This window comes from Burkholderia sp. BCC1977 (assembly GCF_905339595.1).
GTDB lineage: Bacteria > Pseudomonadota > Gammaproteobacteria > Burkholderiales > Burkholderiaceae > Burkholderia.
On record NZ_CAJPGQ010000012.1, the window covers coordinates 1 to 113,928 of the forward strand.

A 113,928-nucleotide genomic window follows, 5' to 3' on the forward strand; every position below is an offset into this window, starting at 1 on the left:
GGTACTCGGTGCTCGGGGCTCGGGGCTCGGGGCTCGGGGCTCGGGGCTCGGGGCTCGGGGCTCGGGGCCCGCAACGTCGACGCGGCTTGACGGCCGTGGCCGTGGCGTGGTCGCTGCGGAATCCTTGTCGTGGCCGGGCGCCGATCCCGATCCCGATCCCGATGCCGAAACCGGTGCGCCGATCGATCGATGATACTTGACCGGTCACGCGCCCGGCGTGCGCCGGTGACAGGGATGCCGTGCGCACCGCCCGGAAACCGGGGGGCGCGCTGAAACCCGACTTCGGCTACGCGCCCAGTCCGGCAGTAAAAGCGGTGAAAAGCGCGCGCCCCTCGTCCCACTCCGCGAGCCCGGAAGCCGCGTTCAAATGGCCGCGCGCGCCGAGCACCAGCGGTGTCGCGCCGCGTTGCGCCGCCCAGGCGACTGCTCGCCCGGACGGGTCGTACGGATCGTCCGAACTGGCGATCGCCACCACCGGCCGGTCGCCGAAATCCTCGTCCGGCACACGCGCGAACGCCTGCGCGGCGACCGGAAAACGCGGACCGTTCGGATCGGGCACCGCCACGAGAAACGTCCCGTGCACCGGGCGCGCCGCAGCGGCACGCCAATGCGCGAACAACAGGCACCCGAGGGAATGACAAACCAGAACCGGCGGCGTCCGGGCCTCCGCGACGGCCGCATCGAGCGCCGCGATCCAGTCGGTCAGGTCGGGCGTCTCCCACGACGCCGGCGCAATGCGCGTGGCGCGCGGAAGCGCCGTCTCCCAGTGAGTCTGCCAGTGATCCGCGTCCGAGTTGCCGATCCCCGGCACGATGACGATGCTTCGCTCCATTCCCGCCTCCATGAACATGAGAGCGCCCAGTCTGACCTGCGGGACTGCCGCGCGGAATGGCAAGTCATCGGATATTGAGACAGAATCCCGATGAATTAACGGAACAGGAAGGCGGAGATGCCCGACGGAGAACTGGATCGCCTGGATATTTCGATCATCGAAGCGCTGCAGGAGAATGCGCGCACGCCGTTGTCCGAAGTCGGCCGGCGCGTCGGGCTGTCACAGCCGGCGACGTCGGAGCGCGTCAAGCGCCTGGAGGAACGCGGCATCATCGCCGGCTACACCGCGCGGATCGACCCGGCCGCGCTCGGGTTGGGGATGACGGCCATCATCCGGCTGAAAACCACGCACGAGCACATCAAGCCCGCATTGAGCGCGTTTGCCGAGATGCCGCACGTCATCGAGGTTCACCGGATGACCGGCGAGGACTGTTTCCTGCTGAAGGTGCTCGTGCCGACACCCGGTCAGCTCGAAACCATCATCGACGCGATTGCCCGCTTCGGCGCGGTCACGACGTCGCTGGTGCTCCGGTCCGAGCCGGTCAAGCCGCTCGGCAAGGCGCTGCTGGGCTGAAGCCGGCGATGGTGCAGTATGGCGTCGGCATCGATCGCGAATGATGCAAATCGAAATGATCGGCGCAATTGGTTTAATGATTTAAAAAATCTAGCAATCGATTAATCGTTCACGGCCCCGAGATTCGATAAATAATCCGGCCATTCGTGATTCGACTGATTCGGCGCCATCCCGCGATGCGCTGCAATTCCGCTTGTTTAGCCCATTACGGCTAAAAACCTTGCAATGCATTGCATTCGCGAAATCATCAGACTAATATCGACGCCACTCGTCCGGTATTCAAAAAATAGCGGATGAGCGGCGGTCATTCCTTTACCGCGCTTTCATGTTGAATCGCTCATGTTCACCACAGGAGAATTGACATGCAGGAAACCCGGCAGATCGAATTGCTTGACTGGATGCAGGAAGAGACTCACCCCGAGGCCGTCGACATGATGGTCGAGGATGCCGTGGTGCCGTTCGGCACCGCGCTCTGGCCGGTCTGAGCGGCCAGCCCGTTCCCGCGGAAGGGCCGCGGCCCTTCCGCCGCTTCCGGAGACACGCATGCTGAACCTGCACCGCGCGCTGGGGTATCACCCGGCGCTGCGCGACAAGCTCGCACGCGGCGAGACGGGCAAGCTGCTGGTCGGCTACGACACCCGCAACCGCGACATCGCGCTGCGCGCGTTTTCCGCCCTGCCCGACTCGCTCGACGCGACGACCCTCTGCCTCGACACCACCCCGCCCGCCGACATCGCCGCCGCGCTCACGCACGCGGACCTGTTCGTGCTGCTGTACGACTCGTCATGCCTGCCGACGCCGTCGCCGAGCGGCCCGCCGTTCCTGGCCGCGATCCGTCCCGCGATCGTCGAGCACTGGAGCAAGTCGGTGCTGTTCAAGGACTACGGCCCGCATCTCGACGAGGCGTTCGCCGAATCGCTCGACGACATCGCCGCACGCAACGGCCGGCTGATCGAAGCGGCCGCGCGCGCATCGCAGATTCATTTCATCGACGAAGCCGGCAACACGCTGACCGGCTCGCTCGCGCCGGACCAGAAATGGACGAGCGTGGACGGGATGGGCAATCTCGACGTCGTGCCCGGCGAGATCGCGACGCACGTCACCGACCTGCACGGCTCGATCGTGTTCAGCGGCACGTTCCTCGGCACCGTGCCGTTCGCGATCAAGTATCGCGTGGCGGAGCGGCTCGCGACGCTGCATGTCGAAGACAGCCTGATCGTCGATTTCGACAGCGACGACGCGGGCTTCCGGCGCGACTTCGCGTCGTATCTCGACCGGCATGACAATCACCGGCGCATCGAGGAATTCGGCATCGGCACGAACCTGTGCATCCGCGGGTTGTACGGCCGCAATGCGGGGTTCGAGGAACGTCATCCGGGCCTGCATCTCGGCCTCGGCGGCGGCGCGAACGGCAGCCACCACCTCGACCTGATCTTCGCGCGCGGCACGCTCGCGTTCGACGAGCGGATCGTGTTCGACGGCGCGTTCGCCGTCTGACCGTGGCCTCAGGCGTCGGCGGCCGCCGTGTCGCCGAGCCACTTGTACATCACGAGGCAATCGACGAAACCGAGCCGCGCGTGACGATACGCGCGCGGCAAACGGCCGACGATCTCGAAGCCGAGCTTCTGCCACAGCGCGACCGCCACCTCGTTCGTCGCGACCACCGAGTTGTACTGCATCGCGAGGAAGCCGCGTTCGCGCGCCACCTGCTGCGAGTGCTCGCACATCAGACGCGCGACGCCCTTGCCGCGCGCGGCCTCGCTGACCATGTACCCGCAGTTGCACACGTGGTTGCCGGGCCCGGCCGCGTTCGCCTTCAGGTAGTACGAGCCGAGCAGCACGCCGTCCTCCTCGGCGACCCACGTGCAAAGCGGTGCGTCGAGCCACAGCGCGCGAGCGGCTTCACGCGTCGGCGCCGGATCGAATGCGTAGGTCTCCTGCGCGGCGACGATCGCGTGGTACGTGGGCCAGAAGCGGGGGAAATCGTCTTCGGTCATCGGGCGAAGCGTGATCATGCGGGTCCTCTCGTGAAGGGGTTGGAGAATGCGCGCGTGGCGCGGGATGGCCTCAATGCGGCTTCAATGCGGCTTCAATGCAGCGTCAATGCGGGCCGCCGTCGCGCGGCAGGCCGCTGCGATAGGTGCCCGGCGGCACACCGTACCAGCGCTTGAACGCCTGCGAGAAACTCGACAGGTCGCTGAAGCCGAGCCGCTCGGCCACGTCGGTCAGCGACAGGCGCGCATCGCCGAGCAGCGTCTCGGCCATCGCGCCGCGCGCCTGCGCGAGCAGCACCCGGAACGTCGTGCCTTCTTCCTGCAGCCGGCGCTTCAGCGTGCGCGGGCTCGTGTTCATCAGACGCGCCATGTCCTCGAGCGAGAACGGCACGTTGCCGGGCGTCGCCGTCAGATATTGCCGCACCATCTCCGACGTGCCGACCCGTGCGCGTCGCGCGTCGACCAGCTGGCCGCACATCTGCTCGCACATCGAGACCGTCAGCGGGTTCGCATGCGGCAGCGGCCGGTCGAGAAACGCGTGGTCGAACGCGAGGCTGTTCGCGCGCGCGCCGAACGCGGGTTCGACACCCGCGATGCGCGGTGCCGGTGCGAAAGCGGATGCACTCGCGCTCGGCGCCTGCATCGTGAAGCGCGACAACGCGAAATCGCCGCCGCCGATTTCCTGCAGCAGCACGGCGGCGGCCGCCATGTCGCGCTCGACGAGGAAACGGCTCAGGTTGGCTTCGAGCTCCGGCGCGCTGAAATTGAGCACGCCGATGTCCGGTTCCTCGCGGTAGGTGATGACGGTAAACGCATACGTGAGCGGCAGGAAGCGCATCGCGAGCGCCAGCGCATCGCGCGCGGTCGCGCTCGCGATCAGCCCGTAGCCCCACACGCCGTACGCGGAGAAGTGGTAGCGCTGCCCGACCTCGAGCCCGAGGCCCGGCGCGCGCCCGAGCGCGCGCAGCAGGTTGCCGCTCAGCCGCAGCTCCTGCGCGGCCGTCACCTCGACGTTCGGATCGTCGAGCTGCGCGTCCGCGAGGCCCGTGCCGGCCAGCAACTTCGTGCGCGGCACGCCGCGTTCGTCGCCGAAATCGACCAGCAGCCGCGCGCTGGCCGGACTCCGGGTGAAGTCCCAGAAGCTCATGCTGAGAAACCCTCGAAGCGCCGATTTGGCCCAAATACTAAAACAATTGTCCCGAAGCAGCATTGGTGTTTTCCCATGCGGCCCGCACCATCGGCGTCATCAGTCGTCGCCTGAACGACGCCAACGCCCCCGGAGGAGACACCATGCGACCGAGTCGCCCACCCGACCTTGCCACCCGCGTCGCACGGCCGCGCGACGCATTCGACCGCGTGCAGCGCGGACCACGGCCGCCCGCGCTGCACGGGCACCGCCACGGCGCCGCGCGCCACGGCGGCACCACCCCGTTCGCCCCGCCGTTCGCCCCGCCGTGCGGCCAGGCCTTCGAGCCGCCGCTGCGCGCGCCGGCGCGCATCGCCTGACCCATCGACCATCGGGAGACGATTTCATGAGCAAGACTTTCGACTACATCGTCGTCGGCGGCGGTTCGGGCGGCTGCGTCGTCGCGGGGCGCCTCAGCGAGGACCCGGCCGTCACCGTCTGCGTGCTCGAGGCCGGCGGCCGCGGCGACAACGCGATCGTCAACGTGCCGACCGGCGCGGTCGCGATGCTGCCGACCCGCGTGAACAACTGGGCGTTCGATACGGTGCCGCAGCCCGGGCTCGGCGGACGCATCGGCTATCAGCCGCGCGGCAAGGCGCTCGGCGGTTCGTCCGCGATCAACGCGATGGTCTACATCCGCGGCCATCGCGTCGACTACGACGGCTGGGCCGCGCTCGGCAACGAAGGCTGGTCCTACGACGACGTGCTGCCGTATTTCCGCCTGAGCGAGCACAACGAGCGCTTCGACGACCCGTTTCACGGCCGCGACGGCCCGCTGTGGGTCAGTGACCTGCGCACCGGCAACCCGTTCCACGCGCGCTACCTGGAAGCGGCGCGGCAGGCCGGCCTGCCGCTCACCGACGACTTCAACGGCGCGCAGCAGGAAGGTGTCGGCATCTATCAGGTCACGCAGAAGCACGGCGAGCGGTGGAGCGCGGCGCGGGCGTACCTGCTGCCGCACGTCGGCCGCCGCGACAACCTGACGGTCGAGACGCACGCGCAGGTGCTGCGTATCCTGTTCGACGGCGCGCGCGCGACGGGGGTCGAGGTGCGGCAGCACGGCGAGGTTCGCACGCTGCGCGCCCGGCGCGAAGTCGTGCTCGCGGCCGGCGCGCTGCAGACGCCGCAATTGCTGATGCTGTCGGGCGTCGGTCCGGCCCGCGAACTGCAGCGGCTCGGCATTCCGGTGCGCGCCGACCTGCCCGGCGTCGGCCGCAATCTGCAGGATCACCCGGACTTCATCCTCGGCTACCGCGCGCGCAGCGTCGACACGATGGGCGTGTCCGCGCGCGGCGGCCTGCGCATGCTGCGCGAGTTCGCGCGCTTTCGTCGCGAACGGCGCGGGATGCTGACGTCGAATTTCGCGGAAGGCGGCGGCTTCCTCAAGACGCGTGCCGACCTCGATGCGCCCGACATCCAGCTGCACTTCGTCGTCGCGCTCGTCGACGATCATGCGCGCCGGCTGCACGCCGGCCACGGGCTGTCGTGCCATGTGTGCCTGCTGCGGCCGCGCAGCCGCGGCTCGGTCACGCTGCACGGCGCCGATCCGCTCGCCGCGCCGCGCATCGACCCCGCGTTCTTCGACGATCCGCGCGACCTCGACGACATGGTCGCCGGCTTCCGGCTCACGCGCCGGCTGATGGAAGCGCCGGCGCTCGCCGCATGGATCACGCGCGACCTGTTCACGGCGAACGTGACGACCGACGACGAGATCCGCGACGTGCTGCGCCGGCGCGCCGACACCGTGTATCACCCGGTCGGCACCTGCCGGATGGGGCGCGACACGCTCGCGGTCGTCGATCCGCAATTGCGCGTGCACGGCCTGCAGGGGCTGCGCATCGTCGATGCGTCGATCATGCCGACGCTGATCGGCGGCAACACCAACGCGCCGACGATCATGATCGCCGAGAAGGCCGTCGACCTGATTCGCGGCGTGCGGCGTGTGCCGGCAGGCGCATCCGTCGACACCGAATGCGAACCGGCTGCTACGCCGGCGCATCGCGACACCGTTCCCGCGTCGTGCGCGCCGCACGATGCGATCCAGCTCGAGGAAACCCGCCATGTCGTCGCCTGAAGCCTCCCGTCCCGCCGAATCGGCCGCGCCGCTGTCGACGCTCATCATCGGCGCCGGCTTCGCCGGCATCGGCATGGCCGTCGCACTGCAACGCGCCGGCATTCACGACTTCGCGATCGTCGAGCGCTCGCACGACGTCGGTGGCGTGTGGCGCGACAACCGCTACCCGGGTGCCGCGTGCGACGTGCCGTCGCATCTGTACTCGTTCTCGTTCGAGCCCAACCCGAACTGGTCGCGCGTGTTCGCGCCGCAGCCCGAAATCCATGCGTACCTGCAGCATTGCGCACGCAAGTACGGCCTCGCACGCTACCTGCGTTTCGGTGCCGGCGTCGAGCGCGCGCAATATGACGAGGCCCGTGCGCTGTGGCACGTCACGCTCGCCGACGGCACGACGCTCAGCGCCGCCGTGCTCGTCAGCGGCACCGGTCAGTTGAGCCGCCCCGCGATGCCGGACCTGCCCGGCATCGACACGTTTCGCGGCCGCGCGTTCCACTCCGCGCACTGGGATCACGACCACCCGCTCGCGGGCCAGCGCGTGGCGGTGGTCGGCACCGGCGCGTCGGCGATCCAGTTCGTGCCCGCGATCGCCGGCGACGTCGAGCGCCTCGTCGTGTTCCAGCGCTCGCCGGCCTATGTGATGCCGCGTCCGGACCGCGCGTATCGCCCGTGGGAGCGGGCGCTGTTCCGCCGGCTGCCGTGGGCGATGAAGCTGCATCGCGCGTCGATCTACGTGCGCTACGAATCGCGGGCGATCGCATTCACGCGGCTGCACGGGCTGATGGATGTCGCGGTCGGCCGGCCGTTCCGCAAGCTGCTCGCGCGCGACGTGCGCGACCCCGCGCTGCGCGCACGGCTCACGCCCGACTATCCGATCGGCTGCAAGCGGATCCTGCTGTCGAGCGACTACCTCGCCGCGATCGACCGCGACAACGTCGAGCTCGTCACGCAGCGTATCCGGCGCGTGACGGAAACCGGCATCGAGACCGACGACGGCGTGCATCATCCGGTCGACACGATCGTCTACGGCACCGGTTTCGCGGCGACCGCGTTCCTGTCGCCGATGCGCATCACCGGCCGCGACGGGCTCGACCTGAACGACGCCTGGCGGCGCGGCGCGCAGGCGTATCTCGGGCTCACCGTGCCGGGCTTCCCGAATTTCTTCATGCTGTACGGCCCGAACACCAACCTCGGCCACAACTCGATCGTCTACATGCTCGAAAGCCAGATCGCGCACGTGATGCGCTGCGTGCGTGCGATGCGGCGCGACGGCGCGCGCGCGATCGACGTCGATCCGCGCCGCTACCGGCGCTACAACACGCATGTGCAGCAGCGGCTCGAAGGCTCGGTGTGGAGCGGCTGCAAGAGCTGGTACGTCGATGCATCGGGCCACAACAGCACGAACTGGCCCGGCTTCACGCTCACCTATCGATGGATCACGCGCTTCGCGGGGCTGTCCGCGTACCGCTTCACGCAGCCGCTGCCCGGCACGGCGACGCCAATTCCGGCACCGGCACCGGCACCGGCACCGGCACCGGCACCGGCACCGGCATCGGCATCGGCATCGGCACCGACACCGACACCGACGACAACTCCGACGACGCCGCACGGTGCCGTCGTCGCGCCGCCTGCCGGCCGCGTGGAAGCACTCGCCGCGGCATCGCTGCGCGGCTTTCTGCGCGTCGCGTTCCGGCCGCTGATCGGGCCGCCGTTCGGCGCGCGCATGCAGCGCCGCGTCGTCGCGCTGTTGTCGCCGTTGATGCCGGGCGCGGGCGGCACGCTGCGCTACCGGACGTCCGCCGCCGGCGTGCCGATCGAAGTGATCGCGCCGAAGCGCGGCGAGGCGGGCGGCGCGATCCTCTACCTTCACGGCGGCGCGTTCTGTCTCGGCGGCCCGCATACGCATCGCGGCGTGACGACGCGGCTCGCAACCGAAGCCGGCTTGCCGGTGTGGGTGCCCGACTACCGGCTCGCGCCCGAGCATCCGAGCCCGGCGGCGCTCGACGACGCGCTGGCCGCATACGATGCGCTGCGCGCGCAGGGCTACGCGCCGCACCGGATCGCAATTGCCGGCGATTCGGCCGGCGGCGCGCTCGCGCTGGCGCTCGCCATGGCGCTGCGCGAGCGCGGCGAGCCGGCCGCGGCCGCGCTGTTGCTGATCTCGCCCGTGACCGACCCCGCGCTGGGCGGCGACACGCTGGCATCGCGCCGCCACGACGATCCGATGATCCGTCGCGGCTGGCTCGAACAGGGGTTGCGCTGGTATCACGGTGCCGGCTCGCATGCGGCGCGCGGCCCGCTCGACACTGACCTGCGCGGCCTGCCGCCGATGCTGGTGCAGGCCGGCGACCAGGAAGTGCTGCTGTCGGATGCGCAGCGACTCGCCGAGCATGCGCTCGCCTGCGGCGTGCCGTGCCGGCTGGAGATTCATGCCGCGCGCTGGCACGTGTTTCATCTGCAGGCGTTTTATCTGCGCTCGGCGCGCGACGCGTTGCGGACGCTGGCGGGGTTTGCCGCTCAGCGGGTGACGACGACGTAGCAACGTAGCAACGTAGCAACGTAGCAACGTAGCGATGATGCAGCGATGCATGGCGATCGAGGCAGCGAAGCGCGGCTGCCTCGATCGACCGGTTTGCAACAATGCGACACCCTTTTGCCAAAACCGGCCGTTTATTTTTTTTCCGCCACACGCGGCCGGCATGATCTCCGCCAGCCCCGGCATCATGCCGCGGCGACGACCACCCCACCCTGGCGGAGACACGAATGAAAAGAAGCCACCCCCTCAAGACGCTTGCCCTGCTCTGTTGCCTGGGTGTCCAGTGCGCGACGTCGGCATTCGCGGACGAACCGAAGAAGGTCGCGTTCGTCGATACGGGCAATACCGGACGCAGCGTGATGGCCGAAGCGATCGCCGGACAATTGATCGCGCAACGGCACGCGCACATCGCGGTGATCTCGCGCGCCGTCGACGAGGATCCTTACGACGAAAAGCCCGAGGAAAACGGCGTGATCCTGATGAAGCGGCGCGGGATCGACACGTCCGCGCATCGTTCGGTGCAACTGAACGCGAACGACGTGAAGCACTCCGACGTGATCCTGACGATGACCGACAAGCACAAGGAGAAGGTGCTCGCGCTCTATCCGTCGGCCGCGGGCAAGGTCTTCACGCTCGCCGAGTACGCGACCGGCGCGCACCAGGACGTGCCCGACGCGTGGGGCAAGCCGATCGACTTCTACGAATCGGTGACCGCGCAGCTCGACGCCTTCATCCCGGCCGCGCTCGACAAGGTCGCGACGGCCGCGCCCGCGAAGCAGTAACGCAGGCCGGACCTGCCGGGTCGCCCGTCGCATCGTGCGGCGGCACCGGCGGGTCGATTGTTCGAGCAGTTCATCCCCCTGCACGGCGCGTGTCCCGCGCGCGCCGACGAGATCGGCCGTTCGGCCGAATCGTCATCGCACACCCCGAATGAAAGAATGATCGTCGTTCGGGAAGCCGGTCTCATCACCCGAAACCCCGAGCCACGAAGGCACTGCAGGCATTCCCGCGCAGCGCCTTTGCGCCGTGCTTCGTCTCGCTTCGGCAGTTGGCCCGCGTGCGTTTCACTTGATCCATCTCGTCGGACCGACCACGCCATCACGTCGATATCCATTTCCTTCATGTAGCTTATAAGTTACAATGCTCTCCAAGTTCGAACTCCTTCGCTATCAGCGCGCCGACGGTCGCGAGCCTTTCACCGAATGGTTGAACGCCGTGCGCGACAAGGTCGCCCAAGCGCGGATTCGCGAGCGGCTGCGCCGCGTGCAGACCGGAAATTTCGGCGACTGCGAGCCCGTCGGCGAAGGGGTGATCGAACTGCGCATCCACGTCGGTGCCGGCTATCGCGTGTACTTCGGCCGGTACGGCAGCGCGCTGGTGTTGCTGTTGTCCGGCGGCGACAAGCACAGCCAGCCCGACGACATCACGCGCGCGAAGGAACACTGGTTGAACTGGAAACGGAGGCAAGCATGAACAAGCTCAAAGGCGCGGTATCGCACCACGACGCGGAAGTCGCCGAACTCGGTGCCGACCGCGAACTCGCGGTGGCCTATCTGCGCGTCGCGATGGAATCGCTCGACGATCCCGACAACCGCGCGGCCGCGCTGCTCGCGCTGCGCACGGTCGCGGAAGCGTACGGCGGGCTCGGCACGGTCGCGGCCGAAGCCGGCATCAGCCGCGAATCGCTGTATCGCACGCTGTCCCCCAACGGCAACCCGACGCTGAAAACCCTGCTCGCGGTGCTCAAGACGGTCGGCCTGCGCCTGTCCGTCGTCCCCGCGCAACCGGTGCACGCCTGACGCGCCGCCCGCGTTTCAGGGCTGCACCATCCACACGAGCAGCATCGCGGCCGGCGCCGCGCTCATCCCCGCCGGCGGCTGCTCGATCGTCGGCTCGACCTGCAGCGCCTGCGCGATCGTCGCCGCATCGTCGACCGTCGCCGTGCGCACGATCGTCATCAGCCGCGCGGGCCGTTGCAGCGTCTCGCGATACAGCGCGCCGTACCACAGCGGCCGCGTGCCGAGCGCATCCTGCAGCACGTACGGATAACGCCACAGCCGCAGCACGAGGCGGCTGTCCGGACGGGCCGGATCGACGCGCACGAACACGCGGCGCGAACTCTCGCCGTGCGTATAGCGCGGCAGCACCGGCAGCGCATCGGCCGGCGCCTGCGGCAGCAGCCACCGCAGCGCGGTGGCGGGCGACCACGGCGTCGCGCGCTGCCAGCCGGCCAGCGAGAGATGGCGGTCGAGCGTATCCGACGTCGCGCACCATTGCAGCGGCAGATATTCCTCGCGGTCGCCGCCGATCTCGGTGCGCCGCGTCGGCACGCGCTGCCACCCGCCGCGCATCCACTGATCGACGGTCATCGCGACGACGTCGCCCACGTGCGGACGCGCCGCGCGATCGAGCTGCCATTGCGCGGGCACGGTCCAGACGCCGGTCGTCGCGAGCACGACGAGCACCGCGACGAGCGCGCCCCGCGGCTGCACGTGCTCGCGCACCTGCCAGTACGCATAGGCGCCCGCCAGCACCGCGAACCACGCAAGCCCGAGGCTCCAGCCGCCAAGCAAGCCCGACAGCCACGTTTCGCCGACGTACAACCGCGCGAGGCCGCCGAGCACGATCCACAGCACGACCGCCGTCACGACCGGGATGCGCCACAGCGCGGGCCGGTCGCGCGTGATCACCCAGCCGATGCCGCTGCTCGCGAGCATCGCGAACGCCGCGTCGGCGTCGGGCAGCGGCACGTGCAGCGCGCCGGGCGGCAGGCTCGCGGGCGTCATGCCGGGCGGGCCGGCGCCGAACGCCGGCACCAGCACGACCGCGACGCCGACCGTCGCGAGCCACCATGCGGACGTCACCCAGCAGCGATGGATCATCAGCCAGACGAGGAACGCGGCCGCGACGATCAGCCCCGTATCGTGTCCGTGCAGCACCGCGAGCGCGCGCATCGCGGCATCCACGGGCGGCGTGCGCAGGTTCTGCAGGAACACATACAGCGCGATGTCGGCGTGCATCAGCGGATCGTTCGCGACGACGTCCTGCACGATGCCGGCAAACAGCCACACGCAGCCGACGAACAGCAGCGCGAACACCGGCACCGCGCCCGGCAGGCGGCGCACCCGCTCGATCGCGTCGTGCAGCCAGCCGCCGACGCGCGGCCAGCGGCGCGCGCATGCATGCACGGCCGCGCCGGCCGCGCGGCACAGCAACGGCCAGCCGCGACGCAGCGCGACGCGTACGCCGATCCACACGAGCGCGACCAGCGCCGCGATCATCAGCAGGATCGCGGCAACCCGCACGCTGATCGCGGCGGCCAGCACCGCCGACGCGCCGAACAGGATGCCCGGCGCGACGTGCACGGGCGCCCAGATCAGCGCCGACACGACGTTGACCGGATAGAACGACCGGCGCGGCAACGTCGCGCAGCCGACCACGACCGGCACGACTGCGCGCACCGGCGCCAGGAAGCGCGCGAGCACGATGCTCTTCATCCCGTGGCGCAGCACGAACTGCTCGCCGCGCGCATAGGCATCCGCATAACCCAGCCGGACCCACCCGTTTCGAATCGTGCCGCGGTAGTGGCGTCCGAGCTCGTAGCTGATCCCGTCGCCGACGATCGCGCCGGCGGCCGCGACGCCGATCGTCGTCCAGCCGTCCAGCGCGCCCGCGCCGATCAGCGTGCCGGCCGCGAACATCACGGCGCCGGCCGGCACGACCGTGCCGATCAGCGCGATCGCCTCGGCACAGGCGGTGGCGAACACGACCGCCAGCACGAGCACCGGGTGCGCGCCGATCGCACCGAGCCATGCGTGGATCGTGTCGCTCATCGCGGGCCGCGCGGCGTGGCGGCGCGGCGTGCCTGCACCGGGCCGGCGAGCGTGTGGGGAAGGTTCATCGGAGCGTGCGCGCAGTCGCGCCGGCTGGCGGCGTCAGTCGAACTCGTGCTGCCGCGCGTCGGCCTCGAGCGGCGCGTCGTGGTAGCCGACGGTCGCGACCTCGTGCAGATAGCGCGCGAGAAACGCGCCGATCGACCCGGCTTCCTCGTACTGATGCACATGGCGAAATTCGTGCGTGAGCAGGCGTCGCGTGTCGTGGCCGCGCAGCACGAACACCGCATGGCCGAGCGTGAGGCCGATCGTCCCCGGCGACAGCAGGCCGGTGTCGCGCGCGATCGCGCCCAGCGCCGGCGTGTCGGGGAACGGCAGCCGGTCGGCGACCACGACGCGGATCCGCTCCGGCTGCGCGACGCCCACGATACGCGCGTCGTCGGCCTGCCCGGGCGTCAGCGGCACGCCCTGCGCGAGCCCGTGGGCCGCCTGCGCGTCGGCCCACGCGACGGCGTCGGGCAACGCGGACGGCAGGATGTCGGCGAGATCGATCATCGTGGCGGCTCCTCGGGTCGGGACAGTGCAATCGGGCACCAGTTTATCTCTGAATCAGGGTGGTCCGCGAGGCACGCCGGCCGCCCGACGGCGACGATTCCTCGGGAATACCCACCCCGCCTTGCCCTATCGCCTGTACCATTTCGCGTCGATTATTTCGTTGCAAGACACATTCGACACCCTGGTGTCTCAAAAATTTCCCGAAGGTGCACCATTTTCGGCTTCGGCGGAATATATTGATCAGAAGAACGGCCGCGGCGACAACCGGCAGCACAGCCCGCGGCGTCATCCCGAAGAGGACCGCTAGATGATCAGGGTAATTCTGGCTGACGATCACGCAGTCATGCGGGACGGACTGCGTCACATCCTGGAACGGGCCGGCGGTTTCGAAATCGTCGGCGAGGCGAGCGACGGCACGGCGACGCTCGAGCTGGCCGAGCGTTGCACCGCCGACGTGCTGCTGCTCGACCTGTCGATGCCCGCGCCGACCGGTATCGAGCTGATCCGGCTGGTCAGGACGCATGCGCCGTCGCTGCGCATGCTGGTGCTGACGATGCATGCGGAGACGCAGTACGCGGCGCGCACGTTCAAGGCCGGCGCAACCGGCTACCTGACGAAGGACAGCGCGACCGCCGAGCTCGTCCAGGCCGTCACCAAGGTCGCGGCGGGCGGCGTGTACGTGAGCCCGTCGGCGGCCGAAAGCCTCGCGCGCACGCTGCGCGCGCCGGCCGACATGCTGCCGCACGAGCGCTTGTCCGCGCGCGAACTCGACGTGATGCGCCGCATCATCGCGGGCCAGACGGTCACGCGGATCGCGGCGGAACTCACGCTGAGCGCGAAGACGGTCAGCACCTACAAGACGCGCATCCTCGAGAAGATGGAACTGCCGCACGAAGCCGCGCTGGTGCGCTACGCGATGCGCCACGATCTCGACCTCGGCGTGGACGACGCATGATGTCCGCGTTCCGCTTCCGCTCCGCTGCCACCGACGACGGCGACGCGCCGGATCCGTCGCGTCTGTTCATGTCGTCGCTGTCGCCCGACCGGCGCGAGCGGCGGCTCGCGATCGCGACGGTGATCGTGTCGGCCGTGATCTTCGTCGCCCTGGCGCCGTTCGCGGGCATCCCGCTTGCCCGCGTGTGGGGCTTCATTCCCGTGTACCAGTCGGCGATCGTCGTCAACGACATGGTGACGGCCGGCCTGCTGCTCGGCCAGTACGCGATCCTGCGCGAGAAATCGCTGCTCGCGCTCGCGGGCGGCTACCTGTTCACGGGCTTCATGGCCGGCACGCACATGCTGACCTTTCCGGGGCTGTTCTCGCCGACGGGCCTGCTCGGCGCGGGCGAACAGACTACCGCGTGGCTTTATCTGTTCTGGCACGGCGGCTTTCCGCTGGCGGTCGCCGCGTACGTGCTGCTGCGCGCGGCGGCGCGCGCGCGGCCGCCGTCGCTCGAGCAACGCCGCGCGGCGATCCCGATCCTGCTCTGCATCGTGTCGGCCGCGGGCGCGACCGTCGCGCTCGCCCTGCTCGCGACCGCCGGCCACGACCTGCTGCCGCGCATCATGCAGGGCAACCGGATGGCGTCGACGATGGCGATCGCGATCGCGATCGTCTGGGCGCTGAACCTGGCCGCGCTCGTGCTGATGTGGCAGCAGCGGCGCCGTCATTCCGTGCTCGACCTGTGGGTGATGATCGTGCTCGTCGCGTGGCTGTTCGACATCGCGCTGTCGGCGATGCTGAATCACGGGCGCTTCGACCTCGGCTTCTACGCCGGACGGACCTACGGCCTCGTCGCGTCGGGCGTCGTGCTGTTCGCGCTGCTGTTCGAGAACGGCCGGCTGCATGCGCAGACGGTGCGCGCGCTCGCCGGCGCGCGCTATCAGCACCTGCTCGTCGTGCAGAAGAGCGCGCAGCTCAACGAGGCGAACGAACGGCTCGAGCAGCGCGTCGCGGCCCGCACCGCCCAGTTGAGCGCGTCGAACCGCGACCTGCGGCGCGAAGTCGAGGAGCGCGTGCGCGCGGAGCGGGCGCTGCAGGCGTCGCGCGAGGATCTGCGCGAGATCGCGGCGATCAGCGCGACCGCACGCGAGGCCGAACAGCGCCGCATCGCACGCGAACTGCACGACGAACTCGCACAGACGCTCGCGACGCTGAAGAACGATCTCGAATGGCTGCTCGACCACGTGCCGCAGGACGACGCGCCGCTGGCGCGCAAGATCGCGGCGATGCATGCGCTCGCGCGCGGCGCGGTGACGGCCACGCGGCGCATCGCGTCCGACCTGCGTCCGCTGATGCTCGACGACCTCGGGTTCGCGGCCGCGATGCAATGGCTCGTGGAGGATTTCCAGCACCGTCACGGCATGGCGTGCGCGCTGCGCGTCGAGCCGGGCGAGTTGCTGCTCGACGAACCGTATGCGACGGCCGTGTTCCGCATCGCACAGGAAGCGCTCGCGAACGTCGCACGGCACGCGGCCGCGTCGAGCGCGACCGTGGCGCTCGTTTACCGGGACGAGACGATCGCGCTGACGATACGCGACGACGGTGCGGGCTTCGATCCCGGTGCGCCGCGCAAGTCGGGATCGTTCGGGCTGGTCGGCCTGCGCGAGCGCGCGTATCTCGTCGGCGGCACGCTGCGGATCGACACGACGCTCGGCGAAGGGACGACGGTGGAGGTGGATATTCCGGTGTCGGCTGCGCATGTGGCGATCGCGCACGACGCACGGGGGACGTCGCGGACCGAGAGTCAAGGCTGAAGCAGCCGCCGCGGAACACCGCCGCGTGAGTCAGTGGTAGTCGTCTTCCCGCTGATGCCGAACGGCGAGGATCGTGACTGGTTCGACCGTGCTCGTCGATCGCCGCACGCGTCTAATCCGTTGCCATCGCTGCACACGCGGCTTTCAGCATCGCCCCAGGTTGGGTCTGGACTTCTGCTGCATCGACGTATTCACCGGTGCGCCGCGCCTCATCGGCCGACGCCGGACCGCACGCGACACACTCGCGCCGCATCCGCCGGCGTGCAACGGCAGCGCGCAGCGTCGATTCAACGAACGCAGGCACCGTATCGTTTTCCCCCAACACGGTTTCCGCTGCCTCAAGCAACTTCCGATCGACGCGAAGCACGGACATCGCCGTCGCTTTCATGTCGCGCTCCATGCATCCGGAACGCGTGCGCGGTAGCCCATCGGCGCGATCGGGAGCAGGGTCTGCGCGGTACCGCAGCCCCTGGACGACCACCGTCCATCACGCCCGCGCCGCCACCATCCCCCGCTCCGAGCGCGTCCACGCGACCAGCGCGCCGATCCCGAGCAGCGCGAGACACACGATCGGCACGATCATCGGCCCGAACGCCGAGCCCGTCACCTTGCCCGCGAACGGCATCAGGTTCTGGCTGAAGAAACCACCGAGGTTGCCGATCGAGTTGATCGCCGCGACGCTCGCCGCCGCACGCGCGCCGGTGAAGTAGCGCGGCGGCATCGACCAGAAGCACGGATACAGCAACGGGATGCACGCGCCGCCGAGCACGAGCGCGACGAAGCGCAGCGGCGTCGACGGCAGCACGAGGCTCAGCAGGAAGCCGAGCGCGCCGAGCGCCGCGACGATCGAGATCGTGCGCAGGATGCTCTTCGCGCGGCGCAGCTTCGACGGCAGCCACACCAGCAGCACCACCGCGAGCGCCCACGGCAGCATGCTCAGGAAGCCGTTCGTGCTGCTCGACACGCCGAACGATTTCACGAGCGTCGGCAGCCAGTACGTGACACCGTACAGCGACGTCGACATCAGCATGTAGGTCGCCGCGAACAGCATCACGCGCGGATCCAGCAGCGCCTTCCACGGCTGCGCATGCTCGGCCTGCACCGGCTTCTCGCGTTCGAGCGCGGCCGCGACGATCTGCTTCTCGCGTTCGTCGAGGAACGGCGCATCGCGGAACGATGCCGGCAGCACGCGGAACACGACGATCGCGACGATCACGGCCGGGATGCCCGTCGCCACGAACACCCATTGCCAGCCCGCGAGCCCCCACACGCCGTTCAGGCTCAGCAGCACGCCGCCGACCAGCGAGCCGAGCATGTTCGCGAGCGCGCTGCCGAGCGTGAAGATGCCGAGCACCTTCGCGCGATAGCTCTGCGGAAACCACAGCGTCAGGTAATAGATCACGCCCGGATAGAAGCCGGCCTCCGCGATCCCGAGCAGGAAGCGCAGCGAACAGAACGCGGGCATCGACGTCGTGAAGCCCATCAGCACGGTGATGAGGCCCCACGTCAGCATGATCCGCGCGAGCCACACGCGGGCGCCGTAGCGATGCAGCGCGAGCGTGCTCGGCACCTCGAACAGCAGGTAGCCGATGAAGAACAGCGACGACGCGAGACCGAACGCGGCCTCGGTCATCCCGAGGCTGTGCACCATCTGCAGTTTCGCGAAGCCGACGTTCTGCCGGTCGATGAACGCGATCAGGAACATCACGACGAGGATGGGCAGCAGGCGCCGCGCCATCTTCGACATGATGCGCTGTTCTTCGGCGGACGCGGGGTCCAGGGTTTCGGTGGCATTCACTGCGGGCTCCTCCGTGAATCGGTTGCTTGTCGGTTGAATCGGCGCCGCGCGCGACGCACGCGCGGGCGCGGTGGTATTCGATGAAATCGGGGTCCGGCGACGGACGGCGGCGGTCAACCGGTCCGGTAATCGTCGAGCATCGGCGCGAACATCTCGTGCCATGCGCGCGGCTTCGCCTTGATCGTGCCGGCGAGATACAGGAATTCGACGTAGTCCATCAGCTGGTTCGGCAGCACCGAGAAACGCGTGTCGGGCGCGGCGAGCATCTGCATCACGTCGTCGTGCGACACGCCGACACCCGACGAGGCCGCATACAGCGCGGCCGCCGCGCGCGGGTCCTGCGCGATCAGGCGGTTCGCTTCGTCGAGCGCGCCGAGAAACGCCGCGGCCAGCGCGGGCTCCGCGTCGACGAGCCGCTTCGGCGCGAACACGACGTCGAGCGTCAGCGGGCCGAGCACGTCGACCGAATTCACGACGCGATGAATGCCCGGCTGCCGCAACTCGAGCGTCGAGAACGGCGGCGACGTGAAGTGGGCGGTGACGCCGTGCTCGCGGCGGATCAGCGCCTGCATCGCCTGCGGATGCGGCAGGTTCACGGTGATCGAGTCGAGTTGCGCGAAATGCTTCGCGCCGAGCTGCCGGCTCGCGACCATCTGCAGCACGACCGCCGACAGCGACGTGCGGATGCCCGGCACCGCGATCCGGTCGGACGGCGTGAAGTCGCGCAGCGACGCGAGGCCCGGCCGGTTCGCATTGAGCGACAGCGACGTCGTGGACAATCCGCTGATGCCGATCACCTCGACGTTCGGAATCCCGCGCGCCCGCGCCCACAGCTCGATGAAGCCCGGCGCGCCGGCACCCGCGAAATCGAGCGTGCCGGCCATCATCGCGTCGTTGACGGAATTGCCGCCGTCGAGCAGCACCCATTCGACCGTGACGTCGCGCAGGCCGCGCCGCGCCGCGTGCCGCTCGAACAGGCGCTGCTTCTCCATCACGAGCAGCGGCAGGTACAGCACGCCATAGCCTTTCGAGATCCGCACGGTGCGCGGCTTCGCGCGCACCAGCGAAGACACCCCGAGCACGCCCAGCATGCCGAGGCCGGCGGCGAGCAACGCGCGGCGGCGCGGCGACGTCGTCATGCGCACGCCTCCATGCGGCGGACGACAAGCGACAACGCGGCAGCCGGCGCCAGGCTGCGCCGTGCGTTCAACCGCGCATTCGGCCGCGCCGTCGTCGTGCCCGTGACATGCTGCATGTTGCCGTCTCCTCTGGTATTAATGCCGTCGTCGCTTGCTCCGGCTGAACACAGGTTATCGAGCGAGTCTGAGAAAATGCTGACATCCCGCCCTCGGGAAAACCCCTAACCCCTCACCCTGAAAACGGCACCATGCGCATTCTCGTCGTGGAGGACGATGCCGAAATCGGCGCGGCGATCCACAGCCGCCTCGCGCGGCTCGGCCATGCCGTCGATCTCGAAACCGACGGCTCGACCGCGAACAGCCTGCTGCGCGTCGAGCGCTTCGACCTCGTCGTGCTCGATGCGAACCTGCCCGGCCTCGACGGCTTCGCGGTGCTGCGCAACCTGCGCGCGTCCGGCAGCACGACGCCGGTGCTACTCGTCACCGCGCGCTCGGCGATCGACGACCGTGTAAGCGGACTCGGGCTCGGCGCCGACGACTATCTCGTGAAGCCGTTCGACTACCGCGAGCTCGATGCGCGCGTGCAGGCGCTGCTGCGCCGCAACAGCGGCCATGCGAACGACGTGCTGACGCTCGGCGGCCTCGTGATCGACCGCAGCAGCCGGCTTGCCGAACTCGATGGCCAGCCGCTGTCGCTGTCGCGCCAGGAGTTCGCGCTGCTCGAGATTCTCGCGAGCCGGCCGCAGCGGATCTTCTCGAAGGACGAGCTGCTGAACCAGCTGTTCAGCTTCGGCAACGAGCCGACCGCGAACGCGGTCGAGCAATACGTGACGCGCGTGCGCAGGAAGCTGCAGGGCAGTTCGGTCGAGATCCGCACCGCACGCGGGATGGGGTATCAGATTGCCGCGCACTGACTGGTTCCCGAAGACGCTGTTCGGGCGCACGCTGCTGTTCATCGCGCTCGTCGTCGCGACCGGCGCGCTCGCGCTTGCCGCGATCGCACGCTATTACGCGGGCGTCGCGGCCGAACGCGCGTACGACCAGTTGCTCGCCGGCGCGTCGATCCAGGTCGCGGAGAACCTGTACGTGCAGGGCGGCGTGCTCGCGCTGAACCCGCCGGTCGCCGCGCTGTCGACGCTGTCGCGCTACGACCTCGTCTACTACAAGGTCGTCGATTCGCGCGGTGTCGTCGTGGCCGGCTACAACGATCTCGCGAGCCCCGCGACGCTCGCCGCCGCGAAACAAGGCCCGGCGTTCGCGAACGCCGTCTACCAGGGGCACCGGATCCGCACCGCGACCATCGCGCGCTACATGCCCGAGGAAAGCACGCCGGGCTGGGCGCTCGTCACCGTTGCGCAGACAACCAATGCGCGGCAGCAGCTGACGAACGACATGAGCATCAAGGTGTGGACGCTGATCCTGCTGATGAGCGTGCTCGCGATCGGCGCGAGCGGCCTCGCGATCCGGCGCGGGCTGCGGCCGCTCGCGCAGATCGGCACGATCATCGCCGCGCGCGACCCGGCCGACCTGCGGCCGGTGGCCGTCGATACGCCGAGCGAGATCGACGCGATCATCGGCTCGATCAATGGATTGATGCGCCGGCTGGCCGAGCGGATCAACGCGATGCAGCGCTTCATCGCCGACGCGGCGCACCAGATGCGCACGCCGCTCGCGCGGCTCGACGCGCAGATCGAATTGCTCGACGGCGAGGTCGATCCCGCGCGTCATGCGGCGCGGCTCGACGCGTTGCGCGCGACCTGCTCGGACGTCGGGCGCCTCACGGGACAGTTGCTCAATCATGCGATGGTGATCCATCGCACCGAGGCCGTACCGCTGCAACCCGTCGAACTCGTCGCGCTCGCGAAGGACGTGCTCGGCCGCACGATTCCGCTCGCGGACGAACGCGACGTGGCCGTCGCGTTCGCGAGCGATTCACCGCATGCGTGGATCGACGGCGATGCGATCAGTCTGCAGGAGGCGTTGTCGAACGTGTTGCACAACGCGCTGCTGCATGGGCATGCGGACGATATCGTCGTGTCGGTCGCGACCGCCGGCAACGCAGATCGAACGGTGACGCTGACCGTCACCGACAACGGACGCGGAATTCCGCGCGAGCATTGGGATGCGGCCTTGCAGCCGTTCGTGCGGATTGCGCCGGACGGCAGCGAACGCCGCACGGGGTCGGGGCTCGGGCTTGCGATCGTGCAGGAAGTGATGAAGGCGCACGGCGGGCGCGTCGGGTTCGCGTTTCCCGATGCGGGCGGGTTTGCGGTGGTGCTGACGTTTCCGCGGGCAGTGACGAAGCACGCGGGCGAAGCTTAGGCAACCGGACAATCCCGCATACGGCGAATCGAACGCCTCCGACCGGCAGATGCTCAGTCGTCGCTGTCGCGATCGCGGTCGCCATCGGCATTGCGCGCCGCATGTCGCGCCACCAGCCGGTCCAGCTCGTCATACTGGCGGTCGCAGAACAACCGGCACAACGTGTCGACGTCGGCGCGTTTCCTGACATCGATCGTCTCGACGTCTTGCGCCAGCTTTCCGCTGCCGATGCCGAACAGCCCCTTCTTCATGCGCATGGAAACGGCATTCAACTGGAAGCCGTCCGAATGCGCGTCGCTCAACGCACTGATCCACAATTCGCGCTGGTCGCCGGCATGCCATAGCACGAGCGCGGGTAGCGGGCCGTCCTGCAATTCGTTCCATTCGGCATGCTGCGCGACCCACGGAAAGGTATCGAATGCCCGCATGAACGACGGGTAGTCCGTCGCGCCTTGCGAATCCAGTTGTTCGAAGCCGTAGCCGACTTCCTGAATGGAACAGGTCAACATGGTGCGGCGCCCTCGTGGTGTGCGTTGTCCGGAGAGCGCAATCTACCCTGAGTTGCAGCGCGCCTCGTGCCTTTCGCTACGCCTTGTGCGTCGACAACAAAATGCTCGTTTCCGTATTCGCGATCCCGTCGATCAACCGGATCGCGCCGAGCACGCGATCGAAATGCTCGAGCGAATCGGCGTGCAGCTCGGCGACCAGATCCCAGCGCCCGTTGGTACTGTGAATCGACGCGACGTTCGGATGCCCGCGCAGCACCTTCACCACTTCCGCGCCGCGATTGCCCTGCACCGCGATCGACATCAGCGCGCGGATCCGGTGGCGTTCCGCCGCCGGCTTGAGCCGCACCGTATAGCCGACGATCACGCCGTTTTTCTCCAGCCGCGTCAGCCGGTTCTGCACGGTCGCGCGCGCGACGCGCAATGCCTTCGCGAGGGCGACGACGGGCATCCGCGCATTGTCGCGCAGCAGCGCGATGAGCTGCCGGTCGACGTCGTCGAGCGTAATCATGAACGGACCTTCCTGTTGAACGTGAGCCGGCCGCCAGCGTGCCCGACGGCGTGCATTTCGACCAGCATGAATTGCGCACATTGCCGTATCCGGCCAGCAATTTGTAAAGTCTATCGATAAATCTGCCACTTTTGCCGTCTTTTTGTTGGCTCGACTCACGGAAATAATGACTCCATCGACCGGCCGCACACGCCGCGACGCTGCTTTTGATGGAGCCGGGGCCCGGGCCGACGCGCCCGCCCCGGTCGACCAGAACGCCTGGACACCCGTACCGGCAAAAATTTGGAGACAGACCGATGACCCGCTTCCTCGACGTTCCCGCCACCGCCCGACTGATCGCCAAGACCGGCGTCACGCCGTTCCTGCGTGAACTCGTCGACACGCTGCGCGCCGATTACCTGCACTGGGCCGACTTCGACAAGTCGCCGCGCGTCGCCTGCCACTCGCGCGACGGCGTGATCGAGCTGATGCCCGTCGCCAACGCGTCGCTGTTCGCGTTCAAGTACGTGAACGGCCACCCCGTCAACGCCGCGCGCGGGATGCACACCGTGATGGCGTTCGGCGCGCTCGCCGAAGTCGACACCGGCTACCCGCTGCTGCTCGCCGAACTCACGCTGACCACCGCGCTGCGCACCGCCGCCACGTCGGTGCTGGCCGCGCAGGCGCTCGCCCGACCCGACTCGCGCACGATGGCGCTGATCGGCAACGGCGCGCAGAGCGAATTCCAGGCGATCGCGTTCCACACGCTGCTCGGCATCGAGGAGATCCGCGTGTTCGACGTCGACCGACAAGCCACCGACAAGCTCGTGAAGAACCTCGCCGCTTACCCTGAATTGCGCGTCGTGCGCGCCGCGTCGACCGCCGACGCCGTGCGCGGCGCCGACATCGTGACGACCGTCACCGCCGACAAGGCGTACGCGACGATCGTCACGGCCGACATGATCGAGCCCGGCATGCACCTGAACGCGGTCGGCGGCGACTGCCCGGGCAAGACCGAGCTCGAAGCGGGCGTGCTGCAGGCGGGCCGCGTGTTCGTCGAATTCGAGCCGCAGTCGCGCATCGAGGGCGAGATCCAGCAGATGCCGGCCGACTTCCCGGTGACCGAACTGTGGCGCGTGCTGCAGGGCGAGACGACCGGCCGCGAACGCGCGGACGAAGTCACGGTGTTCGACTCGGTCGGCTTCGCGCTCGAGGACTACTCGGCGCTGCGCTACCTGTACGCGCTCGCGCAGCAGCACAACGCGGGCGTCGAGATCGCGCTGATTCCGCCGGCCGTCGATCCGAAGAACCTGTTCGCGCTGATCGACGATCCGGCAGCGATCGCGCAGGGTCACGCGGCGTTCGTGACCGACGCCGTCGCCGCGTTCGCACGCTGATCGTCATCCCGGGCGGCGTGCGCGCCGCCCGCCTCCCCGTCTCTCGCCTCTACCGTTCATGAATCTCGTATCGATCCAGGCGCCGGCCGCCGTCGTGATGATCCGGCCGCACCGCTTCCTGCCGAACCCGCAGACCGCGGCCGACAACGCCTTCCAGCGCACGGCCGCCGACGGCGCGAACGACACGCTGTCGGTGTCGGCCGCCGCGCGCGACGAAGTCACGGCCGCCGCGCAAACGCTCGCCGACGCCGGCGTGCGCGTGCACGTGTTCGACGACCACGGCGAGCGCGACACGCCCGACTCCGTGTTCCCGAACAACTGGTTCTCGACGCATCCGGGCGGGCACATCGCGCTGTTTCCGATGCATAGCGCGAACCGCCGCCGCGAGCGGCGCGCGGACGTCATCGAAATGCTGAAGGCCGAGTACCGCGTGCAGGACGTGATCGACTACTCGGGGCTCGAATACGACGATGTATTCCTGGAAGGCACCGGCGCGATGGTGCTCGACCACGTCGCGCGGATCGCGTACACCGCGCGTTCGCGCCGCGCCGACCCGGTCGCGCTCGAGCGCTTCTGCACGAACTTCAACTTCGAGCCGATCTGCTTCGACACGGCCGACGCGAACGGAAACCCGATCTATCACACGAACGTGATGATGAGCGTCGCCACCGAGTTCGCGATGGTCGGCCTCGACCTGATCGCCGACCGCAGGCGTCGTGACGAGATCGCGCAACGCCTGACCGAAACGGGGCGCACGGTGATCGCGCTCGATCACGCGCAGATCGCGAATTTCGCGGGCAATACGCTGGAATTGTCGGGCCGGGACGGGCGCGTGCTCGCGCTGTCGCGGCGCGCGTTCGACAGCCTCACCGGCGACCAGCGCGCGACGATCGAACGCTCCGCGCGGCTGCTGCCGCTCGACGTGCCGACGATCGAACTGGCCGGCGGCTCGGTGCGCTGCATGCTCGCGGGGATTCATCTCGCGCGGCGCGCAACCGTGCCGGAGGCGATCGCCGTGGAATCGGCCGCATCGTCACGCAAGGCGACGCCGCAGATCTGACCGGCAAGCCCGCAAACGCAAACGGCTGCCGATGCAACGGCAGCCGCTTTTTTGTCCGGAGGATGTGGAATCGGCAATCGTCGGCTCGCATCGGCAATGCTGCGGAATACTCCGGCATCCGAACGAACCCGGAGCGCATCGCACCGCTCACCCCGCCAGCAGCTTCAACCCGGCCGGCAGCGTTTCGCCGAATACGCGTGCCGTATCGGCTTCGTCGAACGCAATCGCCTCGCGCACCATGTCGATCCACACAGCCGACACATTCGCGGAAGCGAGACGCCTGATCACCGCCTCACGTGTTTCATCCGGCAAATCGCGTTCGCGGTCGCCCGTCATCCGCGCGATTTGCGCGACCGCGAATGCCGCCGGTTCGACCTGCTTCCAGTCCAGCGCGAACAGCGCGTCGAGCCAGCGGTTCGCGATCGCGGCCGGCACGACACTGTGCGCGCTGCCGTAGAACGGCCGCCGCGCACCGATTCGTCCGAGCGCCCACGCACACAGCGTGCGCTCGGCCGGCTTCTGCAATTGCACGATCAAACGCTCGGCCAGCTCCACCTTGCGCTCGACCGGCAATCGTTCGAGCGACGCGGACAAGCGCGTCATGTCGGCCGGGCCGACCTTGGCCGGGTCGAACGGCAGCTTGCGGCGCTTGTCGTCGGACGGCTCGAGAAACGCGATCGCGTCGCGCACCTGCGTCTGCGCGTCGTCGTCGAGGCCGCCGGCCACGCGCCGCCACAGCGTCCACCACTCGGACCACACCTGCGCGTCGTTCACATACTGAATTCCGTCGTCGAACAGCGGCCACACCTGCTCGATGCGCCACACATCGAGCGGATGGCCGAAGCCCGGGCGCAAGCAGTAGCCGGCGAGGTTCAGCCATGCGCGTTCGTGATCGGCAGAGCGCCGGCGACGGCGTGCCCGCGCGAGCAACGCGTCGAACAGTTCGCGCGCGAGCGCGACGTCCCACTCGTCGCGCGGGCCGAGCACCTGTTCAAGTTGCGCGCGCAACCGTCGTGTGTCCTTCGGCATGACGTCCGCGGCCTTGCTGCCGAACGAGCGGTCGATCAGCTCGAGCGCGTGATCGAGACGCGGATGGCGCGCGGGCGCCGCATCGTCGCCCTGCACGGGCGCGTCGCCGCGCAACTGGAATTCGAGCCGCCAGCGGCGCGATGCATCGTCGGTCGCGATGCAGTGCATTTCGAGCGTGCCGACCTCGGTCAGCGACGCGGTGAGTTTCACCGGCGTTTCGCGCGCGTCGCCGCCGGCCTGGCCGGCGACGACCGTCGCGATCGGCGGCAGCCGCACGAAATCGCCGCCGTCCAGTTCGACGAGATCGCCGGGCCGGTACGCGGTCTCGGCCACCGTCGACACGAGGTGGAAGCGCACCGGCTGCCCGAGCTGCAGCGCGAACGTGCGCGCTTCGAGCCGGATCTCGCGGCCTTCTTCCGAACCGCGCGGCAGCAGGCAGACGCCGCGCGGGGCCGCGTCGCCGTCACCATCGTCCAGCACGAGGAAATAGCTGCGCGCGGAGCCGCCGCCGATGCGCGGCGCATGCCCCGCCCGCGCAAGCCCGTAGGCCACCGCGCCGCGCGCGACCGCGACGTCCGGATGCGCGTTGTGCAGGACGTCCAGCGGCGCGCCGCGCCACGCGCCGAGCGTCTGCGCGAGACGACCGGCGAGCGCGCCCGCGCGGAACACGCCGCCGTTGAGCAGCAGCGTGTCGGGCAGCGGGCCTTCCGCATGACGATTCAGGAACGCCGCGACGTGGCGCGTGACGGCCGGGTCGCTCGCATACGGCAAGCCGAATTCGACGATCGCGGCCCGCGCACGGCGCGGCAGTTCGCCGGCCTCGACCTGCGGAAAGAAACCGTCGACGACGATCTGCTCGACTTCCTGCCGCGTCAGCTCGGCCGAGCGCGCGCCGCCGACGAGCTTGCTGCCCGCACCGAGCAGCGTCACGGTGACGGACGCCGGCGCGTCGTCGCCGAGCAGCCGCTCCTTCGCCGCGCGGCAGCGTTCGACGAGCTGCGACAGGCTCGCGGCCGACAGCCGCGTGCCGGGCTCGGTCAGCCGCGTCTCGACCAGGCGCGCGAGCGCGAGGTCCATGTTGTCGCCGCCGAGCATCAGGTGATTGCCGACGCCGACGCGCGTGAAGGCCGGTTCGCCATCGTCGCCCGGCACGACGTCGACGAGCGTGAGATCGGTCGTGCCGCCGCCGACGTCGCAGATCAGCACGCGCCGCGCCACGGCAAACGTGTCGCGCAAGGTCGCGCGCTGGCCGTACAACCAGTCGTAGAACGCGGCCTGCGGTTCTTCCAGCAAGCGCAGCGCCGGCAGTTTCGCGCGCCTGGCGGCCTCGACCGTCAACGCGCGCGCGCCGTCGTCGAACGATGCCGGCACCGTCAGGATGACGTCCTGCTTCGCGAGCGGCGCGTCGGGAAAGCGTGCATCCCACGCGGCCCGCACGTGCGCGAGATAGCTCGCGCTCGCGTCGACCGGCGACACCTTGTCGACGCCGTCGGCCGCGCCCCACGGCAGGATCGCCGCGAGCCGGTCGACCGATGCGTGCGACAGCCAGCTCTTCGCGCTGGTGACGAGCCGCCCCGGCACCTGCGCACCGAGCGTGCGCGCATAACGGCCGATCACGGCCGGCGGCGCAGCGGCTGCGGCCGCGCCGGCCTTCGAATCAGGCGCCCACGGCAGCCGCAGCGCGTCCGGCGGCAGTTCGCCCGCCGCCGGGTGATAGCGCACCGACGGCAGCAGCGGCTGCGCGGCCACCGCGCCGGGGCCGACCAGCTGCTCGACGTCGAACACGCGGATCGCGTCGGAGCCGGCCTCGACGTATGCGACGACCGTGTTGCTCGTGCCGAGGTCGATGCCGACCGTATAGCGCTTCATCGCGCTCAGGCGGCGCCGCGCACGTCGAACTCGACCTTCCAGCGCTCGTTCGTGCCGCTCGGGATTGCCTCGAGTTCGAGCGTGCCGGCTTCGGTCACGCGCGCATGCAGTTTCACCGGCACGACCTCGCCGACCGTGCGCCCTTCGGCGGGCAGCGTGGCCTGGATTTCCTCGAGCTCCTGCAGCTCTTCCGGCGACCAGTAGTCGAGCAGCGTGCCGACCTGATCCTGGCGGCGCACCGACGATCCGAAGAAGCGGAACTGCACCGGCTCGCCGACGACGAGGCCGAACTCCTGCGGCGGCAGCGCCGCATCCGAGCCTTCCTCCATCCCGAACGGCGCGACGCACAGCGCCTGCACCGGCGGCTCCAGCCCCGGCACCGCGGGCATCGCCGACTCGATCGCGACGTAGTACGCACGCGCCGTGCCGCCGCGAATGCGCACGCCGCGGCCGCGCTTCACGAAGCCGTAGTACGCCGCGCCGCGCGCGACCGCGAGATCGAGGTCCGCGCCTTCGAGCAGGCGCGCGGCCGGCGCGCCTTCAGCGGCGAGCCAGCTGTTGAGCGTATCGAGCACGCGCTGCGTGAGCAGCGTCGACTTGAACACGCCGCCGTTGAACAGCACGGCGGTCGGATGCAGGAACGTCGCGCCCTGCGGCAGCGTGCGCTGCACGCCGTCGAGCACGTCGAGCGCCGCAACCTGGCGGCCGAGGAACGCCGCGAGGTGGCGCGTGATGCCCGCGTCCTGCGCATACGGCAGGCCGAGCTGCGTCAGGCCGACGCGCGCGCGGCTCACCGGACGCGCCGCCGCGTCGACTTGGGGGAAGAAACCTTCGAGGATCGTCTGCGTGAGTTCCGCACGCGTCAGTTCGGTGCGGATCGAGCCGCCGATCAGCTTCGAGCCGCGGCTCGGCACGACGAGCGGCACCGCGTCGGTCGTCGGGTCGGACAGCAGCGTTTCCTTCGCCGCGCGGCACGCGTAGGTCAGCGCGCGCAGTTGCCACGGGTCGGCCTGCGTGCCCTGCTGCGCGAGCTTGCGCGCGACCACGTGCGCGAGCGCGAGGTCCATGTTGTCGCCGCCGAGCAGGATGTGCTCGCCGACCGCCACGCGATGCAGTTCGAGATTGCCGTCGCGCTCGACCACCGCGATCAGCGACAGGTCGGTCGTGCCGCCGCCGACGTCCACGCACAGGATCAGGTCGCCGACCCGCACCTGCTTGCGCCAGCCGCCTTCGCTCTTCTGGATCCAGCTGTAGAGCGCCGCCTGCGGCTCCTCGAGCAGCGTCATGCGCGAGTAGCCGGCGGCACGCGCGGCTTCCGCCGTCAGTTCGCGCGCGGCCGGGTCGAACGACGCGGGGATCGTGACCGTCACGTCCTGGTCGGCGAACGGCGCATCGGGATGCGCGTGATCCCACGCTTCGCGCAGGTGCGTCAGGTAGCGGATCGAGCTTTCCAGCGGCGACACGCGCGCCACCTCGGGCGGCGCATCGCTCGGCAGGATCGCCGCGCGGCGATCGACACCCGGGTGGCACAGCCAGCTCTTCGCGCTCGACACGAGGCGGATCGGCGTGCCCGCGCCGCGGGTGCGCGCCATTTCGCCGACCGCGAAGCCGCGCGAGGCCGTCCACGGCAGCGTCAGGTCGCCCTGCGTCAGCTCGCTTTCATGCGGAAGATAGAGGAACGACGGCAGCAGGTCGCGCGACTCCAGCGCGCCGGGCGCGGTCAGCTGCGCGATCGGCAGCACCTGCTGCGTGATCTTTTCGCCGTCGCTCGCGGCGCTGTCGACGTACGACAGCGCGCAGTGGGTCGTACCGAGGTCGATACCGATCGAATAGCGCGGATCGCTCACAGTTCCACCTCCGCCGGTGCGACCACCGAGGCGTCGTGGCTGCCCGTCAGTTTCGGCAGGCGCACGTCGGCCACGCGCCAGCCGCGATGGCTGACCGTGCCCGTGAACGGCGCGGCGCCGACCACGTTGCCCGTCACGCGCACGGCCGTCGCGTCGAAGCCGGCCGGCAGCGTCACGCGGCTGCCCTCGGCTTCATCGCGCACCGGCACGATCGTGAAGTGCTCGCGCAGCGCCGCGCGGCAGCCGTCGTGCACGAGGCGCGCGGCGGCGCCGATGTCGGCATCCGCGTAGCCGGCGATGTCTTCCTCGACGAAATCGATGAAGCGCGCATCGCGCTGCAGCAGGCCGAGCAGTTGCAGCGCGGCTTGCGGGCTCGCTTCGCGCAGCTCGGGGGCCGGCGCCTTCACGGGCGCGGGCGCCGGGGCCGCGGCGGGGGCCGGCGCAACCGGGGCCGGAGCGGGTGCGACCGGCGCCGTTACCGGGGCGCCGTCGCGCACGCGCAGCACGCCGGCCGCGAACTCGCGGTTGCCGATCACGGAAAAGAACGTGCCGACGGCCAGCGACAGCCGGCCGAAGAAGGACAGGTTGGATTCGGGCATGGGGTCTGGACTCCTGTGGGCTCGCGACACGGCGAGCAGCTTGCCTGGGCGCCCGGCGGCGGCGTGCGATTGCGCACTGCCGCCGCCCGGCGCGTGATTCGGACGCGCCCTCTCGGGTGCGGAAAACCCGTATTTTGCCCTGTGGCGGGCGAACCGGGCAGAAGTTGGGGGACAGAACGCAACGGCGCGTGGGTTTCGCGCGGCGCCGGATTGCATCGGACTGCCGGCTATCGGGTGTCGGCCGGGTGTCGGTCGGGTGTCGGCCGCGATGTTGCGGCGCGTCAGCACGGCTTGCGGCGACGCATCGGCTTCACCCTGAAATCGCGCTAATTCGGGCGCGCGCACGGCGAGCGCTTCGAAGTCTGGATCGAGGTCGACGTCGACGGCCACCGCTCGGGGATTCCGCCGGACGACGACCTGCTGATCGACGTCGGCGCGGACACGGCAGGCAAGCGCGAGCTTCCGGAAGGCGTGCTCGAGCGCGCGCGAATTTTCGTGGACGATCACGAGCAGGCGCGCAGCATCGGCGAATGCCAATGGGCGCCCGATCTGCCGCGTACCGAAATCGGCGACGTGCTCGCCGGGAGCGTGTCGGTCGATCGCTCGCCCGGCGAGATCACCGTGTTCGACATGACGGGGCTCGCGCTGCAGGACCTGACCGTTGCGCGCTTCCTGTATCGGCAGGCAGTCGAGAACGGTGCGGGACGCTCGATCCCGTGGCCGTGGTGAACGGCAACGGCGTGATATCTTCCCTCGCCATGCGTCTCTCCAAAGTTTCCGCCATCTCGTTCGATCTCGACGACACACTGTGGCCGTTCGGACCTTCCGTCGAACGGGCCGAGGCGTCGCTGCATGCGTGGCTGATCGCGCACGCGCCCAATACCGCGAGCGTGCTGCCTGCGTCGCAGACCCTCGCTCAACTGCGCGACGAATACGAACATGCGCGGCCGGATCTCGTCAGCGACTATCGCGCGTTGCGCATCGGATCGATCCGGCTTGCGCTCGAACGCGCGAACGAGGACATCACACTGACCGACCGCGCATACGACGTGTTTTATTCCGCGCGGAACCAGGTCGAGTTCTTCGACGATGCATTGCCGGCGCTCGCGTGGTTGAGTGCGCGGTTTCCGCTGATCGCCGTGACGAACGGCAATGCGGACCTTCGGCTGACCGGCGGCGGCGAGTTCTTCCGCGAAACGCTCAGCGCGCGGGCGTTCGGTTTCGCAAAACCCGAGCCGGAAATCTTCCACGCGGCCGCCGCGACGCTCGGCGTGCCTGCGGCGGAACTGCTGCACGTCGGCGACGACTTTCACCTCGATATCGTCGGCGCGTTGAATGCGGGGCTGCAGGCGGCGTGGGTCGTGCGCCGCGAAGGGACGGAAGCGGAGCACGCTGCGCATCGTGCCCCGTCCCCGCATCTGACCGTTCGCGACTTGTCCATGCTGTGTCGCGCGCTGGGCGGGCCTGGCGACGGGGCGTGACCGCAGGCCCGCGAGACCGCGCGGTCGTGGTCGATCGCGCCCGTCGGCACGACCGACCACCGCGTCACGCCGCCTTGCGCGCGTCCGCGATCCGTTGCGGCGCCTTCGGCCGCGCATAAAGCCGCTCGAGATACGCGCGCAATTGCGGGAACGGTTCGATCAGGTGGCATTCGCTCGCCCAGTCGATCAGGTAGACCGTCACGCAATCCGCCACCGTCAACGTGTCGCCGACGATGAATTCGCGACCTTCGAGATGCTTGTCGAGGATCGCGGCCATCGTCGCGAAATCCTCACGGGCCAGCTCGATATCGGCCGGCGAGCGCTTTTCCGGCGGATAGATGAACGAATGGCGCGTAATCCGCCACAGCGGCTGTTCAAGCTCCGTCACCGCGAACATGACCCATCGATAGGCCTGCGCGCGCAGCGCCGGATCGGCGGGCAGCAGCGCCTTCTCCGGGTACTTGTCCGCGAGATACAGCACGATCGCGGCCGACTCGGGAATCACGAGGTCGCCGTCCACCAGCACGGGCACCTTGCCGGCCGGATTCAGGTGCAGGAATTCGGGCCGCTTGTGCTCGCCCTCGAGCAGGTTGACCGACACGAACTCGAAATCCGCGTCCAGTTCCTTGAGCCCCCAGAGCGCGCGTTGCGAGCGCGTGCCGGCGAATCCGTAAAGCTTCATCGCAATGTCTCCATCGATAATGTCGGGAAAAATCTCCGCGCGCAGGCGACGGCCCAACGGCCGCGACGACCGCGCGCAGCGCCTGTCGCCGATCACATGCCGGGCACCGCGAGCACCGGCATCACGTCGATCGCGTCGCCCGGGAACAGCGTGAAATGCGGATGCCCTTCGAACAGCGCGGCGGCCGCGTCGTGCGATGCGGCGCGCACGACGGTGAAGCCGCTCATCGCATTGGCGGTATCCGTCACGCCGCCCTTGCCGATGGTCTTGGTCTTGCCGAGCGGCCCGCCGAGCTCGACGATCGCGTCGCGATGCCGCTCGACCCACGCATGCCACGCGGCGATCCCTTCCCGCTCCCGCGTGCGCCGCTCGTCCTCCGGTAGCGCCAGCCACGCCTTCATGCCCGGGCTATCCTTGCTGCCGAGGAACACCGCGAGATACAACTGCTGTTGAGCACTCATGCTTCCTCCGTCCGATGGCGGGCACGGCGGGTTGCCGCGCCTCGCCCTTGACACGATAGGTTGATATCAACACAATTGCAACATGGCACGCAAAGAAAAGCTTCCTTTCGAAACGACGCTGATGGTGCGCGATTGTTGCCTGTGCCTGCACATGCAGCGCGCGGCGCGTAATCTCGCGCGCATCTTCGACGATGTGCTGCGTCCGCTGGATCTCACCAACGGCCAGTTCTCGCTATTGATGTCGCTGAACCGGCCGCAGCCGGCCGCGATGAAATCGGTCGCGTCGCTGCTCGCGATGGACCGCACCACGCTGACCGCCGCGCTCAAGCCGCTCGAGCGGCGCGGGCTGCTCACGATCACGCCGGATCCGGACGACAAGCGCAGCCGGCTGCTCGAACTCACGCCGGCCGGCCATCAGCTGCTCGCCGAAGCGTTCCCGCTCTGGCAGCAAACGCATGCCGAGATCGAACGGCCGTTCGCGGCGGGAGAAGTCGATGTGTTGCGCGGCCAGTTGCGCGCGCTGTCGGAAGATCCGGCCACGCGCGGCTGAAGCGGCGCGCCCGGCAATTCGCTGCCGGCCCTGCTTCGGCATCGGCAGCTGCGCTTCGTGCAGGAAGCGCACGGGCCCGTGCGCATGCAGCGCCTGCCCGCTGCCGGGCGCGCCGTCGATGACGGTCGCGAGCCGCAGCGCGCAGGTTTCCGGTTCGTCGATCCGCATCGTGTCGATCGACCTTCCCCGCATCACTCCGCCAGCGCCGGCACCACGCCCACCCGCTTCGGCACGCCGGTCACGATCGTCGCGACCGCGACGGCCAGCACCACGGCCGCCCCCAGGAACACGCCGCCCGCGCCGTTCGCGTCGAACACGACGCCGCCTGCCGCCGCGCCCGTCGCGATCGCGAGCTGGATCGCCGCGACGATCAGCCCGCCCGCGCTCTCGGCTTCATCGGGCACGGTGCGCGTGACCCACGTCGACCAGGCGACCGGCACGCCGCCGAACGCCATCCCCCACAACGCGACGAGCACCGCGTCGATCATCGGCGCGCGGCCGAGCGCGACGAGCGCGACGCCGAGCACGACCATCAGCGCGGGCATCCCGATCAGCATCGGCCGCAGCCGGTGCTCGAGCACGCGGCCCGCGAGCGACGTGCCGACGAAGTTCGCGATCCCGTAGCCGAGCAGGATCGCCGACAGCCCGTTCACGCCGACGCCGGCAACCTGTTCGAGGAACGGCCGCAGATACGTGAAGAACGCGAAATGCCCGGTGAACACGAGGATCGTCGCGAACATCCCGAGGCCGACGGTCGGCCGGCGCAGCACGTCGACGAGCGTGCGCAGCCGCGTCGTGCCGCTCGGCGGCATCGACGGCAGCGTCATGACCTGCGACAGGAACGACACGCCGCCGAGCGCTGCCGCGATCAGGAACACGTTGCGCCAGCCGATCAGGTGCCCGAAATAGCTGCCCATCGGCGCGGACGCGATCGTCGCGACCGCCACGCCGCTGAAGATGATCGACAGCGCGCGCGGCACCATCGCGGTCGGCACGAGCCGCATCGCGGTGGCGGTCGCCATCGTCCAGAAGCCGCCGAGCGCGACGCCGAGCACGACGCGGCCGATCAGCAGCGTCGTCAGGTTGGGCGCGAACGCGACCGCGAGATTGGACGCGACGAGCAGCACCGAGAACGCGAGCAGCACGCGCCGCCGGTCGATCGTGCGCGTCAGCGCCGAGATCAACAGGCTCGTGACGAGCGCGACCGTCGCGGTGGCCGTGACGGCCTGGCCGGCCACGCCCTCGGTCACGCCGAGGCTGTCGGCCATCGGCGTGAGCAGGCTCGCGGGCAGGAATTCGGCGGTGACGAGGCCGAACACGCCGAGCGTCATCGCGAATACCGCGCCCCAGGCCGGTTCACGGGGGGCCGCCGTGGTGGCGGCAGAGGAGATTCCGGGATTCATGCGTCGTTCCGAGTGGTCTAGGGAAAGTACTGATGACGGCGTATCGTAAGGACCCGCGACAGGACGGTCTATGACATACAATCCGTTCTTGTTGATCGATCGTCCGAATCTCGCCATGTCCGAGCCCCTGCTTCCCCCCGTGCCCGACGTACACGACCTCGTCAGCGAGCTGCTGCTGGGCATGCGCCTGAGCGGCGTGCAGTACCGCCGGATCCAGGTGCCGCGGCCGTTCGGGCTGAGCTTCGGCCATGCACCGGGCCGCGCGCAGTTCCATTTCGTCGGACGCGGGCCCGTGCTGCTGCGCGACGCGGACGGCACGACGGTGCGGCTCGAGGCCGGCGACGCGATCCTGCTGCCGCACGGCCGCACGCATGCGCTGGTGTCCGATCCGGACGCAACGTGTCGGGAGATCGGCGGGTTCGAGGTCGCGAAGATCTGCGACACGGTCGCGTCGGTGGGCGCGACGTCGTGCGCCGCGATGGAGCCGGCCGCCGGCGATGCGCTGATCTTCAGCGCGTGCATGGAGCTCGATCTCGGCGGGATGCAGCCGCTCGTCGGGACGATGCCGGAGTTCATGCACGTCGGCACGCTGCTCGCGCGCTACCCTGAAATCCGCCCGATGCTCGACGCGATGGAGCGCGAATCGTGCGCCGAGCGCGCGGGCTTCGCGGGCATCCTCGCGCGGCTCGCGGACGTGGTCGCCGCGTTCATCGTGCGCGGCTGGGTCGAGTGCGGATGCGGCGACGCGACGGGCTGGGTGCAGGCGCTGCGCGAACCGAAGCTCGGCCGCGCGATCGTCGCGCTGCATCGCGATCCGGGGCGCAACTGGAGCGTCGCGGAACTGGCCGCCGAAGCGGGCGTATCGCGCTCGGTATTCGCCGAGCGCTTTCTCGCGGCCACCGGGATGACGCCGGTGCGTTACCTGACCGAGCTGCGGATGCGGCTCGCCGCGCAGTGGATCGCACGCGAGGGCGAGACGATCGAAGCGGTTGCGTACCGGCTCGGCTACGGGTCGCTCGCGGCGTTCAGCCGCGCGTTCAAGCGCGTGGTCGGACGGCCGCCGGGGGCGGTGCGAGCGGAAGGCGATACGCACGCCGATGCTTGACGTGTAACGCTTCGCGCGCAACACAACGCAGGGCGAGGCGAACGCCTGCCGACTCACCCCGGCATCGCACGATCCGTCGTCGCGTGACGATTCCGCTCAGCCGCTGCGCGCGTCGAGCTCGTCCATCAGCGCCGTCGCACACTCCACGGCCAGCGCCGCGCACTGTTGCGCATCCACCGGCGCGCCGCTCATCACCGCGCCCTGCACGATCCGGCCGAGCAATTCCTTCGACAGGTCGGCGATCTCGTATTCCCGTTCCGTCATGTTCCTCTCCTGCGCGTCGGCCGGCTTCGGCCGCGCTTGCGATCGCGCCGGGCGCCGCGTCCGCCGCGCTCGACGTTCAACGTTGCCGTGCCCGCACGACGATCTGCGCCTGCGTGTCGCGTTCGATGCGTTCGAGCGACGTGCGCAGCGCCGCGAATTCATCGGCCGTACAGACCTGCCGGCCGAACGCCGCCGTCATTCGCCGCGTGACCTGCACGACGTGCGCGGCCGCATCGAAGACGTAATGCGACGTGAAGTCGACGAAGCGGTCGTGCACGGCCGTATCGGTCGGCAGGTCGGTCACCGCGACGTCGGCCGGCAGCGCGATCTGGCCGGTCTCGTCGAACGTGCCGCCGAGGCACGCCCAGGGCTGCGTGCGCACCGGCTCGGCCAGCCAGCCCTCGACCTGCGTCGCGATGCCGCCCGTGAGGCTCGACAGCGCGGGCACGGCGGTCGTGCCGTCCGGCCACACGAAGTGATCGAGCGTGCCGGCATACGTCACGTCGAACGGCCCGTCCGTCGCGCGGCGATCGCTCGTCGCGATCTGGGCGCGGCCGCGCAGCCCGCTCTGCCGGAGGCGTTCGTTCGCGAGCTGCCGGATGCGGTCGGGCGCCGCGCGACGAAACAGCATGCGTTCGAGTTCCGCGGTCCAGCCTTCGTCCTCGATGCGCGCGTGAAACCGCGCGGCGCCCGGTTGCGCGGCATCGATCTCCACGCGCGCGGTGCGAGCCCGCGGCTGCGTGGCCGGCGTGCGCGACAGCACGCCGGTGTCGACGAGCAGCGCCGGCCGGTCCATCACGACCGGCGGCAGGTAGCCGAATGCGATGCCGGCCGTCGTGGTGTCCGCGTAGAGGCCGAGATCGGGCAGCCACGTGATCGCGTGATTGATCGCGCCGCCGCCGTAACCGGGCACCGACGGCAGCGTGTACACGGAGCCGAGACCGATCAGCACCGGTTCGCTGCGGATGCCGACCGCCGCGAGCAACGCACCGAACAGCGCGACGTGGTCCTTGCAGTCGCCGTAGCGGTTGCGCAGGATGTCCGTCACGCGATGCGGCGCAGCGGCCGTCTCGCCGAGAAAGAGCGCGACGTAACGCACGTTCGCCTGCACCCAGTCGTACAGGATGCGCGCCTTGTCGTGCGGATCGGCGGCGCCGGCAGTGAGCGCGCGCGCGAGTTGCAGAACGGCCGGATCGTTCGCGCTCGGGTCGACGGCCGCGTTGCGGTAGCGCGCGGCGAACGCCGCATAGTCGGGCAGCGTGGACACCACGAGCCGGTCGCCGTAGGTCGGATAGCCGACCGAGCCGCTCTCGATCCGGTCGTACGGGCCGTGCCGGTATTCGAACGTGTAGCGCGTGCGGCCGTTCGCGGTCACCGGCGGCAGCGCGACGTAGCCGCGCGCGTCCGCATGCAGCGGCAGGTCGGCCGGCACGTCGAAGATCAGCCGCTGGTGCTCCACCGGCTCGCGCGACGGTTCGACGGAGTAGCCGAAGTAGCCGGCGTTGACCGGCTTCGTGCGCGACTTGCGGAATGCGATGCGCGTGTTCGACCCGGCCTCGACGCCGGGAAACACGACGGTGCGCAGCAGCCCGTCCTGGAAGGTCGGCGCGCCGGCCGAACGCGGCTCCTGGACGTCGCGGATACCGTCGGGGCCGACCGGATGCGCGACGCCGTCGCGATCGATCGTCTCGGCCGCGACCAGGTCGACCTTCTCCAGGTTCTTGTCGAACCACACATAGCGCTGCGCGATCGCATCGATCCCGTTCGCATCGTTCGCGCGCAGTGTCGAATCGTCGTCCTCGTCAAGCGAGCCGTCGCGCTGGATCACGAATACATGGACATCGCTGACGAGCGTGACGGGTGCTTCGTCGTTCGGGTCGGCGAACGCGGGACGCACGCATGCCAGCGCGGCCGCGGTGACGGCAACCGCGAGCGCGGCGGCGCGACCCGGCAGCCTGGTCGTCGATCGAAACGGAAAACGCACCACGTCGAAGCTCTCCGCGCGTTCGTGTTCATGTCGGGACGCAACGGGCACGCATTTGCACGCGCCGCGCCCCGTCGTTCAGCCCAGTGTGGGTGACGTGCCCGCGAGCGTCAAGCCGCGGCGGAGCGGCCCGCGCCGCCCCGCACCGAGCGGGCAAGGAGGCGCCGCCTGTGCCGCGCAGGCAGGCTGCCGCACTTGCGCGACCCGCTCGCCGCGCAAACGCGTTTTATATCAAGTCATGACATACAATTCAGACAGGTAACGCATGCGTGCGACGTCGCCGAAGCGCACGGCGATCCGGTGAATTCGACCCGCCCACATGGGGGAGGGGACCTCATGCCGATCGACAACGATTTCGAAATCGGCCATTTCGTGATCGCGTTCGCACTGCTGGGCGTGATCCTGATCGGTGCGCTACCGACCGCGCTGCATCGCGAGCGGTGGCATCCGAAGCGGGTCGGCACCGCGATCGGCGCGCTGCGCGGGATCGCGCCGATCGAAGCGATGCCGATGCTGACGTAACCGTGGCCCGGCCCTCGTTCGTGCACCCGTTCCCGCCGCGACGTGCGCGTTCGCGACTCGGGGTCGGAACGACCGGCACCGGCCCCAACCTGCCGGAGGCGACATGGAAAACGCTATCGTCGCGACCGTCCTGCTGCTCGCGGTCCTCGTGTTCGCGGTGCTGTTCTTCGCGGAACGGCGCAGCCGCGACAGCACGCGCGAGCGGCTGCTGCACCGCTCGTCGCGGCGCTCGACACGCTCGCATACGCACCACCATTCGTAAGCGGAAAGCGCGCACCGCGCAACAAGATCGGCCGACGGTACGGCGTCTTGCGACGTCGGGCCGCCGGCCTTGCAGCGGAGGTCCGGTTCCCGGGCAACCGGCGCGCGTCGCGCGCCTACCCATCCCACATCACGTGGCGGCCCCGTTCGTGAGCCGCACGCATCATGTCCAGCAGCGGCCCCGCGCAGTGCGCAAACCCGCCCGACGCCCACGGGCGCCGAAGGGCGCCCGTTGCAGGACCTGTCGTGCGTCGAGCATCGTTGCGTCAGCGGCAATCGCCGACACGCTTGCCGCGCCACGTCCACGCGAGCGTGTACGCGCCGGCCTGAGCATGCTGGCCGCGCAATTGCCCCTTCAGGTCGTAGCGCGTGGGCGTCACGTCGCCCGTCACGGTCGCGTTGCCGCGGCCCTGTTCGTTCGCGCAGGCCAGCGCGACCTTCAGCGTCGTGCCCGCATAGTTCCAGTTCGTGATCGTGCAGTTGACGTTGTCGCGCTGCAGGCGCGATTCCATCGTCTTGCGCAGGTTCTTCGCGTCCGCGTCGGTCAGGCACTGGTCCGGCATCGGGTCAGCGCCTTGCGGCAGCGGCTTGCCGTTCAGCGTGTAGGCGGTTTCGTCGTGCCAGACGCCCGGCGAGACGGTCTGCGCGAACGACGGCGCGGCAAGGCCGGTGAGTACGACGAGTGCGGCGGCGATCGACAGGGTGGTCGTGGTGCGGAAGGCGGAACGGACTGCGTTCGTCATGGCGTCTCTCGGAAAGGATTTGTTGTTCGATGGATGGCGGCGAGGTCGCGGCCGCGCGCATCTTAGCAAATCCGGTCCGGGAATTTCCGACAACTGAACGCCAACGTGAAGCCGGCGCGCGACAGAATCGTTTTCACATCGTCCGCTGCGCCGGCATCGCACCGCTACCCGACGTTCATCGGCAGCAGTACCATCTGCCGCCCCTCGACGTGCAGCCGCGCCTGCAGCTCGACCGGCGTCTGGTTGTGCAGCCACGCGGTCAGGAAATTCACGCGCCGGAAGATCAGCTTGCTCGCGAAGCACACGGCGTTCGGATAGGCATCGAGCGTCGACGACGCGAGGTTCATGAATTCGACGACCGGGTTCGTGCCGAACGCGATCCGGTAGTCGGCCGCGATGCCGTTGCGGCGGCAGTGCGCGACATAGTAGTCGAGCGACTCGGTGATCGTGTGACGCAGGCGCTCGAGATGCTCGTGCCCGTCGTACGCCTTCGCATCGACTTCGCCCACCGCGAGAAAGATCACGTTGCGGAAATGCCCGGGAAACAGCCGGTTGACCCACAGCAGCGCGTGCATGCTCGCGCCGCGATGCTTGCCGACCAGCAGCACGGCCGTCGGCTGCGACGGATCGGGCCGGCCCGGCGCGGCAGCCGCGTCGACGTCCGGCGGCGGCCCCGAGAACAGCGCGTCTTCCTTCGCAAGCTGCATGCGCGTGTACGCGTAGTGGCGGTTGATCATGACGCACAGCGCGATCACCGCGCTCGTCACGAGCACCGTGAGCCAGCCGCCGGCCGTGAACTTCTCGATCAGCGTGATGACGAGCACGGTCGCCGTCACGCTGAGCCCGAGCGCCGACAGGAAGAAGTGCTTGAACCAGCCGCGCTCGCTGCGATGGTGCCACCAGTACGTGCACAGCCCGAGCAGCGACATGCTGAACGTGAGGAACACGTTGATGCTGTACAGCACGACGAGCACGTCGACGCTCCCGTGCGTCCACAGCAGGATCAGGAGGCTCGACAGGCCGACGACGATGATGCCGTTCTGCCGCACGAGGCGTGTCGACAGGTCGCGGAAATGGCGGGGCACCCACGAATCCGACGCCATGTTCGACAGCACGGCCGGCCCGTCGAGAAAGCCCGTTTGCGCGCCGACCATCAGCAGCCCGGCCTCGAACGCGAGCACGGCCGCGAGCAGCGCGTGGCGCGCGAACGCGGAGCCGAGTCCGAGATGGTCGATCACGCCGCCGAACACGACCGCATTGAGCGTCTGCCCTTCGACGGGCCGTGCGTGCCACAGCATGTACAGCAGGATGATGCCGCCGGCCGTGAACGCGAGCGACGTCGACATGTACCACATCGTCACCTTGCCGTTCGGCACGCGCGGATCGGCGAGCATGTTCACGTTGTTCGACACGGCCTCGAGGCCCGTATAGGTGCCGCCGCCGAGCGAGAACGCGCGCATCAGCAACGCGAGCATCACGAACACGCCGAGCGATTGCGACATGCCGTGCGCCTCGTGCACCGCGTCGGGTACGATCGCCGCCAGGTTGCTGCCGTGCACCGCGACGCCGTACACGATCAGCCCGAAATGCAGCACGACGAAGCCGATGAAGATCGGCAGCAGCACCATGATCGATTCGCGCATCCCGCGGAAGTTGAGCCCCGTCATCAGCAGGATCAGCACGATCTCGGTCGTGAGCTTGAACGCCTGCGCACTGACCGGCAGCAGGCTGAAGAACGCGTCGACGCCGCTCGCGAGCGACGTCGCGACGGTCAGCACGTAGTCGACCAGCAGCGCCGCGCCCGACACGAGGCCCGGCTTCGACCCGAGCAGCGAGGTCGCGACGCGATAGCCGCCGCCGCCGGTCGGAAACAGCTCGATCACCTGGTTGTAGCCCAGCGCGATGATGAACACGGTCGCCGCGGTGGCGCATGCGAGGAACAGCGCAAGCGGCGTGTGGTGCGCGAGCGCGAGGAACGCCTCCTCCGGGCCATAGCACGACGACGACAGCCCGTCGGCACCGAGCCCGACCCAGGCCAGCAACGGCGTCACGGCGATCGCATGGCGCGTGCGCGGATCGAGCGGGTCCAGCGGCTTTCCGACCAGCAACTGCCACATCTTCTGGAATGCGGTCATGGTCCCCTCCCGGAGCGCCGGGCGCGGCGGCGTCATCCTCTAACGCTAGCCGACGCCCGGCCGCCGCACCAGTCCGCACATTCCATGAGACGCCGCCGCGGGCGCCGCGTCGCTTTCAACGCGTAAGCGGCCGGCACGTCTCACCTTCCCCGGCGCCGCGTGCCCGACCGCCGGCCGGTCGCGCGAACGGTCACCGCGTCGTCACAGTGACCGCCGTCATCGCCTCCGCTGCCCCATCCCGGCCCGCCCCGCTGCCGCTCTCCCGTCGAGCGATCACATCGATCGCGTCGTTCGCATGGCTCGCTCGGTTCGCGCCGGACGCGATGCCCGCTGGCATCCCGGTCGTGCGTTGTTCACCGCAATTCGACTTTTGTGCGCGCGCAACAATGGCGATGCCTCGCGGCCGGCGCCATCCGGGGGCACATATCCACGACGCCGGCCGCGTCGGCCTTTGAAAAACCACATCTCTCGAGGACATACCATGCAACTCCAATCCCATCCGGCGTGCCGTCCGTTTTATGAAGCAGGCGAACTCACGCAGCTGACCGCGTTCTACGAAGAAGGCCGCAACGTCATGTGGATGATGCTGCGATCGGAGCCGCGGCCGTGCTTCAACCAGCAGCTCGTCACCGACATCATCCATCTCGCGCGCGTCGCACGCGACTCGGGCCTGCCGTTCGACTTCTGGGTGACGGGCTCGCTCGTCCCCGAGCTGTTCAACGTCGGCGGCGACCTGAGCTTCTTCGTCGACGCGATCCGCAGCGGCCGCCGCGACCAGCTGATGGCCTACGCGCGCTCGTGCATCGACGGCGTGTACGAGATCTACACCGGCTTCGGCACCGGGGCGATCTCGATCGCGATGGTCGAGGGCAGCGCGCTGGGCGGCGGCTTCGAGGCCGCCCTCGCGCACCACTACATGCTCGCGCAGAAGGGCGTGAAGCTCGGCTTCCCCGAGATCGCGTTCAACCTGTTCCCGGGCATGGGCGGCTATTCGCTGGTCGCGCGCAAGGCGGACCGCGGGCTCGCGGAATCGCTGATCTCGTCCGGCGAGCCGCATGCGGCCGAGTGGTACGAGGATCGCGGGCTGATCGACCAGACGTTCGACGCGGGCGACGCGTATCTCGCGACGCGCACCTTCATCGACGTGATGAAGCCGAAGCTGAACGGCATCCGCGCGATGCTGCGCGCACGCGAACGCGTGTTCCATCTCACGCGTTCCGAGCTGATGGACATCACCGAGGAATGGGTTCACGCGGCGTTCACGATCGAGCCGAAGGATCTCGCGTACATGGAACGCCTGGTGATGCTGCAGAACCGGCGCGTGTCGAAGCTGCGCACGGTGTGACGTGAGCGGAGCGCCGCCGCGTAACCGGCGGCGCCCGTCATCCGGGGAGGCTCAGGCGATCAGCCTGAGCTTTCTCGTTTCCGCAAGCCAGGCCTCGAAGGCCTGGGCCGGCATCGGCCGCGCGAAGTAGAAGCCCTGCGCGTGGTCGACGTTGATCTGCTTCAGGAATTCGGCTTCCGCGTGCGTCTCGACGCCCTCGGCGACCACCGAGAAACTCAGCGCCTTCGCGAGCGACACGACCGAGCGCACCAGCGCCTGCGAGCGCGGGTTGCGGTCGATGCCCGTGATGAAGCTGCGATCGAGCTTGATCGAATCGAGCGGCAGCCGCGACAGTTGCGACAGCGACGAATAGCCGGTGCCGAAATCGTCGAGGTGAATCTCCGCGCCGAGCTGGCGGAACTGCTTCATCAGCTCGTGCGCCGCTTCTTCATCCTCGATGAAGCTGCTTTCGGTGAGCTCGATGTCGACGAGGCTCTGCTTCAACCCGGCGCTGTCGAGGATCGACGCGAACTGATCGACGATGTTCATGTCCTGCAACTGCCGCGCGGACACGTTCACCGCGATCCGCACGTCGAGCCCCTTCGCCTTCCACGCGGCGGCCTGCGCGGCCGCGGTGCGCATCACCCAGCGCCCGAGCGGCCCGATCAGCCCCGATTCCTCGGCGAAGCGGATGAACTCGATCGGCGCGACGAGCCCGCGATCCGGCGACTGCCAGCGGATCAGCGCCTCGACGCCGTGCACGTCGCCGGTCGCGATGTCGACGAGCGGCTGGTAGTGCAGCACGAACTGCTCTTCCTCGAGCGCCTTGCGCAGGTTCGTGTCGAGCCACATGTACTTCGCGACCTTCTGGTTCATCTCCAGCGAGAACACGCGGTACGTGTGCTTGCCCTCTTCCTTCGCCACGTACATCGCGGTGTCGGCGCTGCGGATCAGCGTCTCGAGCGAATCGCCGTGCTGCGGATACATCGCGATGCCGATCGAGCAGCTCGTGTAGACCTCCACCAGCCCGAGGTGGATCGGCGTACGCAGCCGCTCGAGGATGATCTGCGCGGTCGCCTCGAGCAGCGGCCGCGTGCCGTGCTCGAACAGCACCAGGAATTCGTCGCCGCCGAGCCGCGCGAGCGTCGCGCCGGACGGCAGGCAGCCGCCGATGACCGCGGATACGTCCTGCAGCAGGCGGTCGCCGGTGATGTGCCCGTAGTGGTCGTTGACGCGCTTGAAGTTGTCGAGATCGAGGAACAGGATGCCGACCTGGCCGCGCACGTCGGTGCGGTCCGCGGCCAGCGCGACGCGGATGCGTTCGCTGATGGCATGACGGTTCGGCAAGCCGGTCAGCACGTCGGAATTCGCGAGTTCGATGAGCCGCTGCTGCGCGTTGCGCTCCTCGGTCACGTCGATGCCCGAGCAGATCAGGAACTGCTCGTCGGCGCCGCTGCCGCTCTGCACGAACTTGTTGCGGAACTGGAACAGGCGCGGGCCGTTGACCGTGTTGATGTAGCGCTCGACCGCGAACGACCGGTTGCTCGCGAAAAAGCCGGTGATGTTGGTGCGCGACTGCGCACCCTGCTCGGGACTCATGAACAGCTCGAACGCGCTGCGGCCGATCACGTCGACCTCGCGCTTGCCGGTCACTTCCTCGCACAGGCGGTTGAAGCGCTGCACCATGCCGTTGCGGTCGAGGATCACGACGAGCGAATTCACTTCGGACACGACCTGCTCGGCGAACGCGAGCCCGTGTGCGAGGTCACCCGCGACGGACGCGGTATCGGAATAGGCGGAGGCCGTGCCGGCCCAATTGGCGGTGTCGACCTTCCTGCCGACCAGATGAAGGCTGACCGGATCGCCGAACAGCGCGAGTTCGAGCACGAGGTGCGACGTGACGCCGGTGAGCGCGCGGATCCGCGCCGCCTGCTCGCCGGTCAGCGCCACCGCGACATTGGTCAGGCCGCGAACGGCGGCCAGTTCGAGTGCATTGCTGTCGCTGCCGAGGCGCCAGCATGGGCTGCGCGTACCGAGATGCGCTTCGAGCACGGCGCTATCGTTTTCGTCATCCATGGACACGCCCCGATCCAGAAAAAACGCACAGTGTAGACGGAGGCGAGCCGGCCACCCTCAATCCCCGGGCGCGCAACGCGCGTACCCGGCAGGGCAGTCGTGATGACTGTGCCAGCGGCCCTCGTTCCGTACTTGTTTCCAACTCATGCGACCCGGCGTTCGCGCATGTCGCGCGCAGGTTTTCCAAACGAATGATGGAACCCATCTTATCAAATGACGAAGGAGATTGGCACTCACATTTGGAATGGGGTGTCAAGGAATCGAAACTCGATTGGCACGGGGGATTTTTCGTGATTGGCGGGATGCGCGCAGGCACGCGCACACGCGTCGAACCAGCCCTGAGAAATCGCCGGAACGCCCCGTCCGATGGGGGTTTGCATGAAATCGCCCTATCCCGGCAGCGATTCGCCGGCACGTACCGTGGCGGGGTCGGATCGGATTGCGGCGCGCGCGGAATCCGGGATTTTCGTTGCCGTTCGTGCGTGAATGCGCGTCTTTATTCCCGTATCCGTTGCAATATCGCGCCGATCGGTGCACGCGCATATATCGCCGGACCGGGCACGCAATGCGGCGGCATGAATGGAACCGGTGCGATCGCCCGGCCGGAACACGAGGAAGCCGGCCGGCGGGCGCCCCGCCGCACCGCTTCCGCGTGCGTCGCACCGTATCGCTCAGCCCGCCGTGCCGTAACCGCCGCCGCCCGGCGTTTCGACGACGAACACGTCGCCCGGCGCCATCTGCGCGCGGCCGATATGCGCGAGCGTCTCGACCGTGCCGTCGGCCCGCTCGATCGTGTTGCGGCCGAGCGCGCCGGCCTCGCCGCCGGCCGCGCCGAACGGTGCGTGGATCCGGTTGTTCGACAGGATCGATGCGGTCATCGGCTCGAGGAAGCGGATCCGCCGCACCGCGCCGTCGCCGCCGCGCCAGCGCCCGCCGCCGCCGGAACCCGCGCGCAGCCGATGCGAGTCGAGCCGCACCGGGTAGCGCCATTCGAGCACCTCCGGATCGGTCAGCCGCGAGTTCGTCATGTGCGTCTGCACCGCACCGACGCCCGCGAAGCCGTCGCCCGCGCCGCTGCCGCCGGCGATGGTCTCGTAGTACTGGACGCTTTCGTTGCCGAATGTGAAGTTATTCATCGTCCCCTGGCTCGATGCGACGCAGCCGAGCGCGCCGTACAGCGCGTTGGTGATCGCCGACGAGGTCTCGACGTTGCCCGATACGACGGCGGCGGGATACGCCGGGTTCAGCATCGAGCGCGCCGGCACGATCACCGTCAGCGGCTTCAGGCAGCCGGCGTTCAGCGGGATGTCGTCGCCGACCAGCGTGCGGAACACGTACAGCACCGCGGCCATGCAGACGGCCTTCGGCGCGTTGAAGTTGTTGTCGAGCTGCGCGGACGTGCCGGTGAAGTCGATCTCCGCGCGGCGCGCCGCGCGGTCGACACGGATCGCGACGCGAATCTCGGCGCCATTGTCGAGCGGATAGCGGTACGCGCCGTCCTGCAGCGCGCCGATCACGCGCCGCACCGCTTCTTCCGCGTTGTCCTGCACGTGCCCCATGAACGCCAGCACGACGTCGCGGCCGAACTGCCCGACCATCCGCCGCAGCTCGTCGACACCCTTCTGGTTCGCGGCGACCTGCGCACGCAGGTCGGCCATGTTCTGCTCGACGTTGCGGGCCGGATAGCGGCCCGACGCGAGCAGTGCGCGCGTGTCGGCATCGCGCAGCACGCCCGCCGACACGAGCTGCCAGTTGTCGATCAGCACGCCCTCCTCGTCGATGTGCGTCGAATCGGGCGGCATCGAGCCCGGCGTCGTGCCGCCGATGTCCGCGTGGTGGCCGCGCGAGCCGACGTAGAACAGCGGCGTGTCCGAATCGTCCGCGAACACCGGGGTAATGACCGTCACGTCGGGCAGGTGCGTGCCGCCGTGATACGGGTCGTTCAGCATGAACACGTCGCCGTCGCGCATGCGGCCGCGGTTGCGTTCGATCACCGTGCGGATGCTCTCGCCCATCGAGCCCAGGTGCACGGGCATGTGCGGCGCGTTCGCGATCAGGTTGCCGTCGCCGTCGAAGATCGCGCACGAGAAGTCGAGCCGCTCCTTGATGTTCACCGAATACGCGGTGTTCTGCAGCCGCAGCCCCATCTGCTCGGCGATCGACATGAACAGGTTGTTGAAGATCTCGAGCCGCACCGGATCGGCCTCGGTGCCGAGCGAGCGGCGCGTCGGCAGCGGCGTCGTGCGGGTCAGCACGAGGTTGCCCTGCGCGGTCATCCGCGCGCGCCAGCCGGGTTCGACGACGGTCGTGCCGTTCTTCTCCGCGACGATCGCCGGGCCATCGATCGCGTCGCCGGCGAGCAGCGTATCGCGCACGTACAGCGCCGCGTCGTGCCATCGGCCGCCGGAATAGAAACGCACGGCGCTGTGCGCATGCGGCGCCGCGCCCGCGTCGCGCGGCACGAGCGGCGCGATCTCGACCGGCGCATCGGAGCGGCCGATCGCCTCGACCGATGCCAGTTCGGCGACCAGCGGCGTGCCGGGCATCAGGAACGCATAGCGCTGCCGGTACGCGGCTTCGAACGCCTGCTGCATCGCGGCGACGCTGCCGGCCGGCACGTCGAGCGCGGAATCGGTGCCCTGGTAGCGCAGGTGCACGCGCCGCTCGGTCGCGATGCGCTCCGGCGGCACGCCCTGTTCGAGCAGCGCGCCGACCGCGTCGTCGGTCAGCCGGTCGAGCGCCGCGTTCAGCGCCGGCAGCGACGCGTCGGACAGCACGGCCTCCACCGCACGCTCGCGCATCGCCGTCTGGTCGGCGAGCCCCATCCCGTATGCGGACAGCACGCCCGCGAGCGGATGCGCGAACACCTGCGTCATGCCGAGCGCGTCGGCCACGCCGCACGCGTGCTGGCCGCCCGCGCCGCCGAACGTCGTCAGCACGTAGCGCGACACGTCGTGGCCGCGCTGCACCGAGATCTTCTTGATCGCGTTCGCCATGCTGCCGATCGCGATTTCCAGGAACCCTTCGGCCAGCGCCTCGGGCGTGTCGCGCCGCCCGGTCGCCGCGTGGATCTCGTCGGCGAGCGCCGCGAATTTCGCGGCCACGCCGTCGCGGTCGAGCGGTTCGTCCGCCTGCGGGCCGAACACGCGCGGAAAATGTTCGGGCTGGATCTTGCCGAGCATCACGTTGCAGTCGGTGACCGTCAGCGGGCCGCCGCGCCGGTATGCGGCCGGCCCCGGGTTCGCGCCGGCCGATTCGGGCCCGACACGCAGCCGCGCGCCGTCGAAGCCGAGCACCGAGCCGCCGCCGGCCGCGACCGTGTGGATGCTCATCATCGGCGCGCGCATCCGCACGCCGGCCACCTGCGTCTCGAACACGCGCTCGAACTCGCCGTTGTAATGCGACACGTCGGTCGACGTGCCGCCCATGTCGAAGCCGATCACGCGCTCGAAGCCGGCCGCACGCGCGGCGCGCACCATCCCGACGATGCCGCCGGCCGGGCCGGACAGGATCGCATCCTTGCCCTGGAACGCATCGGCGCGCGTCAGGCCGCCGCTGCTCTGCATGAACTGCAGGTTCACGCCCGGCATCTCGTGCGCGACCTGCTCGACGTAGCGGCGCAGGATCGGCGACAGGTACGCGTCGACGACGGTCGTATCGCCGCGCGACACCATCTTCATCAGCGGCGACACCTCGTGCGACACCGACACCTGCGTGAAACCGATCCGGCGCGCGAGGTCGGCCAGCGCGCGCTCGTGCGCGGTGTAGCGATAGCCGTGGATCAGCACGATGGCCAACGCCTGCACGCCCGAGTCGAACACGCGGCGCAACGCCGCTTCCGCGCGTGGCACGTCGAGCGGCACGACGACGTCGCCGTGCGCGCCGATCCGCTCGTCGACCTCGACGACGGTCTCGTACAGCGCATCGGGCAGCACGATGTCGAGATCGAACAGGCGCGGCCGGTTCTGGTACGCGATGCGCAGCACGTCGCGAAAACCGCGCGTCGTCGCGAGCGCGGTGCGTTCGCCCTTGCGTTCGAGCAGCGCGTTGGTCGCGACCGTCGTGCCCATCTTCACCATGTCGACGCGTTCGGGCGTGATCGGCTCGCCGTCGGCGAGGCCGAGCAGGTGGCGGATGCCGGCGACGGCCGCATCGCGATACTGCTCGGGGTTCTCCGACAGCAGCTTGTGCGTGACGAGCGAACCGTCGGGCCGGCGCGCGACGATGTCGGTGAAGGTGCCGCCGCGGTCGATCCAGAATTGCCAGCGTGCGGCGTCGGAGGAAACGGGGAAAGTGTGTCGGTCAGTCATGGCGATGAACCCGGAGCGTCGTTGAATCGAAGGACGAGCGCCGCCGCACGGCGCGCGTCGCGCGCCGCGTGAGGGCTTCGGTGAACAGGGAGAGGTGAAGCGGCGGGCGGGCGCCCGCTTATGCGGCGTCGAGTTCGCGGCCGCGGGTCTCGGGCAACGTCAGCGCGGCGACGATCATCACGCCGTACGCGGCGACCGCGAAGATGCCGATGCTCGCGCCGAGCCCGTATTGCTTGGACAGCGCGCCGATCAGGAACGGGAACAGTGCACCGATCGCGCGGCCCACGTTGTAGCAGAAGCCCTGCCCCGAGCCGCGCACCCGCGTCGGGAACAGCTCGGTGAGGAACGCGCCCATCCCGGAGAAAATGCCCGACGCGAAGAAGCCGAGCGGGAAGCCGAGCCACAGCATCGACGCGTTCGTCAGGTTCAGCGCCGGCGACGTATAGGCGAACGCGATCACCATCGAGCCGAGCGCGAACAGGATGAAGTTCGGCTTGCGGCCGAGGCGGTCGGTCAGGTACGCGCTCGCCAGGTAACCGACCCACGAGCCGATGATGATGGTCGCGAGATAGCCGCCCGTGCCCATCACGGTCAGGTGACGCTCGGTCTTCAGGAACGTCGGCAGCCAGGTCGTAATCGCGTAGTAGCCGCCCTGCGCGCCGGTGGTCAGCAGCGCCGCGCGCAGCGTCGTCGACAGCAGCTTCGGCGCGAAGATTTCGGTGAGGCGCGGCGCGTCGGCCACCTTCGCCTGCGTGGCCTTCTCCTTCTCGTAGACGTCCGGCTCCTTCACGTAGCGGCGGATCACGACCACCAGCAGCGCGGGGGCAAGGCCGACGAGGAACAGCGCGCGCCACGCCTGTTCGGCCGGCAGCACTGAAAACAGCAGCGCATACAGCAGCGCCGACAGCCCCCAGCCGATCGCCCAGCCCGACTGCACGAGGCCGACCGCCTTGCCGCGATCGCGCGCGCGGATCACTTCGCCGATCAGCACCGCGCCGGCCGTCCATTCGCCGCCGAAGCCGAAGCCCATCAGCGCGCGCGCCGCGAGCAGCTGGTGATAGTTCTGCGCGAGCCCGCACAGCGCAGTGAACACGGCGAACCACAGCACGGTCAGCTGCAGCGTGCGCACGCGGCCGATCCGGTCGGACAGGATGCCCGCGATCCAGCCGCCGAGCGCCGACGCGAGCAGCGTCATCGTGCCGATGAAGCCGGCGTCCGCGAGCGAGATGCCCCAGGTCGCGACGAGCGTCGGGATCACGAACGACAGCATCTGCGTATCCATCCCGTCGAGCATGTAGCCGACCTTGCAGCTCCAGAACGCGCGGCGTTCGCGCGGCTGCGCGTCCGCATACCATCCGAACAGGCCGGTGCGTGCGGGGCCCGCGGGGTCGGCGGCGGGCGCCGCGAGGGTCTTGCTTTCCATGGTGAAGCTCCTGTCGAAATGTGCGGTCGAAACCGTGCGGGTCGTGCGGGTCGTGCGGGTCGTGCCGCGGGCTCGCGATCGCCAGCCCGCGGCTGCTCGCCGCCCTCCGGGCCGGCGGATCGTCTGTGGTCACGGCGTGCCGCCGCGACGGGGCCGGACCGGCAGCCGCGCGGGCCGCCGGCGTCGGTCGGATCAGAACACGGCGAGCGACGCGTTCGTGATGTCGGTCATCAGCATGTAGCCGGGCGTATGCGCGATCGCGAGCGGCAGCCTGGCTTCCATCAGCGCGGTTTGCGGCGTCACGCCGCATGCCCAGAACACCGGCAGTTCGCCGTCGCGCACCGTCACCGCGTCGCCGAAATCGGGCGCGCCGAGATCGGCGATGCCGAGTTCCCGCGGATGGCCGATATGGACCGGCGCGCCGTGCACGCCCGGGAACCGGCTCGTGATCTGCACCGCGCGGATCGCGTCGGCGCCGCGCAGCGGCCGCATCGACACGACCAGCTGGCCGCCGAAGATCCCCGCGCGGCGGTTCGGAATCGACGTGCGGTACATCGGCACGTTGCGACCCTCCTCGATGTGGCGCAGCCCGATCCCTTCGCGCGCCAGCATGTCCTCGAACGAGAACGAGCAGCCGATCGCGAACACGACGAAATCGTCGCGCCACAGCGCTTCGAGCGATTCGACCCGCTCGGTCAGGCGGCCGTCGCGGTACACGTTGTAGCTCGGCACGTCCGTGCGGATGTCGAGATCCTCGCCGAGCACGTCGAGCCGGAACGCGCCCGGTTCGCCGACGCCCAGCAGCGGGCACGCCTTCGGGTTCGCCTGGCAGAAGCGCAGGAAATCGTGCGCGTACGCGTTCGGCAGGATCGCGAGATTCGCTTGCGCGAACGGGCCGCACTGGCCGGCCGTCGGGCTGCGGAACGCGCCGTTGCGTACGGACTGGCGAAATTCGGAAGGCGTCATGATGGTCGTGGGCAGATCGGTATGTCGTCAGGATGACGCGGTTGCGTCAGCGGATACGGCGAAGAATAGAAAAGAAAAAATGTTGTCGCCAACGAGTTTTTTTGCGCCCGGCGTATAGAATTTCTTAACGGTTCTCGGGGTTTTCCCCGGTCCCGTTCACTTTTCTTCACCGGCATGCTGCGCGTCCACTTCCCGACCGACCACCATGAACACGCGTTTTCTCGAAACCTTCGTCACGCTCGCGAAGCTGCGCAATTTCCGGACCACGGCCGCCGCGCTGCACGCGACGCCGGCCGCGATCTCGCAGCGCCTGAAGGCGCTCGAGGACGAATTGCAGACCGTGCTCGTCGATCGCGACAGCCGCGAATTCCGGCTCACGCCGAACGGCGAGTACCTGCTCGGCTATGCGAAGGCCGTCGTCGAGGCCACCCACGAGTTGCAGGCCGCCGCGTCCGGCGAAAGCGCGCTGCGCGGCAAGCTGCGGCTCGGCGTGATCGAGACGGTCGTGCACAGCTGGCTGCCCCATTACCTGCGCCGCCTCGCCGCCGACTATCCGCAACTGGAGATCGACCTGACCGTCGACGTCAGCGTCGTGCTGCAACGCCGGCTGATGGCCGGCGAGCTCGACCTGATCATTCGTGTGGAGGGCAGCGACGAGGCGTCGGTCGTCTGCGACGCGCTCGCGAACTATCCGGTGCGCTGGATCGCACGCGCGGGGCTGCTGCCGACCACGCGCACCGGCCTCGCACGCCAGGTGCTGCGCCAGCCGATCCTGACCTACGGGCGCGGTACCGCGCCGCATCGCGCGCTCGAGGACATCGTGCGCACGCTCGCGCACGCGCATGGCGTACCGCTTTCTGAGACGCGCATCACCGGCTCGCCGTCGATCTCGGTGATCGTGCAGCTCGTGCGCGACGGCTTCGGCGTCGCCGCGATTCCGGTGCTGTTCGTCGATGCGCTGATCGCCAGCGGCGAGGTCGTCGAGCTGCCGCTGCAGCCGTCGCCGCCGTCGATCGTCGTGTCGATGTCGCGGCGGGCCGATGCGCCGAAGTTCGTGCACGGCGCGTCGATTGCGGCGCGTGCCGCGTGTCACGAATATTGCGGGAAGAGCAACCGGTTGCTGGTCGAGGCGCTTTGATGCGGTGCGGGAATGCCGAGCGGGTCACGCACGGCGCCTGACGCGCCAATTCAGCAATCGGCTTACGCCGGCTGCCCCGCATGCGGCTGCGCGAGCTTGCCGTCGCCGTACTCGCGCAGCACCTGCGAGATCACCACGCGATAGCCGTCCAGCCAGCGCGCCTGCTTCGCCTTCGCTTCCAGATGCGCGGGATGCTGCATCAACTGCCGCAGCGCCGCCTCCGATTCCCAGTAGTAGACGTTCTGGATCAGCCCCGCCTCGGCGTTCTCCCAGGTCTCCTCGCCGAGATAGCCGGGCGTCGCGCGCGCCATCTCGGCGATCTGGCGGTCGAGCCGGTGAAACTCGTCGTCGTACTGCCCGGCGCGGAAAATGAAGGTCGATGCGTACATGCGCGCTCCATCGGAGACGGTTGAAAGAGCGCCAAGTGTAAGACACGCATGGCGTGCCGCCGTCGTCACGCAGTGAACGTGATGGAGTCGTGCCGCTCGTCGAGCCATGCGTCGATGCGTGGCGCGTCGGCGCGTGTATCCGCCGTGGCGTCCGGCAGCGCGGCGAGCGCATGCCGCGCACGTTCGAGGGACTGTGCGAACCCGCGCAATTCGCGCGTCGCCGGCCGGTCGTCGAGACGCCGGCGCGCGAGCGCCGCTTCGACGCGCGCATCGATCAACGCGCGTTGTGCGTCGATGAAGTCGATGCACCGCGTGCGGCACTGCGCGGAGACCGATGCGACGGCCAGCAGCACCGGCACGATCGACATCGTCAGGTAGCCGCCGGGCGCAAGCCGCGACAACGCTTCGCGCACCTGTGGTCCGCCGTCGATCAACGATGCGAACACCGCGTCGCGCCACACCGCGCGCTCGAACGCGAGCGCATCGCGAAACGTGTCGAGCGCCGCGCGGTCCGCGACCTGCCCCGCCGTCACCAGCGGGATCGCCGACGCCGTATCGACAGAAGCCGTGCCGTCGTCCGCGCCGACGATGCAGTTCGCGCCGAGCCACGCCGTCTCCTCGCGCCGCCCGGCGAGCACGCGAGACTGCAAGCGGTCCGGCAGCATCGGATCGAGCGGCACCGCGGCGCAGATCGACGGCTTGTCGGCATGCACGCTGCAACGGCCGTCGTCGGCCAGCGCCGGGCACCGGCCGAGCGACGGATAGTCGTAGCCTTGCAGCGTCAGCGCGATCCATTCGTCGCCGGCCCCGCGCGCGCGATGGAACAACGCGTTCGCGAGCGCATCGGAGGCCGCGACGTCGTCCGCGTCGAGCGCATGCTCGCGTCCGCCCGCGCGCGTCCGTTCACCGATGCGCCGCTTCGGCACCCGATGGATCGTCAGCGCGCCGACGAAGCGGTGCCGATGCCGGAACAGTTCGCGCAACGACAGTGTCGGCGCGCTGTTGCAGCAGCGGCCGCACGCATTGCACGCGAGGCGGTAGTCGTCTACCACGGCCGTCGCACCGAGTCCTGGTAGCGCGTCAGGATGAAATGCGCGACGTCGTCCGAGTGATACGCGGCGACGAGTTGCGCAACCCACGGCTTCGCACGGTCGGCGTCGCGCACGGTCAGCACGTTCGCATACGGCGAACGCGCATCCTCGAGATTGATGCTGTCGCGCGCCGGCTGCAGCCCCGCGCGCGCGGCGTCCTCGCTGTCGATCGCGACGAACGCGGCCGAGTCGAGCGCCGCATGCAGCCGGTCGCGGCGCAGTGCGACGAGTTTCAATGCGAGCCGGTTGCCCGTCACGTCGCGCAGCGTCGCATGCAGGCCGGCCTTGTCGCGCAGCGTCACCAGCGTGTCGTTCTGCAGCAGCACGAGCGCGCGGGCCATCCCGCGCGGATCGGCCGGGATCGCGACCGTCGCGCCGGGCTGCAGTTCGTTCAGATTCCTGAGCTTGCGCGAATAGAGCGCCATCGGCAGCGTGACGGTCGGCGCGACGGCGGTCAGTGCATAACCTTTCGCCGTGCGCGTCGCGGCCAGGCGCTGCGCATCCTCGAAGCTCGCCGCGTCGATCGTGCCGTCCGCGAGCGCGGTATCGATGCGCGACGCGTCATCGAATGCGACGACATCGACACCCAGCCCGCGCGCGGCGGCGACGCGCTTCACCTCGTCGAGGATCTCCGCATGCACGCCGCGCGTCACGCCGACGCGTATTGCCGGCGCCGCGGAGTCGGCCGCAGCAGCCCAACCCGGATGGGCAAGGCCGCACGCAACGATCAACGATGCGGCAACGAACTGCTTCACCGGCTTCATGACGCATCCCTCAGGATCGTGCGAAACCCGATATGCGATGCACCGAGATCGGCTTCCTGCTGTTCGCGCGACGACGCGCGATAGCGCACGCAGTAATCGCGCGAGCACAGGAACGAACCGCCCTTGATCACCATCGGCGTGTCGTGCCGGCGCGTCGGCGGTGCGACGGCCGCCGTGTCGCCGTTCGTGTGCGATTGATGCGGGCCCGTGTACGCGTCCTTCGTCCATTCCCATGCGTTGCCGATCATGTCGTACAGGTGGAAGCCGTTCGCCGCATAGCAGCCGACCGGCGCCAGACCCCCATGGCCGTCCTCGGCCGTATCGAGCACCGGGAACGCGCCCTGCCAGTAGTTCGCGGCCGGCTTGCCTTGTGCATCGCGCGGCGCCGCATCGAGCGACGCGTCGTCGCGACCGGCCTTGCCCGCGTATTCCCATTCGGCTTCGGTCGGCAGATCGCGGCCGAGCCAGTGCGCATACGCGAGCGCGTCGCGCTGCGTGACGAGCGTGACGGGCAGGTTGCCGAGCCCGTCGACACTGCTGCCGGGGCCGCGCGGCTGTCGCCACGATGCGCCCTTCACCCACGTCCACCATGCCAGATCGCGCGCATTCAGCTCGTCGCGCGTCGGCACATGAAACACCGCCGCGCCGCCCTGCTGCTCGGCCTCGGTCACGTAGCCGGTCGCCTGCACGAACGCGGCGAACTGCGCGATCGTCACGTCGGTCTGGTCGATCCAGAAACCGCCGACGCGCGTCTTGCCGTCGCCGACCGGACGCTCGTCCGCATAGCCGCGCGTGCTGCCGAACACGAACGCGCCGCCGCTCAGGTGCACCATCCCGGCCTGCGGGTCGTCGCGCCACTTCGCGGGCAGGCCCGAGTAGCGCTCGCACTGCCGCTCCGAGCCGAGCGGCGCGAGCGGGCGGCCGCGATTCGCGTCGTCGAAGGCGCCGGCGGGCGACGTCGACGGGCTCGCATGGCCGGCGGTAAACGCGACGGCAAACGCGGCGGCAAACAGCGTGGCCGCGAGCGCCGCGCCGAGCGTCGGGAAGCGGAACCGCATCGTGCCGTCCTCAGTAGTAGCCGCGCGGACGCAGCGGCTCGACGCCGCCGACGTTGCTCATGTAGGTCTTCCACTGGTCGACCAGCGTGCCGATCACCGACGGGTTCTGCGCGGACACGTCGGTCGTCTCGCCGCGGTCCGCCGTGAGGTCGTACAGCTGCCAGTGGCCGTCGAGCGGCCCGAGCGGCGGCTCGGTCCACAATGCCTTCCAGCGGCCGTCGGCGCTGCGCAGGTATGCGCGGCCATACGCTTCGTCGCCGAACGGCGTGGTATGCACTTCGCCCGTGGCCGAGCCGGTGAGCACCGGCAGCAGCGACTGGCCCGTCACCGGATAGACGTAGCGATTGTTGTAGACGACCTTGCCCTTGTTCTGGTCGACGCCCGTCAGCGTGTTCACGAGCGGCGGCGCAGGCTGCGACGGCGGCGTGACGCCCGCGACCGCGAGGAAGGTCGCCGTGTTGTCGGTCACGTGCGTGAATGCGCGCAACGTCGGCAACTGCTGCGCCTGCCCCGGCAGGTGCACGATCGTCGGCGTCGACACGCCGCCTTCGGCCGAGTAGCCCTTGGTGAGCCGGAACGGCGTCGCGCTCACTTCGGCCCAGCGCAGTCCGTACTGCAGCCGCTGCGCGTTCTGCTTGCCGTTGTCGGTGCCGAGCGCCGAATAGATCGGCTCCTGCCCGTTCGCGGTGTCGGTCGCCGTCGGGTCCGCGCCCGAGTCGATCGGCCAGCCTTCCGCGCCGTTGTCCGACTGGAACATGATGAACGTGTTGTCGTATTCGCCGATGTCCTTCAGGTGCTGGATCAAGAGGCCGATGTTGTAGTCGAGGTTCTCGACCATCCCCGCATAGATCTCCATGTAGCGCGCCTGCGCACGGCGCTCGGCCGGGCTCAGGCTCGCCCACAGCTTGTCGACCTTGCCGGTGCCGTAGTCGCTGTAGCCGTCGGCGGCCGAATGCACGGCGCTGAGGTACTTCGCGTTCGCGGTGCCGTTGTTCGCCGTCGCGGGCGACGCCGCCGTCGTTTCGGGCAGGCCGTCGAACGGCCTGAAGTCGGCGGGAATCAGGCCGAGCGCCTTCTGCCGCGCGATCCGCGCGTTGCGGATCGCGTCGTAGCCGGCGTCGTACACGCCCGCGTATTTGTGCAGCCACGGGTCCGGCACCTGCAGCGGCCAGTGCGGCGACGTGTACGCCGCGTATGCGAAGAACGGCTTGCCGTCCTGCTTGTTCGCATCGATGTACGAAATCAGCTTCTGCGTATAGAAATTCGTCGAGTAGAACACGGCCGGATTGCCGCCCGCGCCGCCCGGCTGCCCGGGCTGGCCAGGCTGCACGTAGCTGCCGTCTTCCGTGTAGTTCGACGAGCCGGCCGGCTCGTGTGCGAAATGGTTCGTCGCCGCGCCGCCGAGCAGCACGTAGCTGCGCTCGAAGCCCCACTGGTCAGGCGTCTGTCCGCTGCCCGTCGCACTGCCGACGATCCCCGAGCCGATGTGCCACTTGCCCGCGATGTAGGTGTGATAGCCGGCATCCTTCAGCAGTTGTGCGAACGACAGCGCGCGATCGTTCAGGTAGCCCTCGTAGCCGGGCATCCCGCGCCGCTCGTCGGTCGGCACGCCCATCGTGCCTTCGCCGACGAGATGGTGATCGGTGCCGGAAATCAGCATCGCGCGCGTGATCGCGCACACGGTGCCGGTGTGGTGGTTCGACAGGATGCGACCCGACGCGACGAGCGCGTCGAGGTTCGGCGTGTCGATCTCGCCGCCGAACGCATGGATGTCGGAATAGCCGAGATCGTCGGCCATGATGTACAGGATGTTCGGGCGCTTGGCCGCGGGCGTCGCATTCGCCTGCGGCGGCGGATCGCTGTCGACGCCGCCGCACGACGCGAGCGACAGCGCACCGGCGATCGCGGCGCAGACGACACGAAAACGAAAGGCATGCAACGGCGCGGCGGACTTTTTCATTTTGTCGAACGCTCAATCTACGGAGCGGCGATCTTAGCGTCGCCCGCGCGGCGCCCAAAGTCGGATTCGTCACATGCTAACGGGGCGGGGGAATATGTGACACGCGCGATCATACGGCGGGTTGTCGACATCTGATATCGCCCGCCGTTTTCGACAACGTCAATCGAGCATGCGAAATCAGGATTGCTTCCCCCCCGCCTTCAACACACAATAAGTCACTTGCTATTTCGCTACGCATATAACGCAGATCGATCGCCGAATTGACCAACGGGCCGATAAAGACATGTTCTTTCGAACAGATTCCAGATTGCTTGCGCCGATACACAGCCTCCTGAAAAAGCCATTCGATTTTTCCGCCGGGAACAGTATCCACGGGCCGCTGCGTCAGCAGTTGATGCACCGCGACGACTACAAGAGTCTTATTGCGCTCGGAAATTTCTACGATCGCGCGCGCCTGCCGATGCAACACGCATTGACCGCGATCAAGCCGCGGCTCGAAAGCGCACTGTCGCCCGTCATTCAGCCCGATGCCGACTTGACCGCCCTGTGCCGGATCGAATTCGACGGCGCCGCGCCGCCGCCTGCTTTCAATATCAGTGCGGCGCAATATTTCGGGCACGTCACGCTTCAATGTCAGCTCGAACGCTTGTCCGATCTATGCGATCTGAAACAATCGGGCACGGAAAACGCCTTGCGCGACCCGCTGGTCGCCGCCGCGCTTCGCGTGCTGATGCTGAACGAAGCGCTCGCGCTATGTTTGAGCGGCATCGCAAAAGTCAGCTATCACGCGGACCGTTTCGATATTTCCGTATTCAACGACGCCGCGCACGACGCGCTGCGGGCCACCTGGTTCGCGCGCACGCTCGACCGGAACAGCCATATGAGCACGCTGGCATTCGTCAAGATACTCGCGGATGCGGGTGCCGTCACGGCCGCGGATCTCGACCCGCTGATCGAACGCATCCTCGACCGTGACCTGTCGATCTCGTGGCAGCGGCTGACCGAACAGGGGCGCACGCTGAACAGCATCCGGCACCTGCGCGACGCGATCGCGCTCGTCGCGGTAATCGCCGTGACCGCCGTCAGAGGCCAATCGCTCAGGGTGACCCGATCGAATCTTTCACGACACGGACTCAAACTCGACGCGGTGGCGAGCCTCCTGCGGCGCCAGGCACTGGCGCTCGCGACCGACCGGTTCGTAACCTGCCATGGCGACGTGCTCGGCATCCGCATCGATGCCGTGTCGAAAGGCCTGCGCACCTACTATCGAGTGCTCGAGGCAGAGTTCGGCGAACGCGATCTGCTGCGGCAGCATGCCGGCGGCATTTTCTTCGAAAAGACCTACATCAGGCAGCGCATCGACGACGGACAGGACTATCGGCCGCACTTTCGGACCTACGAGGGCTTCACCCGGGACATGGTCCTGGACGAAGCGCCGAATGAAGCGGATGTCGAATTCATCATCCATGACGCCCGGCAGCGACATTACTACTTCATCCAGATCAAGCATGCGCTGCTTGGCGAGAAGGCGTTTTTCGAAGCGGCCGTCTCGACCGTACAAAAGGATTTCGGCAAAGGCCTTCACCAGCTGCGGGAGGCCAAGCGCCTGCTTGAATCCGGATTGCTTGCCAAAACGCTGGCCGCGCGGCACATCGACGACGCCACGCCGGAAAATTCAAGCTTCGTGCTGCTGCACAACATCGCGCAATTCGACTTCCAGAGCACCGACGACGGCATCTCCCTGTACGACTGGGCGACGTTCCGGAACCTGCTCAAGGACGCCGAGTGCCAGGTCGGCTCGACCCGCGGCGGCCACCAGTTGATCCGGCTGCCGACGCCGCTGCGGCTCGACCGCCCGATGGCCGTGATCCGGCGCTTGCTTGCCGAGCATCCCGCATATCAGCCGATGCGCAACGGCGACTGGATGTCCGACCGCGCCACTAACGAATATGCGATCGACGACAAGACGATTCGCGTGAAAGGGCTCGGCATCTGAACGACGCCCCTTTTCCTCGCCTTTTCGTCACGCGTCGTCGCGGAAGCCGGGCACGCCGCTCGCCCTAAGCGCATCCACGCAAATGCTTTTCCGAATCCGTTATTGGATCGCGCCGCCGCGCGTTCCTATACTCGTCAGCACTCTCCGATGAAGAGTGCCAACCAATTTCGACGCAACAGAACAGGACGGACAGATGAGCCTACGCCCCTTGCACGACCGGGTCATCGTGAAGCGACTCGACCAGGAAACCACCACCGCCTCGGGCATCGTGATCCCCGACAGCGCCGCGGAAAAGCCCGACCAGGGCGAAGTGATCGCCGTCGGCCCCGGCCGCAAGGATGCGGACGGCCAGCGCATCGTGCCCGACCTGCAGGTCGGCGAACGCGTGCTGTTCGGCAAGTACGCGGGCCAGGCCGTCAAGGTGGGCGGCAACGAATTCCTCGTGCTGCGCGAGGAAGACATCGTCGCGGTCGTCAATCAATAACGGAGTGCAATCATGGCAGCGAAGGACATCATTTTCAGCGACGTCGCACGTGCGAAACTGACCGAAGGCGTGAACATTCTCGCGAACGCGGTGAAGGTCACGCTCGGGCCGAAAGGCCGCAACGTCGTGCTCGAACGCAGCTTCGGCGCGCCCGTCGTCACGAAGGACGGCGTGTCGGTCGCGAAGGAAATCGAACTCGCGGACAAGCTGCAGAACATCGGCGCGCAGCTCGTGAAGGAAGTCGCGTCGCGCACCAGCGACGCCGCCGGCGACGGCACGACGACGGCCACCGTGCTCGCGCAGGCGATCGTGCGTGAAGGCCAGAAATACGTCGCGGCCGGGCTCAATCCGCTCGACCTGAAGCGCGGGATCGACAAGGCCGTCGCATCGGCCGTCGACGAACTGAAGAAGATCAGCAAGCCCACCACCACCAGCAAGGAAATCGCGCAGGTCGCGACGATCTCCGCGAACGGCGAGGAATCGATCGGCCAGCGCATCGCCGAGGCGATCGACCGCGTCGGCAAGGAAGGCGTGATCACCGTCGAGGACGGCAAGTCGCTCGCCGACGAGCTCGATGTCGTCGAAGGGCTGCAGTTCGATCGCGGCTACCTGTCGCCGTATTTCATCAACAACCCCGACAAGCAGATCGCCGAGATCGAGAACCCGTACATCCTGCTGCACGACAAGAAGATCGCGAACATCCGCGACCTGCTGCCGGTGCTCGAGCAAGTCGCGAAGTCGGGCCGGCCGCTCCTGATCATCGCGGAAGACGTCGAGGGCGAAGCGCTCGCGACGCTGGTCGTGAACAATATCCGCGGCATCCTGAAGACGGTCGCGGTCAAGGCGCCGGGCTTCGGCGATCGCCGCAAGGCGCTGCTCGAGGACATCGCGATCCTGACCGGCGGGCAAGTCGTCGCCGAGGAAACCGGCCTCACGCTCGAGAAAGCGACGCTCGCCGAGCTCGGCCAGGCGAAGCGCATCGAGGTCGGCAAGGAAAACACTACCGTGATCGACGGCGCGGGCGACGCGAAGAACATCGAGGCACGCGTGAAGCAGATTCGCGTGCAGATCGACGAAGCGACCTCCGACTACGATCGCGAAAAGCTGCAGGAACGCGTGGCCAAGCTCGCGGGCGGCGTCGCGGTGATCAAGGTCGGCGGCGCGACCGAGATCGAAGTGAAGGAGAAGAAGGACCGCGTCGACGACGCGCTGCACGCGACGCGCGCGGCCGTCGAGGAAGGCATCGTGCCGGGCGGCGGCGTCGCGCTGATCCGCGTGCGGCAGGCGATCCGCGTACTCAAGGGCGCGAACGCCGACCAGGACGCGGGCATCAAGATCGTGCTGCGCGCGCTCGAGGAACCGCTGCGCCAGATCGTCGCGAATGCGGGCGAGGAAGCGAGCGTGGTCGTCGCGAAGGTCGCGGAAGGCGCGGGCAACTTCGGCTACAACGCGCAGACCGGCGAATACGGCGACCTCGTCGAATCCGGCGTGCTCGATCCGACCAAGGTCACGCGCACCGCGCTGCAGAACGCGGCATCGGTCGCGGGGCTGCTGCTGACCACCGACGCGACCGTGTTCGAAGCGCCGAAGGATGCGGTGCCGGCCGCGGCGCCGGGCGGTCCGGGTGCGGGCGGGCCGGGGTTCGATTTCTGACGACGCGGTTTGCCGTGCCGGCCTGCCGGTGCGGCGCGACACCTCCGGAAGCGCGCGGCGACATCGGTCGCCGCGCGCTTTTTTATTCGTCGAGGATCCGCAATCGCGAACCGCTGTGCGAGTGCGGATCGTCCCGACGAGCCGCCCCGTCGATCGATATCGACGAACCCGGCGTGGCCGTCCGCCAACGGCATCGCGTCTCGCATATCGCGTGGCCGTCCTCACGAATTTACGATCTTTTTACTTGCGGCCTCGGCGGCGTTCACTAGAATAGCTTCGCAATCCGACCTAACGACCGCGCCATGATCATCCGAAGTCCTCGCCCTCCGAGTCGTATCTCCGCCTGACTGGCCGAACGCCTGCGTCCGTCTTCCCCGAGCCGCCGTTCCGTCATCAAGCGAACGGTGTGCGCTGCAATTCCCCCGCACACTCACCTCCCATCGTTTCGATCGATCCGCCGCACGCTCGCGCGGCGTTCTGTCGACGCGCATGCCGCACCGCCCGGCCCCTTCCGCCCTTGCCCTGGAGCAATCATGCTTGGCTTGACGTTCTGGAAACACGTGATCGGCACGCGAACCGACGCAATCGACGACGACTGGACGCGCACCCACCACCGGCACCGCCGGCTGTCGAGAACGCTCGTGCTGAGCGGTGCCGCGGCCGCCTTCACGGCGATCGCGTTCGGCGCGCCGGTCGTCGGCATCTCGATCTTTCTGGTGACCACCGTGCCGTTCATCCTGTCGGGTACCTGACGAAGCGCGCCGCCATCGATACGCAATTTTGATATCCGGCCCACGCGTATCTGACACCGTCTTTACGCGGAGTTGTCTAGCATTTCCCTGTCATCACGACACGGAGAAATCCGCATGCGAACACAGCCGGCCGCCGACAGCGGCCACCCCATGCTTGCCCCTCGACGCGACGGCCCGTCGCGCGCGCCCCGTCTGGCGGACAGATGCCCGCCCGACAACATCCTGCTCGACGTGCCCGTCGAAAGCACGCGCCAGTTGTTCGATCTGGTCGCGCGACATATTCAGCGCGCCACCGGATTCGACGCGGAGACGATCGGCGCCGAACTGGCGCAGCGCGAGCGGCTCGGCTCGACCGGCCTCGGCCAGGGCGTCGCGATTCCCCATGCGCGTGTCGACGGGTTCGGCCCGGCCGTCGCGCTGTTCGTTCGCGCGCTGTACCCGTTCGCATTCGATGCACCGGACTGCAAGCCGGTGCGCGAATTCATCGTGCTCGTCATGCCGAAAGAGGACGATCGCGGCTCGCTCGAACTGCTGGCCGATGCGGCCCGCTGCTTCGGCGAACGCGCGTTCCGTCAGGCGTCGCGCGACGCGCTGACGCCGGACGAGATTCACGGGCTCATGCAACGCCCGCACTGACGCCGCGCCGCGTGGCGGCGGTCCCTCCCTTCCTCCTGTTCAATTTCCATGTTCCCAGACCCTGAAAGTCCTACCCTTGCGTCACGGCGCGTGGCCGGGCTGGCGCGCTCGCTGCCTTTCATGCAGGCCCTGCACGGACAAACCGTCGTCATCGTCGATGGCGGCGCGAGCGGTGACCCGCGTTTCCGCCAGACCTTCTCGCAGGATGTCGCGCTGCTCGCGCTCACCGGCATTCGCCCGATCGTCGTCCAGGGCAAACCGGCCGCGGCCGGCGTGCAGTCCGTCGACGAGACGCGTGCCGCGATGGCCGAGGTCAACCGCGAACTGGTCCGCCTGATCGGCTGTCACGGCGTCAAGGCGATCGGCGTCGACGGCCACGACGGCGGCCTGCTGCTGGCCGGTGCCGATGCCGATCGGGCCAGCACGAGCCCGGTCGCGCAATTCGACGGCACCGCGTTGAATGCGCTTCTCGGGAACGGTCTCGTGCCCGCCGTGATGCCGGTCGCACCGGACGACGCAGGCACGGACCGCCTGCTGCGTCCGGAACGCGTCGGCAGTCTCTTCGCGCAGCGTGCGGAGGCGACGACGCTGGTGATGATGGTCGAGCGCGCGCCGCTGCGCGAACTCGGCGAGCTCGCGGGGCTCTACGGCATCACGGAACTCCAGCAATGGCTCGCCGAACATCCGGCAGCCGATGCCGCGCCCTATGTGCGGGAAGCGCTCGATGCGCTCGCGCACGGCGTGCAGAACGTCCATCTCGCCGATATCGGGCAACCCGAATCGCTGATCGACGAGCTGCTCACGGACGAAGGCGCGGGCGTCGTGTTTTGCCGGCGCGGCAACGCCGATCTGCTGTCCGAAACCCGTCGCTACTTCGCCGATTCGACGTGCGTGCTGCGCGACGGCTTCAGCGTCGAACGGAAGCAGGTCGTGCGCTTCTGAATCGGGCACCTGGGCCGCGATCGCGATTGCCGGGCTCGGCCTGCTCGTGACCCACGTCGCCCGGGTGCACACCGCGCTGCGGCTCGCGGGCGCCACGTACCTTATCTGGCTCGGCACTGAAAACGGTGCTGACCGCACGCAAGCCGTCGCCCGTTTCCGCGCCGGCCGCGTCCTCCGACTGGAACGCCGTGAAGAAAGGCGATGTGGTCAGCATGACGAACCCGAAATCCGTCGCGTTCCACGGCAGCATCTTCGCGTTGATGGTGCCGGCCCATGCGCCGGCGTGGCTCGACCTCGCGGTCGTCGCGCTGTCGATCGGGATGTCGGGCGCGTGGTACTGCACGATGGCGCTGCTCGCGTCGCACCCGTCGGTGCGCCAGCTGCTGATTCGGCGCAAGGCCGTGCTCGATACGACGGCCGGGCCGCTGCCGATGGGGCTCGGCGGGCGCATGCCGGCAGGGCGCTGACCGGCGCCATGTTGCCGCACGCCACCCGAAAAACGGTTCATCGCGGGATTCCGGGGAACGCGGCGCACCGCGCGCATCGTCGGCCCCCGAACGGCCGGGGCCGCGTGCCGGCAGGGTTTTCATCAGGACATCCGGGGCGCCGCACGATCCATTATGGAGAAAGCACTGTCGCAGCCAACCGCAGGAGGGCGCACCGTGACTTCCGATCCCACTCCCTCGACCGCCTTCGTGTTCGCCGGCGGCGGCAGTCTTGGCGCGATCGAGGTCGGCATGCTTCGCGAGCTGGTCGCAAGCGGTGAACGGCCCGATTGCGTCGTCGGCGCGTCGGCGGGCGCGATCAATGCCGCCTATTTCGCCGGCCGGCCGGACGCGGACGGCGTCGCGATGCTCGCCGCGCTGTGGTGCAGGATCCGCCGTCAGGACGTCATGCCGTTCTCGATGCGCAGCCTCATCGCGATGCTGCTGCGCAACCGGCCGCATCTGGTCGACGGCGATGCGCTGCGCCTGCTGCTGGAAAGGAACCTGCCGTACCGACGGATCGAGCAGGCCGCGTTGCCGCTCCACATCGTCGCGACCGACGTGCTGAACGGCCGCGAAGTCGTGCTGTCCGCCGGTTCGGTCGTGGATGCCGTGCAGGCCAGCGCGGCGATTCCCGGCGTGTTTCCGTCGGTCAGCATCGGCGGCGTGGAACTCGTCGACGGCGGCGTCGCGAACAATACGCCGATCTCCGTTGCGATCGCGCTCGGCGTCAAGCGGATCGTCGTGCTGCCGGCCGGATTCGCCTGTGCGTTGCGCGCGCCGCCGCGCAGCGCGATCGCGCATGCGACGCACGCGCTGACGCTCGTGATCGCGCGGCAACTGGTGCGCGATCTGGAGCTGTACGCGGCGCGCGCGCAAATCCATGTCGTGCCGCCGCTCTGTCCGCTCGACGTGTCGTCATACGATTACTCGCAGTGCGCGCAACTGATCGACAAGGCCGCGGAACGCACCCGCGCGTGGATCGATGCGGGCGGGCTCGCGCAGTGCGCGATTCCCGGCCAGCTGCGCGAGCACGATCATGCCGCGGCGCTGTCGCATTGATGGTTGCTCGCCCGCCGTGCAAACCCATGACCGACGAACGCCGCTTCCAGGGCTACCGGTTCCTCTCCCCGGAAACAGGCGAAGAAGCCGAAAAAGGGCCGCTTGCGACATCCCGTTGCCGGGAGCCGCAAACGGCCCTCTCGCGTGCCGCGCGTCTCAGCGCCGCGCCGCCAGCCGCCTCACGACGCTGACCAGCGCATCGACTTCATCGCACGTGTTGTAGAACGCCAGCGACGGCCGCACCGTCGCCTCGAGCCCGAAGCGCCGCAGGATCGGCTGCGCGCAGTGATGACCGGAGCGCACCGCGATGCCCGCTTCGTTCAGCGCCTGCCCGACTTCCTCGGTCTCATAGCCCTTCAGCACGAACGACAGCACGCTCGCCTTGTCGCGCGCGGTGCCGACGAGCCGCACGCCCGGCACCGGCGCGAGCACGCTCGTCGCATACGCGAGCAGATCGTGCTCGTAGCGCGCGATGTGCTCGATGCCGACGCGGCTCACGTAGTCGAGCGCCGCACCCAGCCCCACCGCATCCGCGATGTTGCCGGTGCCGGCCTCGAAGCGGTTCGGCGGCGGCTGGAACACCGTGCGCTCGAACGTCACGTCCGCGATCATGTTGCCGCCGCCCTGCCAGGGCGGCATGTCGTCGAGGATCGCGCGCTTGCCGTACACGACGCCGATGCCGGTCGGCCCGTAGATCTTGTGCCCGGAGAACACGAAGAAGTCCGCATCGAGCGCCTGCACGTCGACGCGCATGTGCGAGATCGACTGCGCGCCGTCGACGAGCGCCTTCGCGCCCGCGCGATGTGCCAGCTCGACGATCTCCTTCACCGGCACGACCGTGCCGAGCGCATTCGACACCTGCGTGACGGACACGATCTTCGTGCGGTCGTTGAGCAGCTTCCGGTATTCGTCGAGCAGCACCTGCCCCGAATCGTCGACCGGAATCACGCGCAGCTTCGCGCCCTTGAGCGCCGCAAGCTGCTGCCACGGCACGATGTTCGCGTGATGCTCGAGATGCGACACGACGATCTCGTCGCCTTCGCCGACGTTCTGCACGCCCCACGTCTTCGCGATCAGGTTGATCGCCTCGGTGGTGCCGCGCACGAACACGATCTCGTCCGGCGACGCCGCGCCGATGAAACGCCGCACGGTGTCCCGTGCGTGCTCGTATGCGTCCGTCGCGCGGCCCGCCAGTGCATGCGCGGCGCGGTGGATGTTCGAGTTCTCGTGCGCATAGAAATGGGCGAGACGGTCGATCACGGCCTGCGGCTTGTGCGTCGTCGCCGCGTTGTCGAACCAGACGAGTTGCTTGCCGTTCACGCGCTCCTGCAGGATCGGGAAATCGCGGCGGATCGCGTTCACGTCGAACGGCGGGCGCGCGCCGCGATGCAGGTTGCCCGGCGGCTCGGCGGCATGCGCATCGTCGACGAAGTAACGCGGCACGTCGGCCCCCGATGCGCGCGACACCGGCACGTCGCGCTGCACGGCGAGCAGGTCGCGCAGCGCGTCGTCGCCCGGCAGCCCGAACGCTTCCGGCGACGCGAGGCCGTTCGACGGCACGACGATGTCCTGCGGCGTCGCCTGCCAGCCCTGCCGCGAGCCGTCGGTGAAGTAATACGGCGACGCGGCCGGCGCGGCCTTCACCGCGCCCTCCGACACCGCCGCATGCGCCTGCGGCACGCCGAGCGCCGCGCCGCCGACGCGCGGCTCGAACGCGGGCGCGATCGACACCGCATTGTCGGGCAGCCCGTTCTGCGCGGCCGCATGCGGCGCGAGCGCGGGCACGCGATTGCCGAGCGACAGCACGTGCGTCGGCGCGGACGGCGCGAGGTTCGCGCCGGGCGCCTTGCCCAACGCCTTGTCCTGCAACGCGAGGCCCGGCACGCCGGTGCCCGTGCCGCCCGGCCCCGCGAGCGGCGAGCCGGCCGGCGCCGGATTGCTCGCCGACGCGAGGATCGGTGCGGCAGCCGGCAACGCCGACGGCACGCCGCCGACCGCCCCGCTGCCCGCCGACAGCCCGGGTGCGGTGGCCTGCCCGGGCGGCGTCGCGAAGAACTCGGCCGCGAGCCGCGCGAGCGCCGCCGGGTCGGGCAGGCCGGCCGGCAGCGGCGCGTGCGGCAACGCGAGCGCGTCGCTGCCGGCCGAGCCGGGATTAACGGTAGGTGTCGGGATAGTCATGGTACTTGGCGATTTCGACGTCATCGAGGACAGCCAGCGCATCCGGCGAATGGACCGCGAGCGAGCAGTACAGCGAGATCAGGTACGACGCGATCGCCTGGTTGTTGATCCCCATGAAGCGCACCGACAGGCCCGGCCCCTGCTCGCCCGCGACGCCCGGCTGATAAAGGCCGACCACGCCCTGGCGCTTGTCGCCGACGCGCAGCAGCAGGATCTTGGTCTTGCCGTCCGCGACCGGCACCTTGTCCGACGGGATCAGCGGAATGCCGCGCCACGTGAGGAACTGCGAGCCGAACAGGCTGACCGTCGGCGGCGGCACGCCGCGCCGCGTGCATTCGCGGCCGAACGCGGCGATCGCGAGCGGGTGCGTGAGAAAGAACGCCGGCTCCTTCCACACCCTGGTCAGCAGTTCGTCGAGATCGTCCGGCGTCGGCGCGCCGGTCAGCGGGAAGATCCGCTGTTCGTCGGTCACGTTCGCGAGCAGCCCGTAGTCCGGGTTGTTGATCAGCTGGCTTTCCTGCAGCTCCTTGATCGTCTCGATCGTCAGGCGCAGCTGTTCCTTGATCTGGTCATGAGGACTGCTGTAGAGATCGGAGATCCGCGTATGCACGTCGAGCACCGTGCTCACCGCATTCAGGAAATACTCGCGCGGCTGTTCCTCGTACGGCACGAAGGTCTGCGGCAGCACGCTTTCGTCCTCGAGCTGCGTGCACGCGGCGCGCACGGCTTCCGGGTTCTTCACCTGGTTCAGGCGATAGATGCCGGCCTCGACCGGCACCCACTGCAGCAGATGGGTCAGCCAGCGCGGCGTGATCGTGGAAAGCTGCGGGACGGTCTTGGTAGCGTTCGCTAGTTGGCGGGCGGCGTGATCGCTCAGCGCGGCCGTGCCGCTTGCAACGGTCGACATGTGTGGCTCCGGGTTCTTAAGATGAAAAACGGGATTGCTTATGACGCTGGGGGATTATCGGAAGCGCGCACCTGCCGGCTCAACATGCTATAGCCGTCATGTCGCGCGCCGCCGAAACGGAACGGGGACGAGGCGGCCTCAGGTGACGAACGTGCCCGGCAACAGCGTCGAGATCGACACATCGAACGCGCGCGCGATCTTGTCGGCGGTGACGATCGACGCGATCGCCTCGCCGCGCTCGATCTCGCCGACGTACGAGCGGTTCAGCCCCGCGTGTTCGGCGAGCTGCTCCTGCGACCACGTGCGCGCTTCGCGCAGCTTGCGCACGTTGGCGCCGAAGTGCTGGATCAGGTCGCTCATGTCGTCACCCGTGCGTCGGGTAGCGGCTCGGTCGGCTCGGTCGGCTCGCGCCGCGCGCGCGGCGCGCCATTCGCCTCGCTGCGCAGCACGGCCTGCGTGATGTTCGCGCCGGCCGGCACGTCCTGCGTGAGCCACACGTTGCCGCCGATCACCGCGCCGCGGCCGATCGTCACGCGGCCGAGGATCGTTGCGCCCGCATAGATCACGACGTCGTCCTCGACGATCGGATGGCGCGCGAGCCCTTTCTCCAGATGGCCGGCCGCATCGCGCGGGAAGCGCTTCGCGCCGAGCGTGACGGCCTGGTACACGCGCACGCGCTCGCCGATGATCGCGGTCTCGCCGATCACGACGCCCGTGCCGTGGTCGATGAAGAAGCCGCCGCCGATGCGCGCGCCCGGATGAATGTCGATGCCGGTTTCCGCATGCGCCTGCTCGGCGATGATCCGCGCGAGCAGCGGCAGCCCGAGTCGATACAGCTCGTGCGCGAGCCGGTGGTGGATCATCGCGAGGATGCCGGGATAGCAAAGCAGCACTTCGTCGACGCTGCCCGCCGCGGGATCGCCATGGAACGCGGCCAGCACGTCGCTGTCGAGCAGCCGGCGGATGTCGGGCAAACGTGCGGCGAACGCCTGCACGGCGGTGGCAGCCGCTTCGTCGATCCGCGCATCGGTGTTACGTTGCCGCGCCGCGTAGCGCAGCTCGAGCGTCACCTGCGCGAGCAGCGCGTTCAGTGCCGCGTCCAGCGCGTGGGCCACATGGAAGTTCTCGCTCTCCTGCCGCAGGTCGGGCGGCCCGAGCCGCATCGGGAACAGCACGCCCTTCAGCGCGCCGATGATCTGGGCGAGCGCCTCGCGCGCCGGCAGGTCGCGCCCGCCCGGTTCGAGCGAGCGTCGCTGCTTCTCGCGCCACGCGCGGCGCACGGTCTGGAGCGACTGAACGATGTCGTCGATATCGAATGCGGCCATGCTGACTTCTCCCCTTAACAGCCGTGACTCAGTCCTGCGTCCACGGCAGGCCGCGATGGCGCCAGCCGTTCCGGCTGCCGCGATGCTGCTGTTCGTCGAGGTCGCCCTCGAACCCTTCGAGCACGTTGAACACCTGCGTGAAGCCGCCCTTGGTCGCGGCCTCCGCCGCCTGCGCGGAGCGATTGCCGCTGCGGCAAAGCAGCAACACCACCGCGTCCTTGCCGGTCTTCGCTTCCAGTTCGCGCACGAAGCGCGGGTTGCGCGTCAGGCTCGTGCCGGTGGCCCACGCCACATGCAGCGACGCCGGCACGTGGCCGACGAATTTCCGTTCTTCCGCGGTGCGCACGTCGACCAGCAACGCGTCGCCGGCGGCGAACAGCGCCCATGCGGCTTCGGGTGCCACGCCGCCCGCGTACGGCGTGCCCGCCGATGCGGCCGCCGCGCGGGCGTCTTCCAGCGCCTGCTGGGCGGCGGTTCGTTCTTCCAATGCAAACGTCATCACGCTTCCTTGTTCTCGCAGATTCGTATGATCAAACACGCCGGGAATGCGGCAGGTGCAGCTTGCGTGCTGTCTATAGCCGTCAGCCCCACTATGCGAGCGCGGTCGGGGAAGCAGAACCAATAAAAATTCATTTCCTAATCAGCGGCGCGTGAAATGCAATAGCAGAGGCGCGCTATCGGTGCGGGTTCGTGCGGGGGATGCGGAGCGATGGCCGTTCGATGTCATGCATCGAAGGTTGTCGAAAGGATGGGCGACCGCGAAGTGACGAACGGTGCAGCGCGCGATGCGCTGCACGTTGTGATGGAATCCGATTTCAGTCGCCGACAGTTGGCAGCGTTGCCGCGTCATGATTGCTCCTCGTGAAAGGACATCACAATCACGGGCGGCGCCGCACCCACTCACGGCGCATCCTGCCTCGCACGTTCCGCCGCCGCGATGATCGCGTCGGCCACGGCCTTCGGCTGGCTCAGCATCGCGACATGGCTGCCGTTCACGCGCGTGACCGTCGCGCCGATCCGCTTCGCCATCGCCTCCTGCAGCGTCGGATCGATCATCCGGTCCTGCGTCGCGACGACGAACGACGACGGCTTCGCGTGCCACGCGGCCTGCGCGACCTTCTCCGCAATGCAACCGCCGTACCACGGCCCTTGCGTCGCCGCGACGATGCGTTGCTGCGCGGGCGGCAGATCCGGCGCGAAGTCCTGCGCGATCGCCTTGTCCGACAGCGTCGCGAAACCACCGGCGTCCTTGCGCAGCTCGCCGGCCCACGCCGGTGCCGGCAGCCCCTGCGTGACGTCGGCGATCGACTGGCCGTTGTCCGGTGCGAACGCGGCGACGTAAACAAGCGACTTCACCTTGTCGTCGTTGCCCGCGTCGCTGATCACGACGCCGGCCCACGAATGACCGACCAGCACGACGGGCCCCTTCTGCTCGTTGATCGCGCGCTTCGTCGCGGCCGTATCGTCGGCGAGCGAGCTCAGCGGGTTCTGCACCGAGACGACATGCAGGCCGCGCGCCTCGAGCAGCGGAATCACGCGGTTCCAGCTCGACCCGTCGGCGAACGCGCCGTGCACGAGCACGACGTTCGTTCCCTTCAGGTCGTCCTTGGGCGCCGCCTGCGCCGCGACCGCACCGAACAGCCCGCCGAGCACCGCCGCGGACACCAGAACCCGTTTCGTCAAACCGACCATCGTCATGCTCCTTTCCGTCGTGTTGTTCATTTGAAGTGTTTTCGATGCGGCCGCGCCTCTCGTATCGCAGGCGCGGCTGCGGATCACGAATGCGCGTACAGATCGTCCGCGTCCGTGCGTGCGTTCCGTGCGGCGCGCTTGTCGGCCGCGGCGTAGCCGGCGGCTGGCGCCGACGCGGCGGCCACGTTGTCGTCCTGCGACTTCGACGCACCGTTCTGGTCGGAGCGCGCGACCCGCTGCGCGGCGGCGACGGCATTCTGCGCGGCGGCGATATCGTCCGGGTAATGCGCTTCGCTGCTGGCCGGGCTGTAGCCGGCCTGCTCGAGCCGGATGAGCTCGGCGCGCACGTCGGCACGCGTGAGGCTGTGGCCGGTATCGGCGAACGACAAGGCGGGGATCGAGGCGAGCACGGCAACTGCGAGGATTCGAGCGGCTTTCATGAGATTGCTCCTTGAAGGAAGTGAGGGTATCGATCATTCGGTATCCGATGCGAACGTCTGGCACCGAACGTTTGCTGCATGTCGACAGTAGAACCCGCTCACGTATCCGGCATGTTTCCGGAACAGGGGGCTGTGCAATCCGATGTTTCCGCAACGGCGCCGGATACAGAGCGATACAAACTCGCCAGGCAGCGCAATGCGCGCCCCGCATCCCCCACCACGAAAAAAGGCGTGCCTCGCGCGGCACGCCTTTCCGTCAAACCGAACCCGTCAAGTCACATCAAGGCGCGAGCCGCGTGAACACATAGTCGTGATGCTTCACGCGTGCCTGATGACACGCGAAGCAGGTCTGGTGCTGACCGATATCGGCCGGCACGCCGTTGATGAAGCGCCCGAAGCCCCAGCCGCCCGTCGCCGCATAGCGGCGCGAATCCTTCACCATCACCTGCACGGTCGTCGCCTGGCCGGGCACCGTCGCCGGCGCGAACGCGTCCGACTGCTTGCGCTTGTACGCGAGCTTCACGAGGATCGTGCCGTCCGGAAACGGCAGCGTCGCCTGTTCGAGCGCGCGGATCGCGACGGGGTTGCCGAGCACGACGCGCAACTCGTCGAGCGGTGCCGCTTCCTCCGCCGGCGCGACCATTTCCCACTTCCGGTAGCCGGGCGGAATCGTCACGCCATAGATCGGCGACGCGGCCGGCTTCGGCTGCTCCGCCCGCGCGGCCGGGCCGTTCGCCGACAACGCACCGGCCAGCAGCACGCCCGCGACAAGCGCACGGCGCGCGCCGCGACGAACAACGCGAATGCCAGCCCGCATCACAGATGCTCCACTTGCAGGATCGCATCGGCGAACGCCTGCGGCGCTTCCTGCGGCAGGTTGTGGCCGATGCCGCCGGTGATCGTCCGGTGCTGGTACTTGCCCGTGAACTTCTTCGCATACGCGGCCGGTTCCGGGTGCGGCGCGCCGTTCGCGTCGCCTTCCATCGTGATGGTCGGCACGGTGATCGCCGGGCCGGCCGCGAGCCGCCGCTCGATGTCGTCGTATTGCGCTTCGCCCTTCGCGAGCCCGAGGCGCCAGCGATAGTTGTGGATCACGACGGCCACGTGGTCGGGGTTCTGGAACGACGCGGCGCTGCGCGCGTAGGTTTCGTCGGAGAACTGCCACTTCGGCGACGCAAGCTGCCAGATCAGCTTGTTGAACGCGTCGCGGTTGGCCGCGTAGCCGAGCGCGCCGCGCTCGGTCGTGAAGTAGAACTGGTACCACCACTGGAATTCCGCTTGCGGCGGCAGCGGCTTGCGGTTCGCCTCCTGGCTGCCGATCAGGTAGCCGCTCACCGACACCAGCGCCTTCACGCGCTGCGGCCACAGCGCCGCGATGATGTCGGCCGTGCGCGCGCCCCAGTCGTAGCCGCCGAACACCGCGCGGTCGATCTTCAGCGCATCCATCAGCGCGACGATGTCGACGGCCGTCACCGCCTGCTGGCCGTTGCGCACCGTGTCGGCCGAGCGGAACGTCGTCGATCCGTAGCCGCGCAGGTACGGCACGATCACGCGATAGCCGGCCGCCGTGAGCAGCGGCGCGACGTCCGCGTAACTGTAGATGTCGTACGGCCAGCCGTGCAGCAGGAACACGACGGGGCCGTTCCTCGGCCCGAGATCCGCGTACCCGACGTTCAGCACGCCCGCGTCGATCTGGTGGATCTTGCCGAGCGACGCCGCGCCGGCCGCGCGCTTCGTCGTCGGCGCATCGGGCGCCGACTGCGCGCGCGCCAGTGAACCGAACCCGAGGTCGGCAAGGCTCAGGCTGGCGAGTGTCGTACCCAGAATCAGGCGGCGGCGGGTGTTTACGGTATCAGGCATGACGGGTTCTCCATTGTCGATCGCTAAGGAAGGGGCCCGCGGCACGTACGGGCGCTCCGGTATCGCCGTTCACGGCGGCGGCGCATGGCACCGCGCCGCCGTGTGAATCGCTTCACCGGTTTTATATCCGAACCGTCCGGATGCCTTGTATCCCAACGTATCCGTGTTCGGATACGACACACGACGATTCAAAATCGTGGCGGAAACGGGTGTTTCCGGTCGGCCACGCGCCATGCGCCTACGGAAGGAGGCCCCGCCCGGCCCCACAGCCGACGTCAGGACGCCAACCCAGGCCGGCAACCGCCGCACGACAAAAACGCGGGCCGGCATCGCAACCGGCCCGCATCCTCTCGTCAATCCGCGCTTACGCGCGACGTAACGGCCGGAACCCGGCACGCACTTCGCGGGCAAACAGTTCCGGCTCCTCCCATGCCGCGAAATGCCCGCCCCTGTCGACTTCGTTGAAGTAGATCAGGTTGTGATAGCTGCGCTCGGCCCAACTGCGCGGCGCCTGGTAGATCTCGCCGGGGAACACCGTGATCGCCGCCGGCAGCGAGATGTCCACCGCGTTGAAGTTGTTCGAGTGATCCTCCCAGTAGATCTGCGCGGCGGACGTCGCCGTGTCGGTCAGCCAGTACAACGAAATGTCGTCGAGAATCTCGTCGCGCGGAATCGAACGTTCGGGCACGCCGCCGCTGTAGGTCCACTGCGAGATCTTGTCGTACATCCACGCGGCCTGCCCCGACGGCGAATCGGCAAGCGCGTAGCCGACCGTCTGCGGACGCGTGACCATCATCGCCGAGTAGCCGCAGTTGTCGCGATAGAACGTCGCGAGCTTCTCGTAGGCGGCCTTCTCCTTCGGCGCCAGCGACGCCGGCGCCGGCGCGTCGGTCTGCAGCAGCGTCGCGATGTCCGGCGGCACCGTCGCCGGCATGTTCACGTGAATCCCGGCCAGGCCCTGCACGCGCTGCCTCGCCATCCGATGCGAGATCACCGAGCCGCAGTCGCCGCCCTGCGACACGAAGCGCGTATAGCCGAGGCGCCCCATCAGCTCGCCCCAGGCCCGCGCGATGTGGTCGGAGCCCCAGCCCGTCTTCGTCGGGCGGCCCGAGAAGCCGAAGCCCGGCAGCGACGGCACGACGACGTGGAACGCATCGTCGGCACTGGCACCGTGCGCGGTCGGGTCGGTCAGCGGGCCGATCGCCTTCAGCAGCTCGAAGATCGAACCGGGCCAGCCGTGCGTCATGATCATCGGCATCGCGTTCGCATGCCGCGACCGCACGTGGATGAAGTGAATGTCGAGCCCGTCGATTTCGGTGATGAACATCGGGAAACCGTTCAGGCGCGCCTCGCCCTTGCGCCAGTCGTAGTCGGTGCCCCAGTAGCGCAGCAGCGCCTGCATGCGCGCGAGCCGCACGCCCTGCGATTCGTCGGCGACGGTCTCGCGGCCCGGCCAGCGCGTCGCGGCAATGCGGCGGCGCAGGTCGGCCAGTGCGTCGTCGGGGATCTGGGCGGTGAACGGGCGTATGCCGTCGGCGCCGGTGGCCGCATGCAGCGCGGTGGGCAGCATCGCGGATACACCGGCGGCCACGGAAGTGGCCAGCAGGTGGCGACGCATCGGGGAAAACGGTGTGGAAGACATCGTTCGGCATCTCCTTTCGTGAAGTGGAAAGTGAACATGCCGCGCGCCCGAGCGCGCCTTCGCTTTCATTCGGGCGTGCGCCGGTCACGCGGCGTTGCCCATTTGAAAGGTCTGATGTATCGGGGATTTGTCTGATTTGTACGCGCTTGTAGCGGTGATCCGACCACCGCCGTCACATCATGGCGCGATCCAGCGGCCTTCGTAGCCGTCGTCGGTCACCTCGAACACCGCGCGGCGATGGCCGCTGCGGGCCAGTTCGAGCCAGTCGATGCGCGTCACCGTGACGTGGAGCAGGCAGAAGTTCCGATAACCGTCGTCGGTGGATGTGACGCTTTGGCTTGCCGTGACGTGCGCTGCTTCAGGCGACTCGATCGGCGTGCCCGGTCGCAACGGTGCGCGATACAGCAGCAGCGTATGCGGGCGGCTCGATTGCCAGACGGCACGACGTTGCGCTTCGTCGTCGCAGATCGACGCAACGCCTTCCGCGCGAATCTGCACGAGCGCGTCGAGATCGTTCGCGACGATGGCGATGCGCGGCTCGCGGCGCAATTCCGCCACCTTCTCCGAACGCGCATCGGTATGGAACGCCAGCAGACGCTCGGCGCGACTCACGTGCCGCAACACGATCGTGCGCACCTTCGGCCCGCCGTCGAGGCCGAGCGTCGCGGCCTGCAGCATCGTGAACGGCGAACGCTGCATGCCGACGCCGGACTCGAGGCAGGACCAAAGGCGGTCGTACGTTTCCGTCAGCGATTCGGAAGGGGTGTCGGTGTCGGACATGATGGCGTGGCGATCCTGCGCGATTCGATCGCGCCAGCTTAACCGTTTCGGCGGCGGGCTTGCGTTGCGAGTCCGCCGCCGCGTGGTTCAGTTGTAGCCGAGGACGACCGGCGCGGCGTCGCTCGTATCGGCGGAATCCGCACCGAAGCGGCCGAGCACGTCGGCGACGTACTGCGGCCCCGCGCTGATCTGCGACGACCTGTGCTCGACGGGACGGATATCGGCCATGCCCGGCGCTTCATCCATCCATGCGGTGTCGTTGATGACGATGTTCATGTGTGTCTCCTCACGCGGCCAGCGCCGCACCATAGGCTCGCACGAGACGCGCCACGCCTTCCCGGATCGCGTCGACGTCGGGCGCGGCGAACGAGAGCCGCAGCGAAGCGGCATCGACGTTGTCCGCGAAGAACGCCTTGCCCGGCACGAACACGACCTTGTTCGCGATCGCCTGTTGCAGCAGCACGTCCGACGACACGGCGCCGATGCGCGCCCACACGAACATCCCGCCTTCGGGGCGATGGAACGTGATCGCATCGCCGAAGCCGTCGCGCAGCGCATCGCACATCGCGTCGCACTTGCGCCGGTAGGCGGCCGTGATGCGCGGCAGATGGCGTTCGAGTGCGCCGTCGGCGAGATACTCGGCGGCGGCGGCTTGCGTCCACGGCGTACTGCACAGGTCGACCGTCTGCTTCGCGATCACGCAGCGTCGCGCGATTTCGGCCGGCGCGATCGTCCAGCCCACGCGCAGCCCCGGCGCGACGATCTTCGACAGGCTCGCGAAGTGCACGATCCAGTCGCGCGCACCGTCGACTTCATTCGCGAGGGCAAGCATCGACGGCACCGGTTCGCCCGCGAAACGCAGGTCGCCGTACGGATCGTCCTCGACGATCAGGAAACGGTATTGCACCGCGAGACGCAGCAACTTCAGGCGGCGTTCGCGCGTGAGCGTCGCGCCGGTCGGGTTCGCGAAGGTCGGGACCGTGTAGAGCAGCTTCGGCTGCGCGATCGCGCCGGATGCGAGTTGCGACGCGAGGCGGTCGACATCGAGGCCGTCGCCGTCGACCGGGATCGTCACGATGCGCGCCTGTTGCAGACGCATCGCCGACAGCGTCGCCGGATACGCCGGCTGTTCGGTCAGCACGACGTCGCCCGGGGCGACCATCACGCGCAGCAGCAGGTCGAGGCCCTGTTGCGAGCCGGTCGTGACGAGCAGTTCGGCCGGCGTGCACGTCACGCCGCGGCGCGCCATCAATGCGATCAGTTGCTGCTTCAGTTCGGCGAGGCCGTCGGTCGGGCCGTATTGCAGGCAGCGGACGGGCTGCGCATACGCGCGTTCGGCGGCGGCGTTGAGACCGTCGACGTCGAACAGGTCGCTGGCCGGGTAGCCGCCCGCGAAGGAAATCATCCCCGGTTCGGAGAGGTACTTGAACAGCTCGCGGATCGGCGAACCGGCAGGATTCTGGAATGAGGGCGTGAACGCGTACATGTCGTCGTGAGCTGGATGGCAGCGACGGCCGGGATGGCCGACAGGTGCCGCCCGCCAAGGCGCTTCCGGCGCCACGGCGGGAATTCGAGCCACGATTGTCGATAGTCATTAACGCGGCGGCAAACGATATCTATGCACTAGGTCTTGCGGTTTGGTCATTAATTGGGGGAGCGGTGCATCCATGCCGCAGGCACGAATCGAGACCGTTCGACGGCTTTCGACCAGCGCCTGCTGGCGCTTCCCGGCGGTTGCGGTCGTGGCGGTTGTCAAAGATGACTGAAAGTGTGTCGCGGCATCGGCGCCTGGGTTGATGACCGGATGGAAACGACGCCGCACCGGGCCCGCGATGCGCGCGCCATCGCGGCACCGCCCTCATCGAGCCCTCGCCAGTTGGCTCCCCGTCACCGGCAGACAATATCGACCGCGAGGATTTCGTACCCGGGATCGGCGTTCGCGTTCGCCACCTTTTTCGCTTCCTCATACGACAGAAACGACATGGCCTCCTCAATCACCGGCGCCATGCCGATGTCGCCGTCCTCGCCGGTGCAGAGGAACTGAAGCCCGGTCTTCACGACATAGATGGTCGTCATGTCTCCCTCCATGGTGTGCATGGGGCACTTCCAGTCTAGCCGCCACGCTCCCTTATGCAACTCCGGCCGGCAGTCGAATGGCTCCGCCACCAAGCGCCTCCCGCCCCCGATTACCTAGGTAATTGACACGTATGGACCTAGGTAATTGGCGTCCCTACCATGGGTTTCGACACGGACCGAAGCGCCCACACCAAGAGGACAAGACCATGACCACCCAGGACGTCGACACCCGCACCCTCCGGCGCGTGATCGCCGCAGCGTCGATCGGCAATTTCGTCGAATGGTTCGATTTCGCCGCATACGGCTTTCTCGCCACCATCCTGACGCGCGAATTCTTCCCCAGCGGCGACCCGACGATCGGTCTCCTGAAGACCTTCGCCGTCTTCGCGGTGGCCTTTGCCTTCCGCCCGCTGGGCGGCCTGATCTTCGGCGTCATCGGCGACCGGATCGGCCGCAAGCGCACGCTTGCGCTGACGATCCTGATGATGGCCGGCTCGACGACGTTGATCGGCCTGCTCCCGACCTACGCGACCATCGGCTACTGGGCACCGTTTCTGCTCACGATGATCCGCTGCGTCCAGGGGTTTTCGGCAGGCGGCGAATATGCCGGCGCATGCGCGTACGTGATGGAACATGCACCGCGCCGCCGCCGCGCATTCTTCGGCAGCTTCGTTCCCGTGTCGACCTTCTCGTCGTTCGCTTGCGCGGCGGTGGTGGCCTATCTGCTCGAGTCGTCGCTGTCGTCGCAGGCGATGATCGACTGGGGCTGGCGCGTGCCGTTCCTGATCGCGGCACCGGTCGGCCTCATCGGCGTCTACCTGCGCGTCAACCTGAATGAAACGCCCGCGTTCCAGGCGCTCGAAGGCAAGCACGACATCGCGCACGCCCCGCTGATGGAAACGCTGCATTCGCAGTCGCTGAACATCCTGAAGCTCGGTGCGTTCGTGTCCGTGACGGCGCTGTCGTTCTACACGTTCACGACCTATTTCGCGACGTATCTTCAAGTGGCCGGGCATCTGTCTCGCGGTACGTCGCTCCTCGTGACGGTGCTCGCGCTCCTCTTCGCCGCGGCCTTGTGCCCGCTCGCGGGCCTCTACTCCGACCTCGTCGGCCGCCGCGCGACGATCGCCACGACCGGGCTCTTCATCATCGTGTCGGTGTATCCGGCGTTCTCGCTGGGCGGTTCGGGCGTGTTATCGCAATCGCTCCTCGGCGTCGCGCTGCTGGCCATCGGCGCGGTGTTCTCGGGCGTGGTGACGGCGCCGCTCATGTCGGAAGTGTTCGCGACGAAAACCCGCTACACGGCATCCGCGATCACCTACAACCTCGCCTACACGATCTTCGGCGGCACCGCACCGCTCGTCGCCACGTGGCTGATCTCCGCGACCGGGACCAACCTGTCGCCCGCGTACTACCTGATCGCCGTGTCGATCTTCGCGATGATCGGCGGCCTGGCCCTGCCGGAAACGTCGAAGACGGCACTCGAGGAAGCCGGTCCGGCAACCGGGAGAGCCGCCCAGTCCGCGAAGCGCGGCGTCGAACGCGCCGTTTGAGCGCCCGCCCCCCCGCTTTGCCGGCTTGCCGTAAAAATTCAACGCATGGACGGACACCATGACCAGCCTTCACGACTCCAGCATCATCATCGACGGCCTGAACATTTCGAAATTCGAGCGATCGGTGTTCGAAGACATGCGCAAGGGCGGCGTCACGGCCGTCAACTGCACGGTCTCGGTGTGGGAAGACTTTCAGAAGACGATCGACAACATCGTGGAGATGAAGCAGCAGATCCGCGAGTACGGTGAAATCCTTACGCTGGTGCGCACGACGGACGACATCCTGCGCGCGAAGCAGGAGAACAAGACCGGCATCATCCTCGGCTTCCAGAACGCGTATGCGTTCGAGGACAACCTCGGCTATATCGAGGTGTTCAAGGAACTCGGCGTGAACGTCGTGCAGCTCTGCTACAACACGCAGAACCTCGTCGGCACAGGCTCCTACGAACCGGACGGCGGGTTGTCCGGTTACGGCCGCGAAGTGATTCAGGAAATGAACCGCGTCGGCATCATGGTGGACCTGTCGCACGTCGGCGCGAAAACCTCATCCGACGCGATCGCCTGTTCGAAGCAGCCGGTCACCTACTCGCACTGCTGCCCGTCCGGTTTGAAAGAGCATCCGCGCAACAAGACGGACGATCAACTGCGCGAGATCGCGGAAGCAAACGGCTTCGTGGGCGTCACGATGTTCATGCCGTTCCTGCGACGCGGCGCCGACGCAACCATCGACGATTATCTCGAAGCGATCGAATACGTGATCGACGTGATCGGCGAGGACAAGGTCGGTATCGGCACCGACTTCACGCAGGGCTACAGCACCGAGTTCTTCGACTGGATCACGCACGACAAGGGCCGCTATCGCCGCCTGACGGATTTCGGCAAGGTCGTCAATCCGGAAGGCATCCGAACGATCGGCGAATTCCCGAACCTCACGGCCGCGATGCAACGCGCCGGCTGGAGCGACGCGCGCATCAGGAAGGTGATGGGCGAGAACTGGCTGCGGGTGTTCGGCGAAGTGTGGAACGGTTGAATCGCACCACACATCCACACCACGCACCCGCCATGCAGCCACAATTGCCCATCGACGTCGATCCGGACACCGGCGTCTGGACCACCGACGCGCTGCCGATGCTGTACGTGCCGCGCCACTTCTTCACGAACAATCACGTCGCCGTCGAAGCAGCGCTCGGCCGCGAAGCGTATGCGTCGATCCTCTACACGGCCGGCTACAAGTCCGCCCATCACTGGTGCGACCAGGAGGCGAAGCAGCACGGCCTCGGCGGCATGGCCGTGTTCGAGCATTATCTGAAGCGGCTGTCGCAGCGCGGCTGGGGCGTGTTCACCATCGCCGAAGCCGATCCGGCGACGTCGCATGCGCGCATCCATCTGCATCACTCGTCCTTCGTGCTGGCCCAGCCCGACAGGCACGGCAAGCTGTGCTACATGTTCGCGGGCTGGTTCGCCGGCGCGATGGACTGGGTCAACGACACCGCGCCCGACGCGGCGAGCAAGGGCCCGCGTGCGCATTCGGCCGAAGTCCGGTGTGCGGGCGAAGGGCACGATTGCTGCGTCTTCCACGTCGGATGAGTGCGTTGCAGGCGCTACGGCTACAATCGGACAGGAGCGAACCTGCCCGATAGCCTGGGTCCGAACACGGTTCGGCCCCGCCGACCCGATGCCGAACATGACCGACACGATGCCCAGCCTCGACTACGAAGACCTCTTCAGGCATCTGCCCGTCGCGGCGATCGTGGCGAAAGAGCGCATCATGGTCGACTGCAACGAGAAGGCGCTGCAACTGTTCAGGGCGACCCGCGACGACATCATCGACCAGTCGTTCGCGAAGCTGTATCCGCAGCAGAAGGACTTCGCGACGACCGGCCGCCGCCTCGCGCCGCTGCTCGCGAAACATGCGGGGTTCAGCGACGACCGCATCATGCGCCGCGTCGACGGCAGCCATTTCTGGGTCACCGTGTGCGGCTTCGGCTACAACCCGAAGCGGCCCTTCGAGCTGGCTATCTGGACCTTCACCGACCTGTCGGGCGACGCCAAGCATCCCGACGTCGCCAGCACGTTGACCGATCGCGAGCGCGATGTCGCGGCATTCCTCGTTCACGGGCTCACCAGCAAGGAAATCGGCAAGGAGCTGAGCATCAGCCCGCGCACCGTCGACATTCATCGCGCGAGCTTGTTGCGAAAGTATGAAGTCCGTACGACGCACGATCTGATCGCGTGCCTGCTGGCGTGAGACTCGCGCGCCAGAACGACACCTCCGACATCCCCGCTCCGACAAAAAAAGCCCGGCAGAGCCGGGCCAATCAGATTGAGACACAAGGAGAATCCCGCCCACCCCACACCGGGCGGTCACGCCGCGCTACACGACGTTCTTTTCGACGATCGGCCGGTTTTCGAGCACACGCTCCCAGCCGAGCGACGACAGGTCGAGCGATTCGTATCGCCCGCCCAAAATCAGTTCGCTCACCCCACGCCCGGTCGCGGGCCCTTGCTGCAGCCCGTGCCCGCTATACCCGTTCGCGAACACGACGTTGTCGAGCTCGGGGTGATACCCGATGATCGCGTTGTGATCGAACACGTTGTACTCGTAGTACCCGGACCAGCAGTTCTCCACGCGCAACGCTTCGAACTCCGGCACGCGATTGGCGAGCGTCGGCCAGATCACCTCGTCGAACAGGTCGTGATCGACCTGGTCGAGCGGCAGATCGTCGGGATCGCGATCCGGGCTCGGCGACGTCCCGCAGATATACGTGCGCCCTTCCGGCCGGAAATACACGCCGGTCGGATCGATCAGCAGCGGGCAGTCGGTGAGCTTCGCCGGCGACGACACGTTGAAGATGCTGCGACGCCGCGCATGCACGGGAATGTCGATGCCCATCATCGACGACAGCGTGCGCGTCCACGCGCCGGCCGCGTTGACGAGCGTGTCGCATGCGTAGCGCTCGCCGTCGTGCGTCACCACGTGCGTGACCTTGCGGCCGTCGCGAACGACGCCGGTCACATCGGCCGGCACGTAGCGCGCGCCGAGCGCCTGCGCCTTCTTGCGCAGCGCCTGCACGAGCCCGTAACCGTCGAACCACCCTTCGCCGCTCACGCCATACGCACCCGACACGAGATCGTCGACGTTCAGCCAGGGAAACTTCGCGCGCAGCGCCTCGCGATCCATCAAGCGGATATCGGCACCGAGCTTCGTCTGCAGCGCATGGTTCTCGCGCAGCGTCGCATCGCCTGCCGGCGTCGCCAGAAACAGGTAGCCGCCTTCATGCAGATCGATCGACGGGCGCGTGCCGTCGACTTCGAGCCGTTCGCCGATCGTGCGCAGGAAGTCGATTCCGAACAGCGACATCTCGATCGACAGCGGCGTCGAAAATTGCTGGCGAATCGACGCGGCCGACAGTGCCGACGACGACTTCGCATAAGTGGGATCGCGTTCGATGACGGTCACGGACACCGTCGGATCGGTAGCACGCAGGAAATAGGCGATCGAGCTGCCGATCACACCACCGCCGACGATGACGACTTGAGAACTCACGACTGACTCCAGTTGCACGTGAAAGGCACGGCCAGCCGGCCGCACCCGAAGGTTGTTCGTGCCGCGTCGCGCGCGGCGCCGTGCGTGCGGACCGCCCGGCGAATCGCCCCGACATGCGCCGCGATCGCATCCGAGATCGCTTTGGGTATTTCAGCACGTCCGGCGTCGCCGCGAAAGCCCGCGCGCGGTCGGTATTCAGTCCGCCGTTTGCGTGGTGACGGGCTGCCACGCGGCGTTCTTCACTTCATACAGCGTCGAACTCGGGTTCTTCAGGTCGCCCGTGTTCGTGAACGCGATCGTCCCGGTGATGCCGTCGTAGCGCGTGCCCTTCAGCGCGCCGTTGAAATCGCTCGGCTTCGTCGAGTTCGCCTTCTGCATCGCGTTGATCGCGATCCACGTTGCGTCGTACGCGAACGGCGCATACGCGAGCATGTCGACGCCGTACTTCTGCTTGAATCTGGTCTCGAACTGCTTGCCCTTCGCGAGACGCGACAGCGGCTGCCCGTATTCCCACACGGCCGCGCCTTCGGCCGCATTGCCCGCGAGCCTGATGAAGTTCGCGTTCATCACGCCGCCGCCGGCCAGGAACTGCGCGCGGATGCCGAGCTGGCGCATGCGCTTGACCAGCATCGCGGACTGCGCGTCGAGGCCGCCGAAGAACACCAGGTCGGCATTCGTGCTCTTGATCTTCGTGAGCTGCGCGCTGAAGTCGACCGCCTTGTCGTTCGTGAATTCGCGCGCGACGATCGTGCCGCCGCTGGCCTTCGCGGCCTTCTCGAATTCGTCGGCTTCGCCCTGGCCGAACGCGGTGCGATCGTCGATGATCGCGATGCGCTTCGCCTTGGTCACGCTCGCCGCATACGCACCGGCATTGCCGGCGTTCTGCGCGTCGGTCGCGATCACGCGATACACGGTGCCGAGGCCGGCGCGCGTGATGTCGGGATTGGTCGCCGACGGCGTGATCATCGGAATGCCGGCCTTCGCGTAGATCTTCGACGCGGGCAGCGTCGTGCCGGAATTGAAGTGGCCGATCACGACGGCCACCTGCGCGTCGGTCAACTGCTGCGCGGCCTGCACGCCGATGCGCGGATCGCTCTGGTCGTCCTGCGACGCGACGACGAATTTCACCGGCTTGCCGCCGATCGTCGTATGCGCGGCGTTCGCCTCGTCGACGGCCATGCGCACGCCGTTCTCGATGTCCTTGCCATACGCGGCGCCACCGCCGGTCAGCGGCACGGCCACGCCGACCTTGACGACCGTCTCCTGCGCGTGGGCCGCGCCCGTCTGGAACGCGAAGATCGCGGCGGTCAGTGCCATGCCGGAAAGCGAGCGAATGCGGAACGTCATCGGCCAATCCTTCTTCTGTGGGTCGGGATGCGACGCGCGACCATCGCGCGCCGGCGACCTCCCGCGTGCCGGTGAATTTTTTCCGTCGCCGGCGCGTCGCCAGTGGCGTGTCGCTTGCCGGTCGATCACCGCGGTTCCGTCTCCGGGGAACCTGTCAGCGCGAAAGAGGTGAACCGATTGTGGGTAGCCAATACGCGTGCAGCAAACGAAATATCGGAACTATGTTGTGCGGAATTGTCATCAAGTGGCGGCGCAGTCGACGGTACGCGGTACGCGCGACGGCGGGCCGGGAAGGAGAAACATCAGGCCGGATGCGCGCACGTGCCGTCGTACCCGGGCCGCACCGGGTAATGCCGATGGAGCATCATCGCCGTGTCGGGCAACTGCGACTCCCTGACCGGTTCCGACGATCGAAGCGCCCATGCAACGCAAACGGGCCGGCGGCTGTCACCAGCCGCCGGCCCGTTTGTCTTCGTGCGTCGCGCTTACTTCGCCGCGTTCGCCGTCATCTTGAAGATGCCCTGCGCGTTGCCCGCATCGAAACGCAGGTCCGTCACCCAGCGGCGCGCCGCCTGGTCGAACGTGCGACGGCGCGTGATGAATTCATAGAACGAGCCCGGCACGTTGCGCTTCACCGTGCCGCCGTCACGCGTGCGGAACTCGCGCTCGACGATGTCCGCGCGATACGCGGTCTGGAACACGCGGCCCGAACGCGAGCGCTCGACGTCCGGCTTCATCGGCCGGCCCTTCGCCTTCTCGTCGTCGGACAGCTTGAACACGTCGGTCACGCGATCGGTCGCATGGTTGAACGCGTTGCCTTCGGTGGCGATCCACGCCATCTCGGCCGATTCGAGCAGCAGCGTCTCGTAGTCGAGTTCGTTCGGCAGGTCGTGCTGGCGCGCGAACGCACCGACGATCTCGGGCAGCAGCGCATGCGCGGCGTCGAGCGACAGCCAGCCTTCGCGCTCGATCTCCCACAGGAGCGCGACGGCCGCCGGCGACAGCGGATCGCGCGACGAGCGCACGACGTTCGTCACCGCCTGCTGGAACTCCTTCGAGAAACGCTCCGGATGCAGTTCGCTGACGAAGAACTGCGCGATCTCGTCCGGCGCATCCTCGTGTGCATACGCGCGGCCGGTCATGCCGAGCTTGTCGAGCGGATAGCGGCCGTTCAGGCGGAAGCCGAGCGGACGCAGGATCCGCGTGAACGCAGCTTCGCCCGGCGGCAGCGCGCCCGTGTGCGGCCAGCGCACCGTGCGCAGCGCACCGTGGTCGAAATAGACCGAGCCGCCGTTCTCGATGGCATCGGCCGTGTACGCGCGGCCGTTCGCCGAACGTTCGAGCAGCCCTTCGAACAGCGCCATGTTCATCGCCTGCGCGATTTCCGCGCGCGTGACGACGTCGGTTTCCCATTCTTCGAGGATGGCCGGCATGTTCAGGGTCGCGAACAGGGCGTCGGTCTTCGCCTGTCCCAGCAGCTTCGTCAGCAGGCTCTCGATATTCGGATTGCGCATCAGGATTCTCGTGTTCGGGGGACCGCCGGCAAACGTGCCGGCAACTCGGATGGCCGGCCGCCCAGCGGGCGCCTGGCCTTGCGTGGGATGCATTATTCAAAGGGTTGCAGCGGGGCGTAAAGCGAGATTAAATTGACACGTGATGAGTTTTTGGAATTATTCGCGGCCCCCACACTCGTCCGCCGGCCCGCCGCGGGCGGGTCCGTTCGTCAGACAAAACGAGCATCATGCGCAAATTCAAGATCCCCAACATGGGTGCGCTCGTGGCTTTCGAAGCCGCGGCGCGCCACGAGAGCTTCACGCACGCGGCGAAGGAGCTGTTCCTGACCGAAAGCGCGGTATCGCGGCAGATCGCGACGCTCGAGGCGAGCCTCGGCGTGCGGCTGTTCGCGCGCGTGAAGCAGCGTGTCGTGCTGACGCGCGCCGGCAAGCTGTACGGCACGCAGGTGCGGCGCGCGCTGGAGGCGCTCGACCGCGACACGCTGTCGATCATCGCGCACGGCAGCGGCGGCGGCTACCTGGAGCTCGCGGTGCTGCCGACCTTCGCGTCGCACTGGCTGATCCCGCGCATCAAGAGCTTCTACGACCGCACGCCGGACGTGCGCGTGAACATGGGCAGCCGCACCGACCTGTTCTCGTTCGAGGACACGCACTTCGAGGCCGCGATCCACTACGGCAAGCCGACCTGGCCCGGCACGTCGTCCGACTACCTGTTCGGCGAGGAAGTCGTGCCGATCTGCTCGCCCGCGCTGCTCGACGGGCCGGTGGAACGCGTGGAGGATCTGCTCGCGTATCCGCTGCTGCACTCGACGACGCGTCCCGGTGCCTGGGCGCAGTGGTTCGAGACGCACGGCGTCGAGGACATCCGCACGATGCAGGGCGTGCGCTACGAGCTGCACACGATGCTGATCAGCGCGGCCGCGGCCGGGCTCGGGATCGCGCTGGTGCCGAAGTTCTTCGTCGAGGAACAGTTGCAGCAGCTCGGGCTGATCGTGCCGTGCGACGCGGCGACGGTCGGCGATTCGGCGTACTACCTCGTGTACCCGACGGAGTTCAGCCACAGCAAGCCGCTGGAGTCGTTTCGTGCGTGGTTGCTGGAGCAGGCGAGCGCGTATGCGGCGCCGGGGCGGGCCAACGATGGCGATGACGTGGATGCGGAAGATGACGAAGACGTCGAGTGAACGCGGCGGTTCGCGGTAGGTCCGGTGCGCGCCGGGCGGGCAACCCCGACCCGGCGCTCCGGGCAGCCGACCTCGCTTCGGCAGCGCGGCGGACCTTCTCGCTTTTGTTCACTGCGTGTGTTTTCTCTCAGGTTCCGGGGTATTTTTTTCTTCGCCGCACGCGCTCATTATCCGCCCAATTCGGCCGAAGTGAAACGTTTGCGCATGCACTGACCGGCTTATACCCGGCATTCGGACACAGTCCTTCAAATCGCTTACGCATTGTGCGATGGCGTTCGGCAAATCTTGCAATCGGCACGGCGTTCCTTTTTAATGGAACTGGTTCCATTCCGCGTTTCGGCCACGCCGTCGCGTGACGCCTCGTCGTCCGCGCGTCATGATGCCGATTCAGGATCGAGGATCATTCAGCTCAGGATTCCGCATCGCCCGTCCTTCCCGGACACCCCGTCAAACGAGACCGTCATGCCCGATTCCGCTTCCCTGCAGCAGCTGTTTCCCGCCTATCAGGACATCCCCGCCGAGTTCCGCCTCGCAGCACCGATCCACCAGCGCGTGTCGCTGGTCGACGGCGAGCTGCGCCCGTGGGACGGCGCGACCAAGACCGTGCTGTCGCCCGTGTGCGTGCGCCAGCCGGACGGCAGCGTCGCGCAGATGGAGATCGGCAGCTATCCGGTGATGGGCGAGACGGAAAGCGATGCGGCGCTCGACGCCGCGGTGCGCGCGTACGACTCGGGCCGCGGCGAGTGGCCGACGATGAAGGTCGAGCAGCGCATCGCGTGCATGCAGGACTTCATCAAGCGGATGGTCGCGCAGCGCGAGCGGGTCGTGAACCTGATCATGTGGGAGATCGGCAAGAGCCTCGCCGATTCGCAGAAGGAGTTCGACCGCACCGTCACGTACATGACGCAGACGATCGACGCGCTGAAGGAGCTCGACAACGCGAACTCGCGCTTCGTGATCGCGGAAGGCACGATCGGCCAGATCCGCCGCACGCCGCTCGGCGTCGTGCTGTGCATGGGTCCGTACAACTATCCGCTGAACGAAACCTTCGCGACGCTGATCCCCGCGCTGCTGATGGGCAACACCGTGGTGTTCAAGCCGCCGCAGTACGGCACGCTGCTGTTCGAGCCGCTGCTCGAGGCGTTCCGCGACGCGTTCCCGCAAGGCGTGATCAACACGATCTACGCGCCGGGCGCGGTGGTCGTGCCGCACATGCTCGCGTCGGGCAAGATCAACGTGCTGGCGCTGATCGGCTCGAGCAAGGTCGCCGATCACCTGAAGAAGCAGCATCCGAAGTCGCACCGGCTGCGCGCGATCCTCGGCCTCGATGCGAAGAACGCGGCGATCGTGCTGCCCGACGCCGATCTCGACCTCACCGTGAAGGAGTGCCTGCTCGGCGCGCTGTCGTTCAACGGCCAGCGCTGTACCGCGCTGAAGATGCTGCTCGTGCATCGCTCGATCGTCGACGAATTCCTGAAGCGCTTCACCGCCGCGCTCGAACAGCTGAAGATCGGCATGCCGTGGGAGAAAGGCGTCAGCATCACGCCGCTGCCGGGCATGCATCGCACCGCGTACATGACCGACGCGATCGACGACGCGAAGGCCAGGGGCGCGCAGGTCGTCAACCACGCGGGCGGCGAGTTCAGCAAGACGCTGTTCTACCCGGCCGTCGTGTATCCGGTGTCCGAAGGGATGAAGCTGTATCGCGAGGAACAGTTCGGGCCGATCATTCCGGTCGCGCCGTTCGACGACGTGGAAACCGCGCTCGACTACGTGACGACGTCGGAGCACGGCCAGCAGGTCAGCATCTTCGGTTCCGATCCGGCGCAGATCGGCGCGCTCGTCGATCCGCTCGTGAACCAGGTGTGCCGCGTGAACATCAACTGCCAGTGCCAGCGCGGGCCGGACGTGTTCCCGTTCGCCGGGCGCAAGGATTCGGCGGAAGGCACGCTGTCGGTGACCGATGCGCTGCGCGCGTTCTCGATCCGCTCGATGGTCGCGGCGAAGCAGACCGACGGCAGCAAGCAGCTGCTCGATTCGATCGTGTCGGATCACCACTCGAAGTTCATCAACACGGGCTTCATTTTCTGAAGCATCGAAGCGGGGGCGCGGGCGTCGCGGCGCCCGCTCCGCTGCCGTAGCCGCGTCGTTGGTCGCCGGCGTGCCCGATTACACGTTCGACGCCAGCAACCGGATTCCCGCCACGCCGAACACCACCGCGAGACACGCTTCCATCGCGCGCCGGCCGCGCACGTACAGCCGGCGTGCGCCGTCCGTCGAGAACACCAGCGCATAGCCGCCGAACACCAGGCATCCGATCGCGATGCAGCCCGGCACGACGGCACCGTGCGACGCGCCCGCGCCGTTCGACGACAGCGCGACGATCGACACCCACACCAGGATGGCTTTCGGATTCGTCAGGTGCAGCAGCGCGCCGCGCGCGTAGAAGCGCGACAGCGTCCGGTCGGGCGTCGCCTTCAGCGTGGCGGCCGCCTTGGCCGACCACGCGGTGCGGCCCGACTTGAACGCGAGCCACAGCAGGTACACGCCGCCGAACAGCTTGATCGCGACCAGCAGCTTCGACCACGCGAGCAGCGCGGCCGATACGCCCAGCGCTGCCACCGTCGCCCAGCACATCGAGCCCGAGACGACGCCGAGCGCGAACGCGAGCGCCGCCTTGCGGCCATGGTTCGCGGCGACCGACATGATCGCGAGGTTGCTCGGGCCGGGGCTGGCCGTACCGACGAAATAGGCCGTGTAGGCCAGCAGCAGGTTGGCCGAGAAGAAGGCGTGGACGCTCATGTCGAACCTCGCGGGAATGATGCGGAGATTGTTCGCAAACACGGCGCCGCTGCCCATGGACAGTTGTCCGGTTATTCGCTGGGCCAGTTGGGTGGCACGCGTGACGCAGGTTGCGCATGCCGCCGGCGCGCCGCGACAAAAACGTCTCGGATATGAAACATCCGGCGCATGCGGCGCGCGCTTCCAGCATGCGGCGGGCATCGTCGCGGCGCGCCGCACGCAAGCGGTCCAAGGCCGTGGGGACGCCGCCGACGCACGAGCGCCGCGGCATGCCGGCGATGCGTCGACCGAAACACGCAGCCGGTTTCAACCCGGCGTTACGTTACATCGCTGAAGCATTTCGTCCGTCCGGACCCGGTCGCGCAGCCGACCGCGATCGCGCGCGGCGTATGGACACCCCCCTCGATTTTTCTTGCGAGCCAGTCCCGGCGGGACGCGATGGGCGCTGCCGCGACCCGCGTCAACATTGCTCAACAATCGGATCGCGGGGCTGGTATGGAACCTGCATTCGCATTGCAGTGACAGCCGCGCCGCCGATCGGCGCGGACATGAACCCGGATCAGGACCATCCCCGGATACGCCCGAACGATCCACGCAAGCTACGAGGCACTTCATGGATGCGCTGCCCAACTCGTCCGATACGTCGTTCCAGATCTTCCTCGCGAAACTGCTCGAACAACCGCAACCCGAATGGACGGAAAAGCAACAGATGGAACTCGAGATGGCACGCACGCTGTCGACCCAGATGGTCAGCTACGCGGAAGGCATGCGCGGCGGCAACGCGGATCTCGCGCGCTGCCTCGTGCTGCTGCGCTACGCGAAGGTCCTCGACTTCATGCTGACGTCGCTCGCCGCGCATCGCGACATTCATCCGCAGACGCTGCGCACGCTGTTCCGGCTCGCGAACCTGAAGGTCGACGACGCGTATCCGGTGTAAGCGGGCATCGGGCAGCCCGACGCGCCGCCTTCGCGGCGTTCGCGGCTAGCGCGCCGCCCGCCCCGCCAGCCACTTCCGGTAGCGCCGCGTCTGGCACTGCGCGGCCACCTGCTGCGACACCAGCGCGCGCAGCGGCGACACGTCCGGATGCGTGCGCCGGCCGGCGCTCAACCGCGCGAGCTGGAATTTCACGACAGCCATGTTCGCCAGCGCGCCCAGCGCCTTGTTCTTCCACCGGATCGGCTGCAGCGCCGGCGCGCTGTCCTTGCCGGCCTGCCAGTCGCGCGGCAGGTTCGGCTCGATCGACAGCGCGGTCGCGATGCCGACCATCGCCACGCCGCTGGCGACCACCTGCTCGGCCACCGCGCGGCGCCGGATCCCGCCCGTGACCATCAGCGGCATGGCCGCGACGGCCGTGATGTCCCGTGCGAACTCGAGGAAATACGCTTCGCGGGCCAGCGTGTGGCCGTCGCGCGCCTCGCCCTGCATCGCCGGCACTTCATAGCTGCCGCCCGACAGTTCGACGAGATCGACGCCCAGCGGATTCAGCAATTCGACGACGCGCTTCGCATCGTCCGCGCTGAAGCCGCCGCGCTGGAAATCGGCCGAATTCAGCTTGACCGACACGACGAACGCGGGCGACACGGTCGCGCGCACGGCGCGCACGATGTCGAGCAGCAGCCGCGCGCGGTGCTCGATGCTGCCGCCCCACGCGTCCTGCCGGCGGTTCGTCAGCGGCGACAGGAACTGGCTCAGCAGGTAACCGTGCGCCGCGTGGATCTGCACGCCGGTGAATCCGCTTTGCTCGGCGAGCTGCGCGGCGCGCACGAAGCGCTGCCGCACGTCGACGATGTCGGCTTCCGTCATCTCCTTCGGCACCGGAAACTGCTTCGACAGCGCGCCGAGCGCGAGCGGCACGGCCGACGGCGCGAGCGTCGTCTGGCCGAGCGCTGCCTGCATCTGGCGCCCCGGATGGTTGATCTGCATCCACACGTGCGCGCCGCCGGAGCGCGCGACCTGCGCCCACCGCCGGAAGCGGCCGAGATGCGCGTCGCTGTCGAGCACGACGCCGTTCGGCCCCGTCATCGCGCGGCCGTCCACCATCACGTTGCCTGTCAGGATCAGGCCGGCCCGGCCGTCGGCCCACGCCTGGTACAGGCGCAGCAACGCGTCGGACGGCGCGTGGTCCGCATCGGCCATGTTCTCTTCCATCGCGGCCTTGGCGAGCCGGTTCGGGATCACCGCGCCATTGGGCAGTGTGAGGGGCGCAAACAGGTTCATGGTGGACATCCTCGATTGACGATGCCCAACCATAACTTTAAAGTCAGCTTCAAGGTCAAGCCCCTGTGGAGCACAAAGATGAAGATCGGCGAACTGGCGCGCGCCAGCGGCATCGCGGCATCGCGCATCCGGTTCTACGAAGCGAGCGGCCTGCTCGAACCGGCGCGCAGGCAGGCGAACGGCTATCGGGAATACGGGTCGGAAGCGTTGACGCGGCTCGCAATCATCGACCGCGCGCAGCGCGCGGGTTTCGCGCTCGACGAGATCCGCGCGGTACTGCCGCCCGATCTCGGCGCGTGGCCGCGCGACGAACTGCTGCAAACGCTGCGGCACAAGGTCGACGAAATCGCGCTGCTCGAACAGCGGCTCGCGCAGAACCGGCGCAACCTGCAGGCGCTGATCGACGAGATCGCGAACAAGCCCGCCGGCGAGGATTGCGCGGGCGCCGCGCAACGCATGCTCGACAAGCTGTGCAAGGAGGCGGCCGAGTCGGAGCCGGCACCGGCTCCCGTGTCGCACCCGCGGCCGATACGCAAGCGTGCGTGAGCGCATCGCGCGTGCGACATTGGCAACGTGCGGTCCGTCGATCCTGATCGACGGCATGGATCAACGGCACGAGGCGACGGACCTCCCGCACTGAGCCACGACGCCGGCGGCGCCGGCGGCGCTTACTTCGCGTTGCGCTCCATCGGCTCGCCGACGACGAAACCGCCGCCCTGGTAGCGCTGCGCGGGATCGTCGTAGTCGGCGGTCGGCGCCGTCACCGGGAACAGCCCGGCGAACTGCCCGGAGCTGTCCTGCGGCCGGAAGCCGAGGAAGCCGGCTTTCGTGTTGTCCCACCACTTCACCGGGTTGTCCGACACGCCGTAGACGATCGCGTGCCCGACGCGGTTCGTCAGCAGCGAGCAACGCACCAGCTCGATGAAGTCGCGATAGCTGAGGTACGTCACGAGCATGCGCGGATTCTTCGGCACCTCGAACGACGAACCGATCCGCAGGCACACCGTCTCGATCCCGAAGCGGTCGAAGTAGTAGCGCGACAGCGACTCGCCGAAGCACTTCGTCACGCCATACAGGCTGTCCGGACGCTGCGGCGAATCGGCATCGAGCACTTCCGTGACCGGATGGAAACCGATCGCATGGTTCGAGCTCGCGAACACGACGCGCTTCACGCCGTGCTTGCGCGCGGCTTCGTACAGGTTGTACGTGCCGGTGATGTTCGCATCGACGAGATCGTCGAACGGCGCGTCGACCGAAATGCCGCCGAGGTGGACGATCGCGTCCACGCCGTCGACGAGTTCCATCACCGCCGGCCGGTTGGCCAGGTCGGCGACCCGGGTTTCTTCGTGCGGGGCTGCGTCGCCCAGCGCGGCGATGTCGCTCACGCGCACGACGTCGGCCCAGTTCGCCAGCGCGCCGCGCACCTGACGGCCGAGGTTGCCGGCCGCGCCGGTCAGCAGCAGGCGCCCGAACGGCTTGCGTGCGCCGGTGGATGTGGCGTTCATCGAATCTCCTTGAATCGGTTCTGAGGTGTCCTGGACGTTGCCCGAAACCGGCGGAATTGGTGGAATCGGCAGAAGCGGCGGAATCCACGGAATCCACGGAATCGGAAAACGTTTTCCAACTATACGCGGGACAAAAGCCGAACGTCAATGGTTGAACCCGTTCGCGGCCATCCGCAATTTCCCGATATCGGCCGATGGCCGGACGCCGGCTTTTTCTGCCACAATCCGGGGCAATCGAACGAAAACGTTACCCTCCCGATGAAAAAAGTTTCCCCGACGATCCGCGACGTGGCGGCGGACGCCGGCGTGTCGGTCGCGACGGTATCCAAGTACGTGAACGGCACGCAGCGTTTTTCGCCGACCGTCGAAGCACGGCTCAAGGAAGCGATCGAGCGGCTCGGCTACCGTTCGAACCCGCTCGCGCGCTCGATGATCACCGGGCGCACGCGCACCATCGGCCTCGTGATCCTCGACATCAACAACCCGTACTTCACCAGCGTCGTCAAAGGCGCGAACCGCGTCGCGCTCCAGCACGACTACACGCTGCTGCTCGTCGATACCGAAGAGAGCCAGGCACGCGAACGCTCGCTGATCGAGGCGCTCGCGCAGCGCGTCGACGGGCTGATCGTCAGCACGCGGATGCCCGACGAGGAAGCCGGCTGGATGCTCGACCTGCACAAGCCGCTCGTGCTGCTGCGGCGCAGCCCCGGCCTGCCGATTCCGAGCGTCGGCATCGACAACCGGCTCGCCACCTACATGCTCGCGCGTCACCTGCTCAATCTCGGCCATACGCGCATCGCCTATCTCGGCTTCGGACAGGCACGCCCGAACGACGAGCGGATCCAGGGCGCGCGCGACTGTCTCGCGGAAGCGGGGCTCACGCTCGATGTGCACGACGCACATGCGCCGACCGCCGAAGCCGGCGAGCGCGCCTGCTCGCGCGTGATGCTCGGGCCGCAGCGTCCGCAGGCCGTGATCTGCTACAACGACCTGATCGCGCTCGGCTTCATGAAGGAAGCCGCGTCGCTCGGGTTCCGGCTGCCGCAGGACGTGTCCGTTGCGGGCGTCGACAACGTGCCGTACGGCGAATACGCGGCGCCCGCGCTGACCACCATCGACATCCAGAGCGAAAACATGGGCGAGCTCGCGATGCAGAAGCTGATCGACGCGCTCGCCGGGCGCACCGACGCGAGCTATTCGACGTTCGAGCCGCGGCTGATCATGCGTGCGTCGACGGCCGCCGTCGGTTGACGCGCGCGTCAAGGCCGCTCGGCACCGCTTTCCTGCACTACACATGAAAACGCGCCGCCTCCGGGCGGCGCGTTCGTTTGCCGGCATGCGATCACGCGTCGAGCTTCGCGGGCTTCATCTTCGGCGTGAGCACGTGCATGACCGCCAGCGCGAGCAGGTAGGCCAGCGCGCCGATCGCGAACAGCACCCAGTAGTGGCCCGTGCGTTGCAGCACCTGGCCGATCACTTCCGAGAACAGCACACCGCCGATCGAGCCGGCCATCCCGCCGATGCCGACCACCGACGCGACCGCGCGGCGCGGGAACAGGTCGGACGCCGTCGTGAACAGGTTCGCCGACCAGCCCTGGTGCGCGGCCGCGGCAAGACCGACGATCAGCACCGCGATCCACAGGTTCTGCACCTGCGACACGAACGCGATCGGCAGCACGCAGCACGCGCAGATCAGCATCGTCGTCTTGCGCGCGCCGTTCACGCTCCAGCCCGCGCGCAGCAGCACCGACGACAGCCAGCCGCCGCCGATGCTGCCGACCGTCGTCAGCGCATAGATGCACACCAGCGGCAGGCCGATATGCTGCATGTCCATGCCACGCGACTCGTTGAGCCACTTCGGCAGCCAGAACAGATAGAACCACCACACCGGATCGGTCAGGAACTTGCCGATCAGGAACGCCCACGTCTCGCGCTTGCGGATCAGTTCGCCCCAGCGCGGCGCGCCGGCGTCCGCGTTCGCCGCGTCGAGCGCTTCCGCTTCGTCGCGCGGCTCGTCGTATTCCGCGGCGAGTGCACGCGTGTCGGCCGCGCGATACATCACCAGCCACACCGCGAGCCACACGATGCCGATCGCGCCGATGATCACGAACGCCGAGCGCCACCCGTAGGCCACCGCGATCGCCGGGATGATCGCCGGTGCGAACACCGCGCCGATGTTCGCGCCCGAGTTGAAGATGCCGGTGGCGAGCGCGCGTTCGCGGCGCGGAAACCATTCGGCGGTCGTCTTGATCGCGGCCGGGAAGTTGCCGCCCTCGCCGATCCCGAGCAGCGCGCGCACGGCCGCGAAGCCCATCACGGAGCCGACCGCCGCATGCAGCATCGCCGCGATGCTCCACACCAGCATCGCGACCGCGTACGAGATGCGCGTGCCGAGCCAGTCGACGATGCGCCCGAAGCCGAGCAGGCCGATCGCATAGAACGCGGAAAACGCCATCACGATGCGGCCGTACTGCACCTGGCTCCAGCCGATGTCGTGCTGGAGCATCGGCGCGAGCAGGCCGAGGATCTGTCGATCCATGTAGTTGATGACGGTCGCGAAGAACAACAGTGCACAGACGGTCCAGCGGTAACGGCTGGCGGCTGCGCGCACCGCGCCGACGACGGCAGATTGCATGAGTGTCTCCGATGCGCGGCCGCGCCCGTCGCGCCGCGGTTGGTTGCTGTCCGTGACCGGCGACGGGCGCCGGGGCGGGCGGCGGCCCGCCCCTTTCGTGGCGCGGCCGCTCGTCCATCGAGTTCTGGAAAACGTTTTTCAAAGGATAGGGCGTGGCCCGGTGCCGTGTCAGTCGGGGATTTCGATGAGTCATCTCAAATTTGGCCGCGCAAAAAGAGACGACTGTTTCGCCAAATGGCATTAACCGTTTTTCCGGGATTTTCCAGTGGACGAAACGGGGCCATGACGCGGGCCGGTGCGTCGATACACAGGTCCGATTCCAGCCAGAACCGGCGGCGGGGATGGTTTACAGTCGTCGCATGCGCCTCGATCCCGACACCTGCTACGACGCCCTGCTTTCGCGGAACCGCCGCTTCGACGGCTGGTTCTTCGTCGGCGTGTCGACGACCGGCGTGTATTGCCGCCCCGTCTGCCCGGTGAAACCGCCGAAGGCGCGGAACTGCAGCTATTACCCGACCGCCGCCGCCGCGGAAAAAGCCGGCTTTCGGCCATGCATGCGCTGCCGGCCCGAGCTTGCGCCCGGTCACGGGCTGCTCGACCTGTCCGGCAATCTCGCCGACGCGGCCGTCACGCTGATCGAGGACGGTTTCCTGAACGAGCGCTCCGTCGACGCGCTCGCGCAGCGGGTCGGCGTGACCGAGCGTCATCTGCGCAGGATCTTCGCCGCGCAGTTCGGCGTGTCGCCGGTCGAATTCGCGCAGACGCATCGGCTGCTGATGGCCAAGCGCCTCCTGACCGATACCGCGCTGCCCATGGCCGTCGTCGCGTCGACCGCCGGGTTCGGCAGCGTGCGGCGCTTCAACGATGTGTTCCGGCAACGCTACGGCCTCAATCCGCTGCGCTTGCGCAAGGGCGCCGGTGCGTCCGCCGCCGGCGACCTGACCTTTCCGCTGCCGTACCGGCCGCCGTTCGCGTGGCCCGAGTTGATGCGCTTTCTCGCGCAGCGGCAGATCAACGGTGTCGAGCGGATCGATGCGCACGGTTATGCGCGCGTCGTCACACTGTCGAACGGACAGGGCGACGCTCGCGTGACGGGCTGGCTGTCGGTCACGCATGTGCCGCAGCGGTTCGCGCTCGCGGTCACCGTGTCGCCCGCGCTGACGCCCGTCGTGCCGGCCGTGCTCGCGCGCGTGCGGCGGCTGTTCGATCTCGACAGCCGCCCCGACGTGATCGACGCGCATCTCGGCGCACTCGCGGACGGCTCGCCCGGCCTGCGCGTGCCCGGCGCGTTCGACGGGCTCGAGATCGCGATCCGCGCGATCGCGGGTGAACACCTGACGGCAACGCAGGCAGGTGCGGTGCTGGCGCGTGTGGCCGAACGCTTCGGCACGCCGGTAGACCACGCGCCGCCCGGGCTCACGCATGCGTTGCCTTCTGCTGCAACGCTGGCCGGGGCGCCGCCGGCAGCGCTCGAAGCAATCGGCGTCAGACGTGATGCGGCGCGAGCGATCGTGTCGCTGGCACGTGCGGTCGCCAACGGGACGCTCGCGCTCGAACCGATGGCGCCGCTCGATGCGACGCTCGCCGCGTTGCGCGCGCTGCCCGGCTTCGACGAGCGCGCGGTGCAGTACGTCGCGATGCGTGCGATGGCCTGGCCGAATGCGTTCCCCGCCGACGATGCGTGGCTTGCGCCGCGCGCCGCTGCCGCCGCTGCCGAGCGTCCGCACATCGCATCATCCGCGCCGCATGCGGCGCGTTGGGCGCCGTGGCGCGCGTATGCCGCACTGCATGTGTGGCGCCTTCATGGAGAAGCATCGCGATGACTCCCGCTCATCTGATTCCGAGCCCGCTGGGCGACATCGCCATCCGCATCGAGGACGATGCGCTGACGGGCCTTTTTTTCGTCGGCCAGAAATACTATCCGTCGCTGGCGATCGCACCGGACGCGGATACGCGCAACGTGTCGCCGCTCGCGCGCAAGGTCGCAGAAGAAGTCGCCGAATATTTCACCGGCACGCGCGAGACCTTCTCGGTGCCGCTTCATCTGCGCGGCACCGCGTTTCAACGCAGCGTGTGGAAGGAACTGCTCGCGATTCCGTTCGGCGAGCTCGTGTCGTACGGCGACATCACCGAACGCGTCGGGCTGCCGATGAGTGCGGCGCGTGCCGTCGGCGGCGCGGTCGGCCGCAATCCCGTGTCGATCATGGTGCCGTGCCATCGCGTGATCGGCGCGTCGGGAAGCCTGACCGGGTATGCGGGTGGGATCGAACGGAAACGCGCGTTGTTGTCGCTCGAGGGCGCCGGGTTCGCGCGCGGGGAGCGCCATCCGATGCAGCAGTCGCTCGCATTCTGACGCCGCACGCCTACCGTTCAGCGTGCGACGGATCGCCTAGTCGTCGCTGCGCTTGCGCATCGCGTGCGCGACCCGCGCGTTCGCCTCGAACTTCGCGCGATGCGTCGAGAAGAACGTCCGCACGTTGCGCACGTTCGAGGCGCCGGTGAACAGCCGCCGCGCGAACGCGTCGTATTCGGCGACGTCGGCCAGATCGGCCACCACCACGAAATCCGGCCCCGGCGACACGCGGTAGCACTGCGTGACCGCCGGCTCCGCACAAACGTAGGCTTCGAACGCGTCGTAGTCTTCCGCCGTCTGCCGGTCGAGACTGATCTCGATCAACGCTGTGACAGCCGTGCCGATCGCGACCGGATCGAGCACCGCGACCTGCCGGCGGATCACGCCCGCTTCCGTCAGCCGCCGCACGCGACGCATGCAGGTTGGCGGCGACGACAGCGCGCGCACGGCGAGTTGCAGGTTCGACACCGATGCGTCGTCCTGCAGGATCGCGAGAATGCGCAGGTCGAGATCGTCGAGCGTGATGCCGGCCATCGGCGACTCCTTCCGGTCAGGGTGTGAAATTTAATTTCAACATGATAGCTGATCGCCTTCATGTTTCATTTATTGATGTATTTTGAAATTTAATTCCACTTCACCGCTTCTACCATCGCTGTCACGGGTCCAGACAGGACATTTACGGAGCGCGATATGTGTGGAATTGTCGGGGCGGTTGCCCAGCGGGACATCCTGCCGAACCTCGTCGACGGGCTGAAGCGGCTCGAATACCGCGGCTACGATTCGTGCGGCGTCGTGGTCTATCGCGACCGTGCGCTGGCACGCGCACGCAGCGTCGACCGCGTCGCCAACCTGCAGCGCGAGATCGCCGCGCATGCATTGTCGGGCTACACCGGCATCGCGCATACGCGCTGGGCGACGCATGGCGCGCCCGTCACGCTCAACGCGCATCCGCACTTCTCTCCCAGCGACGACAACGCGCGCATCGCGCTGTCGCACAACGGGATCATCGAGAACTGCGACCAACTACGCGCGGAACTGCAGGCGCATGGTTATGTGTTCGCGAGCCAGACCGACAGCGAGGCGATCGCGCACCTGATCGACCACTTGTACGACGGCGACCTGTTCGACGCGGTGCGCCGCGCGGTCGCGCGGCTGCGCGGCAGCTATGCGATCGCGGTGATGTGCCGCGACGAGCCGCACCGGATCGTCGGTGCGCGCGACGGGATGCCGCTCGTCGTCGGTGTCGGGGATGGCGAGAATTTCCTGGCGTCGGATGCGATCGCGTTATCGGGTATCACCGATCGAATCGCTTACCTCGAGAACGGTGACGTTGCCGATATCCAGCTGCATCGCTACTGGATCGTCGATGCGGCCGGCCAGCGCGTCGAGCGCCCGGTGCAGCGGGTGGCCACGCATAGCGGCGCGGCCGACCTCGGGTCGTATCGCTACTACATGCAGAAGGAAATCTTCGAGCAGCCGCAGGCGGTGGCCGACACGCTGCTCGACGTCGCGTCGATCATGCCCGAGCTGTTCGGCGACCGCGCGTGGCGCGTGTTCAACGACGTCGATTCGGTGTTGCTGCTCGCGTGCGGCGGCAGTTATCACGCGGCGCTGACCGCGAAGTACTGGATCGAGAGCATCGCGAAGCTGCCCGCGAGTGTCGAGATCGCGAGCGAGTTTCGGTATCGCGACAGCGTGGCGAATCCGCGCACGCTGGTTGTCGCGGTATCGCAGAGCGGCGAGACGGCTGACGTGCTCGGAGCCGTGCATGTCGCGAAGCAGCGCGGGATGATGCACACGCTCGCGATCTGCAACGTCGCAACCAGCGCGCTGATGCGCGAATGTGCGCTGCAGTTCGTCACGCGTGCGGGCATCGAGATCGGGGTGGCTTCGACGAAGGCTTTTACTACGCAACTTGTTGCGTTGTTCTTGCTGACTTTGTCTCTGGCGCAGGTGCGCGGGCGGTTGAGCGATGACGAGGAGAAGGCGCATCTACGCGCGCTGCGGCATCTGCCCGATGCGATGTCGAAGATGCTCGCGCTCGAACCGCAGATCATGGGGTGGTCGGAAATGCTCGCGCGACGCGACAACATGCTGTTTCTCGGCCGCGGGATGCATTACCCGATCGCGCTCGAAGGTGCGCTGAAGATGAAGGAGATTTCGTATATCCACGCGGAGGCTTATCCCGCAGGGGAGTTGAAGCATGGGCCGCTGGCGTTGGTCAGTAACGAGATGCCGGTGATTGCGGTGGCGCCGAATGATGCGCTTCTGGAAAAGCTCAGGTCGAACATGCATGAAGTCAGCGCGCGGAATGGCAGGCTGTTCGTGTTCGCGGATGTGGACTGCGGGTTGGTGCCGAGTGAAGGGATCGAGGTGATTCGGCTCAATGAGTACTACGGGCCGCTTTCGCCGATTCTGCATACGGTGCCGATGCAATTGCTGGCTTATCACGCGGCGTTGGCGAGGGGGACGGATATTGATAAGCCCAGGAATTTGGCGAAGTCGGTGACGGTGGAGTGAGGGCATATCGCGCAGGGCCATATTTGGAACGGTGCAATAGAAATCGCAAAATCATAGGAATAGTAATCGCAAATTTGCGGTTTCTATTTCACCAAAGGTACACATAAGTGACTGTTTTAAAACGAAAACATAGCAGGGCTTGGCAGACCTTATGACAACTAGGCCTGTGGTCGCCAAGCAGGCACTTACCGGTCGACGGTCAGCGGTTCCCATGCACGCCGTGCGGCTGCAGCGACTGCTACGGTTTGTAGCGATTTCGTTGTCAAGCTATCGCTTTTAGATTTCCCGCCCTTCGGGCGCATTGAAGACCCAGGTGGTGGGGAACTGCTAGCTCGTTAGAAAATAGCCTGCGGGGCCTGGTAAAGGCTAGGGACGCCATAACAACGTATAGCGCCCAGCAGGAGCCCTGCGTTAAAGGCTCTGCGAACTATCTGGAGCGTCACGGACAATGTTAGTAGAGGCCGGCGCGTCCTCGATGCCGCTACCGACCGCGCCCGAGTGGATGTACGGCTATCAATAGGTCGGGGATGGTAGCGCCTAGCGCATCAGCCAGGTCCTGCAAATCGACCACCATTGGGCTGGCCGCTTCGTTCTCCAACCGGCCGACGTACGTCCGAAATCGATGGGCTTTGACCGAGAGTGCTTCTTGACTGAGCCCTGCCTCACTGCGCAGCCGTTTCACATTCGCTATCACCCGAGCCGTGGCCTCTTCGCCAGCCGGCTGCTGCTCATCCACTGGTCTGTCGCAAAAGAAATCGACAACGTCGACACCGAGCACATCCGCTAACCGTGAAAGCGTGGAGAGCCTCAGGTTTGCCCTCCGTCCTTGCTCGACGCTCGCGAGGTTTGGGCGAGCGAGGGACGCCCTCGCGGCGAGTTCATCTTGCGAGAGGCCGGCACGTTTTCGAATGGTTCTAAGTCGTTCGGACAGTCCGCTGGCGACCGCGTGGTGGAGCTTTGGCATAGTCGCAAAGCATCCCTCGCAGTCAAAAAATATTCTACCAGTCGTCATATGCACGCTTGTAATGTGTACGCATACAAAGCTACAATTGACCACGGGCCGACGGACCGTCGGTTTCTGTAACCACACTTTTGCGCAGTTCTCTCGTCGGTGCACCGGAACAATGCACCGAGGGAGGTGTGCGCCATTGATAAGTCCGTCGTCTCGACGAGGCGAGCGGGCCACGCAAATTGAAAACCCCCGGCACCGACCGGCAGCTTCCTTTCGAATGGGGCACACATGGTTTTGATTTTCTTCTGCGTCAGCGGTGTTCTGGGGGCGATTGACCGACATCCGTCCATAACGACCCGCGAGGATGCGCCCAAGGCTACTCGTTCGCTTGAATCTGATGCGCGTTTGTTTGCAAAGGCTATCGCGCCGTTCCCCGGCGCAGTTGTTGTAATTGCAAACGACTGGCCGCTGCTCTACGACCTCGAGTTTTTGCGGCAGGAATGCGCGTCGTTCGGGCAGCGCATCGTAAACTCCGTGAGAGTCCTCGGTGGAGCGAAAGAGGACTCAATACTGACATTCATGAGTTCCAGGTCGGAACCGTACGCTGTGGTCGCGTCGTCAGATTTCGAGTTCAGTGAAGTGACGGCGGGCAGGCGCGTCAACGTCGATTTGCAAGCGGGTTTTGACGAAGTGGCAGCCGACCGCCTGCGAGTGCTTCTGGAAGAACACGGCGAGGCTGCCCAAAGACCTGCCTCTGCCGACGACATCATGAGAGCGACCGCCGGCAACCCGTGGATGCGGCGTGTTCAGAGCTACCTTGCTCATGGCAGGCAGCGAATGATTTGAATGCTCGGCACCGACTTGGCGAGATGTTGTGAGCTGCTGACACATGGGGTACGCAATGATGGAACCGCTCGTCGCTCCAGTTGGATTCTCACATTGGTTGCTGGTGATGGCCGGCAACCGCGCCGCGCCTGCGGATTGCGCACCGGCGTACCCGCGTGACAAAGGACACTGCCGATGAGTGAGCATCAAATTCTATTTCTCGACGTCGACGGGGTACTGCACCGAGGCAGCTCGTATGTCGCCGGACGCCGCATCGTAAGCAGCGCACCCGGGCGCATCGAGTTGTTTGAGTACCTGCCCGTATTAGATGGGCTGTTGAATCCTTATCCGAATGTAGCGCTCGTCCTTTCCTCAGACTGGGCTTATCGATTCGGTGTCGAATACACGTGCTCGCAGTTGCCGTCTTCCTCGCTGCGCGAAAGGGTAATCGGCGCGACGTACCAAGGCTGTGAGTTCGACGAACAGTTGTGGCCAATGCTGTCTCGCGGGGCACAGGTTCTCGACTATGTCCGGCGACAAGGACGCGACGCTCCTGAATGGCTTGCACTCGATGACCGCTCCGACGGATTCGAGAGCTGCCGAGAGCGGCTGGTGCATTGCCAGTCCGAGTGTGCGTTAGGGGACGCCGCTGTCGTCGAACTGCTGCGGCGGAGACTACATGAACGATTCTCTTAGTCAGCAGTGGTTGGATGCACCGCATGATTGAGAGCAAACAGTCTGGTATTGAGGGAGAAGGATGCGAACCAAGGCGCCCACCGAGTCAACCAACAGCGGGCAGTCCACCGAACGGATGCTTGCTGACGCTATCGACCATGGTCTTAAGCAGGCCCTTGGCGTGATGACTCCGCGAGAGTATGTTGCGCTTCGGACGATGTCCCCGTTCGAAATCGGCTACAGGTTCAAGCAACTGTTGCGCGACGACCTGTACGAGCGACATCGGGAAGCGATGAAGAGGCAATAAAACGGAGTGACTACGTTGCCTAGCCCATGAGCGGAAACGCAAATCATAAAGAAGATTTGCACGGAACACAGTCTCGTACATAAATAGAATTTATGCCTAAAACCCCCGCCGCCATTTGGCAAATGCCACCAGCCACCGTTGCGGCTCTCGAGCGTTTGGGCGCAGACCTTGCTGTGGCTCGTCTACGCAGAAAAGAGTCGCTCGTTTCCTGGGCGGCCCGGCTCGGAGTGAGTGTACCGACTCTGATGCGGATAGAGGCGGGCGAAGCGGGCGTAGGCATTGGCCTCTACGCAACGGCGCTGTGGCTCATAGGCCGGGATGGAGCGCTCGCCGAACTGGCCTCTCCGGAAACGGACCGGGGGGCACTCGAGATGGACGTGCGGGAGGCCGTTGAGCTCGGAAAATCTCGGGCAAAGGCGTCCGCACAGGCCCGACTAAGCCGCAAGGAAAAGCGTATCGACCGCCGGTGATTAAAAACGCAATGGGCGCAAGACTCTTTCAGTAAGGCGATAAAAGCAAGCCCAATCTGCATGCGTTGCATGCCAACTCGTTGGCACAACCTTCGTTCGTCGAGATGTTCCGTTCAGTGATGAAAAGGGTCTCGCGAAGGAAGTGGTCTTTTGCGACGGTTGTGACGAGGTAATCGCGATGCCGGCGCAGTCCACGCCGGCAATTCGAGATGCTCGACAACGGCTAGTCGTTGATGAGGCGCTAAACGCGCATCAGTTCGGCGGGCGCGCGCACGACTCGCCGCGACGTTGAAACGCTGGTCACGGGCATTCCCTGAAAGCACATGGCAGCGCTCGGGGTCGGCCACCCTCGACAGGAACAGGATGTCGCGCCCACAGTTGGGTCGGCGTTTCTCAACAGGGAGCCTCTGGACTCTTCTCGCGCCTGATTCGATTATAAAGAGTCACATATGACCTATTAAATGACATATTGCCCCATATTTGACCGTTCTCAGCAGCGCACTGACGCCCATCTGAGAAATGTTTTATAGCGGCTAAATATGACGCATTAACCAATTAAGGGTTCAGATATGACCGATAAACCAAAAACATCGGCGACGCCCAAACCTTCCGGCCGCTTCACCGAAAATCCGATGCCCTTGCCGGTCGAGCGTGCGCTGGTTGCTGCCGGAGATGACCTTGCGCTGGCCCGCCGACGCCGGGGGCTTTCTACGTCATCCATGGCGGAGCGGGCGGGCATCTCAAAAAAAGACGCTCTACCGGCTGGAACAGGGCGACCCCGGAGTGTCGTGGGGCGCTGTGATTCGGGTACTGAACATCCTGAATCTCCTCCCCGAGCTCAACAAGGCCCTGAACACCACGAATGATGCGCTCGGCCTGGCGCTCATGAACAAGGCGGTGGCTAAACGCATCCGGGTACGCAAAGCCAACCCGGACAGTGGAGCCCTGTAATGGCGACGACAAAAAAAGCAAAAACCAGCACAACGCGGACGCTGCTCGTCTATCTGGGCGACACGGAACTGGAAGTGGGCGAACTACAATTTTCCAGACAGGGGCAAAAAGAGGTCTCGGCATTCCGGTACTCCCCCGCCTGGCTCAGTAATCCAGATTGCTTCGCACTGTCTCCGGACCTCCCCCTGAGCATCGACTTTCAATACCGCACGGGAAGCAAGGAGACTTCTACCTTTGCAGGTGCCATTGCCGATACTGAGCCTGATGGCTGGGGACGCCGTGTCATTAACTGCACCCATGCCAAACGGCGCAAGGCCGAAAAAGACGCCGGCCGAGACGCCGGTTCCGCACAGCTGTCAGAGCTGGACTATTTGCTGGGGGTGCTGGATTCCAGCCGCATTGGCGCACTGCGCTTCAGGGACAATGCCGACGGTCCCTTCCTCGATGTGCCCCATGACGACAACTTGCCTGAAGGAACTCACGAGGTCCCGCTGCAGACCTTGCTTCAGGCATCGAAAGCGGTCGAATCCGGCAAGGAAACGGCGGTGGACCTCGCGTATCTGAAAGGGCGCGGCACCTCGCTCGGCGGTATGCGACCCAAAGCAACGGTCCTGAGGCCCGACGGCACCCTGACCATCGCCAAGTTTCCGAGCGTGAGTGATACGTGTGACGTGGCGCGCGGTGAGGTGCTGGCGCTGTTGCTCGCGAAAGCGGCGGGCCTGAATGCACCCGAGGCCGAAGTCGTCATGTCTGGCACCCAGGCCGTCGCGCTTATCGTGCGTTTTGACCGACCCCGGGCTGGTGGTCGCATCCCTTACCTGTCTGCGGCCTCGCTGCTGCAGTTGGATTCCAGGGAAGATGGGGCCTACACGCAGATTGCGGAGGCCATTGACCGGTTCTCCCCGAGACCCTTCGAAGACAAGCGGGAGCTTTGGGCGCGCATCTGCTTCAGCATGCTCATCACCAACGTGGATGACCACATGCACAACCACGGCTTCCTGCATAGCGGCGGGGGGCAGTGGCGGCTCGCCCCGCTGTTTGACGTGAACCCGTTCCCCGACAAGGAACCCATCCTGAAAACCGCCGTGACCGAAGCGACCGGTGAAACCGGAGATATCCAGGAGGCGTTGGATGCGGCGGCATACTTTGGCGTGTCCGATGACGACGCTCACGCAATCCTGACCCGGATGATGGCTGCCCTGAACGACTGGAAACGACTCGCCCGGTCCCCGGCCGTGGGGATGGGTGATGATGAAATCGACAAGGTCGCGCCTGCTTTTGAGAACGACAACTGGGATACGGTAGCGTCCTTTCTGGAACAATGAACCGGCCAATCGGACCGCCTGCACATCCCAAGTAGCGCGCGAACACAGCTACCACGGCGTTTTCGCCAAAGCGAATCGGGTCGTGGTGTTCTCTTCAGGACAAACGAATCTACGTTTCGAACCTCGCGGGAACGTTCGTGAGAGCGCAGTGACGAGTTGGCGTTGAAAGGCGAGAACGGGTATCTATTTGACCCTCGACCACGTGACGGTTCGGGCATTGTTTGTTCCATGCGACGAACCGGGCTACGAAATTAATGCAATCTCGGTCACGTCCGCCGACAGTGTCGTCGACGTTTTGCTCCGAGCAATTACAAAAGCGAAGAAGCGCCAACGGCCGGCATGATGTACCTGCTTTTCTGGCGACTCTACCGTGTGGCGATTTCCTCGCAACTATGAATTGCAACACACGGACAGCGTTCCCATCTCGCATGGACAAACTGAAACATCGCGTGGACATCGTTGTCCCTGGTGACGAAGTAATCGCAATACGCTAGCGCGCCCATCGCATGCTGGAGGTCAAGCGCGTCTTGCGGCTCTGGGCGAAATCCCGCTTCCACTCTAAACCGCTGACATAAGTCCTCAGATTTGATTGTGGGGCATGTTCGTTTTATCCCTCGACCGTCCTGGCCTAGTAACCGAGGAAGGTCACCGTAGAGTCGCGTCGAAATGGCGACTGGGAGGCATGACCGTGCCGGCAGGCGGGCTCGATAGTATTCCTCGTCGATAATCATCGCGTTGTCCCGTGCGAAACCCTCAGCAAGCGCGCGACGGCCGACCAGGATTGCGTCGGGCGTCTCCCGGGCTGCCCGAGCCACCAACTCCAAAGCCGCTCTGTCACGATGCCAAGCGATGACGCAATCGGCCACGGTTTCGCCTATAACGACATCCCTAGCTCCGTACGTTGACCAAAGCTGCGACATTGTCGTGTTCAACGGGCGAACAGGCCGCATTTCTGGACCATGAAGTTTGCGCGTGATGTATCGACTCAGCTCCTCGGTCTGCAGGTACACGGGGTTGCTCAACCATTGGGGTGAAAGCTCTTCAAGTAATTCAATCGAGGCTGCAATATGCCTCTCATCTTCAGACCGAGCAATCTCATATAGATTGACAGCGGAAAGAACAACTGTCGTCTTGCTATCGGTAAGCATCTCAAGACTGGCTCGATATTCGACGTCACCGGAATTGGTTGACCGTTGTGCGACCAGCCACGTAAAGACGTTGTGGTCAATGTAGACGAGCATATCTCCCTCAAACTACGCTGCACCCAGCGTCTATCGTTCACTCCTTGTTGCGCTTTGCCACATAGTCGTGCACTTGCGCGTCAGTGCGTAGCTGTTCGATATACCAGGAAAACTCTCCGGCGTGGGGAGACGCCTCGACAAGGTCGGCCATCGCGTTGACGCCCCAAACGTAGAGGAAGAAGGTTACGGGCTGGAATCCTTTATACGGCCGTGCTTGGTCGAAGAAATGCGTAAGGCCGCCCGGAGTGTTCATGCAAAGTTCGCGGAATGCTTCAATCGCATCTGCATCCTTCGAGCCGTCCCCCAGATGTCCAAGACCGTATAGCACAACAAAGAGGTCTTGCTCTTCAATCACAGCGCCGGACGCAATTGCACCTCGGACTCGTTCGCGCCACACCCCGATTGCATGTTCGACGACGCCGGGCTCAGCGACGTACCGGGTAGCTTCCGCAATCTTGTGTTGCTCTGCGCCTCGTACTAAACCGTGGGCCATCCCGACCGTGGACAAAAAGTCGAAGCCAAAAACCAGGGGAACGCTCTCGACAAACTCGAGTACCGCGTCGCGTACCTTGTCTGCCATACGCTGCAAGCAGTTTGCCACGAGTGTGGCCACGGCCCGGCTGTAGTCGCGCGACGATGACTGCGCAAGCTTGTCGACAGCGCAGCTACGCGTAACTTCTTGTACGACCCCGTTGTTGTTGAGCGCCTTCGCCGTATCCATGTAGGCAATCATGTGATTAACCATCTCGGTGGCCCGTTGACCATCCAGGTCGCTCAACATCTCGCCAAGTCCGTCGGGCAGCCCCAAGAGCCGATGAATGTCCGCTACCTCCTGGACGCCGGTTACCGACGTGCATGCAAGGAATCGGATGAGCCGCGAGAGTTCGGATATTCGAAGGTGGCTGCGCGGAGACTCGGTGCGACCTCCCGTGACGAGAGGAAACAAGAATTTTACTGCCGTGGTAACAATAGCGCATTCAGCTTTGTTTTCCGGTAAGTGCACTTGCCATGCTTCGCGCCGCTTGTCCTGTGTGCTGCCGAAATACATTGACCAATCAGTGGAATGGAGCTCCTCCGCAAGTGACCAATAGGAGCCGGTGAACAGCTCCGGGCTCTTAACTACCGTGTCACGCATCGCCGGAAATCTGTGGAAGAGGGATTCGGCAACGATGACGTCAGCAGCGTTCACTTCGTGCGTCGTACTACCTAGGCTGAGTGTTAGGCGATTGATGAGACGGGAGACGTCCCGAGGATAGCGAAGCATGCTGCATGTCAAGGACATCGCTTTGCCCATGAGGTCGGCTTCGAAGACTTCAAGTTCCCGGCCAATGCGCGTTAGCAAAGCCTGGATTTCCTCGGAAAGGTGCTGCTGCAGTTGCCAAGGAAATGCTGGCGAAATGGGATATGCGACCTGCACGATTTTTTCGATGTATGCGTTCCCTCCCGCTGTTGGTCCGCCACCCAGGCTTTCGGCGATGACGTTGCGGTCATAGGCCAGCAGGTAGGCGACGCGAGGGAAATCCGCTACGGCTTTGATGGTCCGGAACACTGCCTTGATTTCGTCAGGCGTCAAGCGGTCAAGGTCGTCCACGACAACGACAATAGGCCGGTCGAGCTCTTGAAGTGCCGCTATGACGTCCTTTTTCCGTTGGCTTAGGCCCACTTTGACCGAGACGAGCTTCTCGGCCTCCTCGACGACCTTCTTGGCGTTGTCTACAGCATCCCCGATGTCGGCTGCAAACTCCCCCGCATGATGAAGCGCGGTTCCGACAGTTTCTGCTGCAACGCCGACCAGGCTGACCCCAGGGACGTATTTGAGGTACTTGAGGTGTCGCATCAACCCGGCGTATCCGAGAACCTTCGACGCGAGGGCGAGCGATTTTTCGGCCTGTTTCGTGCCGGCATTCATGCCGATGCCCGATGCGAGTTCGGTAAGGAGAGCTTCGACAAGGGCATCGGCACCGGCGAGCATCCATGGATTGAATTCAACGACGATTGGGCCGTCGTCGGAGACGTTCTCGAGGGACTCAATGAGGTATCGAATGACCGTCGTCTTACCTGAGCCCCAGGGGCCCTCAATTCCGACGACGATTCCTGGACTACCAGCCGGCAGTGCCAACAGACGACCGAGCTGTTCAGCAAAAGAGCGGCGACTGTACAGGTCGGAGACGGTATGCGGCTGGTCGTGCCTAAGCGCGGTGGATTCTGCCGAAGTCATTTCCCCGGTCCTCCGAAAAGGTGAGCTGTTGTGGCGACAGAGTTGCGCCTGCAAGGACTCTGGAGAACTTATCACGGAACTCTTTCGCCTTCTCGATTTGCGTGAATCTCGACCTTGGAAAATCTCGTGAATTCGACGGCGATTGCCCAGATATGTGACGTTGTCACAGCAATCAGTCTCAAGCAGCCCACACGAGGCGGACGGCTTCCGCGACGATTTCCTTGCGCCAATAGAGGGGCACTTGCCTACGTCGTCCAGGAGCAGCGGCGGGTCCACGAGGAGGCCGCCGGCTCGCCCGGCCAGTCCGGACGCCTTATATCAAAGTCGGTGATATAACTTGATAGGTCGTCCCTGAGCGTCCAGCCGCGCCTGCCCTTGAGCAGCCCGATTGCCCGTCTGAGGCGGCGCTATGTCTTTGATTTCAAAAGATTGGCCGCACAAATCTCAATTTTTGTTTTTATGCGGCCAATGGCATGCGACACCGAGGACATCCGCTCCGGCAGCGAGTCCAGAACTACGCGCGAACTCCCCGAGTTGTTGACTTACCTGGTCAGACTCGACGCGGTGTTTGTCGCCGGCGTCGCTGCTGCTTGAGCTGGCGTGCCGTTGATAGAGCCGGTACTTGCGTCACCAAGGATTCCCTGCGGCTCATCGCCGTTTACGAACGACACGGTGATGGTTTCCGGATAGGCGTAGGCCGAGCCATTTGCCTTGTCAACCCCATCCAGGACCAAGGCTCCTACGCCTAAAAGGACGACATTTCCAACTATCGTTCCCGTGCGTGTCCTCGACTTAGCGGCCGTGGTGATGTCGCGTTCGCCATCTTTCGAGCATCGGATATTCAAGTCATCCTGTGCCCGATGGACGCTGACCTTCCCGGGCGTGGTCACCGTCCAGCTACCCCTTGAGTTCGACAAGATGCAGTCCGCTCCTGCAACGTCTGCTGCGTCCTTTTGTGTTTTTACTGATACGTTTTGCGTGGTCCCGCCAGTAACCGTCGCGCAGCCGGTTGTCAGAATCGCGAGAAATATGCAAGCGGTCGTCGCTGCAATTTGCCGGTGTTTCACGTTTAGTTGTCCCAAGTATGGTCGTGAGTCTTTCCCGCCGAGCGCTAACACGCCGCTCAGCGGTTCCTTAAAAGTGGGACGTGCCCGACTGACGCGGGCTCGTACGTCATAGACAGGGCGCACGGTCATAACGGGCGATGCGTGCTCACGCCTGGCGTTGAATGCGCGCGCGCCTCAGTCAGGACGCCCTCGGAGACAATGGCGGGCACATACCGCAACGGCGCCGCTACATGGCAGCGCCAAGGACCGTTCCAGCACGTGGCTCAGGGAACCCAGTAGCCCTTCAGCGGCCGCCAGTATTGCCCGTCGTGCAGCTTCATGTACAACTGCTTGAAGCTCTCCGGAGCATCGAGGAAGTTGTGCCCGAAATCCCAATAGATATTGGTCAGCTGGCACTCGTCCGCTTTGTCTTTATGACAAAGTGCCATTGCTTTCCTCACGGCGGTGGCAGTATCCGGGTCGGCATATGCTGACCAGTATTGGTTTTGTGCCGTCACGAGGGCAATGACAGCCGGCCCGTCGAATGTGGCGACTGATTTGCAGCTACCCCGAAACCGGTCTTCGAAGCTGTTGTCCTGTACGCACTCCATATGCGCTTGACCCCATGCCTGCCCCTTACTTGGCCACACGCCGGACACATAGAATGTGTGCGAAAAACCATGCTGGCCATTCTCGATGTAGGGACCCGAGACAATGTCGGTCCATGCATACGTCGCCGGCGAGGCGATGGCTAGCAAAGCTGCGGCGAGCACTGAGGCCGCGACAATCCCCGATTTCTTCACGTTTTCCCCGTTTGTTCAATGTCGACCGACGCGGCGCCGCTCGTGGTCAAGAGCGCGGTCACGGACGCCGATGCATACGTGAAATATCACCCGTCCCCTGGCAGGAGCCGGCTTCTTATGTTTGTAGCGGTTACCGAGGTGTGCTCGCGGCGGCATGTCGCGGAGCGCCGTCCATGGAGGGCGACAGTCTGCGATTTGTGTGCAAATCGGACTAATCTGTTGCCACACAACAGATTGGAACCTTACCAAATCGCTCGATGCAACTCAACATTTTTGTGTGTCTCTCCACAGGTTGAGTTGAGTAATGGCTACAAGCCTCGCGTCGGTCATTGGCCGGAACATCGCATCGGTTCGGAAGCAGCGCGGGCTGACACAGGGTGCCGTCGCAGAGCGAATCGACGTCGACGCCGAGACAATTTCGCGATTCGAGCGAGGGGCTGTGATGCCGAGCATTGCAACACTAGAGCGGCTCTGCGCTGCTCTCGAGTGCTCGTGGATGGAACTGTTGGAAGGGAGTTCGGGCGACGCGCCGCAAATCGCGCCGGACATC

General features: G+C 67.1%; 103 protein-coding genes and 2 pseudogenes (1 of these 105 only partly in view). 50 read left to right on the forward strand and 55 right to left on the reverse strand.

Features of this window, described 5'->3' with window-relative positions:
• Positions 1-286 precede the first annotated feature (286 nt).
• On the reverse strand, positions 287-832 hold the full coding sequence (locus tag U5771_RS12540) for an RBBP9/YdeN family alpha/beta hydrolase (RefSeq protein ID WP_322024268.1): 546 nt from the start codon (positions 830-832) through the stop codon (positions 287-289).
• Positions 833-949: 117 nt separating this feature from the next.
• Here U5771_RS12540 and U5771_RS12545 point away from each other — a divergent pair, with 117 nt between their 5' ends.
• The 3 genes from U5771_RS12545 to U5771_RS12555 all read left to right on the forward strand — a co-directional run bounded on the left by U5771_RS12545 (position 950) and on the right by U5771_RS12555 (position 2,902).
• Entirely contained in the window at positions 950-1,405 is a 456-nt protein-coding gene (locus tag U5771_RS12545) for an Lrp/AsnC family transcriptional regulator (protein ID WP_322024269.1), read from the forward strand.
• A 362-nt stretch (positions 1,406-1,767) separates the two neighbouring features.
• Positions 1,768-1,890, forward strand: coding sequence for a hypothetical protein (locus tag U5771_RS12550; RefSeq protein WP_322024270.1), 123 nt, complete (start codon positions 1,768-1,770; stop codon positions 1,888-1,890).
• Between the two features lie 58 nt (positions 1,891-1,948).
• Entirely contained in the window at positions 1,949-2,902 is a 954-nt protein-coding gene (locus tag U5771_RS12555) for a leucyl aminopeptidase (protein ID WP_322024271.1), read from the forward strand.
• Positions 2,903-2,910: 8 nt separating this feature from the next.
• On the opposite strand, the gene U5771_RS12560 is transcribed toward U5771_RS12555, so the two are convergent.
• Together U5771_RS12560 and U5771_RS12565 are read right to left on the reverse strand one after the other, a co-directional pair.
• Complete coding sequence (locus U5771_RS12560) at positions 2,911-3,420, reverse strand: N-acetyltransferase (RefSeq protein WP_322024272.1); 510 nt, start codon at positions 3,418-3,420, stop codon at positions 2,911-2,913.
• Positions 3,421-3,505: 85 nt separating this feature from the next.
• Positions 3,506-4,546 carry an AraC family transcriptional regulator gene (locus tag U5771_RS12565; RefSeq protein ID WP_322024273.1) on the reverse strand — a complete coding sequence of 347 codons (1,041 nt, stop codon included), beginning with the start codon at positions 4,544-4,546 and terminating at the stop codon, positions 3,506-3,508.
• 62 nt (positions 4,547-4,608) lie between these two features.
• Between U5771_RS12565 and U5771_RS12570 the strand changes: the two genes are divergently transcribed.
• The 6 genes from U5771_RS12570 to U5771_RS12595 all read left to right on the forward strand — a co-directional run bounded on the left by U5771_RS12570 (position 4,609) and on the right by U5771_RS12595 (position 10,991).
• Positions 4,609-4,905 carry a hypothetical protein gene (locus tag U5771_RS12570; RefSeq protein WP_322024274.1) on the forward strand — a complete coding sequence of 99 codons (297 nt, stop codon included), beginning with the start codon at positions 4,609-4,611 and terminating at the stop codon, positions 4,903-4,905.
• A 26-nt stretch (positions 4,906-4,931) separates the two neighbouring features.
• Positions 4,932-6,659 carry a choline dehydrogenase gene (locus U5771_RS12575; RefSeq protein ID WP_322024275.1) on the forward strand — a complete coding sequence of 576 codons (1,728 nt, stop codon included), beginning with the start codon at positions 4,932-4,934 and terminating at the stop codon, positions 6,657-6,659.
• Positions 6,646-9,195, forward strand: a complete 2,550-nt coding sequence (locus U5771_RS12580) for an alpha/beta hydrolase fold domain-containing protein (RefSeq protein WP_322024276.1) — start codon at positions 6,646-6,648, stop codon at positions 9,193-9,195. Before U5771_RS12575 ends, U5771_RS12580 begins: the two co-directional genes overlap by 14 nt.
• Positions 9,196-9,419: 224 nt before the next feature.
• The gene (locus tag U5771_RS12585; RefSeq protein ID WP_322024277.1) at positions 9,420-9,974 is read left to right on the forward strand and encodes a protein tyrosine phosphatase; all 555 of its coding nucleotides are present in this window, start codon (positions 9,420-9,422) and stop codon (positions 9,972-9,974) included.
• A 358-nt stretch (positions 9,975-10,332) separates the two neighbouring features.
• Complete coding sequence (locus U5771_RS12590) at positions 10,333-10,665, forward strand: type II toxin-antitoxin system RelE/ParE family toxin (RefSeq protein WP_322024278.1); 333 nt, start codon at positions 10,333-10,335, stop codon at positions 10,663-10,665.
• Positions 10,662-10,991 carry an addiction module antidote protein gene (locus tag U5771_RS12595; protein ID WP_322024279.1) on the forward strand — a complete coding sequence of 110 codons (330 nt, stop codon included), beginning with the start codon at positions 10,662-10,664 and terminating at the stop codon, positions 10,989-10,991. The genes U5771_RS12590 and U5771_RS12595 overlap by 4 nt, the downstream gene beginning before the upstream one ends.
• A 15-nt stretch (positions 10,992-11,006) precedes the next feature.
• On the opposite strand, the gene U5771_RS12600 is transcribed toward U5771_RS12595, so the two are convergent.
• Complete coding sequence (locus tag U5771_RS12600; protein ID WP_322024280.1) at positions 11,007-13,025, reverse strand: LssY C-terminal domain-containing protein; 2,019 nt, start codon at positions 13,023-13,025, stop codon at positions 11,007-11,009.
• Between the two features lie 102 nt (positions 13,026-13,127).
• Entirely contained in the window at positions 13,128-13,580 is a 453-nt protein-coding gene (locus U5771_RS12605; protein WP_322024281.1) for a hypothetical protein, read from the reverse strand.
• A gap of 307 nt (positions 13,581-13,887) precedes the next feature.
• Between U5771_RS12605 and U5771_RS12610 the strand changes: the two genes are divergently transcribed.
• Both U5771_RS12610 and U5771_RS12615 read left to right on the forward strand, forming a co-directional pair.
• Complete coding sequence (locus U5771_RS12610) at positions 13,888-14,535, forward strand: response regulator transcription factor (protein WP_322024282.1); 648 nt, start codon at positions 13,888-13,890, stop codon at positions 14,533-14,535.
• Positions 14,532-16,334, forward strand: coding sequence for a sensor histidine kinase (locus U5771_RS12615; RefSeq protein ID WP_322024283.1), 1,803 nt, complete (start codon positions 14,532-14,534; stop codon positions 16,332-16,334). Before U5771_RS12610 ends, U5771_RS12615 begins: the two co-directional genes overlap by 4 nt.
• 112 nt (positions 16,335-16,446) lie before the next feature.
• On the opposite strand, the gene U5771_RS12620 is transcribed toward U5771_RS12615, so the two are convergent.
• The 3 genes from U5771_RS12620 to U5771_RS12630 all read right to left on the reverse strand — a co-directional run bounded on the left by U5771_RS12620 (position 16,447) and on the right by U5771_RS12630 (position 19,271).
• Positions 16,447-16,722 carry a prevent-host-death protein gene (locus tag U5771_RS12620; RefSeq protein WP_322024284.1) on the reverse strand — a complete coding sequence of 92 codons (276 nt, stop codon included), beginning with the start codon at positions 16,720-16,722 and terminating at the stop codon, positions 16,447-16,449.
• A gap of 99 nt (positions 16,723-16,821) precedes the next feature.
• Positions 16,822-18,132, reverse strand: coding sequence for an MFS transporter (locus tag U5771_RS12625; protein ID WP_322024285.1), 1,311 nt, complete (start codon positions 18,130-18,132; stop codon positions 16,822-16,824).
• A 113-nt stretch (positions 18,133-18,245) separates the two neighbouring features.
• Positions 18,246-19,271, reverse strand: a complete 1,026-nt coding sequence (locus U5771_RS12630; RefSeq protein WP_322024286.1) for an ABC transporter substrate-binding protein — start codon at positions 19,269-19,271, stop codon at positions 18,246-18,248.
• A gap of 248 nt (positions 19,272-19,519) precedes the next feature.
• Here U5771_RS12630 and U5771_RS12635 point away from each other — a divergent pair, with 248 nt between their 5' ends.
• Both U5771_RS12635 and U5771_RS12640 read left to right on the forward strand, forming a co-directional pair.
• Positions 19,520-20,185, forward strand: coding sequence for a response regulator transcription factor (locus U5771_RS12635; protein WP_322024287.1), 666 nt, complete (start codon positions 19,520-19,522; stop codon positions 20,183-20,185).
• Positions 20,172-21,593 carry a sensor histidine kinase gene (locus tag U5771_RS12640; protein WP_322024288.1) on the forward strand — a complete coding sequence of 474 codons (1,422 nt, stop codon included), beginning with the start codon at positions 20,172-20,174 and terminating at the stop codon, positions 21,591-21,593. Before U5771_RS12635 ends, U5771_RS12640 begins: the two co-directional genes overlap by 14 nt.
• Positions 21,594-21,646: 53 nt before the next feature.
• Here U5771_RS12640 and U5771_RS12645 read toward each other — a convergent pair whose 3' ends face one another.
• Entirely contained in the window at positions 21,647-22,102 is a 456-nt protein-coding gene (locus U5771_RS12645) for a hypothetical protein (RefSeq protein WP_322024289.1), read from the reverse strand.
• 76 nt (positions 22,103-22,178) lie between these two features.
• On the reverse strand, positions 22,179-22,610 hold the full coding sequence (locus U5771_RS12650) for an Lrp/AsnC family transcriptional regulator (protein WP_044845386.1): 432 nt from the start codon (positions 22,608-22,610) through the stop codon (positions 22,179-22,181).
• Between the two features lie 296 nt (positions 22,611-22,906).
• Here U5771_RS12650 and U5771_RS12655 point away from each other — a divergent pair, with 296 nt between their 5' ends.
• Together U5771_RS12655 and ctlX are read left to right on the forward strand one after the other, a co-directional pair.
• Positions 22,907-23,986, forward strand: coding sequence for an ornithine cyclodeaminase (locus U5771_RS12655; RefSeq protein WP_322024290.1), 1,080 nt, complete (start codon positions 22,907-22,909; stop codon positions 23,984-23,986).
• Between the two features lie 58 nt (positions 23,987-24,044).
• On the forward strand, positions 24,045-25,046 hold the full coding sequence (ctlX, locus tag U5771_RS12660) for a citrulline utilization hydrolase CtlX (RefSeq protein WP_322024291.1): 1,002 nt from the start codon (positions 24,045-24,047) through the stop codon (positions 25,044-25,046).
• Between the two features lie 147 nt (positions 25,047-25,193).
• Here ctlX and U5771_RS12665 read toward each other — a convergent pair whose 3' ends face one another.
• From U5771_RS12665 to U5771_RS12675, 3 genes are read right to left on the reverse strand one after another with little or no spacing between them, the layout of a single operon-like run.
• Complete coding sequence (locus U5771_RS12665) at positions 25,194-27,944, reverse strand: Hsp70 family protein (RefSeq protein ID WP_322024292.1); 2,751 nt, start codon at positions 27,942-27,944, stop codon at positions 25,194-25,196.
• Between the two features lie 5 nt (positions 27,945-27,949).
• Positions 27,950-29,791, reverse strand: coding sequence for an Hsp70 family protein (locus U5771_RS12670; protein ID WP_322024293.1), 1,842 nt, complete (start codon positions 29,789-29,791; stop codon positions 27,950-27,952).
• On the reverse strand, positions 29,788-30,390 hold the full coding sequence (locus tag U5771_RS12675) for a DUF2760 domain-containing protein (protein ID WP_322024294.1): 603 nt from the start codon (positions 30,388-30,390) through the stop codon (positions 29,788-29,790). The genes U5771_RS12670 and U5771_RS12675 overlap by 4 nt, the downstream gene beginning before the upstream one ends.
• Positions 30,391-30,720: 330 nt before the next feature.
• On the opposite strand from U5771_RS12675, the pseudogene U5771_RS12680 reads away from it, so the two are divergent.
• Together U5771_RS12680 and U5771_RS12685 are read left to right on the forward strand one after the other, a co-directional pair.
• A pseudogene (locus U5771_RS12680) lies at positions 30,721-31,119 on the forward strand (hypothetical protein); the annotation flags it as partial.
• Between the two features lie 29 nt (positions 31,120-31,148).
• Positions 31,149-31,871 (forward strand): HAD-IA family hydrolase, encoded by a 723-nt coding sequence (locus tag U5771_RS12685; protein ID WP_322024295.1) that lies wholly within the window; start codon positions 31,149-31,151, stop codon positions 31,869-31,871.
• A 64-nt stretch (positions 31,872-31,935) separates the two neighbouring features.
• Here the strand turns inward: U5771_RS12685 and U5771_RS12690 are convergent, their stop codons facing one another.
• Positions 31,936-32,553 carry a glutathione S-transferase family protein gene (locus U5771_RS12690; RefSeq protein WP_322024296.1) on the reverse strand — a complete coding sequence of 206 codons (618 nt, stop codon included), beginning with the start codon at positions 32,551-32,553 and terminating at the stop codon, positions 31,936-31,938.
• A 92-nt stretch (positions 32,554-32,645) separates the two neighbouring features.
• On the reverse strand, positions 32,646-33,014 hold the full coding sequence (locus tag U5771_RS12695; RefSeq protein WP_322024297.1) for a hypothetical protein: 369 nt from the start codon (positions 33,012-33,014) through the stop codon (positions 32,646-32,648).
• 82 nt (positions 33,015-33,096) lie between these two features.
• On the opposite strand from U5771_RS12695, the gene U5771_RS12700 reads away from it, so the two are divergent.
• A complete protein-coding gene (locus tag U5771_RS12700; RefSeq protein WP_322024298.1) occupies positions 33,097-33,564 on the forward strand; it encodes a MarR family transcriptional regulator in 468 nt (155 codons plus the stop codon).
• A 191-nt stretch (positions 33,565-33,755) separates the two neighbouring features.
• Here U5771_RS12700 and U5771_RS12705 read toward each other — a convergent pair whose 3' ends face one another.
• Entirely contained in the window at positions 33,756-34,967 is a 1,212-nt protein-coding gene (locus U5771_RS12705) for an MFS transporter (RefSeq protein WP_322024299.1), read from the reverse strand.
• A gap of 70 nt (positions 34,968-35,037) precedes the next feature.
• On the opposite strand from U5771_RS12705, the gene U5771_RS12710 reads away from it, so the two are divergent.
• Positions 35,038-36,072, forward strand: a complete 1,035-nt coding sequence (locus U5771_RS12710; protein ID WP_322024300.1) for an AraC family transcriptional regulator — start codon at positions 35,038-35,040, stop codon at positions 36,070-36,072.
• 96 nt (positions 36,073-36,168) lie between these two features.
• On the opposite strand, the gene U5771_RS12715 is transcribed toward U5771_RS12710, so the two are convergent.
• Positions 36,169-36,336, reverse strand: a complete 168-nt coding sequence (locus tag U5771_RS12715; RefSeq protein ID WP_322024301.1) for a hypothetical protein — start codon at positions 36,334-36,336, stop codon at positions 36,169-36,171.
• A 76-nt stretch (positions 36,337-36,412) separates the two neighbouring features.
• Positions 36,413-38,323 (reverse strand): DUF3857 and transglutaminase domain-containing protein, encoded by a 1,911-nt coding sequence (locus U5771_RS12720; protein ID WP_322024302.1) that lies wholly within the window; start codon positions 38,321-38,323, stop codon positions 36,413-36,415.
• A gap of 333 nt (positions 38,324-38,656) precedes the next feature.
• On the opposite strand from U5771_RS12720, the gene U5771_RS12725 reads away from it, so the two are divergent.
• Positions 38,657-38,842, forward strand: coding sequence for a hypothetical protein (locus tag U5771_RS12725; RefSeq protein WP_322024303.1), 186 nt, complete (start codon positions 38,657-38,659; stop codon positions 38,840-38,842).
• A 103-nt stretch (positions 38,843-38,945) separates the two neighbouring features.
• Entirely contained in the window at positions 38,946-39,104 is a 159-nt protein-coding gene (locus tag U5771_RS12730; protein ID WP_322024304.1) for a hypothetical protein, read from the forward strand.
• A 265-nt stretch (positions 39,105-39,369) separates the two neighbouring features.
• Here U5771_RS12730 and U5771_RS12740 read toward each other — a convergent pair whose 3' ends face one another.
• The gene (locus U5771_RS12740; RefSeq protein WP_322024305.1) at positions 39,370-39,846 is read right to left on the reverse strand and encodes a DUF3617 domain-containing protein; all 477 of its coding nucleotides are present in this window, start codon (positions 39,844-39,846) and stop codon (positions 39,370-39,372) included.
• Positions 39,847-40,010: 164 nt separating this feature from the next.
• Positions 40,011-41,981 (reverse strand): APC family permease, encoded by a 1,971-nt coding sequence (locus U5771_RS12745; RefSeq protein ID WP_322024306.1) that lies wholly within the window; start codon positions 41,979-41,981, stop codon positions 40,011-40,013.
• A gap of 481 nt (positions 41,982-42,462) precedes the next feature.
• Here U5771_RS12745 and U5771_RS12750 point away from each other — a divergent pair, with 481 nt between their 5' ends.
• Positions 42,463-43,326, forward strand: a complete 864-nt coding sequence (locus U5771_RS12750) for a crotonase/enoyl-CoA hydratase family protein (protein ID WP_124613907.1) — start codon at positions 42,463-42,465, stop codon at positions 43,324-43,326.
• Between the two features lie 51 nt (positions 43,327-43,377).
• Here U5771_RS12750 and pdeR read toward each other — a convergent pair whose 3' ends face one another.
• The 4 genes from pdeR to U5771_RS12770 form a co-directional block, all read right to left on the reverse strand.
• Positions 43,378-45,381, reverse strand: a complete 2,004-nt coding sequence (gene pdeR, locus U5771_RS12755) for a cyclic di-GMP phosphodiesterase (RefSeq protein ID WP_322024307.1) — start codon at positions 45,379-45,381, stop codon at positions 43,378-43,380.
• Positions 45,382-46,052: 671 nt separating this feature from the next.
• Positions 46,053-49,691: a hydantoinase B/oxoprolinase family protein gene (locus tag U5771_RS12760; protein ID WP_322024308.1), complete on the reverse strand. Its 3,639-nt coding sequence runs from the start codon at positions 49,689-49,691 to the stop codon at positions 46,053-46,055.
• Positions 49,692-49,809: 118 nt separating this feature from the next.
• Positions 49,810-51,114: an MFS transporter gene (locus tag U5771_RS12765; protein WP_322024309.1), complete on the reverse strand. Its 1,305-nt coding sequence runs from the start codon at positions 51,112-51,114 to the stop codon at positions 49,810-49,812.
• 192 nt (positions 51,115-51,306) lie between these two features.
• Positions 51,307-52,080 (reverse strand): putative hydro-lyase, encoded by a 774-nt coding sequence (locus U5771_RS12770; RefSeq protein WP_322024310.1) that lies wholly within the window; start codon positions 52,078-52,080, stop codon positions 51,307-51,309.
• Between the two features lie 205 nt (positions 52,081-52,285).
• Between U5771_RS12770 and U5771_RS12775 the strand changes: the two genes are divergently transcribed.
• A complete protein-coding gene (locus U5771_RS12775) occupies positions 52,286-53,218 on the forward strand; it encodes a LysR family transcriptional regulator (protein WP_322024311.1) in 933 nt (310 codons plus the stop codon).
• A 62-nt stretch (positions 53,219-53,280) separates the two neighbouring features.
• On the opposite strand, the gene U5771_RS12780 is transcribed toward U5771_RS12775, so the two are convergent.
• The 5 genes from U5771_RS12780 to U5771_RS12800 all read right to left on the reverse strand — a co-directional run bounded on the left by U5771_RS12780 (position 53,281) and on the right by U5771_RS12800 (position 58,480).
• Positions 53,281-53,607: an antibiotic biosynthesis monooxygenase family protein gene (locus U5771_RS12780; RefSeq protein WP_322024312.1), complete on the reverse strand. Its 327-nt coding sequence runs from the start codon at positions 53,605-53,607 to the stop codon at positions 53,281-53,283.
• A 65-nt stretch (positions 53,608-53,672) separates the two neighbouring features.
• Complete coding sequence (locus U5771_RS12785; RefSeq protein WP_322024313.1) at positions 53,673-54,659, reverse strand: YkgJ family cysteine cluster protein; 987 nt, start codon at positions 54,657-54,659, stop codon at positions 53,673-53,675.
• Positions 54,653-55,462: a MetQ/NlpA family lipoprotein gene (locus tag U5771_RS12790; protein ID WP_322024314.1), complete on the reverse strand. Its 810-nt coding sequence runs from the start codon at positions 55,460-55,462 to the stop codon at positions 54,653-54,655. The genes U5771_RS12785 and U5771_RS12790 overlap by 7 nt, the downstream gene beginning before the upstream one ends.
• On the reverse strand, positions 55,459-56,520 hold the full coding sequence (locus U5771_RS12795; RefSeq protein ID WP_322024315.1) for a formylglycine-generating enzyme family protein: 1,062 nt from the start codon (positions 56,518-56,520) through the stop codon (positions 55,459-55,461). The genes U5771_RS12790 and U5771_RS12795 overlap by 4 nt, the downstream gene beginning before the upstream one ends.
• Before the next feature lie 10 nt (positions 56,521-56,530).
• A complete protein-coding gene (locus U5771_RS12800) occupies positions 56,531-58,480 on the reverse strand; it encodes an arylsulfatase (protein WP_322024316.1) in 1,950 nt (649 codons plus the stop codon).
• A gap of 283 nt (positions 58,481-58,763) precedes the next feature.
• Here U5771_RS12800 and U5771_RS12805 point away from each other — a divergent pair, with 283 nt between their 5' ends.
• The 8 genes and pseudogenes from U5771_RS12805 (at position 58,764) to U5771_RS12840 (ending at position 66,490) form a co-directional block, all read left to right on the forward strand.
• Complete coding sequence (locus U5771_RS12805; RefSeq protein WP_322024317.1) at positions 58,764-60,476, forward strand: hypothetical protein; 1,713 nt, start codon at positions 58,764-58,766, stop codon at positions 60,474-60,476.
• A gap of 193 nt (positions 60,477-60,669) precedes the next feature.
• Positions 60,670-60,960: a co-chaperone GroES gene (locus U5771_RS12810; RefSeq protein ID WP_175015197.1), complete on the forward strand. Its 291-nt coding sequence runs from the start codon at positions 60,670-60,672 to the stop codon at positions 60,958-60,960.
• A 12-nt stretch (positions 60,961-60,972) separates the two neighbouring features.
• Complete coding sequence (groL, locus tag U5771_RS12815; RefSeq protein WP_322024318.1) at positions 60,973-62,613, forward strand: chaperonin GroEL; 1,641 nt, start codon at positions 60,973-60,975, stop codon at positions 62,611-62,613.
• A 533-nt stretch (positions 62,614-63,146) separates the two neighbouring features.
• The gene (locus U5771_RS12820) at positions 63,147-63,365 is read left to right on the forward strand and encodes a hypothetical protein (protein WP_322024319.1); all 219 of its coding nucleotides are present in this window, start codon (positions 63,147-63,149) and stop codon (positions 63,363-63,365) included.
• A gap of 114 nt (positions 63,366-63,479) precedes the next feature.
• Positions 63,480-64,001, forward strand: coding sequence for a PTS sugar transporter subunit IIA (locus tag U5771_RS12825; RefSeq protein ID WP_415859403.1), 522 nt, complete (start codon positions 63,480-63,482; stop codon positions 63,999-64,001).
• 48 nt (positions 64,002-64,049) lie between these two features.
• Positions 64,050-64,943, forward strand: a complete 894-nt coding sequence (locus U5771_RS12830) for an acetylglutamate kinase (RefSeq protein ID WP_322024320.1) — start codon at positions 64,050-64,052, stop codon at positions 64,941-64,943.
• Positions 64,936-65,410 (forward strand): annotated as a pseudogene (locus U5771_RS12835) (LysE family translocator); the annotation flags it as partial. The gene U5771_RS12830 and the pseudogene U5771_RS12835, both read left to right, overlap by 8 nt.
• 195 nt (positions 65,411-65,605) lie before the next feature.
• Positions 65,606-66,490: a patatin-like phospholipase family protein gene (locus U5771_RS12840; protein WP_322024321.1), complete on the forward strand. Its 885-nt coding sequence runs from the start codon at positions 65,606-65,608 to the stop codon at positions 66,488-66,490.
• 156 nt (positions 66,491-66,646) lie between these two features.
• Here U5771_RS12840 and U5771_RS12845 read toward each other — a convergent pair whose 3' ends face one another.
• The 15 genes from U5771_RS12845 to U5771_RS12915 all read right to left on the reverse strand — a co-directional run bounded on the left by U5771_RS12845 (position 66,647) and on the right by U5771_RS12915 (position 79,390).
• Complete coding sequence (locus tag U5771_RS12845) at positions 66,647-68,668, reverse strand: family 2A encapsulin nanocompartment cargo protein cysteine desulfurase (protein WP_322024322.1); 2,022 nt, start codon at positions 68,666-68,668, stop codon at positions 66,647-66,649.
• Complete coding sequence (locus U5771_RS12850) at positions 68,643-69,575, reverse strand: family 2A encapsulin nanocompartment shell protein (RefSeq protein ID WP_059818588.1); 933 nt, start codon at positions 69,573-69,575, stop codon at positions 68,643-68,645. The genes U5771_RS12845 and U5771_RS12850 overlap by 26 nt, the downstream gene beginning before the upstream one ends.
• A 138-nt stretch (positions 69,576-69,713) precedes the next feature.
• Positions 69,714-69,935, reverse strand: coding sequence for a helix-turn-helix transcriptional regulator (locus U5771_RS12855; RefSeq protein WP_322024323.1), 222 nt, complete (start codon positions 69,933-69,935; stop codon positions 69,714-69,716).
• Complete coding sequence (gene epsC, locus U5771_RS12860; RefSeq protein WP_322024324.1) at positions 69,932-70,900, reverse strand: serine O-acetyltransferase EpsC; 969 nt, start codon at positions 70,898-70,900, stop codon at positions 69,932-69,934. The genes U5771_RS12855 and epsC overlap by 4 nt, the downstream gene beginning before the upstream one ends.
• A 28-nt stretch (positions 70,901-70,928) precedes the next feature.
• Positions 70,929-71,399 carry a rhodanese-like domain-containing protein gene (locus U5771_RS12865; RefSeq protein ID WP_322024325.1) on the reverse strand — a complete coding sequence of 157 codons (471 nt, stop codon included), beginning with the start codon at positions 71,397-71,399 and terminating at the stop codon, positions 70,929-70,931.
• A 141-nt stretch (positions 71,400-71,540) separates the two neighbouring features.
• On the reverse strand, positions 71,541-71,750 hold the full coding sequence (locus U5771_RS12870; protein ID WP_322024326.1) for a hypothetical protein: 210 nt from the start codon (positions 71,748-71,750) through the stop codon (positions 71,541-71,543).
• Between the two features lie 50 nt (positions 71,751-71,800).
• Positions 71,801-72,592, reverse strand: a complete 792-nt coding sequence (locus U5771_RS12875; protein ID WP_322024407.1) for an alpha/beta hydrolase — start codon at positions 72,590-72,592, stop codon at positions 71,801-71,803.
• Between the two features lie 83 nt (positions 72,593-72,675).
• Positions 72,676-73,032: a DUF4148 domain-containing protein gene (locus U5771_RS12880; RefSeq protein ID WP_322024327.1), complete on the reverse strand. Its 357-nt coding sequence runs from the start codon at positions 73,030-73,032 to the stop codon at positions 72,676-72,678.
• A gap of 280 nt (positions 73,033-73,312) precedes the next feature.
• A complete protein-coding gene (locus U5771_RS12885; protein ID WP_322024328.1) occupies positions 73,313-73,849 on the reverse strand; it encodes a cytochrome P460 family protein in 537 nt (178 codons plus the stop codon).
• On the reverse strand, positions 73,849-74,892 hold the full coding sequence (locus U5771_RS12890) for an alpha/beta hydrolase (protein WP_322024329.1): 1,044 nt from the start codon (positions 74,890-74,892) through the stop codon (positions 73,849-73,851). The genes U5771_RS12885 and U5771_RS12890 overlap by 1 nt, the downstream gene beginning before the upstream one ends.
• Before the next feature lie 364 nt (positions 74,893-75,256).
• Positions 75,257-76,534 carry an epoxide hydrolase gene (locus U5771_RS12895; RefSeq protein WP_322024330.1) on the reverse strand — a complete coding sequence of 426 codons (1,278 nt, stop codon included), beginning with the start codon at positions 76,532-76,534 and terminating at the stop codon, positions 75,257-75,259.
• A gap of 177 nt (positions 76,535-76,711) precedes the next feature.
• Positions 76,712-77,314, reverse strand: coding sequence for a pyridoxamine 5'-phosphate oxidase family protein (locus U5771_RS12900; RefSeq protein ID WP_322024331.1), 603 nt, complete (start codon positions 77,312-77,314; stop codon positions 76,712-76,714).
• 87 nt (positions 77,315-77,401) lie between these two features.
• Positions 77,402-77,590: a hypothetical protein gene (locus tag U5771_RS12905; protein ID WP_322024332.1), complete on the reverse strand. Its 189-nt coding sequence runs from the start codon at positions 77,588-77,590 to the stop codon at positions 77,402-77,404.
• A gap of 10 nt (positions 77,591-77,600) precedes the next feature.
• Entirely contained in the window at positions 77,601-78,800 is a 1,200-nt protein-coding gene (locus U5771_RS12910) for a PLP-dependent aminotransferase family protein (RefSeq protein WP_322024333.1), read from the reverse strand.
• Between the two features lie 401 nt (positions 78,801-79,201).
• Positions 79,202-79,390, reverse strand: coding sequence for a hypothetical protein (locus tag U5771_RS12915; protein WP_322024334.1), 189 nt, complete (start codon positions 79,388-79,390; stop codon positions 79,202-79,204).
• Positions 79,391-79,596: 206 nt separating this feature from the next.
• On the opposite strand from U5771_RS12915, the gene U5771_RS12920 reads away from it, so the two are divergent.
• The 4 genes from U5771_RS12920 (at position 79,597) to U5771_RS12935 (ending at position 83,191) form a co-directional block, all read left to right on the forward strand.
• The gene (locus tag U5771_RS12920; protein ID WP_322024335.1) at positions 79,597-80,943 is read left to right on the forward strand and encodes an MFS transporter; all 1,347 of its coding nucleotides are present in this window, start codon (positions 79,597-79,599) and stop codon (positions 80,941-80,943) included.
• Between the two features lie 58 nt (positions 80,944-81,001).
• Positions 81,002-81,973 (forward strand): dipeptidase, encoded by a 972-nt coding sequence (locus tag U5771_RS12925; RefSeq protein ID WP_322024336.1) that lies wholly within the window; start codon positions 81,002-81,004, stop codon positions 81,971-81,973.
• A gap of 32 nt (positions 81,974-82,005) precedes the next feature.
• Positions 82,006-82,530, forward strand: a complete 525-nt coding sequence (locus U5771_RS12930; RefSeq protein WP_322024337.1) for a DUF5943 domain-containing protein — start codon at positions 82,006-82,008, stop codon at positions 82,528-82,530.
• A gap of 88 nt (positions 82,531-82,618) precedes the next feature.
• A complete protein-coding gene (locus tag U5771_RS12935) occupies positions 82,619-83,191 on the forward strand; it encodes a PAS and helix-turn-helix domain-containing protein (RefSeq protein WP_322024338.1) in 573 nt (190 codons plus the stop codon).
• A gap of 126 nt (positions 83,192-83,317) precedes the next feature.
• On the opposite strand, the gene U5771_RS12940 is transcribed toward U5771_RS12935, so the two are convergent.
• The 3 genes from U5771_RS12940 to U5771_RS12950 form a co-directional block, all read right to left on the reverse strand.
• Entirely contained in the window at positions 83,318-84,490 is a 1,173-nt protein-coding gene (locus tag U5771_RS12940) for an FAD-binding oxidoreductase (RefSeq protein ID WP_322024339.1), read from the reverse strand.
• Positions 84,491-84,685: 195 nt separating this feature from the next.
• Positions 84,686-85,837: a branched-chain amino acid ABC transporter substrate-binding protein gene (locus U5771_RS12945; protein WP_322024340.1), complete on the reverse strand. Its 1,152-nt coding sequence runs from the start codon at positions 85,835-85,837 to the stop codon at positions 84,686-84,688.
• Positions 85,838-86,322: 485 nt separating this feature from the next.
• On the reverse strand, positions 86,323-87,351 hold the full coding sequence (locus U5771_RS12950) for a DUF1338 domain-containing protein (RefSeq protein WP_322024341.1): 1,029 nt from the start codon (positions 87,349-87,351) through the stop codon (positions 86,323-86,325).
• 227 nt (positions 87,352-87,578) lie between these two features.
• Between U5771_RS12950 and U5771_RS12955 the strand changes: the two genes are divergently transcribed.
• Complete coding sequence (locus tag U5771_RS12955) at positions 87,579-88,532, forward strand: LysR family transcriptional regulator (protein WP_322024342.1); 954 nt, start codon at positions 87,579-87,581, stop codon at positions 88,530-88,532.
• Between the two features lie 462 nt (positions 88,533-88,994).
• Entirely contained in the window at positions 88,995-90,623 is a 1,629-nt protein-coding gene (locus U5771_RS12960) for an NADP-dependent glyceraldehyde-3-phosphate dehydrogenase (protein ID WP_322024343.1), read from the forward strand.
• 78 nt (positions 90,624-90,701) lie between these two features.
• Here the strand turns inward: U5771_RS12960 and U5771_RS12965 are convergent, their stop codons facing one another.
• Positions 90,702-91,334, reverse strand: a complete 633-nt coding sequence (locus U5771_RS12965; protein WP_322024344.1) for a LysE family translocator — start codon at positions 91,332-91,334, stop codon at positions 90,702-90,704.
• Between U5771_RS12965 and U5771_RS12970 the strand changes: the two genes are divergently transcribed.
• Both U5771_RS12970 and U5771_RS12975 read left to right on the forward strand, forming a co-directional pair.
• Positions 91,333-91,668 (forward strand): hypothetical protein, encoded by a 336-nt coding sequence (locus tag U5771_RS12970; protein WP_322024345.1) that lies wholly within the window; start codon positions 91,333-91,335, stop codon positions 91,666-91,668. The two genes, U5771_RS12965 and U5771_RS12970, sit on opposite strands and share 2 nt — an antisense overlap.
• Positions 91,669-91,947: 279 nt before the next feature.
• A complete protein-coding gene (locus tag U5771_RS12975; protein ID WP_059681079.1) occupies positions 91,948-92,271 on the forward strand; it encodes a hypothetical protein in 324 nt (107 codons plus the stop codon).
• A gap of 45 nt (positions 92,272-92,316) precedes the next feature.
• Here U5771_RS12975 and U5771_RS12980 read toward each other — a convergent pair whose 3' ends face one another.
• The gene (locus U5771_RS12980; protein WP_322024346.1) at positions 92,317-93,552 is read right to left on the reverse strand and encodes an NADH:flavin oxidoreductase/NADH oxidase family protein; all 1,236 of its coding nucleotides are present in this window, start codon (positions 93,550-93,552) and stop codon (positions 92,317-92,319) included.
• 78 nt (positions 93,553-93,630) lie between these two features.
• On the opposite strand from U5771_RS12980, the gene U5771_RS12985 reads away from it, so the two are divergent.
• Positions 93,631-94,098 carry a MerR family transcriptional regulator gene (locus U5771_RS12985; RefSeq protein WP_322024347.1) on the forward strand — a complete coding sequence of 156 codons (468 nt, stop codon included), beginning with the start codon at positions 93,631-93,633 and terminating at the stop codon, positions 94,096-94,098.
• Positions 94,099-94,220: 122 nt separating this feature from the next.
• Here U5771_RS12985 and U5771_RS12990 read toward each other — a convergent pair whose 3' ends face one another.
• Positions 94,221-95,057, reverse strand: a complete 837-nt coding sequence (locus U5771_RS12990) for an NAD(P)-dependent oxidoreductase (protein ID WP_322024348.1) — start codon at positions 95,055-95,057, stop codon at positions 94,221-94,223.
• A gap of 147 nt (positions 95,058-95,204) precedes the next feature.
• On the opposite strand from U5771_RS12990, the gene U5771_RS12995 reads away from it, so the two are divergent.
• On the forward strand, positions 95,205-96,308 hold the full coding sequence (locus tag U5771_RS12995) for a LacI family DNA-binding transcriptional regulator (RefSeq protein WP_322024349.1): 1,104 nt from the start codon (positions 95,205-95,207) through the stop codon (positions 96,306-96,308).
• 91 nt (positions 96,309-96,399) lie between these two features.
• Here the strand turns inward: U5771_RS12995 and U5771_RS13000 are convergent, their stop codons facing one another.
• Positions 96,400-97,692 (reverse strand): MFS transporter, encoded by a 1,293-nt coding sequence (locus U5771_RS13000; protein ID WP_322024350.1) that lies wholly within the window; start codon positions 97,690-97,692, stop codon positions 96,400-96,402.
• 341 nt (positions 97,693-98,033) lie between these two features.
• Here U5771_RS13000 and U5771_RS13005 point away from each other — a divergent pair, with 341 nt between their 5' ends.
• On the forward strand, positions 98,034-99,515 hold the full coding sequence (locus U5771_RS13005; RefSeq protein WP_322024351.1) for a DNA-3-methyladenine glycosylase 2 family protein: 1,482 nt from the start codon (positions 98,034-98,036) through the stop codon (positions 99,513-99,515).
• Positions 99,512-100,045, forward strand: coding sequence for a methylated-DNA--[protein]-cysteine S-methyltransferase (locus U5771_RS13010; protein WP_322024352.1), 534 nt, complete (start codon positions 99,512-99,514; stop codon positions 100,043-100,045). The genes U5771_RS13005 and U5771_RS13010 overlap by 4 nt, the downstream gene beginning before the upstream one ends.
• A 36-nt stretch (positions 100,046-100,081) precedes the next feature.
• Here U5771_RS13010 and U5771_RS13015 read toward each other — a convergent pair whose 3' ends face one another.
• Positions 100,082-100,579, reverse strand: a complete 498-nt coding sequence (locus U5771_RS13015; RefSeq protein WP_322024353.1) for an Lrp/AsnC family transcriptional regulator — start codon at positions 100,577-100,579, stop codon at positions 100,082-100,084.
• Positions 100,580-100,735: 156 nt separating this feature from the next.
• On the opposite strand from U5771_RS13015, the gene glmS reads away from it, so the two are divergent.
• Complete coding sequence (gene glmS / locus U5771_RS13020; RefSeq protein ID WP_322024354.1) at positions 100,736-102,565, forward strand: glutamine--fructose-6-phosphate transaminase (isomerizing); 1,830 nt, start codon at positions 100,736-100,738, stop codon at positions 102,563-102,565.
• Positions 102,566-103,046: 481 nt separating this feature from the next.
• Here glmS and U5771_RS13025 read toward each other — a convergent pair whose 3' ends face one another.
• Positions 103,047-103,859: a helix-turn-helix domain-containing protein gene (locus U5771_RS13025; protein WP_322024355.1), complete on the reverse strand. Its 813-nt coding sequence runs from the start codon at positions 103,857-103,859 to the stop codon at positions 103,047-103,049.
• Here U5771_RS13025 and U5771_RS13030 point away from each other — a divergent pair.
• From U5771_RS13030 to U5771_RS13045, 4 genes are all read left to right on the forward strand, one after another.
• Positions 103,806-104,363, forward strand: coding sequence for a hypothetical protein (locus U5771_RS13030; protein ID WP_322024356.1), 558 nt, complete (start codon positions 103,806-103,808; stop codon positions 104,361-104,363). The two genes, U5771_RS13025 and U5771_RS13030, sit on opposite strands and share 54 nt — an antisense overlap.
• Before the next feature lie 174 nt (positions 104,364-104,537).
• A complete protein-coding gene (locus U5771_RS13035) occupies positions 104,538-105,038 on the forward strand; it encodes an HAD domain-containing protein (protein ID WP_322024357.1) in 501 nt (166 codons plus the stop codon).
• Between the two features lie 1,434 nt (positions 105,039-106,472).
• Positions 106,473-106,745: a hypothetical protein gene (locus U5771_RS13040; protein ID WP_322024358.1), complete on the forward strand. Its 273-nt coding sequence runs from the start codon at positions 106,473-106,475 to the stop codon at positions 106,743-106,745.
• Entirely contained in the window at positions 106,745-108,070 is a 1,326-nt protein-coding gene (locus tag U5771_RS13045; protein ID WP_322024359.1) for a HipA domain-containing protein, read from the forward strand. Before U5771_RS13040 ends, U5771_RS13045 begins: the two co-directional genes overlap by 1 nt.
• 1,278 nt (positions 108,071-109,348) lie before the next feature.
• Here the strand turns inward: U5771_RS13045 and U5771_RS13050 are convergent.
• Positions 109,349-111,529, reverse strand: a complete 2,181-nt coding sequence (locus U5771_RS13050; protein WP_322024360.1) for a P-loop NTPase fold protein — start codon at positions 111,527-111,529, stop codon at positions 109,349-109,351.
• 375 nt (positions 111,530-111,904) lie between these two features.
• Here U5771_RS13050 and U5771_RS13055 point away from each other — a divergent pair, with 375 nt between their 5' ends.
• Positions 111,905-112,123 (forward strand): hypothetical protein, encoded by a 219-nt coding sequence (locus tag U5771_RS13055; RefSeq protein ID WP_322024361.1) that lies wholly within the window; start codon positions 111,905-111,907, stop codon positions 112,121-112,123.
• 736 nt (positions 112,124-112,859) lie between these two features.
• Here the strand turns inward: U5771_RS13055 and U5771_RS13060 are convergent.
• The gene (locus tag U5771_RS13060) at positions 112,860-113,378 is read right to left on the reverse strand and encodes a DUF4189 domain-containing protein (protein WP_322024362.1); all 519 of its coding nucleotides are present in this window, start codon (positions 113,376-113,378) and stop codon (positions 112,860-112,862) included.
• Positions 113,379-113,682: 304 nt separating this feature from the next.
• On the opposite strand from U5771_RS13060, the gene U5771_RS13065 reads away from it, so the two are divergent.
• Positions 113,683-113,928, forward strand: partial view of a helix-turn-helix transcriptional regulator gene (locus U5771_RS13065; RefSeq protein ID WP_322024363.1) — the 5' portion only. It continues 90 nt past the right edge of the window; only the first 246 of its 336 coding nucleotides appear in the window; its start codon is at positions 113,683-113,685; its stop codon lies off the right edge, out of view.

What these genes read in the sequence shown, in the direction of transcription:
- U5771_RS12980 (WP_322024346.1), bottom strand. Translation starts at nt 93,552, where the DNA reads ATGAACCTGTTTGCGCCCCTCACACTGCCCAATGGCGCGGTGATCCCG.
- pdeR (WP_322024307.1), bottom strand. Translation starts at nt 45,381, where the DNA reads ATGGATGACGAAAACGATAGCGCCGTGCTCGAAGCGCATCTCGGTACG.
- U5771_RS12935 (WP_322024338.1), top strand. Translation starts at nt 82,619, where the DNA reads ATGCCGAACATGACCGACACGATGCCCAGCCTCGACTACGAAGACCTC.
- U5771_RS12975 (WP_059681079.1), top strand. Translation starts at nt 91,948, where the DNA reads ATGGATGCGCTGCCCAACTCGTCCGATACGTCGTTCCAGATCTTCCTC.
- U5771_RS12850 (WP_059818588.1), bottom strand. Translation starts at nt 69,575, where the DNA reads ATGTCGACCGTTGCAAGCGGCACGGCCGCGCTGAGCGATCACGCCGCC.
- U5771_RS12885 (WP_322024328.1), bottom strand. Translation starts at nt 73,849, where the DNA reads ATGCGGGCTGGCATTCGCGTTGTTCGTCGCGGCGCGCGCCGTGCGCTT.
- U5771_RS13025 (WP_322024355.1), bottom strand. Translation starts at nt 103,859, where the DNA reads ATGTCGGTCAATCGCCCCCAGAACACCGCTGACGCAGAAGAAAATCAA.
- U5771_RS12560 (WP_322024272.1), bottom strand. Translation starts at nt 3,420, where the DNA reads ATGATCACGCTTCGCCCGATGACCGAAGACGATTTCCCCCGCTTCTGG.
- U5771_RS12575 (WP_322024275.1), top strand. Translation starts at nt 4,932, where the DNA reads ATGAGCAAGACTTTCGACTACATCGTCGTCGGCGGCGGTTCGGGCGGC.
- U5771_RS12825 (WP_415859403.1), top strand. Translation starts at nt 63,480, where the DNA reads ATGCGAACACAGCCGGCCGCCGACAGCGGCCACCCCATGCTTGCCCCT.
- U5771_RS12905 (WP_322024332.1), bottom strand. Translation starts at nt 77,590, where the DNA reads ATGAACATCGTCATCAACGACACCGCATGGATGGATGAAGCGCCGGGC.
- U5771_RS12750 (WP_124613907.1), top strand. Translation starts at nt 42,463, where the DNA reads ATGCAACTCCAATCCCATCCGGCGTGCCGTCCGTTTTATGAAGCAGGC.
- U5771_RS12715 (WP_322024301.1), bottom strand. Translation starts at nt 36,336, where the DNA reads ATGACGGAACGGGAATACGAGATCGCCGACCTGTCGAAGGAATTGCTC.
- U5771_RS12705 (WP_322024299.1), bottom strand. Translation starts at nt 34,967, where the DNA reads ATGAATCCCGGAATCTCCTCTGCCGCCACCACGGCGGCCCCCCGTGAA.
- U5771_RS12610 (WP_322024282.1), top strand. Translation starts at nt 13,888, where the DNA reads ATGATCAGGGTAATTCTGGCTGACGATCACGCAGTCATGCGGGACGGA.
- U5771_RS12775 (WP_322024311.1), top strand. Translation starts at nt 52,286, where the DNA reads ATGAACACGCGTTTTCTCGAAACCTTCGTCACGCTCGCGAAGCTGCGC.
- U5771_RS12910 (WP_322024333.1), bottom strand. Translation starts at nt 78,800, where the DNA reads ATGTACGCGTTCACGCCCTCATTCCAGAATCCTGCCGGTTCGCCGATC.
- U5771_RS12675 (WP_322024294.1), bottom strand. Translation starts at nt 30,390, where the DNA reads ATGCCCGAATCCAACCTGTCCTTCTTCGGCCGGCTGTCGCTGGCCGTC.
- U5771_RS13030 (WP_322024356.1), top strand. Translation starts at nt 103,806, where the DNA reads ATGGTTTTGATTTTCTTCTGCGTCAGCGGTGTTCTGGGGGCGATTGAC.
- U5771_RS12895 (WP_322024330.1), bottom strand. Translation starts at nt 76,534, where the DNA reads ATGTCTTCCACACCGTTTTCCCCGATGCGTCGCCACCTGCTGGCCACT.
- U5771_RS12740 (WP_322024305.1), bottom strand. Translation starts at nt 39,846, where the DNA reads ATGACGAACGCAGTCCGTTCCGCCTTCCGCACCACGACCACCCTGTCG.
- U5771_RS12830 (WP_322024320.1), top strand. Translation starts at nt 64,050, where the DNA reads ATGTTCCCAGACCCTGAAAGTCCTACCCTTGCGTCACGGCGCGTGGCC.
- U5771_RS12875 (WP_322024407.1), bottom strand. Translation starts at nt 72,592, where the DNA reads ATGGTCGGTTTGACGAAACGGGTTCTGGTGTCCGCGGCGGTGCTCGGC.
- U5771_RS12545 (WP_322024269.1), top strand. Translation starts at nt 950, where the DNA reads ATGCCCGACGGAGAACTGGATCGCCTGGATATTTCGATCATCGAAGCG.
- U5771_RS12580 (WP_322024276.1), top strand. Translation starts at nt 6,646, where the DNA reads ATGTCGTCGCCTGAAGCCTCCCGTCCCGCCGAATCGGCCGCGCCGCTG.
- U5771_RS12760 (WP_322024308.1), bottom strand. Translation starts at nt 49,691, where the DNA reads ATGACTGACCGACACACTTTCCCCGTTTCCTCCGACGCCGCACGCTGG.
- U5771_RS12555 (WP_322024271.1), top strand. Translation starts at nt 1,949, where the DNA reads ATGCTGAACCTGCACCGCGCGCTGGGGTATCACCCGGCGCTGCGCGAC.
- U5771_RS12985 (WP_322024347.1), top strand. Translation starts at nt 93,631, where the DNA reads ATGAAGATCGGCGAACTGGCGCGCGCCAGCGGCATCGCGGCATCGCGC.
- U5771_RS12745 (WP_322024306.1), bottom strand. Translation starts at nt 41,981, where the DNA reads ATGACCGCATTCCAGAAGATGTGGCAGTTGCTGGTCGGAAAGCCGCTG.
- U5771_RS12865 (WP_322024325.1), bottom strand. Translation starts at nt 71,399, where the DNA reads ATGACGTTTGCATTGGAAGAACGAACCGCCGCCCAGCAGGCGCTGGAA.
- U5771_RS12845 (WP_322024322.1), bottom strand. Translation starts at nt 68,668, where the DNA reads ATGACTATCCCGACACCTACCGTTAATCCCGGCTCGGCCGGCAGCGAC.
- U5771_RS12635 (WP_322024287.1), top strand. Translation starts at nt 19,520, where the DNA reads ATGCGCATTCTCGTCGTGGAGGACGATGCCGAAATCGGCGCGGCGATC.
- U5771_RS12615 (WP_322024283.1), top strand. Translation starts at nt 14,532, where the DNA reads ATGATGTCCGCGTTCCGCTTCCGCTCCGCTGCCACCGACGACGGCGAC.
- U5771_RS12930 (WP_322024337.1), top strand. Translation starts at nt 82,006, where the DNA reads ATGCAGCCACAATTGCCCATCGACGTCGATCCGGACACCGGCGTCTGG.
- U5771_RS12970 (WP_322024345.1), top strand. Translation starts at nt 91,333, where the DNA reads ATGTCGAACCTCGCGGGAATGATGCGGAGATTGTTCGCAAACACGGCG.
- U5771_RS13015 (WP_322024353.1), bottom strand. Translation starts at nt 100,579, where the DNA reads ATGGCCGGCATCACGCTCGACGATCTCGACCTGCGCATTCTCGCGATC.
- U5771_RS12655 (WP_322024290.1), top strand. Translation starts at nt 22,907, where the DNA reads ATGACCCGCTTCCTCGACGTTCCCGCCACCGCCCGACTGATCGCCAAG.
- U5771_RS13035 (WP_322024357.1), top strand. Translation starts at nt 104,538, where the DNA reads ATGAGTGAGCATCAAATTCTATTTCTCGACGTCGACGGGGTACTGCAC.
- U5771_RS12725 (WP_322024303.1), top strand. Translation starts at nt 38,657, where the DNA reads ATGCCGATCGACAACGATTTCGAAATCGGCCATTTCGTGATCGCGTTC.
- U5771_RS12955 (WP_322024342.1), top strand. Translation starts at nt 87,579, where the DNA reads ATGCGCAAATTCAAGATCCCCAACATGGGTGCGCTCGTGGCTTTCGAA.
- U5771_RS12665 (WP_322024292.1), bottom strand. Translation starts at nt 27,944, where the DNA reads ATGAAGCGCTATACGGTCGGCATCGACCTCGGCACGAGCAACACGGTC.
- U5771_RS12620 (WP_322024284.1), bottom strand. Translation starts at nt 16,722, where the DNA reads ATGAAAGCGACGGCGATGTCCGTGCTTCGCGTCGATCGGAAGTTGCTT.
- U5771_RS12920 (WP_322024335.1), top strand. Translation starts at nt 79,597, where the DNA reads ATGACCACCCAGGACGTCGACACCCGCACCCTCCGGCGCGTGATCGCC.
- groL (WP_322024318.1), top strand. Translation starts at nt 60,973, where the DNA reads ATGGCAGCGAAGGACATCATTTTCAGCGACGTCGCACGTGCGAAACTG.
- U5771_RS12695 (WP_322024297.1), bottom strand. Translation starts at nt 33,014, where the DNA reads ATGAGTGCTCAACAGCAGTTGTATCTCGCGGTGTTCCTCGGCAGCAAG.
- U5771_RS12960 (WP_322024343.1), top strand. Translation starts at nt 88,995, where the DNA reads ATGCCCGATTCCGCTTCCCTGCAGCAGCTGTTTCCCGCCTATCAGGAC.
- U5771_RS12645 (WP_322024289.1), bottom strand. Translation starts at nt 22,102, where the DNA reads ATGTTGACCTGTTCCATTCAGGAAGTCGGCTACGGCTTCGAACAACTG.
- U5771_RS12855 (WP_322024323.1), bottom strand. Translation starts at nt 69,935, where the DNA reads ATGAGCGACCTGATCCAGCACTTCGGCGCCAACGTGCGCAAGCTGCGC.
- U5771_RS12820 (WP_322024319.1), top strand. Translation starts at nt 63,147, where the DNA reads ATGCTTGGCTTGACGTTCTGGAAACACGTGATCGGCACGCGAACCGAC.
- U5771_RS12795 (WP_322024315.1), bottom strand. Translation starts at nt 56,520, where the DNA reads ATGCGGTTCCGCTTCCCGACGCTCGGCGCGGCGCTCGCGGCCACGCTG.
- U5771_RS12595 (WP_322024279.1), top strand. Translation starts at nt 10,662, where the DNA reads ATGAACAAGCTCAAAGGCGCGGTATCGCACCACGACGCGGAAGTCGCC.
- U5771_RS12770 (WP_322024310.1), bottom strand. Translation starts at nt 52,080, where the DNA reads ATGACGCCTTCCGAATTTCGCCAGTCCGTACGCAACGGCGCGTTCCGC.
- U5771_RS12685 (WP_322024295.1), top strand. Translation starts at nt 31,149, where the DNA reads ATGCGTCTCTCCAAAGTTTCCGCCATCTCGTTCGATCTCGACGACACA.
- U5771_RS12590 (WP_322024278.1), top strand. Translation starts at nt 10,333, where the DNA reads ATGCTCTCCAAGTTCGAACTCCTTCGCTATCAGCGCGCCGACGGTCGC.
- U5771_RS12790 (WP_322024314.1), bottom strand. Translation starts at nt 55,462, where the DNA reads ATGAAGCCGGTGAAGCAGTTCGTTGCCGCATCGTTGATCGTTGCGTGC.
- U5771_RS12730 (WP_322024304.1), top strand. Translation starts at nt 38,946, where the DNA reads ATGGAAAACGCTATCGTCGCGACCGTCCTGCTGCTCGCGGTCCTCGTG.
- U5771_RS12805 (WP_322024317.1), top strand. Translation starts at nt 58,764, where the DNA reads ATGTTCTTTCGAACAGATTCCAGATTGCTTGCGCCGATACACAGCCTC.
- U5771_RS12630 (WP_322024286.1), bottom strand. Translation starts at nt 19,271, where the DNA reads ATGACGACGTCGCCGCGCCGCCGCGCGTTGCTCGCCGCCGGCCTCGGC.
- U5771_RS12565 (WP_322024273.1), bottom strand. Translation starts at nt 4,546, where the DNA reads ATGAGCTTCTGGGACTTCACCCGGAGTCCGGCCAGCGCGCGGCTGCTG.
- U5771_RS12890 (WP_322024329.1), bottom strand. Translation starts at nt 74,892, where the DNA reads ATGCCTGATACCGTAAACACCCGCCGCCGCCTGATTCTGGGTACGACA.
- U5771_RS12600 (WP_322024280.1), bottom strand. Translation starts at nt 13,025, where the DNA reads ATGAGCGACACGATCCACGCATGGCTCGGTGCGATCGGCGCGCACCCG.
- epsC (WP_322024324.1), bottom strand. Translation starts at nt 70,900, where the DNA reads ATGGCCGCATTCGATATCGACGACATCGTTCAGTCGCTCCAGACCGTG.
- U5771_RS12780 (WP_322024312.1), bottom strand. Translation starts at nt 53,607, where the DNA reads ATGTACGCATCGACCTTCATTTTCCGCGCCGGGCAGTACGACGACGAG.
- U5771_RS12945 (WP_322024340.1), bottom strand. Translation starts at nt 85,837, where the DNA reads ATGACGTTCCGCATTCGCTCGCTTTCCGGCATGGCACTGACCGCCGCG.
- U5771_RS12800 (WP_322024316.1), bottom strand. Translation starts at nt 58,480, where the DNA reads ATGAAAAAGTCCGCCGCGCCGTTGCATGCCTTTCGTTTTCGTGTCGTC.
- U5771_RS12550 (WP_322024270.1), top strand. Translation starts at nt 1,768, where the DNA reads ATGCAGGAAACCCGGCAGATCGAATTGCTTGACTGGATGCAGGAAGAG.
- U5771_RS13045 (WP_322024359.1), top strand. Translation starts at nt 106,745, where the DNA reads ATGGCGACGACAAAAAAAGCAAAAACCAGCACAACGCGGACGCTGCTC.
- U5771_RS12700 (WP_322024298.1), top strand. Translation starts at nt 33,097, where the DNA reads ATGGCACGCAAAGAAAAGCTTCCTTTCGAAACGACGCTGATGGTGCGC.
- U5771_RS13050 (WP_322024360.1), bottom strand. Translation starts at nt 111,529, where the DNA reads ATGACTTCGGCAGAATCCACCGCGCTTAGGCACGACCAGCCGCATACC.
- U5771_RS12540 (WP_322024268.1), bottom strand. Translation starts at nt 832, where the DNA reads ATGGAGCGAAGCATCGTCATCGTGCCGGGGATCGGCAACTCGGACGCG.
- U5771_RS13000 (WP_322024350.1), bottom strand. Translation starts at nt 97,692, where the DNA reads ATGCAATCTGCCGTCGTCGGCGCGGTGCGCGCAGCCGCCAGCCGTTAC.
- U5771_RS12765 (WP_322024309.1), bottom strand. Translation starts at nt 51,114, where the DNA reads ATGGAAAGCAAGACCCTCGCGGCGCCCGCCGCCGACCCCGCGGGCCCC.
- U5771_RS12880 (WP_322024327.1), bottom strand. Translation starts at nt 73,032, where the DNA reads ATGAAAGCCGCTCGAATCCTCGCAGTTGCCGTGCTCGCCTCGATCCCC.
- U5771_RS12995 (WP_322024349.1), top strand. Translation starts at nt 95,205, where the DNA reads ATGGTTGAACCCGTTCGCGGCCATCCGCAATTTCCCGATATCGGCCGA.
- ctlX (WP_322024291.1), top strand. Translation starts at nt 24,045, where the DNA reads ATGAATCTCGTATCGATCCAGGCGCCGGCCGCCGTCGTGATGATCCGG.
- U5771_RS12710 (WP_322024300.1), top strand. Translation starts at nt 35,038, where the DNA reads ATGACATACAATCCGTTCTTGTTGATCGATCGTCCGAATCTCGCCATG.
- U5771_RS12585 (WP_322024277.1), top strand. Translation starts at nt 9,420, where the DNA reads ATGAAAAGAAGCCACCCCCTCAAGACGCTTGCCCTGCTCTGTTGCCTG.
- U5771_RS12810 (WP_175015197.1), top strand. Translation starts at nt 60,670, where the DNA reads ATGAGCCTACGCCCCTTGCACGACCGGGTCATCGTGAAGCGACTCGAC.
- U5771_RS12870 (WP_322024326.1), bottom strand. Translation starts at nt 71,750, where the DNA reads ATGACGCGGCAACGCTGCCAACTGTCGGCGACTGAAATCGGATTCCAT.
- U5771_RS13010 (WP_322024352.1), top strand. Translation starts at nt 99,512, where the DNA reads ATGACTCCCGCTCATCTGATTCCGAGCCCGCTGGGCGACATCGCCATC.
- glmS (WP_322024354.1), top strand. Translation starts at nt 100,736, where the DNA reads ATGTGTGGAATTGTCGGGGCGGTTGCCCAGCGGGACATCCTGCCGAAC.
- U5771_RS12950 (WP_322024341.1), bottom strand. Translation starts at nt 87,351, where the DNA reads ATGCGCAATCCGAATATCGAGAGCCTGCTGACGAAGCTGCTGGGACAG.
- U5771_RS12965 (WP_322024344.1), bottom strand. Translation starts at nt 91,334, where the DNA reads ATGAGCGTCCACGCCTTCTTCTCGGCCAACCTGCTGCTGGCCTACACG.
- U5771_RS12900 (WP_322024331.1), bottom strand. Translation starts at nt 77,314, where the DNA reads ATGTCCGACACCGACACCCCTTCCGAATCGCTGACGGAAACGTACGAC.
- U5771_RS12605 (WP_322024281.1), bottom strand. Translation starts at nt 13,580, where the DNA reads ATGATCGATCTCGCCGACATCCTGCCGTCCGCGTTGCCCGACGCCGTC.
- U5771_RS12925 (WP_322024336.1), top strand. Translation starts at nt 81,002, where the DNA reads ATGACCAGCCTTCACGACTCCAGCATCATCATCGACGGCCTGAACATT.
- U5771_RS12915 (WP_322024334.1), bottom strand. Translation starts at nt 79,390, where the DNA reads ATGACGACCATCTATGTCGTGAAGACCGGGCTTCAGTTCCTCTGCACC.
- U5771_RS13005 (WP_322024351.1), top strand. Translation starts at nt 98,034, where the DNA reads ATGGTTTACAGTCGTCGCATGCGCCTCGATCCCGACACCTGCTACGAC.
- U5771_RS12990 (WP_322024348.1), bottom strand. Translation starts at nt 95,057, where the DNA reads ATGAACGCCACATCCACCGGCGCACGCAAGCCGTTCGGGCGCCTGCTG.
- U5771_RS12690 (WP_322024296.1), bottom strand. Translation starts at nt 32,553, where the DNA reads ATGAAGCTTTACGGATTCGCCGGCACGCGCTCGCAACGCGCGCTCTGG.
- U5771_RS12650 (WP_044845386.1), bottom strand. Translation starts at nt 22,610, where the DNA reads ATGATTACGCTCGACGACGTCGACCGGCAGCTCATCGCGCTGCTGCGC.